The sequence below is a fragment of the Kribbella antibiotica genome (assembly GCF_004349055.1).
Classification (GTDB): Bacteria; Actinomycetota; Actinomycetes; order Propionibacteriales; family Kribbellaceae; genus Kribbella; species Kribbella antibiotica.
This window is the reverse complement of the sequence record NZ_SMKX01000020.1, coordinates 1-88,834: the sequence shown is the minus strand read 5'-3', so window position 1 is coordinate 88,834 and position 88,834 is coordinate 1. Positions and strand designations below refer to the sequence as shown.

The window sequence follows — 88,834 nt, the reverse complement described above, 5'->3', positions numbered from 1 at the left end:
ACGCCGGGTTGTGCGCCGGCCCGACGACGCCCGACAGCGGGCCGGCGCACAACCCGGCGTACGTGCGCGGTGGGGCAACGGTTGCCGAGGGCAAGTTCGGCGCCGGACTCGCGCTGGACGGCGTGGACGATCACGTCGAGGTACCGTTCGATCGGTCGATCGACCTCGGTGCGCACGACTTCACGATGATGACGTGGATCAAGTACGGCGCAACCACCGGATCACACGCGCTCCTGTGGGCCTACCGCACCGGATCGGGGACAACACCACAGGTCTGGCTCCGCGCCGAACCCGAGAGCAACCGGATCCGGGCACTGCTGGTGGTCGACCGTTTCAACATCACGGTCCAGTCGACGTCTGCATACAACGACAACCAGTGGCACCACGTCGTCCTCCAACGCACCAATGGCAAACTCCGGTTGCTAGTCGACGGATCCGAGGCCGGCTCGGCGACCGCACCCGCTGGCTCCGTCACCGCCGGCAAGGAGTTCGGCGTCCAGGGCATCCACATCGGCCAACGCGTCGACGGCGCCAACCGCTTTCGCGGCACCCTCGACGAGGTCCGTATCTACCGCCGCGCCCTCTCCCCCACCGAACTCACCCGAATCCGCGAACGCAACTCCGCTATCCGACCCGCCCTCGGCCTCTCCCTCCCCTTCAACTCAGTACTGCGGTGATCCAGGCGTCGGCGAGGATTCGCTGACCGGCGTATGTCGGGTGGATGCCGTCCCAGACCCAGTGCTCCGCGGGAGCCCGAGTCGCGGCGGCGTCCAGCGCGGCTTGGTAGGGAACGAAAGTCGCCCCGAAATCATCGGCCAACTCGCGCACGATCTCGGCGCGCGCACGCACCGCGGCAGCCCAGGCCTCGCGCAGAGCCTCCACCGGGCTGGTCGGCAGGTAGAAAGGCTCGCCCAGCACCAGGCGCACCGACGGCAGCACCGAGACCGTTCGCTCCAGCAACGACCGGTACGCCGCTGCGAACGCCGTACCAGGATCTTCGGATGAGCCGTCGAGCGCCGCGTTGGCATCGTTCACGCCGACCAGGATGCTCAGCACCTCAGGTCGATGATCCAGCATGTCCTCCTGCCAGCGCGCAGCCAGATCCAGCACCTTGTCGCCGCTCACCCCGCGGTTGACGAAACGCCAGCCACAGCTCGGATGTAGCGCGGCGGCCTCGGCCGCGATCAGGAACGGATACGAGTGCCCAAGCACGTGATTCGGGTCGCTGGTGGGGCCGCCGCCCGCCGTGCGTGATCGAGTCGCCCTGAAACATGACGAGGGAGCCCACCGGCAAGAAAGTGTCGGGGATCTTCAACGCTGGCCAACCTGCTCGGAAGACGCGCGCCTGCTGCTCGTCCCAGGCGGGACGGCTTCGGGGCTTGTCGCCGGGGCACGGTAGCGGGCCATTTTGGTGCGGGCGCCGCAGGTCTCCATCGAGCACCAGCGGCGGTTGCCCGCGCGGCTTTCATCGACGAAGAGCAGCCAGCAGTCTTCCCGGCCACACTCTCGGATCCTGTCCGCCAGCGGGCCGCTGACCAGCGTCGCGCCATCTCGCGCCAGGACGCTGAGCAGGCCCGGTACGTCGGTCTGCGGCGGCTGCAGGGTGATCCTTCCTGCGGTCCATTCGAGCCGGCCGGCCGGCGCCGGTTGCGTGGCCCAATGGTTCAGCACGTCCAACTCGCAGCCGGGCGCGGTGAAAGCGTCGTACAGAGCCTCGCGTAGTTGCTGCGCCTCAGTGAGGTTTTCGGCGGAGACGTCCAGCAGGTGCGCGACCATCCCGGCTTCATGGAACCAGCGCGCAAGATCCGCCGGTTCGCGGAGTCGCTCGAACCTCGCGCCGCCACGTTTACCCAGCGTGGCCGTGAAGTTCACCGACAGCCTGCCGCCGTGCCAAGGAAATGCCAGTGCGGCCGCGTCCATCATGCAGTCACCCTATCGCGTTACCAGTTAAACAGGTAACCTCCTGCGGCATGGGACTCAAGATCGCAGTCATCGGCGCCGGTGGCGTCGGCGGATACTTCGGCGGCCGGCTGGCCGCGGCGGGGCACGACGTCACCTTCGTCGCCCGCGGCGAACACCTCACGGCACTCAGGCGGGACGGCTTGGCAGTGGCGAGCGTGACCGGAGATTTCACGGTCGCTCCGGCGCGGGCGACCGACGACCCGGCCGAGATCGGCGAGGTCGACTTCGTGCTACTGGCAGTCAAGACGTGGCAACTCGAGTCGGCGATCACGGCGCTCAAGCCGCTGATCGGTAACCAGACTGCGGTTGTCACCACGCAGAACGGTGTCGACGCGCCACAGCAGGTGGCCGACGTCGTCGGCCGCGACGCCGTCCTGCCCGGCGCTGTCGAGGTCATCGCATTCCTCGACGGACCCGGCCGCATTCGCCAGATCGGTGGCGGCAAGCTCACGTTCGCCGAGTGGGACAGCGTGCCCACCGATCGCGTGGCCCGGCTGCGAGACGCCGTACAGGAGTCAGGGCTGACCGCCGTCGTGGCTACGGATGTGTGGGCAGCGCTCTGGTCGAAGTTTCTCGCACTGGCGTCGGTCGGCGCCCTCGGCACCGTGACCGACGCGCCGTACGGCGTCTTGCGCGCCCGGCCGAACACGCGACAACTACTGGTCGAGGCGATGACCGAAGTCCACCAGGTGGCGCGTGCGAACGACATCGACCTCCCCGATGACATCGTGCCGACAACGATCGCCTTCCTCGACCAGCTTCCCGCGGAAGGAACCACCTCCCTGCAACGCGACATCCGGGCCGGTCGGCCGTCAGAACTCGATGCCTGGACGGGCGCCGTCGTACGCCTCGGTTTGAAGACCAGTACGCCGACGCCGATCAACGCAATGTTGTACGAGCTGGCAAGTGCGCGAGCTCAGGTCATCGGAGTGGAGGGACTACCCGGAGTTCGCTAAGGGCGGCGTCGTGTGCGCCGGCCTGCGAACAGCTGGCACCTAACGCAAACGATCGTTGCAGAAATGGCGTGCGACCGAACACTTCCGGCCGCTGCCGGAGCCTGCGTACCCTGCGGGCCACGGCTGCCCAGATCCCGTTGACTACTTCGCGGCGCGGGACGTCCAAGGTGGCCGGTGGGGAGGAGTACTCCTATGTCTTTGACCGATAGCTATCTTGCGGCTGCGGCCGGCCAGGGGCCCAAGCCGAGTGAATTACGGGCGGCGGCTGAGCCTCGCCTGGACGCCACCGGGTACGGCGGGCGTTGCTTGACCCGGCCGGTATTTCTGGAGGCTGCCGAACATCGTCGGCTGGCGGCGGATCTGGGGTTGCTGCACCAGGCGCTGACCAGCATCCCGGACCGCCTCTTCGGTGGTGACATCGCCCGGTTCGCCCGGGCCGCTGGTCTGGCCGAGGCCCAGGCGGTCGCGGTTGGTCGGGGACGCGGGCCTGCGCCGAGCCGCTTCGGGCGGGCTGACCTGTACCGCGACGAGCACGGCTTCTGGCTGCTTGAGCTGAACCTGGGCAGTACCGCCGGCGGGGTCGACAACGCCGTACTGAACGAGGCGATGCTGGAGCAGCCGTTCATCGCCGACTTCGTCCAGCGCAATGAGCTGACCTACGCCGAGACGATGGCGCAGGTGGTGCAGACCATCCTGACCGAGGCCAAGATCCCGACCGGGGTCCGGCCGGTGATGGCGATCGCCGACTTCCCGGACAGTTATCCCAGTCTGGCCGCTCAGCTGCACCGGAGTGCGGCGGCGTTGGCTCCGCTCGGGATCGATGCGCTGGCCTGCCCGGTCGACGAACTCGAGTACCGCGACGACCGGATCTGGCACGGGGACCGGGCGATCGACATCGTGTTCCGGCTGTTCATGATCGAGGACCTGCTGAAGCCGGGCGCGGTGGAACTGCTGGAGCCCGTACTGCAGGCCAGTGAGCGCGGGCACGTGGCGATCTTCACCCCACTGGACGCGGAGCTGTACGGGAGCAAGAGCGCGCTGGCAATCCTGTCCGACGAAACCAACCGGTCCTGCTTCCGCCCAGAAGAGCAGGAGGCGATCGACCGCCTGGTGCCGTGGACCCGGATGGTCCGCGCCGATCTCGTCGGCTACGCCAAGGACAACCAGAGCGACCTCGTCCTCAAGCCGGCCGCCCTCCACGGCGGCGAAGGCGTCCTCCTCGGCTGGCAGACCGACCCTGAAACCTGGTCCACCCGCCTCACCGAAGCGGTTGACCAGCCATGGGTCCTGCAACGCCGAATCCAGCCGCTGCCGGAAACCTTCCCAACCGACGACGGCTCCGAGAACTGGCTCCTCACCTGGGGTGCCTTCCTCGTCCACGACGGCCTCGGCGGCTACTACGTCCGAGGCACCGAGAACCCCGAGGGCGGCGTCATCAACCTCACCATGGGCGCCACCGGCACCTGCTGCTTCTACCAGGAGTAACGCACGCCGGACTGCCCCGGGATCCATTCCCGGGGCAGTCTCGTATCTGGGCGAACCGCAGGTCAGCTTTGCAGGCGCTGGCCGGCGGGCGCTTGTTGCAAGGTCGCGCCCAGAGTCACGTCGTCGTACAACGTGTGCACCGGGTCGGAGGGGTGGTTGTCGTCACGGTTGACCAACGTGAGCGTGTAGCTGTGCCCAGTGATGACCGATGCCGTGACCTGCTTCCAGCCCTGGCCGTTCGTGCAGGTCTTGGCCAGTGGAGTGGTCGTCGTACCGGCCGTGTTGTCCTTCAGCGTCACCCTTGCCCAGGCGTAGCTCACGGTGTCGGGGCAGGTCATGCTGTACCAGAGCGACAGCCGACTGCTGCCCTCCGGTACGGCGAACGTTTGGCTGTACGTCGATTCGCCGTTGGTGGCCGTGGTCGACCCGAGGCGAGCGGCGTACGTACCAGTGCGGGCACCCGTGTTCACGACCGAGGCCGCATTGCCGGTACCGCCGGCGGACCAGCCGGCCGCCGTACCGGCCTCGAAGCCTCCGTTCGTGACGCCGCCGGTCGGCGGCGGCGGTTCGGTTCCGACCTGTTCGCTGATCAGTGCTTCGTAGTTGGTGAGCTTGCTGGTCACCTGCGGCCCGCCACAGTTCGAGTCGCCGGACTCGATCAGACTGACCTGACGCCAACCGTTGGCGGTGTTCAGGACCACCGGTGCGCCGCTGTCACCGCCGCAAGTGCCAAGGGCGTCGTTCTTGATCGGGCCGTTGCACAACTGCTTGTCCGGTGTGAAGCTCCAGCCGATGTCCTTGCATCCCCCGGTCGCGACTGGGTCGATGATCGGCAGGGTGGCCTTCTTCATCACCGGGTCGTGGTCGGCCTCGCCGGTTCCCGGACCGATCCGTCCCCAGGTGCCGCCAAGCACGGTCTGGTTACCGATCTTGTTCACCTCGGCGGCCTCCGCGGCGGTCGCCACCTTGAGGTAGTCCCCCGGCGCGCCGAGGTTCTGATCCAAGGTGAGGACAGCGATGTCGTCACCGGCGAGGCTGCCCCACTGGTAGCTGGGGTGTTTCCAGTACGAGGTGATCTTGGCGACCTTGCCGTCGGTGGTCCGCAGATCGGTCCGGCCCCAGATCACCGTCTTTTCCTTGAAGTCTCCGATACTGGGATCCATGCAGTGCGCTGCGGTCAGGACCTTGTTGGGTGCCAGCAGCGCTCCGCCACACGACACTTTCCAGGGGCTGGCACTGCCGGGCCGGGTGATCACCACACTCCATGGGTACGTCGGATGTGTGGTGTGCTCGCCGCCTTTCACGGCTTGGGCCGGTGTAGCCGTCGGCACCAGGGCAGCGGCGACCAGCGCCAAGAACAGCAACGCGCGAGCGAGCATGCTTTTCGTCATACTGTGATCGCCCAACCGGTCAGCGTGCCGATGTCGCCATAGCCGTTGTCACCGATGCGCAGCGTCCACGTGCCCGCGGCTTGCTCAGTACTGGCCGGGGTGAAGGTGAAGGTCTTCCCGCTCTCGAACGGGTGGCACGCGGAGCCGCCGTAGTTCTGCAGCCAGTACGACCGGCCGCTCGGCGAGATGACCCGGATGTTGAGGTCCTCGGTACAGGTGTGCGTAGCGTCGATCCGCACCGTGACAGGGCGAGCGGCCAAGCCTGTTGCGGTGGACCGGATCGGGCTGATCGCGGTCTCGAAGTCGCGGATCGGATAATCCGTGCCGTTGCTGAAGGTACGGCCGCCGCCGTTGTCGGCCTGGGTCCGTGCCGTCACGGCCGGACTCGGCTTGGACTTGTTGCCGGCGGCATCACGAGCTTGCACGGTGAACGAGTACTCGGTGTTCGGCGTCAAGCCAGTCACGCTCACCGTCGATGTGGCCGACGTGGCGACCACGGCCGAGCCGCGCAGTACGTCGTACGCCGCGATCCCGACGTTGTCGACCGACGCGTCCCACGCCAGCGCGATGCTGGTCGTCGTCGCGCCGGTGGATCGGGGGTTGCCAGGCGTTGTCGGCGCCTCGTCGTCCCCGCCGCCGTCGCCTTGCGTCCGGACCGTCAACGGCCCGGCCGCCCCCGACTTGTTGCCTGCAGCATCTTTAGCCTGGACGGTGAAGGAGTACTCGGTGTTCGGCTGCAGGCCGGTCACCGTCGCCGAGGCCGCGGTGACGGTGGCTGCGAGGCTGCCGCCGCGATACACCTCGTAGGCGGTGACGCCGACGTTGTCCCGCGAGGCATCCCAGGCCAGCGACACACTTGTGGTGGTGGCGCCGGCGCTTCGCAGGTTCCCGGGCGTGGTCGGCGCCTCGTTGTCCGGCACGTCGCCGATGTTGAACAGCGTCAGGCCCCACTTGGTGAGTGCCTCGTTCACCGGCTGGAAGATCGAGTTCTCCTTGCCCGCGCCACCACAGGTGGGCTCGCCACCAGAGTGCAAGCCGACCGCCTTGTCGCCGCGCAGCCAGGCGCCGCCGGAGTCACCGCCTTGCGAGCAGGTGTCGGTGACGGTCAGGCCGTCGATCACCACGTTGCCGTAGTCGATGCTCTGGTTGACCTTGAGTACCTTGCCGCACTCCCAGTACGGCGACGTCTTGCCCGAGTGGCAGACCGCGTCACCGACGAGCGCCTCGGCCGAGCCGTTCACCTTGACCGCCGGCTGGCCGTACGTGTTGACGTCCGCGGAAAGGTTCCACCCCGCTTCGGTCACCGCGACCACGCCCATGTCGCCTTCGCGAGCGTTGATGCTGCGGCTGCCACCGACGTTGGAGGTACCAAGCTTGTTCTGCTGCCCGGACTCGCCGTACGCGGCCTGGTTCGCGTCGTTCGTGCAGTGACCGGCGGTCAGGAAGTGCTTCCCGCCTTGGGCATCGGTCGCCGCGAAACCGACCGAGCACGGGCTCTCGGACCCTGGATACCAGGCATCGCCCGGGTTCACGTCCCCGGCCTGCTGCACCAGCCGCCCATCCACGTAACGGACCTGGACACCCGACCCCAGTGCCTTAAGGCGTTGGACAAACCGCGTGGTGACCGCGCTCTTCACTGTCGGGTTGATCGAGACCTGCACGATATTGGCTCGGTCGTCGATGCCGAAACTGCGCAGCCCGGGCACGCCGGAGCCCGCGAGCTTGCCGACCGAGCGGTGCAGCCCACCCAGTTCCTCCGCATCGCGGGCGACGAGCTTGGGTTCGGCGCCAGCCGCCCGGGCCTGCCGTGCCGCCGCAGCCGACGTCACCGCAACACCGAGCTTGCCACTCGTGGCGTCGAACCACCGACCGGCAAGGTCATTCCGCAGCGGAGCGGGCAAGGCTGCCAGCACCCGGTGCGCCTCGTCCTGCTTAGCGAGCGTCACCCGCGCCTGGTCGACCGTGATCCCCAGTCCATGCGCCAAGGCGGATACCGCAGGATCAGCACCAGGCGCCGGTGCCGGCTGGCTGGCCTCGGCCGAGCTCGCCGCCTGGGCGGCATTCAGTCCAATCGCAATCATCGCGGCGCCGCAGATCGCGGACACCACCTTTCGGGGGACGCGCATGTCAGGTCTCCTCACAGTTCGGAGCGTTGGGGCGCCTGACAGTAAGCACGCAGTTCACGCCGTGTTAATCACCTGCGCTGCCTTAACAGTTAACTGACCGCGACAGACATCCGTTGCCTGCAGCAATCGTTTTGTCGCTCGGGAGGCGTTCACAGCCGGTTCACAGGAAACTCCCAACTGGCCCCACGGTTCTGGCGCTAACTTCGAAGACATGACGAAAGAGCTGAAGAACAACGAGCTTTCCTATGAAGGTCGCCCACTGCCCCGGCCGCAGGACGAGGTCGTCGATCAAGGACTCTCCTTCGACATCGGGACACTGTTCAGCCGCCGCCGAGCCCTGCGGTTCCTCGGGCTCGGCGCGGCCGGCGGCGTACTGGTTGCCTGCGGCACCAATGCCGGCAGCGCTTCGACCACTTCGCCCACAGCATCCGCCTCGAGCACGACCTCGACCACGACGGGCGAGATCCCCGACGAGACAGCAGGCCCGTACCCGGGCGACGGTTCCAACGGAGCCGACGTCCTGGAGCAGAGCGGCGTGGTCCGCAAGGACATTCGCTCCAGCTTCGGCACCGGCAGCGCCACCGCCGAAGGCGTGCCCATGACCCTGGAACTCGTCATCTCGGATCTGGCCAAGGGCGGCTCACCGTTCACCGGAGTAGCTGTCTACGTGTGGCACTGCAACCGCGACGGCGAGTACTCCATGTACTCGCAGGGAATCACGGACGAGAACTACCTACGCGGTGTCCAGATCGCCGACGCCGACGGCCGTGTGCAATTCACCAGCATCTTCCCCGCCTGCTACGACGGCCGCTGGCCGCACATCCACTTCGAGGTCTACCCGGACCAGGCCAGCATCACCGACTCCACCAAAGCCATCGCCACCTCACAGGTCGCGCTGCCGCAGAACATCTGCGAGACGGTGTACGCCCAGACCGGCTACGAAAAATCCGTGTCCGGTCTCAAGAAGGTCACCCTCAGCGGCGACAACGTCTTCGGCGACGACGGCGGCGCCCTGCAACTCGCAACCGTCACCGGCGACGTCACGGCCGGCTACACCGTCGCCCTCAACGTGGGCGTCAACACCACCACCAAGCCCACCGGTGGCGGCCAGCCCCCGACCGGCGGAGGCCAACCGCCGACGGGTACGCCGCCGGCTCGCTGATCCACTCGTAAACTCCCGGGCGCACTCCTTCGGAGATCTAGTGCAAGGCTTGGCGAACGGAGTGGAGTTGCTTCGAGGTGGCCTTCACGATGGTGAAGGTGCCGGACAGGTCGGCCGAGACGTTGCCGGCGTTGTCGGTGGCGCGGACCTTGATGGTGTGGGTGCCCGCGGTGGTAATCGGCGTGGGCGCGGTGTACGCCGTCCAGGCGCCGCCGTCCAGGGCGTACTCGATCGACCTGACCCCGCCGGCATCGGTGGCGCTGGCGTTGAGGGTCGCTCGGTCGACGTACTCCCAGCGGGCGTTCTGGTTGCCGGTCAGCCATCCCGACACTGCCGGCGGCGTGCTGTCGCCACCGGCCGGTACGACGGTGAACGTCGCGGTACCGACAGCCGACACGTTGCCGGCGTTGTCGGTCGCCCGGTAGCCCACCGTGTGCGCGCCGTTGGTGGCGACCTCGATCGGCACCGTGTACGCCGTCCAAGCGCCACCGTCGAGCTGGTACTCGACGGTCTTCACCCCGGACCCGGAGTCGGTGGCGGTCACCGTCACTGTCGCCTTGCCGACATAGTTGCCGTTGGCATCCTTAGCGCCGGTCACGGCCGCAGTGACGGCCGGTGGTGTGGAGTCCTGCTCGACCACCGTGAAGTGCGCCATTCCCTCCGGCGAGACGTTGCCCGCGTTGTCAGTGGCTCGGTAGTGCAGCATGTGCATGCCTGGGGTATTCACGTCTACAGGCACCGTGTACGGCGTCCAGGTGCCACCGTCGAGTTGGTATTCAATGGTCTTCACACCGGAGCCGGCGTCGGTCGCGGTCACGGTCACCCGCGCGGTGCCGAGGTAGTTGCCGTCGGCATCTTGCTGGCCGGTGACCGCGGCGGTCACCGTCGGCGGAGTGGTGTCGGCCGGGCGCTCGACCACCCGGAATGCCACCGACTTGGTCGGCGACACATTGCCGTCGTTGTCAGTGGCCCGGTACTGCACCGTGTGATCGCCGATCGCGCTGACCACGACGGGCGCGGCGTACGGCTTGAATCCGGTGTCGTCCAGCTCGTACTCCACCGACGCCACCCCGGACTGGGCGTCCGCGGCAGTCACCGTGACGGTGGCCTGGCCGAGGTAGTGGCCGTCGGCGTTCTGCGGCCCGGAGACGGCAGCAGTGACGGTCGGTGGAGTGGTGTCGTCACCGCCGTCGCTGACGATGAACTCGCCGACCATCGTGCCGTGCCCCGGGATGGCGCAGAAGTACCGGTACTTCCCCGGCGTGAGGGTTACCTCAAGCGACTGCCTGCCGTTACTCCCGTCGTCCGGGTACGCGAGGAGGTTCACGTCGGCGTCGTGGTTGTAGCCCGGCGTCGAACGGTCGAACGTCAGCGTGTGCGACATGTCGGTGGTGTTGCCGGTGGCCTCGCTGTTCTCGAACACGATCGTGGTCAGGCCCGCGACCGCCTGGGTCGGCGCCGTGGTGTAGGCGGTGACGCTGTTGCCTGCTGTCCAGGTCAGCACCTGGTCGGCGACAGCCGGTGCCGACGCCAAAGCTGACTGGGGCACCAGCATCACCAGTACGGCGGTGAGCCCGGCGAGTACGCGTCTCATCACAAGCTCCGAATCCGGATATTGCGGAACTCCATCAGGTCGGAGTTTCCGTGGTTCTGCAGCCCGATGTAGCCCTCGACGAACTGCCGCAGATCGGTGGGTGGGTCGCCCGCCCGCGACGACTGCTTTCCCGGGGTGTTGTCGAACTCGTTGATCACCACGCCGTTGCGGATGATCGTGTAGTGCTGCCCGACGACCTTGACCTCGTACTCGTTCCACTGCCCCTTCGGGGTCGGCCGGGCCGCGTCCAGTGGGTTCGGATCGAAGTTGTAGATCGACCCGGTCTTCTGCGGCTCGCCCGACTCACCGTCGTACAGCTGGACTTCCTGACCGCAGAAGATCGCTACCCAGGCCTGCGAGGTGCGGGCCGAACCGACGGTGCCGCAACTGCCGAGCGGTCGCTGGTCGAGCGGTGTGCGTGGATCCGGGAACCGGACGAAGACGCCGCTGTTCGCGCGGACCGCGTCCGGCGCGACGTCGCGGAACTGCAGCTTCACGGAGAAGTCGCCGTACGGCTTCTTCGCGTACCAGAGCATGCCGAGCCCGCCTGTCGGTTTCAGCGACCCATCCGGCTGGATGGCGAACTCACCCGAAGGCGCCTGCGCCCAGTCGTAGAACGATTCGGCGGTGCCGTCGAAGAGCGGCTCGTACCCGGTCACGCCGGGCCGGCCGATCGTCGATGCCCGGGCCACCGCCATCAGGTTGTCCCGCTCGGCGACGGTGATGATCCCGCGCTGCCGCATTTGCTGAGTCGCCAGCTGGACGTGACTGACGAACAGGGCATGGGTTGCCCACGTGCTCTCGTCGTCGATCAGGTCGTCTACCCGACAGCCACCGCCCGCGTTGCGGTTCGGCACCGTGGTCGCGGTGTCCCCGATGGAAACCTGAGCGCCCTGGTCCGGCATCACACAGCCGGCGTCGATCGCTGTTGTTGCGACTGCGGTCGTGCCGTCGGCGTAGGTGACGGTCAACTTCGCCGTACGCAGCCCGGGGCTGGTGTAGGTGTGCCGCGGGTTGGCGTCGGTCGAGGTGGCGCCGTCGCCGAACGTCCAGGCGTACGACACCCCACCGGCCTTGGCGCCGTTGAACGCGTAGGTCAACGGCTTGTTCTGTACGGCGACCCCGGAGGCCTTCGGCAGCGGCGTCGGCGGGCCACCCTTGTAGCTGACCTTCACCAGCTTCTGGTTCGGGTGCAGGGTGAAGAATCCGCCGCCGTAGTCGAGCACGTACAGCGCGCCGTCCGGTCCGAACCGGGCATCCATCCAGCTCTGCACCTGGTTCGCACCGTTGCCCCCAGCAACGATCTGCTGGAACGTCTCGCCGAATGCCGGCGCCTGCGCCGTCGGTACGCCGGCCGGGTCGACCGTCACCGCAATCCGGCGCGTCGGGGTCGAGTTGTCGCCGATGAACCACTTGTCGTCCCAGTACTTCGGCCAGGCCACACCGCTCTTGGTGTTCACCCGGTCGTAGTGGTAGGTCGGCCCGGACATCACGGCCTGCCCGCCACCGCCGCGGAAGTACGGCTGGGTGTAGACCGCGTCCGCATCGTTGTACGTCGGGATCGAGCTGCCCGGGCGCTTCGGGAACACGGGCCCGCCGCCGCCCGGTGAGTACCAGATCATGTTGTTCTTGACCGGCGGCAGCTCGACCAGCCCGGTGTTTCGCGGCGAGGTGTTCAGGGGGTTGTCGCAGTCGTACCAACCGGTCAGCACCGACGCATCCGTGTTACTGCGGTTCCGGTACGGCTGCCCGTTGCCCATGCAGTAGGGCCAGCCGTGGTTGCCGGCCTCGGTGATGATCGTCGCCGTCTCGTACTTCGCCGGCCCGAGCTCCGGGTCCGGCGCACCAGCGTCCGGCCCGACCCAGGCGGCGGTCAGCCAGTCGGTCTCCGGGTCGATGGCGAGCCGAGAGATGTTCCGCACGCCCATCACGTAGATCTCTGGCCGGGTCTTGAGAGTGCCCGGCGCGAACAGGTTTCCGGCTGGGATCGTGTATGTGCCGTCCGACTCCGGGTGGATCCGGATGATCTTGCCGTTCAGGTCGTTGGTGTTTCCTGCGGTACGGCGAGCGTCCTGGAAGGACAGTCCGCCGAACTCCTGGGTCCAGTTGTTGCCGGAGTAGCCGCCCGAGCCGCCGGAGGAGTTGCTGTCGCCGGAACCGACGTACAGGTTGCCCTTGGAGTCGAACGCCATGCCGCCACCGGCGTGGCAGCAGCTGTGTTGCTGGACCTCCCACTGCAGCAGGTCCTTGCGGCTGGCCTGATCGATGGTCTGGTTGGTGGCGTTGTACGTCAGCCGTGAGACCGTCCGCTTGCCGGTGTGCAGGACCCGGTCGACGGTGTCGTGCGGCATCCAGTAGACGTAGAACCAGCCGTTCTCGGCGAACTTCGGGTCCAGCACGATACCGAGCAGGCCCTCTTCGTTCTTGACCAGCTCGTCGCCGGAGCCGCGATTGCCCATCACCGGCAGCGTGGTCAGCAGCTTCGCCTTCTTGGCGACCGGATCCCACTCGTGAATGGTGCCGCAGCCGAGGCCGACGTTCGGGTTCGCCCAGTCGACCACCGGGCCGCTCGGGCAGGCCGCCTTGCCGACGTAGAAGATCTTGCCGTTCGGCGCGATCGTCATTCCGTGCGGTTCACCGATCTGGTCGAGCTGACCGGCCTGGTTGGGCGGCGTCAACCGCTCGACGGTGTAGTTGGCGGCGATCGACGCCTGGCAGTCAGCCCGGACCATTCCGGTGGTCCACTTCAGCGCACCGAGCAGGTGCTTGCGGAACGCGGACTCGCCGTAGCTGCCGTCAGTGCCGCCCATGCCGGTGTAGAAGGACCGGCCGCCGCCGTAGTCGCGGCACCAGGAGATCGGATGGAACGGGCCGTTGGCGCCGGGGCCAGGGCTGTAATGCCGCTCCTCAACCTGGGCGACGGTGTGCACAGTTCCGATCGGGTTGGTCGCCCAGTTGCGCCACTTGTCGGTCCGGGTCAGGTTCAGCGGCAGACCGGCGTTCGCCGGGTGCTGCCGGTCCAGCAGGTTGACCACCGCGCGCTGCGGAGTCGGCTCCGGTGGCGGCTGCGAGTCACCGGTGTAGAAGAGCAGGTCGGCGAGCTGGATCAGCGGTTCGCCGCCGTTCGCGGTGATGTTCAGCCGATAGTGCCCGTACGACGTCGGGTTCGCGATCACGAACACCCGCCGCTGGAGCCGATCGGAGAACACCTCGTTGGTGCGAGTGTCCACGTCGGTCCAGGTACTGCCGTCGTTCGAACCCTGCAAGGTCCAGTTCTTGGGGTCCCGACCGACGAAGTCGTTCGCCGAGGTGAGCGAGTACCTGGTCACCGCAACCGGCTCGGCGAGCTTCATCGCGACCCAACCGGTCGGCGTAAAGGCCAGCCACTTCGTGTTCGGGTTCGCGTCGGTCAGCTTCTCCTTGGTCTCGTTCGGCGGGTTCTCCGCGCTGGCCGTCACCGCCGACACGGGTCGCGGCGGCGGCAGTTGCTCGCCGACCGGGCGCGCGCCGATCAGGCCGCTGAACCACTCGGAGTCCGGCTGAAACTTCGACGCGTCCGCGATGCCGAGGTAGCCGTTGCCGGCCTTGATGTAGTTCTGCAGCGCCGTTTCCTGCTCCCGGCTGAGCGCGATGCCCTTTGCCGACAAGAACACCACCGCCCGGTACGTCGCCAGCTTGGCCGGCGTGAAGACGGACGGATCCGAACTGACGTGCACCGTCATCCCGTTGGCCTGCCCGAGGCCCGCGATCGCGTCGGTCGCCCGCTCCACCGGATCCAGCTGATCGTCGGGCTCGCCGCGGAACACGAGCACGTTCACCACCGCATCGGCAGCGGCCTTCGGGATCACCGGCGCCGCCTGCGCGACGGACGGCGTACTGCCTGGCTGCACCAGTTGGGTGCCGAACGCCAGCGCTGCAATGGTCAGAAGGGCAGCGCTACGCCGCCGACGATTGAGCCTCATCGTTCCCCCTCAGCCGTGATGATTGGAGTGATCGGCCTGCGGCCCGGCCACGTGGTGGTGCTGGAAGCGGTCGATCGCCGCCTGCGCGCCGGGCGGCATACTCCCGTCGGGGTTGCGGACCAGGAACAGGCCGACCATCCCCTGGTCGGCGTGCATCTGCACGTGGCAGTGGTACATCCAGGCGCCCGGCCCGACACCTTCACCCGCAAGCACCTGGAAGCCGAACGAGCTGCCCGGGTCGAGGTTCTTGTTGTCGATCACCGGGCTCGGGTCGTTCGCTCCGGTGAGCATGCCCGTGCGGGTGTCGGCCCAGCGGTGCGCATGCAGGTGGAACGTGTGCGGCAGGTCGCCGTGCCCGATGCAGACGAACTCGACCCGCTCCCCCTGCCGCGCCTCGAACATCGGAGTGTCCGGTGCCTTCTTGTTGTTGATCAGCATCCCGCTGAACACCACCGTGAACTGCCGGTCCGGGATCAGGTCACCACGGCGGCGGACGATCAGACCGCCGTACAGGCCCTTCTGGATCCCGACGGTTCCGTGGTCGTTGCCCAGCGCGTGATCGTGGTAATGCCAGTAGCCGGCGCTGCCGGGCATGAACCGGCCGCCGCCGGCGTCGACCTGCTTGCGGGTGCGCCAGACATACGTGCGGGTCTCGCCAGGCGCGTTGAACGAGGCGTTCAGCGGGCTGCCGTCGGAGTTCACGTCATAGTCGACGCCGTGCGGATGGATCGACAACCGCTGGTCGGTGTTGTTGACCAGCTCGACCTCGAGGGTCTCCCCCTCATAGATCTCCAGCAGCGGCCCGGGAATGGTCGCCGCACCGGGCGCCAGTCCGTAGCCGAACAGCCCGCCAGGCAGCGATTCGGCGTACAGGGTGATCTGGCGGACCGCGGCGGCGCTGCCGGCATTGCTGTCGGGGGCGAGAGCCGCACCGGTCAGCAGCGCTCCGCCGGCAACTGCGGCCGGAGTGACAAGCACCGAGCGGCGGGAAAACCTTGATTTTTGGGCAGGATCGACCGTCATGGGACTCCGTTCGGGGCGGGAACGCATGTCTCCAGGTAGCTAAGCCCGCACCCTATGTAGTCAGCACAAAAATGTTAAGACCTGGTCTCATGTTTTTGTCGTTCGTTGTCAGCAACGGGTGGATGGCACTCTGGGGGCACGATGACGACAACAGCTGATTCACGGTCCCGCGGGCGCAGTCTGCGACGGGATGCACTTGGGTTGAGAGCGTCCACCGCGATCGGGATCTCCTCCTCCGCGCCGGCGTACTCGCTGGCCGTTGCGCTCGGACTACTCACCGCGTACGTCGGTACTGCCGCTCCCCTGGTCTTGGCGCTCTCGGCCGTGCCGGTCGTCCTAGTGGCGCTCTGCTTCCGTGAGCTGAACAGGACCGAGCCAGACTGCGGTACGACGTTCCCTTGGACCGAGAAGGCGTTCGGGCTAGGTGTCGGCCGCATGGTCGGCTGGACCACCGTGATGGCCTGCGTGCTCGTCATGAGCAACCTGGCGCAGGTCGCCTCGGTCTACACCTACGTACTGCTCGGCCTGGACAGCGCGGCCGGCTCCCGGCTGGCACAGGCTGGTCTGGGTGCCGTGTTCATCATTGCGATGGCAGTGCTTGCCTACCGCGGTATCCGGATCGCCGCCTGGACGCAGGCGATCCTGCTGACGGTGGAGGTTGTCGCGCTGCTCTGGTTCGCCATCAACGCCTTCCGGGAGGCCGGCACTCTCAGCCTCCCGACGAATACCGGCGAGGGCAAGTGGGCCACCGGCGTACTGGTCGCCGTGTTCCTCTACTGGGGCTGGGACTCGTCCTTCAGCGTCAACGAGGAGACTCGCAACCCACGTCGTACTCCAGCAATCGCAGCGCTCATCGCCAACGGCTTCCTGATCGTCCTGTACGCCGTGGTTGCCTGGTCGGCGCTTGTGTACGCAGGCGTCGGCGCGCTGGCCGACATCGCGGACGACGACTTCTTCTCGGTCCTGAGCAACGACCTGCTCGGTACTGCGGGCGGCAAGCTCCTGATCGGCGCAGTACTCGTCTCCGCGCTCGCCTCGACCCAGACGACCATCCTGCCGACCGCCCGGACGATGCTGTCCATGGCCCGGCGCGACGCGTTTCCGGGGCAGTTCGCGCGGATCTCCACTCGCTTCCACACCCCCAGCGTCTCCACCCTGGTCTTCGCCGCAACCAGTGTGCTCATCTACGTCACGCTGGTGCTCACCTCGGACGCAGTACTCGCCGACGCCGTTGCAGCCGTCTCAATCCTGGTATCGCTCTACTACCTCGCCACCGCGATCGCCGTACCGGTGTATTTCACCGGCCAACTCAAGGGCCGGGTGCTGCAACGGGTAGTCGTCCCGCTGCTGGCGGCTGCGTCGTTCGCCGCAGTACTGGTCCTGGCTGTCGCCGACGTGGGTACAGGGGCCCTGGTTGTGGTGGGTGTAACCATGGTGGTGGGCGCGCTGATCATGTACTCGATGAAGCCGCCTGCTGAGGGGGAAGGCAGGGTATGACGCAATCTGGACCGATCAGGCGGATGCGCAGTGCCGGAATCACGCTCGGGCTGACCGCGCTGGTCGCCGCTTCACTGACCGGGTGCAGCAACGACAACGACACCGCCGACTACGCGGCGATCTGTGTCGACCCGCAGACCCAGCAGCGGACCGACGACGACCAGTGCAAGGACGAGCGCGAGTACCACGGCTCGGGGGCCGGCTTCTTCTGGTTCTACATGGCCACCCGCGGCGGTTTCCTGGTGCCCCCGGTCGGCGGCCGCTACAACACCGGCGACGGCAGTTACACCGCCTCCAACCTGCGCAACGGATCCGGCGGTACGGCGACCATCCAGCGCGGCGGCCTGGCCACCAAAGGCGGCAACATCGGCACCATCGCGCGCGGCGGCTTCGGCAATGCCAGCAAGGGCGGCTCCGGCGGCTAGCGCCCCAGCAGCCGGCTAAGCCAGCCGCCACCCTGCCGCTCGGCCTTCGGATGCCCCGCGCACCATTGGTCGCTAGGCACCATCGCCTTCACGTCAGCGACATGACGGCCGCACCCGGCCCAGGTCGTCTTGGAACAAGCCTTGCAGTTCACAGGACGGCACACGACAGCTCTCCTCGGTGATCAACGACTCGCTCGTCTTACTGCTGGATGATCTCAGTGACGGTGTCGTGGTTGGAGCGCCGGCCCGATTGTGGCGGCCCAAAGGTCCATCGCCAGGGGCTTGGCGGGGTGGGTTCCAGAGGCCATCATGGTTCCGGTCCGTCGAACCGCTTCGACGCATCGGCCACCGCCCCAGACCGACCTTCTGGAGAAGCCATGGACCCCAAAGACTCGAACCTCCCTCTGTTGCGCCGGCGGTCGTTGCTGGCCGCAGGCGCCGCGCTGCCGGTGCTAGCCGTGACGGCACCCACCGCGGCCGCGCAGACCCGGGTCGTCGTCGAACCGTCGACCGTGCAGCAGAAGATCCAGGGCTTCGGCGGTATGAACCACCCGGGCTGGATCGGTGATCTCACCGCCGAGCAGCGGGAGACGGCCTTCGGCACGGGCGCAGGGCAACTGGGCTTCAGTGTGCTGCGCATCCCCGTCCCCGAGAACCGCGACGACTGGAGCCGCCAGGTCGCCACCGCCCGGCGCGCCACTGAGCTCGGAGCCAAGGTCTTCGCATCGCCATGGAACCCACCGGCGTCGATGACCGAGACCTTCTCCGGAGGCAAGCGGCTCCGCTACAACTCGTACGGCGCTTATGCGCAGCACCTGAACGACTTTGCCAACTTCATGCGCGACAACGGAGCGGCCCTGTACGGGATCTCGGTGCAGAACGAGCCGGACTACGCGCATGACTGGACGGCGTGGACGCCGGCCGAGATGGTCAAGTTCCTGCGCGACAACGCCGGCGCGATCAACACCAAAGTGATTGCACCCGAGTCGTTCCAGTACCGCAAGAACGCCTCCGACCCCATCCTGCAGGATCCCGCGGCGCTGGCAAACGTGGACATCCTCGGCGCTCACCTGTACGGCACCAAGTCCGCCGACCTGCCCTACCCGCTCTTCCGCGAAAAGGGCGCCGGCAAGGAACTGTGGATGACGGAGGTCTACTACCCGAACAGCACTGCCGACTCGGGCGATCTCTGGCCGCAGGCACTCGACGTGGGTGAGCACATGCACCGCGCGTTGGTGGACGGCCGCTTCCAGACGTACGTGTGGTGGTACATCCGCCGCTCGTACGGTCCCCTGCGCGAGGACGGGAAGATCAGCAAACGCGGAGCCAACATGGCCCACTTCTCGAAGTGGGTTCGGCCCGGCTACTCCCGGATCACCGCGACCGCGCAACCCGGATCGAACGTCTTCATCACCGCGTTCAAGAGCGGATCCCGGATCGTGATCGTCGCCGTCAACAAGAACTCGTCGGCGGTCGACCAGCCGTTCACCATCCGGGACACCAGCGCCACCACGGTCTCGACCTGGGTTACCACCGCGAACCGGACGCTGGCCGCCGACTCGACCATCACCATGGCGAACGGCGCCTTCGACACCCAGCTACCGGCGTACAGCATCAAGACCTTCGTCGCGGGCTGATCAGCAGGTCGTGCGTGGCCGCAGGTACTCGATCACCTGCGGCCACACGACGAACCGATCAGCGCAACGGGGGGAATGAGGATGGAGCGGTCTGGGTTGGCGCAGGGTATGACTGTTGAGATCGGTGTCATCCTGCCGACGTCCACGCCTGATCCGAGCCGGCCGATCCTGGCCGACGTGAAAGCCAGTGCCCGGTACGCCGAGGAGCTGGGACTGGACTCCGTGTGGTCGACCGACCACCTGATCGCCAGTGGTCCGATGCTCGACAGCACAGTGGTTCTGGCCACTGCCGCGGCTATCACCGAGCGGATCACCGTGGGCTTCAACGTGATGCTGCTGGCCCTGCGGCCGGTCGCCTGGGCGGCCAAGCAGGTGAACAGCCTCCAGATCGTGTCCGGAAACCGCCTCGTCCTCGGCGTCGGAACGGGCAACCCGGCCCACGGCGACGTCGGTTGGCGAGCCGCCGGAGTCGAGTACACCGATCGCGGCCGCCTGACCGACGAAGCGCTCGCCGTACTCCCAGGCCTGATCGCCGGCCGTCCGACGACGCTCGCCAACGGCACCGAGGCGACACTGGCGCCAGGCTCGGCCGTACCGCCGATCGTTGTTGCCGGCAACGGATCTCGTGCACACCAACGCGCAGCCCGGTACGCCGACGGCTGGGCCACCATCGCGCAATCACCCACAGAGGTCCGCACCAACCTCGCCACCATCAACGACCTGGCCGCCGAATTCGGTCGCCCGCCCCTGCGCGCCACAGTCGTCGCACCAACTCTGGACAACGATCTTGCCCGCGCCGCCGACCAACTCGCTGCCTACGAACAGGCCGGCGTACAGCGCGTCATCCTGCCGCCGACCGGCGACTGGCGCCGCGACTACGACCGCGCCGCCGACCTGCGCGGTCAGCTGTGACCTGAGCCGATCAGGTCAGCGCGATTCGCCGTGGGTACTCCGACGGTATGGAAGACGCGGATGTGATTGTGGTCGGCGCAGGGCTCGCCGGACTGGCTGCGACGATTCACCTACAGGCGGCCGGCCTGCGTGTGGTGCTCGTCGAGGCCGGGGACGAGGCCGGCGGACGTGTCCGAACCGACGAGGTGGACGGGTTCCTCCTCGATCGCGGTTTCCAGGTCCTGCTTCCGGCCTATCCCCAGGTACGGCGCCTGTTCGACCTGGACCGGCTCCAGCTCCAGCCGTTCACCCGCGGGGTGATAGCCCAAGGCAACGAACTATCCCTGGACGGCATCGCCGGCCCGGCTCGTTTCGCCGTACAGCGTCCGGGTGACGCCCTCGCGGTCGCTGCCCTGTCTCTCCGCGCTCTCCTGGTTCCTGGCCGACAGCTGCGCACTGCGCCGCCCAGATCGACCGAACGGGAATTGCAGCGCTGGCGCATCTCCGAGCAGACCGTCGATGAGGTCTTCCGCCCGTTCCTCAGCGGAGTCTTCCTCGACTCGGAGCTAGCCACGAGTTCGCGGATGTTCCATCTGATCTGGCGATGCTTCCTGCGCGGAGGCGCCGCCGTACCGGCCAATGGAATGCGCGCACTGCCGCAAGCATTGGCAGCTCTGATCGCCGATGACGCACTCCGCCTCAACACTCACGTCGAGTCGGTCTCGCAGGGACACGTGGACACCTCGGGCGGGCCGCTCACCGCGCGAGCGGTCGTGGTCGCCACCGACGGATCCACCGCCGCCGACCTACTCCCCCAGCTCACCGAGCCCGCCTGGAACTCCGTCACCACCTGGTACTTCGCAGCTCCGGAATCGCCGCTGCGTCGCCCGATCCTGCTGCTCGACGGAGACTTGAACACCGTGGTGATGAGCGAGGTCGCGCCGACTTACGCGCCACCCGGCCGAGCCCTGATCAGCGCCTCGATCCCCACTGCGCAGGAGAACGACGTGCGTCCGCGCCTGCAACGTCTCTACGGTACGTCGACCAGCGACTGGGACCTGATCGCCGAGTACCGGATCCCCCACGCACTCCCGCGGATGGCCAGCGAACACCCCTTCACCAGCCCGGCCAAGACAGCCCCCGGCCTGTATGTAGCCGGCGATCACCGCGACACCAGTTCCATCCAAGGCGCCCTGGCCTCCGGCCACCGCGTCGCCGCGTCGGTCGTAAAAGATCTCCGCTAGCGCATCTGCACGTAGCCGACAAACGGAAGGGACGTCATGGGGCAGTTGGCGCTGGTCACCGGAGTGACCGGGTATATCGGTGGAAGGCTGGTGCCGGAGCTGTTGCGGGCCGGCTTCGACGTCCGGGCGATGGCCCGCAATCCGCGGCGGCTACGCGACCGCCCCTGGTACGGCGACGTCGAGGTCGCCGAGGCCGATGCGGGCGACCCAGACCAGGTGCGTGCCGCGATGGCGGGTGTCGATGTCGCCTATTACCTCATCCACTCGCTGGGAACCGGCCGCCGTTTCGAGGCTCGCGATCGGCACAACGCGTTGACGTTCGCGAGCGCGGCCCGCGAGGCCGGCGTACAGCGCATCGTGTACCTCGGTGGTCTTTACCCCGAAGGTGAAGAGCTCTCGCCGCATCTGGACTCGCGACGCGAGGTAGGCGAGATCCTGCTGGCGTCCGGCGTACCGGTCACTGTGCTGCGCGCCGCCGTCATCCTCGGATCGGGGTCGGCGTCTTTCGAGATGCTCCGGCACCTCACCGACCGGCTGCCGTTCATGATCACACCGCGCTGGCTCGGCACCCGGATCCAACCGATCGCCGTCCGCGACGTCCTGCACTACCTGGTCGGTAGCGCGACGATGCCAACCGATGTGAGCAGGGGCTTCGATATCGGCGGTCCAGACGTCCTCACCTACCGCGAGATGATGCAGCGCTACGCGAAAGTTGCCGGGCTCAACCAACGGCGCATCGTCACGCTTCCACTGCTCACGGTTTCACTGTCGAGCCACTGGGTCGGGCTGGTCACCCCGGTGCCCAGCAGCATCGCACGGCCACTGGTCGACAGCCTGATCCACGAAGTCATCTGCAAGGAACACGACATCGCGCAGTACGTCGCCGACCCCGGCCCGGGGCTGATCGGCTTCGACCGCGCGGTCGGCCTGGCTCTGCAGAAGGTCCAAGAGCTCGATGTCAGCACCACCTGGGCGTCTGCCGCCACACCCGGCGCCCCGAGCGACCCCTTCCCGAGTGACCCCGACTGGTCCGGCGGCTCCCTGTACGTCGACGAGCGCGAAAGCGTCGTACCGGCCAGTCGCGAGCAGCTGTGGACCGTGATCGAAGGCATCGGCGGCGGCAACGGCTGGTACTCCTGGCGGCTGGGCTGGTGGGCACGCGGTCTGCTCGATCGCCTGTTTGGCGGCCCAGGCCTGCGCCGCGGCCGACGCAATCCGAAGGATCTCTCGGTCGGTGACCCCCTCGACTGGTGGCGCGTCGAAGAGGTCGAAGACCTCAAGCTGCTCCGCCTCCGCGCCGAAATGCGGCTCCCCGGCCTGGCCTGGCTGGAGCTCGTCATCGACGACAACGCTGCGGGACAGACAATCTTCCGGCAACGCGCCCTCTTCCACCCCCACGGCTTGCCAGGTCACCTGTACTGGTGGGCCATCAAGCCGTTCCACGGCATCGTCTTCGGCGGCATGCAACGCAACATCGCCGAATCAGCGGCCAACCCTCTTGGTGCCGAACGGCAGGCCCGCAGCTGATCAGCTAGACGGATCTGGACGGCCGAACAAACCGCCGAGGCCGCAGTCGACCAGGCCTGCCGGATGCTGCGCCTGCCCACGATCAGGGGCCAGTTCTCCGACATGGCCACCGCCGCGGCCTGCTCCCCCGAACGGATCAGTTGAGAAGATGGCCGCATGACCGGCCGGCTGGAACTTTCAGACATAGCGGCACCCGACCGGATCGAGTACCGCCTCAGCGGCACGCTCGACGGCCCGGCCGTGCTGGTCCTGCACGGCGGACACATGTCAGCACAGGTCGATCTGGGTGAAGCGACCTTTCACAAACTGGGCTACACCGTGATCACGCCATCGCGTCCCGGCTACGGCCGCACCCCGCTGACAGCCGGACCCACCCCCGCGCAGTTCGCCGACACGCTTGCAGCGTTCCTGACCGCGCAGGACCCTGAACCGATCGTCGTAGTCGGGATCTCAGCCGGTGGGCGAACCGCTTTGGCCCTCGCAGAACAACACCCACACCTGGTCTCGCATCTCGTCCTCGTCAGTGCAGTCGGCTACGAGCCATGGCCACACCGATCTACCCGGATCGCGGCCCTGGTCGCCTTCAACCCCTGGATCCAGCGCCTCACCTGGACCGCGATGCATCAACTCGCCCAACGACGACCACAGCTCGTGCTGCGCCTCCTGATGCGAGACCTCAGCAAGCTCGACGGTCGGCGAGTCGTCGACGACATGCCCCCGGCCCAGCAGCAGGCGATGATCGAACTCGTCCAGATGCTCCAGTCCGGCAGAGGCTTCCTCAACGACCTCCGGCCGGCAACCGGCAATCCCGCGAAAGTCCGGGCCCCCACCCTGATCGTTCACAGCCGTCACGACGCCACCGTCCCACTCCACCACCCGACGACCCTGGCCAACCAGATCCCCCACGCCCAGACGCTGATCAGCGAAGCGGACAGCCACCTCGTCTGGTTCAGCCCCCACTACTCCACGATCGACGACGCCATCACCGCCTTCCTCACCAACTGAAGCCCAGAACCACAAAGATCGGCTATGGGACAAGATCGAGGATGCTCTCGCTGAGTGGCGCCGTGCCGGGCAACCGAAGTCTCACCCCACCGAGCCCCAGGCAGGCACGACGACAAATCGCACGGCCGCGCAGCCCGGTTGCTGAACCAGGACGTCCGGCCCGGCGTCTGTGCTGCCGAGCTGGAGAACGCTGATAGGGCTCGTCAACGGGCACCCCGTACCGAGCTTTGGCCCGAGGGCCTCGCGGCCTACAGCGGTCAGGGTGATCTTTGTCGGCTCAGGTGCGGCCAGTATTGCCGGTTCGGCAGCGCTCGCTACCACCTTGTCCGGCGGGTTGGCCGCCCAGGCGAAGGTACCAACGCCAAGTGCTGCCAGCGCACCGCCGACGATGATCTTGACCCGCGCTGCACGCCACAGCCGAGCGAGTTCGCGGTAGGCGGAGACGCCTACGATGGTCTTGACGATGCCGTTGAGTGCCACCGCTCGAGCGTTGGCAGTGACGAACTTGTTCCGATCGATTTCGTTCGAGAGATCGGCCAGGTGATCGACATACGCCCGTTCTCGATCCTCGATGGCCCCGATGTATTCGTCCTTCAGCGCCTGAACGTTGCTGCGACCCTCAAGGAGCGTCTGGTCCTTGACGGCGTCTTTGGCGCCTTTCGGCGTGTGCGTCGCGAGTTGTTCCAGACTCAAGGCCGGCGCGGCTGCCGTGGCGACGGTCGCGAAGAGTATGACGCCGCTGCCAATGGCCGCGATCGCTGCACCGACGACGGCCATCCAGAAGCGGTCGCTCCGCAGCTCCAGTGCTCCGATGTCGCTCAGTTGCGTAGTACCGACCAGGACGCCTCCAAGGGCGGCCAGACTGATCGTCAGCCACTTGGCCGTCTCCCGGATCCGTTCTGATGCAGCGTCCAGTGTCGAGGGTGCGTCAGCCATGACGAGTCCTACTCGTCAAGCTGAAACACGTAGACGGTGGCATCGTCGTTCTCAGCAGTCGACAGGCCGTCCAGCACACTGTCCAACTGCGAGAGCGACGGATGATCATGCGAATGAGTCCGGGCGATGACCTTCGTGACCTTCTCGGCAGACCATGACCCATCGATCTTCTTCAGCAGCTTCCCGCTGTCAGGATCCATCACCTGAACACCGAGAACTGGCGGAAGGGCCGCGTAATCCGCCGGCTCCAACGGGGCGTACACCGCTGGATCTAGCCCGGTGTGGACCGCTGGATCACCGGATGATTTCAGTCCGACGGCCGGTGGCATGCCTGTGTGCACGTGTACTACGACGTTGTTCACCTGGAAAACGAACGGATCTATACCGCCCGTGAAGATGTGCAGATCCTTGCTCATTCAAGCCCCCCTTGGCTCCGCCGCGCATCAACGCCAACTGGATTACGCGCCGTCGGCACGTGATCCGTGAATAATCCCAACCCCTACGGGGAGAGTGACACTCAGTAGTGATGCCGTCCAGGGCCGGGTCCGCAGCAGGGCCGATTGTTACGTTCAGCGATAATGGCTCCCAGAACTGCTGCATCAGCTTCTCGTGGCTGATGGCTGGTGCGGACCTGCATCACCGTCGAAGTCGTTCCGGAGCCGTCCGGGCAGGGAGCGCTGAGCGTGACTCGGGAGTGGGCGGCCCAGTTAGTGGGTGATGGCGGTCAGCCGGGATCCCTCAGCCAACGACCAAGCCGCCTGGACCACTCGCTGCCATCGGCTACCCGCCCCAGGCACTAACCCAAATCACCGAAGTCAGGTCAAACCAGCAACGGGTCCAGGACGGCCGACGCCGGCCAGTCCGGAGGGACGAACTGGCCGGCGTCGAGTCGTTTGCCGCCTGCAGGCAGCGCAACTGTCAGGAGTAGCTGACCCCGAAGCTGTTGGTGGTGAAGTTGAGGCCACCGCTGGATGAGGTGATCTCGAAGCCGAACTGGACATCGGTGACGTTCACGTCACCCATCCAGTTCTGCCCGCGGAGCCAGTTCAGGACGGCCTTGATGTCGACCGAACCCGAGTTGGTGTTGCTGGTGCGGAGGAACGAGAAGACGGCATTGGAGCCGTTCGACCCGCGGTAGACGTCCCAGCTGTGACCGCCGACCGAGACGGTCGTCTGCCGGGTACCGATCGCACCGACCGCACCCTGCTTGTTCATCCAGAGCATGATCTCGTAGTTGGTGCCGTCGGCCCAGATGTCATAACAGGTGCAGTAGGCCCCGCTGCCCGGCCTGGACACGTTGAAGTTGCTGGTCAGGCTGCCGAGCGAGCTGATCCGCTTGCCGACGTTGCGGTCGGAGTGCGGGTAGGACTTCACGCCACCGGTGTTCGGGTGGTTGGCCCACACTCCGAAGTTGCTGTAGGAGTTCGCCCAGATGGACTGGGCGCCGGCGCCACTGCCCCAGACGTTGTTGCGGACGGTGTAGCCACCGTTCGACCACGTGCCCCACTTGTCGCTCGACTCCCAGGTGGCCGCGTGGGCCGGCAGGGCCGTGGCGAACAGAGCGGCCAGCAGCGTCACCAGCGCAGCTAGCGCCCTCGACGAAGTCGAAAATGATCTTAGCCAGTTCTTCATGATGTGTGTTCCCTTCTCGGAGGGGCGTCAGCGGCGGGGTATCGAAGCGCTTCGATATACGCTCCGAAAAAAGGCGGGAGGGGCCCGCCACCGACTCCAGGGATCAAGAATGTCGAATTCGATTCGAATTCGACAGGCACCGCTTGTGTCATTCCTTGCGGAACGCCATCACTATGCAATGCGAAACAAGCGCGGTCAATGTCTGGCGGGCCGAGATCTTGACGCCGGTCCGAGGATTCACCAGAGTGGTATTGTCGAAGCGCTTCGACTGTCAACTCCGACTCTGAGGTGGGCCCCATGGCGACGATCGGCGACGTTGCTCGGCATGCGGGCGTCGCGGCCAGCACCGTGTCCTATGTTCTCAGTGGCAAGCGTTCCATCTCACCCGAGACACGCCAACGGGTGCAGGCGAGTGTCGACGCGCTCGGCTACCGGCCGAATGCCAGTGCCCGGGCCCTGGCCTCGCACCGGTCCAATGTGCTGGCCTTGGTCATCCCGCTTCGCGCGGGGATGCACGTGCCGGTCATGATGCAGTTCGCGACCGCCGTGGTGACGTCAGCCCGCCGGTACGACCACGACGTACTGCTACTGACCGCCGACGAAGGCGCCACCGGCCTGGAGCGCGTCCAGCAGAGCGCCCTGGTCGACGCTGTCGTAGTGATGGACATCGAGCTGCACGACGAGCGGGTGCCACTGCTGCGCGCCCTGGACCTGCCGTCGATCCTGATCGGATTCCCCTTGGACGCCGAGGGATTGACCTGTATCGACCTGGATTTCGTCCGGGCCGCCGAGCTCTGTGTCGACCATCTCGCCGGCCTCGGCCACCAACGCATCGGCCTGCTGGGCACGCCGTCGGCCGTGTACGAACGGCAGACCGGATTCGCGCACCGGACCAGGGAAGGATTCCGGGCAGCCGTGGCGCGGCACGGCATCCACGGCCTGGAGACTCCGTGCGAGCCCGCGCATGAGGCTGTCATGGCGACGGTCGAGCAACTGCTGCGTGAGGAGCCGGAGCTGACCGGCCTGGTGGTGCAGAACGAGCCGATCATCGGCCCGCTGCTCGACGTCCTGCGCAGTCTCGGCCGCCGTGTCCCCGAGGACATGTCCGTGCTGGCGATCTGCGCCGATGACGTTGCGGAGGGCCAGCGCCCCCGACTGTCATCGGTGGCAATCCCCGCCGAGGAGATCGGGCAGCAGGCCGTGGAGCTCCTGATCAGCAAGCTGGACGGGCTTGCCCCGCCCGCGGGGACACTTGTCCCCGCGGTGCTGACCGCGCGGGCCAGCAGCGGCCCCGCGCCTCAGCTGGACCGTTCCACCACTGCCTGAGCTCCAGGCTTCAACGTCAACGCGCCCGCGACGGGCTGTCCGCTGACCAGGTCGTGCCCGTCGATCTCGATGGTGGCCTCGGCAGCCCCGTGGTTCAGCAGGAAGGTCCAGCTCGTCCCGTCCTGCTGTCGGCGGACCACCTCGACGCCATCTGGCAACTTCGGCATCAGTACCCCAGCGCGTCGGCAGACCCGCTCGACCAGCCACCGGTAGCCGGCGTCGGCGAGCTGGGTCGAGACGTACCAGGCGTCGCCGCCCCCGAAGGAGTTCCGGGTGATGGCCGGTGCCCCAGCCAGCGGGCCGGAGGCGTAGACATCAATCACCTCCGCGCCTTCGGGATTCACCTGCTCACTCCACCAGCGACCGTCTCCGGCCTCCACCAGTTCGGTTTCGGCGACCGGATGGAACTCTTCGACCCGGATGCCGAGCAGTTCGCGGAATGCTCCCGGATAGCCGCCGAGAAACACCCTGCAGTTCGGATCGACAATTCCACTGAAATAGGTCACGAGAACGTGCCCGCCCGCAGCGACATATTCCCGCAGCGCCGCCGCATGGGCCGGCTCGACCAAATAGAGCGACGGAACGACGACAAGCCGGTACGGCGTCAGGTCCGCCGAAGGATGGATCACGTCCACCCCGACCCCGGCCCGCCAGAACTGCCGGTGCGCGGAGCGAACCGCCTCCAGGTAGTCGAGTTCGTTCGACGGAAGATGGGTCCCCTGCATCGCCCACCAGGCCGCACTGTCCCAGAGCACTGCGACCTCTGCCTCGACCGTGCTCCCGCTCACCTCGCCCAGTCGGCCCAGGAGACTGCCGAGCTCGCAGGTTTCCAGGAAGCGCCGGGACTCCTGGCCGGCGTGCGGCACCATCCCGGGGTGGAACTGCTCGGACCCACCGGCCGACGCCCGCCATTGGAAGAACAGCGCACCGCGTGATCCGCGGGCGACGTGGGACAGACTCATCCGGGTCATCCGGCCCTGCTCTTTGGTGCGTAGGCGCTTGCCGTCATTAATGGCGCCGGGGGCCTGCTCCATCAGCAGCCACTCACCACGCCCCGCCCATCCCCTGGCCTGGTCTGCGGCGAAGGCAGTCTGCTCCTCCGGTTCCAGGCCGGTCCCGGACGGGTAGTTGTCGATGGCAACAAGATCCACTGCGCCGGCCCACTGGTGGTGATCGACCGGCACCCAATTGCCGAAGACGAAGTTGGTCGTCACGGGGATGTCCGGCGTCGCCGCCCGGAGAATCGTCTGCTGTTCCTTGAAGGCCGCCAGCAGCTCGTCCGACCAGAACCGTCGATAGTCGACGAACTGGGCGGGATTGACCAGGTACTGCGTTGCCCGTGGCGGCATCACCTCGGCCCAGTTCGAGTACCGCTGGCTCCAGAACGAGGTCGTCCACGCAGCGTTGAGCGCATCCAGTCCGCCGTACCGATGCAGAAGCCAGGTCCGAAAGGCGGCGGCGGCCTGATCGCAGTAGCACATCGTGCCGTACTCGTTGTGGACATGCCACATCGTCAGTGCCGGATGGTCGGCGTACCGATCGGCCAGCACCCCACAGATCCGCGCGGCCGCCTCGCGGTACGCCGGCGAACAGACGCAGTACGTGTCCCGGCTGCCATGAGTCAGCCGTGTTCCCGCCGCTGTGACGGTGAGTGCCTCCGGATGCTGCAGGCTGAACCACGGCGGTGGCGACGCAGTGGGCGTCGCCAGGTCCACGCCGACGCCGTGGTCCGCGAGCTGGTCGAGCACCGTGTCCAGCCAGCCGAACTCGTACTGGCCGGGCCGGGGCTCGAGGTTCGACCAGGAGAAGACGCCGACCGTAGCCAGGTTCACCCCGGCCCACTGCATCAGCTCGGCGTCCTCCTTCCAGGTCTCCGGCGACCACTGCTCAGGGTTGTAGTCGCCTCCGAAATACAACGGTCTGCTCAACACAGCTCCCCGTAAGGAATCCCAAGTCCGTTGGTGGACACGAATACCCGGCCGTAGACGCGCGGATCACCCGTGATCGCGTCGTTGGTCGAGGCGTACTGGTGTTTGTCGTCGTTGACCCGGATCCAGGACACACCGATGTCGTCGGACCGATAGATGCCCCAGTGGCCGGCCACCTTCGCCGACGTGTACGCCGCCATCTGCGGACGACCGGGCCGTGCCTTGCCGAACCCGATCGTCTTCGCGTCGTCGACGGCACTCAACCGGGCGAAGGTCAGTCCACCATCGGTCGAGCGGTACAGACCACCGCTACCACCCGCGAGCCAGCAATGACCGGCCTGGTCCAGCACGGTCTCCAGCTTGGCCTGCGACAGCACCAGACCCGTTGCCGTCGGCACGAAACTCCGCCCACCGTCAACACTCCGGTACGCCGTCCCTGTCGCGGCCGCTACTGCGATGAACAACGTCGGGTCGACGCGGTCGCCGACCACGGCTACGTCGTTCGGCAGACCCTCGACCGGCGACCAGGTAGCCCCGCGGTCCCGCGAGAAGTGCGGCGCGATGTTGCCCGAGACCCAGATCAAGGTTCGCGCATCGGTGCTGACGGCAACCTTTCCGGTCTGGGTCAGCCCGGCCGGCTCGCCAGGGAACGGCGCCCACGTCTTGCCGGCGTCGACCGAGATCGCGCCGCGCTTCCCCGCCGAGTCATTGGCCAGCCGGACGACGAAGCCCGGCGTCCGGGCGGCGTAGTCAAGGCTCGGCGACGTACCGCTGACCGGGTTGGCAGCCTGACCATCGGCCGGTACGACGTCCAGCCGGTCGTGGCGGTAGACGCCGATGTCGCCGAGCGCGCTGATCAACGGCGGGCCCCACGGCGGACTGATGAGGTCCAGCACCGCGGTCTCTTCAAGCCCTTGCGCCCGCACCGACCAGTGCGTACTCCGGCCACGCTCGGCGTTTCGCACGTCGTCGGTCCCGAAGACCGTCGCGCCGGTCACGTACATGACCTTGTCGGAGTCGAACGGATCGATCGAGATGTCGCCGATCATCCAGCCGATTTTCGCCTTGTCCCCATGGAAGGTCAGGTACGGCGACCCGGACACGTCCAGCTCGATGCGCTCGGCAATCGAGTGCCACGTCGTGCCGCCGTCGATCGAGCGGAAGATGTCGTCGACCGGCCCCCAGCGGCTCATCGTCGACACCATCACCACACCCGGGCGGCGCGGATCGATCGCGAGACCGGCGTAGCCGAATCCCGCTTCGCCGCCGGTGTTCGGCCGCAACGGCGTGATGTCGGTCCACACCCCGGTCTTGGTATCGAGTTTGTGGACGCCTCCGTTGTACATCTCGTACGGCCCGGGGCGGTCGCCGTAGGTGACGTAGAGGAAGCCGTCGGGACCGAGCTCGCCGTGATGCGGCATCAGGCCGGTCGGCTGAGCGGCGACCGGATGCCAGGTAAGACCGGCGTCATCGCTGCGGTACAACGGCGATGAGGGATCGGTCGCGCCGACGTAGATCGTCGGCGTCGGGCGACCACGGCGAGCACCGCGCGGATCGAAGAACACGAAACCGAGCCCGATCCCCGCCGTACCGGTGGTCGGGAAGCTGTCCACGCGTGCCCAGGTGACACCGCGATCGGTGCTGCGCCACAACCCCTGGTTGCGGGTCCCGAAGTAGAGCACCCGGCCGTCCTTCGGGTCGACGGCAAGCCGTTCGCCCATCGAGCGGCCCGGTTCGTTGCCGCCCAGTTTGAAGGGCAGATCCGTACGTTCGAACGTCCGGCCCTGATCGCTCGAACGCAGGATCGCCCCGTTGATCGGGGACCAGTCGTTCGTATAGGTCCCGACCGCGAGATAGAGCCGCCGCGGATCTGCGGGGTCGAGAGCCAGGCTCTCGACGCCGGTCAGGTTCCACTCCTCGAGCCCGACCCAGTTCAGCAACTGGACCCAGCGCTGCGTGCGCTGGTCCAGCCGCGCCGCACCGCCGATATCGGTCCGGAGGTAGACCAGGCCGCGCTGGGCGGGGTGGTGGATGATGCCGGTGACGAAGCCGCCACCGACGATCTCGACGTTGCGCCAGCGGTAACGCTCCCGATGACCCGCCGCCGCGGCAGCGGCGGGCTGGGTGGAGGTGACGGCGACGGTGGCGGCTCCGGCGCTCAGCGCCAAGAAGTTCCTTCGCTTCAGATCCATGGTTCTGATTACCCCTTGACCGCGCCGATGATGACGCCCTTGGTGAAGTGCCGCTGGATGAACGGATAGGCCAGCAGGACCGGTAGGACGGCGATCACGACGATCGCCATCTTGATCGCCAGCGTCGGTGCCGGGGCGAGGTTCATCCCCGGCGACGTCACGATTCCGCCGGCGCCTGCCGGCAACTGCTGGGCCTGCACGATGTAGGTCCGCAGCACGAGCTGCAGTGGCCACTTGTTGTTGTCGTTGAGGTAGAGCAAGGCGTTGAAGAACGCGTTCCAGTAGCTGACCGCGTAGAACAGCCCGACCACCGCCACCACTGCCTTGGACAGCGGCATCACGATCCGGGTCAGGATCCCGAACTCACTGGCGCCGTCCACCCGGGCACTGTCGATCAGCTCCCCCGGGATGCCCATGAAGAACGACCGCATCACGATCAGGTTGAACGCCGAGATAGCTGTCGGAAGGATCAGCGAGGCGTAGCTGTCGATCAGCCCGAACGAGCTCACCAGCAGGTAGCTGGGGATGATGCCCGGACCGAACAGGAACGTCAGCAGCACCACGAACAACAGCGGGCGATGCAGCAGCGACCCTGGGCGCGACAGCCCGTACGCCGCCAGCACAGTGATGACCAGGCTGAACAGCGTCCCGATCACCGTGACACCCATGCTGACCATCAGAGCTTTGGTGACCACTCCCCCGGACAGCAACTGGACGTACGCCGACAGTGTCAGCTCGCGCGGGACGACCACCAGACCGCCGGCCCGGGTGACCGCTTCGGTGCTCGACAGGCTGGTGACCACCACGACGTACAGCGGGAAGGTCACGGCCAGCACGACCAGCCCGAGAATCACGCCCTTGCTGAGCCGGCCGGGAACCGACGGCGGCTCCTCCCAGGCCGGGCGCTGGTTCTCCGCCGTGGCGGCCCGGCGCCGGGCCAGCCGGCTGGGGATCGTCAGATTCGGAGAGGTCATGACTTCGAATACACCCCCTGCTCGCCCATCATGTGGGCGAATCGATTCGCGACCAGGATCAGGACGAGCCCGACGACGCCCTTGAACAGACCGGCGGCGGCGCCGTATCCGAAGTCGCCGACCAGCAGGCCCTGGTAGTACACGTAGGTGTCGAGCACCTCGGACACCTCGGAGCCGACGGCGGCCCGCTGCAGGATGAACTGCTCGAAACCGACCGACAGCGCGTCGCCCAGCCGGAGGATCAGCAACAGCACGATCACCGGGCGGAGGCCGGGCAGCGTGATGTGCCACATCCGCCGCCACCGGTTGGCGCCGTCGGCGGCCGCTGCTTCGTACAGCGCCGGGTTGATGGTGCTGAGCGCCGCGAGGAACACGATCATTCCCCACCCCGCGTCCTTCCAGACCGCTTGCGAAGTGACCAGCAGCAGGAAGGTGTCCGGGTTCGTCATCAGGTCGAACGCGCCGTGCCCGTGCGTGCGCAGGCTTTGGGCGAGCAGGCCCGAGCCGCCCAGCATCTGCTGGAACAGCGAGACGACCAGCACCCAGGAGAAGAAGTGCGGCAGGTACGCAACGCCCTGGATCATCGTCCGCACCCGCACCGACAGCACGCTGTTCAGCAACAGAGCCAGGAAGATCGGGATCGGGAAGAAGAACACCAGCTGGAACCCGGTGATCGTCAACGTGTTCAGCAGCGCCGACCAGAACTCCGGCTCGGCGAACAACCGGGCGAAGTTGCCGAACCCGATCCACTCGCTGCCGCGGATCCCGGCGTACGGCGAGTAGTCCTGGAAGGCGATCACGTTGCCCAGGGTCGGGAAGTAGTGGAACACCCCGAGCAGCACGATCACCGGCGACACCATCAGCAGCAGCGGCCAGTCCTTGCGGAACCGCTGCCGCCAGTTGGCGCCGCCTCTGCTGCTGCGGCGGAGGCGGCGGGACTCAGCGACCGTTGTCACTGAGCACCTTCGCGAAGAACTCGCGGCCGGCGTCGCCGCCCTTGGTCTGCCACTCCTTCACCGCGACCTTCAGGTCGCTCATCGGCCGGCGGCCCCGGTAGATGTCCTGGATCTTGTCGTCGAACGGCTGGGCCAGCGCGGCGAACTTCGCCGGCTGCTCGACCCGGATCCCCTCGAAGAGGTTCTTCTCGCGGACCTTCGCGATCGCGTTCTGCATGGCGCTCATCGACTCGACATAGCCGGGGTACTCGCTCGTCGTGATCGCCAGCGGGCGGCCACCGAGGAAGATGTAGGTGGGCGCGATCTCCTTCTGGCCCAGCGGGGTCAGCTTCGGCGCACCGGACGGCTGGCGGGTGTAGTGCTTGCCCTCGACACCGTAGTTGTACAGCTGGTTCTCCTCGGTACCGAACGGCGCCGCGGTGTAGTTGAGCACGCCCAGCAGCTCCGCGATCCGGTCGGCGGGCAGGCCCTTCTTGACGAAGGTGAAGATGCCGGCCGGGTCACCGGACCACACGATCGGCGTACCACCGTCGTGGGCGAACGGCAGCACCGCATCCATCTTGAACGACGGGTTGACGGCCTGCTGGCGCTGCAGGGTCTCGCCCCAGGTACCGGTGCCGTCCTGGCGGATGACGACCTGGCCGCCTTCGAACAGCGGCTTCTGGTCGGCACTCGCGTTCGCGACCACCTCGGGGTGCACCCAGCCGTTCTGGAACGTCTTGCGGACGAAGGCCACGGCCTCCTCGAACTCCGGGGTCTCGATCTTGTTGATCAGCTTGCCGCTGGAATCCTTGCGCCAGCCACCGGGCACGCCGTACGCGCGCTGGACCTCGTCGGCGATCGAACCGAACGCCCACTGCTTGCGCTTGGCATCGGTCATCTGCTTGCCGAGGGCCTCGAGATCGGCGATCGTCTTCGGCGGCTGGGCGCCGGCCTTGTCCATCAGATCCTTGCGGTAGTACAGCAGCCACGGGATCCCGTCGGACGGGAACGGAACCGCCTTGAGCTGGTTGTTCCACACCGCGTACGCCCACGCCGCGGTCGGCAGGTTCGCAAGCATCGGGTACGGCGACACCTTGTCACCGGCAAGGTGCGGCGTCAGGTCCTCGAACAGCTTGTCCACGGCCTGGCCGAACCGGGTCAGCCCGCCGATGTTCCAGCCCGGGATGCAGAGCAGCTCCGGAATGTTGCCGGCCGCAAGCAGCGGGCCGAGCTTGTCGCCGTAGTCGATCCCGTTGACGATGTTGAACCGGACCCCGGCGCCGATCCGCTCGTTGTTGGCGGCGTAGTAGGAGTTGCTGCCCAGACCGGGCGGGGCCGGGGCCCACAGCGGGGTCATCGCCGTGACCTCTTTGCCGCTCTTCACCGGCGGCTCCGCGACGGCGCGGGTCAGCTGGGTCGGGTACTTGGTGAACCCCGGGGCCGCACCGTTCTCGCCGATCAGGTCGGGCTTGACGCCGTCGTAGGCGGTGTACTTCGGCAGCAGGCCGGTCAGCTTGTCGGTGGCCTGGGCGTTGCCGGCCGTGGTCGAACCGCCACCACCGCCGTCCGAACAGGCCGTCAGCGACGCAGCCCCGGCGACGGCCGCCGTACCGGCTCCGACGAGGGCGAGAAAACTCCGGCGGTTCGGTCCGCTACTTCCAGTTCCGGTCACAGTAGGTCCTTCCACTGGGAACGACGGACGTTCCGAGCTAGAGTTAGTTTGGCTTGACGCCAAACAAAGTAGTTGATGCGCCGGGCCGCGACAAGATGCCAGACTGAAGACCTCCCGAACTGAAGCCACGCTGATCCCATCGACTCCGAACGGACACACGTTGAGCACACTCACCGCCGACTACAGCGATGTCCGCGCGACCAATCTGTCCGCTGTGCTGGGATTCCTGCGCGCCAATGCCCCGTGCTCGCGGGCCGCTATCGCCGGCGGCACCGGCCTGAACAAGGCGACCATCACCAATATCGTCGGTGACCTGATCGAGCGGCGGCTGATCCGCGAGACCGAGCAGACGCAGCACCGCGTCGGCCGGCCGGCCACCATGCTCGAGCTCGACGGGTCGGCGTACGCGGCGATCGGGATGGAGATCAGCGCCCGCGGTCTGACCGCGATCGCGTACGACGCCGCCGGTGGGCAGATCCTGCGCTGGCATCGCGCCGGCCCCGGTCGCAGCGCCGGTCCCGACAAGAGCCTGACCGCGGCAAGTGCGCTGGCCCGCCGGGCGATAGCCGCTGTCGAAGCCACCGGCCGGCAGATCCTCGGGCTGACGGTCGGGGTTCCCGGGCTGGTCGACCGCGACGGCACCGTCGTACTGGCGGCCGGTCTTGGCTGGCGCGACTTCGCCCTGAAGCCGCGCCTGCTGGACGCACTGAGCAACCCCACGTTCCCAGTAACCGTCGACAACGACGCCAACCTCAGCGCACTGGCCGAGTATCGCTACGGCCCGTTCGCGAGCACGAGCAACCTGATCCAGATCTCCGGGGACACCGGTCTCGGCGCCGGAGTCATCGCCGACGGCCGCTCACTGCAAGGCAACCTCGGGTACGTCGGTGAGGTCGGCCACCTGCGGGTCGCGCCGGGAGGCCCACTCTGTGGCTGCGGTCGCCGTGGCTGCCTGGAGGCCGTGGCCGGTATCCCCGCGCTGGTTCGCCGGTTGCACGACGACTCCGAGGTCGACGACCTTCAGCTTGCCGTCGAACAGATCGTGACCCGGGCCGGCGCCGGTGACGGCGAGACCCTGAAGGCCCTCCTCGAGGCCGGCAGCTGGCTTGGCCAGGGCGTGGCGATGCTGACCAACGTGTTGAACCCCGCGCTGATCGTGCTCGGCGGTTACTACGCGACGCTCGGCGAATGGATGCTGCCCGCGGTCCAGAAGGAGCTGAACGAGCACGCGCTGGCGCCTCGCGCCGGCGGTTGCATCGTTGCCCTGTCGACCCTCGGCCACGACATCACCGCCATCGGCGCTGTGGCCCGCTCGCTGGACCAGCTCGACGCCGGGCGCATCCCCGGCTGATCCCCCTGGCGGCATCCGCCGAAAACTTTCGCCTCGACAGCGGCCCGGATCTTGACCGGGCCGCTGTGGAGTGCGACCCTTCCAGAACTGTCGAAGCGCTTCGACGACCTTCGCAACGTAAGTTCCGATTGCCGTCGGCAGCCACCGAACGCCCGGAGACGACAACCGATGACCCTGCCAGACGACGTGTTCCGTGATCCGCAGCGCCCTGTAGCCGACCGGGTCGCCGACCTGATGGACCGGCTCGAGCCGGCCGAGAAGCTCGGGCTCCTGCATCAGCATCAGGCCCCAGTCCCCCGGCTCGGGATCGGCCCCTTCCGGACCGGTACCGAGGCCCTGCACGGGGTCGCGTGGCTCGGTCCCGCCACGGTCTTCCCGCAGGCCGTCGGCCTCGCGACCAGCTGGAACACCGACCTGCTGCACGCCGTCGGTATCGCCATCGGCTCCGAGGTGCGAGCCTTTCACGACAAGGACCCGGCCGCTGTCGGGCTGAACGTCTGGGCGCCGGTCGTGAACCCCCTGCGGGATCCCCGGTGGGGCCGCAATGAGGAGGGCTACAGCGAGGATCCCTGGCTGACCGGGGAGCTCGCGATCGCGTTCGGATCCGGACTGGCCGGCGACGGCTCCGGACCGTTGCAGACGGCACCGACCCTCAAGCATTTCCTTGCCTACAACAACGAGACCGATCGCTGCGCGACGTCGAGCAGCATGCCGGCCCGGGTGCTGCACGAGTACGAACTGCCGGCCTTCGAAGCGCCGTTGCGCGCCGGGGCGGCGGTGGCCGTGATGCCGTCGTACAACCTCGTCAACGGCCGGCCGGCGCACCTGACTCCGCTGATCAACGACGTACTGCGGGGTTGGTCGGATCAGGAAGTACTGGTCGTCAGCGACGCGGGAGCACCGGCGAACCTCTTCGGTCTGCAGGACTACTGCGCTGACGGAGCGATCGCTTACGCGGCTGCGCTGCGCGCGGGAGTGGACAGCTTCACCCAGGACGACAACGATGCGGGCCCGAGCACGCGATTCCTCGAGGAGGCATTGGCGCGAGGCCTGATCACTCAACAGGACATCGACCGCGCCGCTGCCCGCGCCTTGACGCTGCGCTTTCGGCTCGGCGAATTCGACCCCGCCGGCGAACCTTCCGCCCCCGACATTGTCGGGTGCCAGGCGCACCGGGAGCTGTCCCGGGACGCGGCCCGGCAGTCGTTCGTGCTGCTCAAGAACGACGACCTCCTGCCGCTGCCGGCCGACGTACGGCGAGTTGCGGTGCTCGGGCCGTTGGCCGACACCCTGCAGGAGGACTGGTATTCGGGCACGCTGCCGTACCAGGTGACTGCGGTGAAGGCGCTGACCGAGCGGCTCGGCGCCGATGCGGTCGAGTACTGCGAAGGCGCGGATCGGGTTCAGTTCGGTGCAGCCGGGATGGCTCTGGAAGCCGCTGCGGACGGCGTGGTCGGTCTGACCAGATCGAGCGCCGGATTCGATCTCTTCGACTGGGGCGGCGGTGTCTGCACCCTGCGCTCGGTCCGGACCGGCCGCTATCTGACCGTCACAGACGATGGCACGCTGCGTGCCGATCACCCAGGTCCCAACAGCTGGGTCGTCAATGAGACCTTCGAACTGGTTCGGATCGAGGACGGCAAGTGCCTGCTGCGGCACCACACGACCGGGCGGTACGTCGCCCGCCAGGATGACGGCCGGATCGACGTCACCACGGAGCAGCAGTCGGCAGCCACCGTCTTCGAGTTCACCAGAGTCGTCGATGGCGCCGTACTGGCTGCTGCCGCGGCCGCCCGCGCCGACATCGCGGTGGTTGTCGTTGGCAACCATCCGCTGGTGAACGGGCGCGAGACCGAGGACCGCATCGCCCTCGACCTACCAGCCGGGCAGGAGCGACTCGTCCGGGCCGTTCACGCCGGTAATGCCGCGACCATCCTGGTGATGGCGAGCAGCTACCCGTTCTCGATCGGTTGGGCCGATCGAGACCTGCCTGCTGTCGTCTGGTCGGCGCACGGTGGCCAGGAGTACGGCCACGCGCTCGCCGACCTCCTGTTCGGTGTCGCCGACGCTGCCGGCCGGCTGCCGCAGACCTGGTACCGGTCCGAGGCCGACCTCCCCGATCTGCTCGACTACGACATCATCACCAGCGACGCCACCTACCAGTACTTCCGTGGCAGCCCGCTCTACCCCTTCGGCCACGGCCTCAGTTACACGACCTTCGCGTACGGCGATCTGGAGATCGGCTCGCCCGCAGTTGCCAAGGACGGCGAGGTGCGCGTGACCTGCACGGTCACCAACACCGGTCTGCGGCCGGGGCACGAGGTCGTCCAGCTCTACACCCATCAGCAGAACTCACGGGTCAAGCAACCGTTGCGCCGGCTCCGCGCCGTCCAGCATCTCGAGCTCGACCCCGGTGCGTCGGCTCAGGTCGAGCTGACGGTGCCGGTCGCCGACCTTGCGATCTGGGACGTGACCACTGATCAGTACTGGATCGAGCCGGCCCGGCACAGCATCCTGATCGGGCGTTCGTGCACCGACATCCGGCTGAGCGCGCAGGTCGACGTACTGGGTGATCCGATCCCCGACCGGAACCTGGCCGCCGCTCCCCTGCCGGCGGCCGCGTTCGACGAGTACAGCGGTGCCACGCTGTCCGATGCCCAGCCCGACCACGGCGACGCCGTACGGTCGGAGCACCCAGGGGCCTGGCTCGCCTTTGCAGACAGCGATTTCGGTTCCGGTCTCGCGGAGTGCCGACTCACTGTGGCCAGCGAGCTCTCTAAGCCGTCAACGGTTGAGGTCCGGCTCGACGATCCGTTCCACGGCCCGGTGCTGGCCACGGCCGAGATCCAGCCGACCGGGCATCGTCACAGCTGGACTCAGCTCACCACCAAGCTTGAATCCGGCTCCGGCGTCCACACGCTGTACGTGGTGTTCGCCGAAGCCGGGTTGTTCCTGCGGGACTTGTCCTTCAGTTAACGACAGTGACCGTGAAGTGGTCGCAGTTGCCTTCGACAACTGCGGCCACCGGACGACCGTCGTTCAGCCTCAGCTCGACGACAGCCGCCGTACCGCCACCGGGCCGCGGCAAACGGATCCGGCGGACGTCCCCTTCAGCGGGCTGGAACCAGCGCAGCTCGACGCCATCGGCCCAGTCGTACTCCGGACGGTCGTCAACCGCGCCAACGGGCAGGATCGCCCCTTCACGCACGTAGACCGGCAAGCTGTCGAAGCCGTGCTGTTGCGTGTGCCAACGCGCGCCTCCGAGCTGCTCACCGTCCAGCAGGCTGGTCCACTGCCCCTCAGGCAGATAGAACGTCACTGTGCCGTCAGCACTCAACACCGGCGCGACGAGGATGTCCGGTCCGAGCATGTACTGCCGCTCTAGGTGGTTGACCGCAGGGTCGTCGGGGAACTCCAGTGCCATCGGCCGCATCATCGGCGTACCGGTCTGATGTGCTTGCTCCGCGACCTCGGCGAGGTACGGCATCAGTGACAGCTTGAGTTTGGTGAACCGGCGCAGGACGTCCACTGCTTCGTCGTCGAAGGCCCACGGGACCCGGTAGGAACCGGAGCCGTGCAGCCGGGAGTGCGACGACAGCAGACCGAAGGGCACCCACCGCTTGAACACTGCGGCGTCCGGCGTGCCCTCGAAGCCGCCAATGTCGTGGCTCCAGTAGCCGAAGCCGGACGACGCCAGCGACAGGCCACCGCGCAGTGATTCCGCCATCGCCTCGAACGTCGACTCGCAGTCGCCGCCCCAGTGGACCGGGAACTGCTGACCGCCTGCAGTGGCCGAGCGGGCGAACAGGACGGCGTCGCCGTCACCGCGGTTCTCCCGGAGCAGATCGAAGACCGCCTCGTTGTACAGGTGCGGATAGTAGTTGTGCATGCGCTCCGGATCGGAACCGTCGTACCAGCTGACGTCGGTCGGGATCCGCTCACCGAAGTCGGTCTTGAAACAGTCCACCCCGAGATCGATGAGTGCCTGCAGCTTGGACCGGTACCAGGCTGTCGCGGCCGGGTTGGTGAAGTCGACGATCGCCATACCGGCCTGCCACTTGTCCCACTGCCAGACCGAGCCGTCGGGACGCTCGAGCAAGTAGCCGTGCTCGCGCCCTTCCTCGAACAGCACCGACCGCTGCGCGATGTACGGGTTGATCCAGAGGCTCACGCGGAGACCGCGTTCTTTGAGCCGCTGCACCATGCCGGCCGGGTCCGGGAACGCGATCGGGTCCCAGACGAAGTCGCACCAATGGAACTGCCGCATCCAGAAACAGTCGAAGTGGAAGACGCTCAACGGTAGGTCCCGCTCGGCCATCCCGTCGACGAACGACGCCACCGTCGGCTCGTTGTAGTCGGTCGTGAACGACGTCGACAGCCACAACCCCATCGACCAAGCCGGCACCCTCGCCGGCCGGCCGCTGACCCCTGTGTAGCGGCGCAGGACGTCCTTGGGCGTCGGTCCGGCGAAGACCAGGTAGCGCAGCTCCTGACCCTCGACGCTGAACTGGTTGCGGGACACGACCTCCGAGCCGACCTCGAACGAAACATGCGCGGGGGTGTCGACCAGAACGCCGTACCCTCGGCTGCTCGAGTAGAACGGCACATTCTTGTACGCCTGCTCGCTCGACGTACCGCCATCGGCGTTCCAGATGTCGACGACCTGGCCGTTCTTGACCAAGGGACCGAATCGCTCACCGAGTCCGTAGATGCTCTCGCCGACGCCGAGCGCCAACTGCTCATGCAGGTATTGGCGGCCTTCCCCGTCCGTGATCAGCCCGACGCTCCTGGCGCCGGAACCGGTCAGCTCACCCCGGCTGTCCTCGAAGCGCAGGTCCCACGGCCCGTCGAGCGCCAGTACGGCGGTCAGGTCGCCGCTGGTGAGTCGCGCGGTCGTGTCGTCCACCTCGACCTTCACCGGGTGCAGGTCATCGGTCTGCAGCTCGAAGCTCGGCCGGGCCGGCACGCCGCCGGCGTGGTGAACGATCCGGACGCCGATCACGCCTTCCGCGGGGGCATCCAGGGTCACCGTGAACAGCGGCTGGTTGAGCGTGTCACCGCGTCCGTCGATGCGCTTCGCGGGCGCGAAAGCGGTGAGTGACCGCTCACCCGCCTCGACACTCTCGACGCCGGCGGGAGACAGCCGACTCACCCCAGGCCGCAACTGCCAGTAACCATCGGTGAACTTCATCAAGCGGCCTTTCGGTTGGATTGTCGAAGCGCTTCGACGAATGTAGGTGCGGGCTTGTTCGAGGGTCAAGAGCGGGCCGGAGGGCGCCTGACCGTGATGCTGGGTTTATCGATATACTTCCTGGGCCCGCCCACCAACCCAGAGGACTGTCTTGTGACCACCACGCGTGCGGTTGTCGACCTCGATCTGCCCGGAGCCCGGATCAGCCGCCATCTCTACGGCCACTTCGCCGAACACCTCGGGCGCTGTATCTACGGCGGGTTCTGGGTCGGCGAGGACTCCCCCATCCCGAACATCCGCGGCATCCGCACCGACGTGGTCGAGGCGCTGCGCGCATTGAAGATCCCGAACCTGCGCTGGCCGGGCGGCTGCTTCGCCGACGAGTACCACTGGCGCGACGGAGTCGGCCCGCGCGAAGAGCGCCCGACGATGGTCAACACCCACTGGGGCAATGTCGTCGAGGACAACAGCTTCGGCACCCACGAGTTCCTCGACCTCTGCGAACTGCTCGGTGCCGATCCCTACATCAGCGGCAACGTCGGCTCCGGCTCGGTCCGCGAGATGCGCGAGTGGGTCGACTACCTGACCGGCGTCGGCGAGTCGCCGATGGTGAACCTGCGGCGCGCGAACGGCCGGGAAGAGCCGTGGCGCGTCCCGTTCTGGGGCATCGGCAACGAGTCGTGGGGTTGCGGCGGCAACATGCGCGCCGAGGCGTACGCCGACCTGGCGCGGCAGTACGCGACCTACTGCCGCGACCACGGCGACAACAAGCTCTACCGGATCGCGACCGGCGCGAACTCCGACGACTACGCGTGGACCGACACGCTGATGCGCACGATCGGCGGCTGCGGCAGCGGCCCACTGCAGGGACTTTCCTTGCACTACTACACGATCGCGGGCACCTGGGAGGACAAGGGCCACGCCACCGACTTCGATCTCGACGAGTACTACTCGACGCTGACGAAGGCCGGCAAGATCGACGAGCTGCTCCGCCGGCACTCGACCTTGATGGACGTCCACGACCCCTACGGCAAGGTCGGTCTCGTCCTCGACGAGTGGGGCACCTGGTGGAACGTTGCCGAGGGCACCAATCCCGGCTTCCTCTACCAGCAGAACACCATCCGCGACGCGCTGGTCGCCAGCCTGCACTTCGACACCTTCCACCGGCACGCGGCGCGGCTGACGATGGCCAACATCGCCCAGACCGTCAACGTCCTGCAGGCGATGATCCTCACCGACCCCGACACCAACGCGCTGGTGCGCACCCCGACGTACCACGTCTTCGAGATGAACACCGGCCACCACGACGCCGACAGCCTGGCCGTGCACCTCCTCGACGCACCCAGCCGCGACGGTCTCGGCCTCATCTCCGCCTCAGCCTCCACAAAGGACGACACCGCCCTCATTTCACTGTCGAACCTGGACGCCGAAGAGCCCCAGACCGTGATCCTCAACCTCCGCGGCCGGGAGGTATCGGGGCACACCGCCCGGATCCTGTCCGCCAAGACACCGCAGGCCCACAACACCCCGGAAGCACCCCAGGCCGTAGCCCCAGAAGCCTTCACGGACCTCGAAGCACATCCGGCGGGCCTCAAGCTAGTACTGCCCCCGCACTCGTACGTAACGGTCTCCCTGTCGTTGAGCTAGTACACAGTTGCCGTACCTGCATTTCGACGATCACGACGGTCCGCTCGTGGCGGCTGCCGTCGGCCAGCAAATCTTCCACGCCCCAGCCCAGCTCGCTTTGTGGATCGCCAAGGCCACCAGCTGCCCTTGTCGCTCCACAAAGGCAAGCCCGCGCGCCGAACGGACGCACTTTGGGAACCCATCGACCGTTTTGGCGCGCGTTGCGTGGTTGGTGGGTTCTCAAAGCTGCGCGGCGGACTGCCCCGGGTTCACTTGACGGCGCCGCCGGTGATGCCGGAGATGATGCGGCGTTGGGCTACGGCGAAGAGCACTAAGAGCGGGAGGCTCATCTGGACCACGTAGGCGAAGATGAGGTTCCAGTTGTTCAGGTAGACGCCGGCGCTGGCGACCTGGAACAGGTTGAGCGGCAAGGTGTCCATGCGGCCGCCGATGACGAAGAACGCGAAGAAGACGTCGTTCCAGATGTACAGGCAGATCAGAATCGTCGCTGTGGCCAGCACGGGCCGGAGCAGCGGCAGGATGATCGTGAAGAACGTGCGGACCGGGCCTGCACCGTCGACCCGGGCGGCTTCCTCGACCTCGTGCGGAATCGTCCGGATGAACCCGGTGATGAAGAAGATCGCCGTCGACAGGTAGATGCCGACGTACACCAGCACCATGCCGGACAAGGTGCCGGCCAGCCGGAGTTGCCGTAGCAACAACACCAAGGTGATGACAGCAGGCGGAATGACGATGCCGCTGATTGCGACGGCGTACACGGCTGCGAGCCACGCACCGGTACGACGGGCCAGCACCCACGAGGCCATCGACCCGAACAGCAGCACCAGCACAGCAGCCGGTACGACGATCGACACGCTGCCGAGGAAGGCCCGGATCACCCGGCCCTCGGTGAAGGCACGTGCGTAGTTCTGAGCGAAGTGCCAGCCGTCGGTAGGGAGTGCCAGCGACGGGTCGAGTGCGTCACCCTGGGACTTGGCCGAGGTCACAACGACCAGCCACAACGGAATCCCGATCACCACCGCGACCAGCAGCAGGACTGCCACAGGCTGGATCAAGCTCCGGCCGGTCCTCACAGAACACGCTCCCGGCGTCGTAGCAGGATGATTGTCGGGAAGGCCATCAGCGAGATGACGAGCACGAGGACCAGACTCATCGTGGTGGCCTGGGCGAACAGGCCCTGGCCGAAGGTTCGGTAGATGAAGATGTTCAGGATCTCGGTGGTCTGCCCGGGACCGCCGCCGGTGGTGGCCTGGGCGATGTCGAAGCTGTTCATCGATCCGAGCAGCGCGGTGGCGACGTTGAACGTGACCGCGGGGGCGAGGTACGGCACCTTCACGTGCAGGAATGCCTGCCACCGGTTAACCCCGTCGATCCGCGCCGCCTCGAGGACGTCGGCGCTGATGGTCTTCAACCCGGCCAGGTAGATCAGCATCGCCAGCCCCATCCACTTCCAGGAGTGGATGAGGGTCAGCCACAGCAGGGTGCGGTCCGGATCGTTCAGCCAGGCATAGCCGATGTCCTGCCCGGTGACGAACGACAGCAGTGCGTTCACCGGCCCTACCGGCTTAAGCAGGGCTTGGAAAATGTAGCCGACGGCAAGGGCCGACATCAGCACCGGGACGAAGATCATCGTGCGGGCGAACCGGTTGATCCTGGTGTCACGCTCCAGCAACAGCGCCAGCCCCAGACCGAAGAGGTTCTGGAAGATCGCCACCAGCACGGCGTAGATGACGTTGACCTTCAAGTCACCGAGCAGTACGCCATTCTGCAGCACGTTGGCGAAGTTGCGGGTGCCGACGAAGTTGATGGAGCTCTTGAAACTCGACCAGTCGGTAAACGCGTAGACCAGGTTGTAGATGCTCGGCACCAAGAAGAAGACGAGCATAATCGCGAGCGCCGGCACCAGGAAGGTCAGGGGCTGTGCCGGTCGCTGGGTCTTTTCCACGGACATCAGAAGCCGGGCGCGCCGATGGCCTGGGCGAGTTGGTCGAACTGCGCTTGCGTCGCGGACGCCACCTTCTCGGGGGTCGCCTGACCGGCCAGCATGTTGGCCAGGTTGAGGTACAGGTCCGGGTTCACGATCGCCTGCACCTGCATCGATCCGACCGAGTCACCGATCGAGGCCGCATTGGCCTTCAGCGCGTCCGGTACGGCGGCCGGCGTCTCCACGCCGGTCTGGATCGAGACCGTGTTCAGTTCTTTCACGAACCCCGGGTACGCCGTACCAAGCCAATACGAAAGGAATTGCCGGGCGGCCGCTTCGCGCTGGGAGTCACCGGTCTTGAAGGCGATCAACGCGTTGGACTGGTCAGGGATGACGGTGCCGACGTTGCCCGCAGGCGAGATCGGGAAGAAGCCGATCTTCTTGTTCAGCTCGGCTGTCGTCGACTGCGCCTGCAGCTGGCAGAAGAAGGTGTTGACCTGGATCGCCATCGCGGCCTCACCGGACAGTAACGCCTTCCCCTGATCGACGAAGGTCGCGGACGTGATGTTCTTGTTGAACAGCCCTTCGTCCACCAGCGCCTTGTACTTCGTGATCGCGCCGAGGATCGCCGGATCGGTGAACTTCTCCTGCCCCTTGTTCACCTTGTCCCACAAGCCTTGTTTGGCCGCGTCGGCGAGCTGGACCTGGACCCACCACTGAGTGGCCCACTTCTCACCGCCCATCTCGTAGAACGACACGCCGCCCTGCGCCTTGATCTTGCGGGCGTCGGCGAGCATCCCGTCGAAGTTCTTCGGCGTCGCGGCGATGCCGTACTTCGCGAAGACCTCTTTGTTGTACCAAACGCCTTCCACCGCGGGGACGGTCACCAGGGCCGCATACCGGGTGTTGTCGAGGATGCCGGTGGAGTCCTTCAGTGCCGGCGTGTACTTGCCGATGAAGGGCGCTCCGTCGAGCGGCTGCAGGTTCTGCTTGGCGTTGATCGCGGTCAGCTGCGACGCCGTCGGCTGCCAGAACGCGAGATCCGGTTTGTCGCCGGAGGCAACCTTCGTCTGGACGCTCTGCTCGTACGGATCCGGCACGGTCAGGATCTTGACCTTGGCGCCGGTGGCGGCCTCGAAGTCGGCGCTGACCTTCTTGGCCACGGCGTTGCTGTTCTGCGCCGCCCAGATGGTGAGGTTCACCCCGTCGAGCTTCGACGTCTCGGCGGGCCACGAGACCGTCGTACCGGCGCCGGCGTTGGTCGTTCCGGCACCGGGATCGCTGCAGCCCGCGGCCAGTAACACAACGGCCGTCGCCACCATCAGAAGTCTTTTCATCAGTCATCCTTGTCTTGACGTGCTGGGCCGGTGCTCTCCCGTACGACGAGAGCCGGCGCCGCGACCTGTGCGGGATCCAGGCCGTCCCCCAGCAGCTCGAACGCACGGCGGCCGAGTGCTGCGAAGTCGAACCTGACCGTGGTCAGGGCAGGAGTGAGGAAGGCTGCAGCCGGTACGTCGTCGAAGCCGACGACACTGAGGTCATCAGGGATCCGGAGGCCGCGATCATGGGCGGCACGCATGATTCCGAGTGCCTGGTCGTCGTTTCCACAGAGCACCGCTGTCACGGTGGGGTCGAGCAGTAGTTCGAGGGCGGCTTCGTGCGCGCCGGCCATACTCCAGTTGCGCGGGCGGACCACCTCCGGCACCGAGGCACCCGCCGCCTCCAATGCGCGCTTCCAACCGCGCTGCCGATCACCAACGCTGGTGGTCGACGGGATCGCGATGTGGTGCACCGTGCGATGCCCAAGATCCAGCAGGTGCTGGGTTGCGTGCTCCGCAGCCAGGATGTCGTCGAACCAGGTCCACCGCGCGCTGTCCGCGGACGACGTCCGCCGGCCCAGGTATGACTCGGCCGCAGCCGAGGACCGCACGTTGGCCGGCAAAGCCTGCAGAGCCCGGGCACCTGCCCGATCGAAGGCCAGCACGATCACCGCACCCGCACGGGGGTCGCTAACCCCTTCGACCGCGGTCGCAATGTCGTCCGGTCGATCCGATTCCAGCACCCGGATCGCGACCTGTACGCCGGCTGCTCGGGCCGCCTCCTCGATACCACCGAGCGTCTCCGCATACCCGTACAAGCGGGTGTTCGACGTCAGCACGGTGACAACGCGATCGCTGCCATGGGCCAGCGCCCGCGCGGCCCGGCTCGGTCGGTAACCGAGCTCGGCGATGGCTGCATTGACCCTGTCCTTGGTCTCCTGACTGACGTTCGGACGGCCGTTGATGACGCGCGAAACGGTCTGGTAGGACACGCCGGCAGCCGCACCGACATCCCGGATCGACGCCGCGGCGGCTTCGGGTTCTTGTTGGCCTGCGCCGTTGTGACCGTTCACAATCATGGCTAGAGTGTTAGCGATAACAGGATCGAGCGCAAGCCCCTGTTACGGATCCGCTCCCGCCATCTGGAGTCCTATGTCCCACGACGAGATCGTCTGGTCCCCCGGCCCCTTCACCCTGGTGCTGTCCCTGGCGGACGGCACCCCGCGGCTCAGCCGCGTCCACCTCAACGGGCAGGACGTCGTTCGTCCCGCCACTCCCCTGCCGCTGGTTGAGCTCGGCGTCGTCGGCTCCGGCCGATCATGGTCAGCCCGCCGGTACGTCGACTCTCTCGCCGGCAACCGCCTGTCCTACCAACGGCACGCCCTGCAAGCCGATGACACTGAGCTTGTCGTCACCAGCGTTGATGAAAGCAACGGCCTCACTGTCACCACCACGCTCTCCGCGGTGCCCGGCGCCGGCGCGCTGCGGATCAGCTCCCGCCTCGTGAACACTGGCTCGCTCGACGTCGACCTGACCTGGATCACGTCCGCGATCTGGGGCGGGACCCTGGCCGATGCGCCGTTCGAATCCCTGCGCCTGTGGTGGGCCGACAACGACTGGCTCGCCGAAAACCGCTGGACCTCGGCCACCACCCGCGAGGTCCTGCCGGACCTCAACTGGGAAGCTCACAAGATCGACCCGCGCGGCACCTTCGCCCGTACGGCGCTCGGGGCCTGGTCGACGGATGGCACCCTCCCACTCGGCGTAGTCACCGACGAGTCGACCGGCCTGGCCGTCGGGTGGCAACTCGAGCACAACGGAGGCTGGCACTGGCAGGCCGGTGAACGCGCCGACGGCCTGTACGTCAGCCTGCTCGGCCCGACCGAGACTGAACACGATTGGTACTGCCGGTTGGCGCCCGGTCAGGAGTTCAGCACCGTGCCGGTGACCATCGCCTTTGCTACCAACGGATTCGAGGGAGTCGTCGCCGCGTTGACCGCCGCCCGACGCTACGGCCGTCGGCTGCACCCGGATCACACCAGGCTCCCGGTCATCTTCAACGACTACATGAACACGCTGATGGGCGATCCCACCACGGCCAAGCTGCTCCCACTGATCGACGCCGCGGCCGAGGTCGGTGCCGAGACGTTCTGCATCGATGCCGGCTGGTACGACGATGATGCGCAAGGCTGGTGGGACAGCGTCGGAGCGTGGGAGCCGGCGCCGAACCGGTTCCCCGGCGGACTTTCCGAAGTACTGGATCACATCCGCGACCGCGGCATGGTTCCCGGGCTGTGGCTGGAGCCGGAGATGGTCGGAGTCCGGAGCCCGATCGCCGAGAGTCTGCCGGACGAGGCGTTCTTCCTGCGGCACGGCCGCCGGGTTGTCGAGCACGGTCGCTACCACCTCGACCTGCGGCACCCGTTGGCCCGCAAGCACCTCGACGAGGTCATCGACCGACTCGTCGGCGGGCTGGGTGTCGGCTATCTGAAGCTCGACCACAACATCAACTTCGGTGTCGGCACCGACCACGATGCGATCTCCGCCGGCGCGGGCCTGTTGGGCCACAACCGGGCGTTGCTGCAGTGGATCGACGGCGTCCTCGACCGCCACCCGGACCTCACTCTGGAGAACTGCTCGTCCGGTGGCATGCGCGTGGACTACGCCATGCTGTCGCACCTGCAGGTGCAGTCGACCACCGATCAGCAGGATCCGCTGTACTTCCCGCCCATCGCGGCTGCGGCGGCTGCAGCAATCGCACCGGAGCAGGCTGCCCACTGGGTTTATCCCCAGCCCACGTTCACCGATGAGCTCATCGCCTTCACAATGACCGCCGGGCTCCTCGGCCGCTTGCACCTGTCCGGCCATCTGGATCAGATGACCGATGCCCAGCGAGCGCTGGTGGCCGAGGCGATCACTACCTACCGGGGCTACCGGCCATTCGTTGCCACCGCTGTGCCGTTCTGGCCGCTGGGTCTCCCCGGCTGGGAAGACCAATGGATCGCGCACGGCTTGCGTGACGATCAGCAGACCTTGCTGGCGATCTGGAGACGCGGTGGCGACTCGGACAGTTGCATCGTCCCCCTGCCCGCAGCCGACGTCGAGGTGCTGTACCCGAAGGCGACCGACGCGACGATCGAACGTGTCGAGGCCGACGGCGTACCCGCTGTGCGAATCACCTTCCCCCACACCCATCAAGCAGTCGTCCTGGCTGTCGGAGACAGGAGCGCGCAATGAGGAGTTTCCTTAAGATCATGACGGTTGTCGCCATTACCACCGCGGGATTGTCAGTCCCGGCCGCCGCCGCAGATCCGAACGCCGACGTACTGAGTGTCGACTTCGCGCAGTCCACCGGATCCTTCCGTGGCGGAGCGACCGGCACGTTGTACGGGTTCGGTGACGAGGGTGCGCCGACGTCGGCGCTCATCAACGGGGCCGCGATCACCAACACTTCGCAGAAGGCGCCGTACGGGACTCAGCATCCGAGCGGTGACGCGCTCAAGGTCGAGGACGGCTTCTTCGCCAAGCACGGCAAGGACATGTACATCTATGTCCAGGACTTCTACCCCGACTGGCCGTACAACGGCGGCGTCCGGCCGAGCAACTACCTCGAGATCGTCGAGACCGTGGCGGAGGCCGTCGCGACCAAGTCCGCACGCCCCAAGGACTACGTCTTCATCCCGTTCAACGAGCCGGACGGCGGCAACTGGTACGCGAACTGGGCGACGATGAAGAACACCTTCCTGGCGGACTGGAAGGCGACGTACAGCAAGATCCAGGAGGTGTACGCGCGGCACGGCCTCGGGCACGCCCGCATCGGCGGCCCCGGCGACACCGGCTGGCAGCCGGCCCGCTCCGCGGACTTCCTGAACTATGCCAAGGCCAACGCTGTCCTGCCCGACATCTTCATCTGGCACGAACTCGGTATCGACAACCTGCGGACCTTCCGATCGCATTTCGCCGACTACCGCCGACTGGAGACCAGCGTCGGCGTCGGGCCGATCCCGATCAACATCACCGAGTACCGGATGCTCCGCGACATGGGCACGCCCGGGCAGCTCATCCAGTGGCTGTCCATCATGGAAGACCTGAAGGTCGACGGACAGACGGCGTACTGGAACTACGCCGGCAACTTCAACGACAACAGCGCTCGCACGAACTCCGCCAACGCCGGCTGGTGGCTCTACAAGTGGTACGGCGACCTTGCCGGCAGCCGGACCGTGAAGGTCACCCCGCCCGCCCTCAACGCGGTCGACACCCTGCAGGCGATCGGTGCAGTCGACACCGCAAACAAGCGCGCAACCGTCCTGTACGGCGGCGGCAGCAAGACCGTCTCGCTCAAGCTGGCCGGTCTCGACGCGGCGACGTTCGGCAGCAAGGTCGATGTCGAGGTTCGCGAGAACACGCTCTCCGGCGCCGAGGGAGTGGCCGGAACCCCACCGGTGATCAAGGTCCTCGACGGTGTCGCCCTGGTGAACGGCACCGTCAGCTTCGACGTACCGACCTATGACCGGTACGCCGCCTACCAGGTCGTCATCACGCCTGAGCAGGAACGCACTCCGGTGGCCGGAAGCGTCTGGACGGCCCAGACCGAAGCGGAGAACACGGCGCTCACCGCCGCCACCGTCTACACCCAGGACCCGCAGGCCGGTGGCGGCTGGAAGTTCCTCGCCTCCGGCGGCCGCGACGTCGGCTCGTTCAACCAGCCGACTTCGAAGGCGGACTGGACTGTCACCGTTCCGCGGAGCGGCAAGTACCGGTTCCAGGTCATCGGCGCCACCCCGGGCAAGCCTGGCCGGCATGCTCTGTTCGTCGACGGGACCAGGTCGACGATCGTCCAGTACGCCGCCGATCTCGCGCTCACGGACTACCAGAAGTGGCAGTACCGCGGCAGCTCGGAGGTGACGATCCCGCTGACCGCCGGACAGCACACCTTGTCGCTGCGCGCGAGCGAGGACGGCGTCGCCGTACTGCCGAACTCGGACATCACGCTCGACAAGTTCCTGCTGACCGATGTCACTGACGGCGAGCCGACCGTCTACCCCGCCTCCACGCTCCGGTACGCAGGCGGCGCGCAGGTCACTTACGGCACGACTGGAGCCCGGGGCTACGGCTCTGTGCGCGGGGCTGGCCAGCGCGCCGAGGTCTACGCCAACGCGTGGGAGACCGGGTACTACGACGTCACCCTGGACTACCGGACTTCGGCGGCAGCGACCGCTGACCTCCGGGTGAACGGCCGCTCGGTCACGAAGCTCACCGCGGCGCGCGACGGCAGTTGGCGATCCACCGCCCGGGTGCGATTGGCTCAGGGCATCAACGAACTCGAGCTGAGTTCGGCCGCCGGGATCCTGCTCAAGCAGGTCACCACGACCCGAGCCGCGGCGGCCGACACTGCAGCGGTCACTATCGAGGCCGAGAACGCCGTACGGCATGGCACGACGGCGGTGAACACCTACCCGACTGCCTCAGGCAGCAACGCATCCGGACTGAAGGCACTCGGCTACATCGGCAACGGCGCGGCCAACACGTTCGAGATCCCGCGCGGACCTGGCTTCGACAAGCCCGGCGCCTACGACATCGCCGTCAGCTACGCGAACGCGGAGCTCGGCGGGCCTCACGCCTACAACCCGCAGGTCGTCGATCGACGACTGGACGTCACCGAGACCGGCGGCGCCGCGAGCGCCGGGCACGCGTACTTCCGCTACACCTATGCCTGGGACAGCTTCCTCGAACGGACCATCGGTGTGGAGTTGAAGACGGCGAGCGGATCACTGGTCTTCGGCAACGCCGGCGCCTACGCACCCGACGTCGACAAGATCACGATCGCCCCGATCGTTCTCGGGACGCCTATTACGCAGAAGCGGTCAGGCTGTTAGCGTTAACTGTTGCTGAATCTCCACCCCTCCTCCGCTTGTCACCGTCACAGAGAGCAATCCATGACCGAGAATGTTAACGCTCACAGTCAGTACGTCGTCGGGGTCGACTTCGGGACCTTGTCGGGCCGGGCGGTCGTGGTCCGGGTCTCGGACGGTGCCGAGCTGGGCACCGCGGTGTCCGAGTACCGGCACGGCGTGATCGAGCACCGGCTCCCCGGATCCGACATCACGCTCGGACCGGCGTGGGCTCTGCAAGCGCCGAGCAACTGGCGCGACGTCCTGCGGCATGCGATTCCGGAAGCCATCGCCGCAGCCGGTATCTCCGCGACCGACGTGGTCGGGATCGGCACCGACTTCACCGCCTGCACCGTGCTGCCGACCCTCGCCGACGGTACGCCGTTGTGCGAGGTGCACGGTCTGTGGTTTCGCCCGCACGCGTGGCCCAAGCTCTGGAAGCACCACGCGGCGCAGCCGCAGGCCGACCGGATCAACGCTGTCGCGGAAGAGCGCGGCGAGCGCTGGTTGTCGCGGTACGGCGGCCGGATCTCCTCGGAGTGGGAGTTCGCCAAGGGTCTGCAGGTGCTGGAGGAGGACCCGGAGACCTACCGCCGGGCCGAGCGCTGGATCGAGGCGGCCGACTGGATCGTCTGGCAACTGACCGGCGTCGAGTCCCGCAACGTTTGCACCGCCGGATACAAGGGCATCCACACCGAGGACGGCTACCCGTCCCGGGAGTACCTGGAGGCGCTCAATCCCGCCTTCGGTGACTTCACCGACAAGCTGGGGCATCGGTTGTCCCCGCTCGGCGGGCTGGCCGGTCGCCTCACCACCGAGGCAGCCGCTCTGACCGGCCTCCCCGCAGGCATCGCGGTAGCCGTCGGCAACGTCGACGCCCATGTCACCGCGGCTGCGGCCGATGCCGTCCGCCCCGGGCAACTGGTAGCGATCATGGGTACGTCGACCTGCCACGTGATGTCGTCCGACCAACTGGCCGAAGTGCCAGGCATGTGTGGCGTCGTCCGCGACGGCATCGTCGACGGCCTGTGGGGCTACGAGGCCGGCCAATCGGCGGTCGGCGACATCTTCGGCTGGTTCGTGGACACCTGCGTACCGCCCGAGTATCACGCCGAGGCGCAGCTTCGCGGCGAAACCGTGCATGACCACCTTGCCTCGCTCGCCGAGCAGCAGCCGGTCGGCCGGCACGGCCTGATCGCCCTCGACTGGCACAACGGGAACCGGTCCGTCCTGGTCGACCACGACCTGTCCGCGGTGGTGATCGGTCAGACGCTCGAGACCCGGCCGGAGGACACGTATCGCGCCCTCATCGAGTCCACCGCGTTCGGGACCCGCACGATCCTGGACGCCTTCGACAAGTCCGGCGTACCGGTCACCGAGTTCATCGTCGCCGGTGGTCTGCTGAAGAACCGGCTGGTGATGCAGATCTACGCCGACGTCCTGCGGCGACCGTTGTCGGTGATCCGTTCCACGCAGGGCCCAGCCCTCGGCTCGGCGATCCATGCGGCCGTTGCCGCCGGCACCTATCCGGACGTCAAGGCCGCGGCCGCCGCCATGGGCGCGCGTACCGAGGCCGCCTTCGTCCCCGACCACGACCGCGCCGACGTGTACGACCGCCTGTACGCCGAGTATCGCGCCCTGCACGACTATTTCGCGGGCGACCGGCACGGCGGCAGCGGCGTACTCCACCGGTTGCGCGCACTTCGGAACGAGGTCGCCAAATGACGCTCAGCAGCATCCGCGAAGAAGTCTGCGCTCTGCATGCCGAACTGGTGCGCTACGGCCTGGTCGCCTGGACCGCCGGCAACGTCTCCGGCCGGGTGCCCGGCGAGGACCTGTTCGTCATCAAACCCAGTGGGATCTCGTACGACGATCTGCACCCCGACGCGATTGTCGTGTGCGATCTGGACGGGAAGGTGGTGGAGGGCGACCTCGATCCGTCGAGCGACACCGCGGCGCACGCCTACGTGTACCGCGAAATGCCGGAGGTCGGCGGCGTCGTCCACACCCACTCGACGTACGCGACCGCCTGGGCGGCACGCGGCGAACCGATCCCGTGCGTCCTGACCGCGATGGCCGACGAGTTCGGTGGCGAGATCCCGGTCGGGCCGTTCGCCCTGATCGGGAACGACGACATCGGCCGCGGCATCGTGGCGACGCTGGCCGGGCACCGCTCCCCAGCGGTCCTGATGCGCAACCACGGCGTCTTCACGATCGGCAAGGACGCGAAAGCCGCCGTCAAAGCGGCAGTGATGTGCGAGGACGTCGCGCGCACCGTGCACCTGGCCCGGTCCGCCGGTGACCTGGTCACGATCGCCCAGGACGACGTCGACCGGCTCTACGACCGCTATCAGAACGTGTACGGCCAACGATGACGGAGACATCTGTGACCTCGACCGAAATCTGGTTCCTCACCGGCAGCCAGGGCCTGTACGGCGAAGAGACCCTGCGCCAGGTGGCTGAGCAGTCCCGCGGCCTGGCCGAGCAGCTGGAGGCATCCGGCGACCTGGCCCCGCGCGTGGTGTGGAAGGACGTCCTCACCGACGCGGACTCGATCCGCCGAATCTGCCTGGACGCGAACGCGGACGACGCCTGTGCCGGCGTGATCGCGTGGATGCACACCTTCTCCCCCGCGAAGATGTGGATCGCCGGTCTCGACGCCCTCCGCACGCCGCTGCTGCACCTGCACACCCAGGCGAACGTCGATTTGCCCTGGGCAACGATCGACATGGACTTCATGAACCTGAACCAGGCCGCGCACGGCGACCGCGAGTTCGGCTACATCCAGACCCGGCTCGGCGTCGCCCGGACCACGGTCGCCGGACATGTCGCCGACCCGGCGGTCCGGTCCCGGATCGCGGTCTGGGCCCGGGCGGCGGCGGGATACGCGGCCATGCGGACCATGCGGGTCGCCCGGTTCGGTGACAACATGCGCGACGTCGCCGTGACCGAAGGCGACAAGGTCGAGGCCCAGCTGCACTTCGGGGTCTCGGTCAACACCTACGGCGTCAACGACCTGGTCGCCGTCGTCGACCAGATCTCCGACAGCGCCGTCGACACTCTCCTCAAGGAGTACGACTTCGACGTCGTACCGGAGTTGCGTCCTGGTGGCGAGCAGCACGAGTCGCTGCGGTACGCCGCGCGACTCGAGGCCGGACTGCGCGCCTTCCTCCTCGACGGGGGTTTCACCGCGTTCACGACGAACTTCGAGGACCTCGGCGGGCTGCGCCAACTCCCCGGTCTCGCCGTCCAGCGGTTGATGGCCGACGGCTACGGCTTCGGCGGCGAGGGCGACTGGAAAACCGCCGTACTGCTGCGCACGCTGAAGGTTGCCGCTGGCAACCTCCCCGGCGGTACGTCGTTCATGGAGGACTACACGTACAACCTGACACCGGGCGCGGAGCGCATCCTCGGCGCCCACATGCTCGAGGTCTGCCCGTCCATCGCCGCCGGCACCCCGACCGCCGAGATCCACCCGCTCGGTATCGGCGGCCGCGAAGACCCGGTCCGCCTCGTCTTCGACGCCGCGCCCGGCCCGGGTGTCGTGGTCGGCATGGCGGACCTCGGCGACCGCTTCCGCCTAGTCGCCAACGAGATCGACGTCGTCGCTCCGGACCACCCGCTCCCCCAGCTCCCCGTCGCCCGGGCCGTCTGGGAACCCCGCCCCAACCTCCGCACCTCGGCCGAAGCCTGGCTGACCGCCGGCGGCCCACACCACACAGTGCTCAGTACGGCGATCGGTGTCGAAGAGCTCGCCGACCTAGCCGAGATGACCCGGACCGAGTTGGCCGTCATCGACGCCGACACCACCACCCGCCGCTTCACCCAGGAGTTGCGCTGGTCCCAGGCCTACTACCGCCTCGCCCAAGGATTCTGACCCGCGGCCGCTAGCTCCCCCAACGTCCGAAACACCGGAGAGCCCACCTCCCGTTTTTCGGACGTTGCGGTTTTGGCGGGCCTCGCCCACTGGGTTCACTCGACGGTGCAGCACCGTCGTCGAGTGAACCCAGTGTGTCGAGTGGCAGGAGTCTGTCGTAGGCAAACCTTTGCGGGCGGCACAGTCCGCACAGTCGATGGGTTCCGCGCCGAGTGGGTTCACTGGGCGAGGCCAGTACCGCACCGAGTGGGTTCACTGGGTGGAGCCATCAGATAGACGTGTCGGGGCGGGCGACGCCGACGCGTTCACGGCACGAAGGACTGTAGGTGTTTCCTGTGCCAGGAGGTCGCGGCGCTCCGCGAATCGCTGGCATCCCCGCCGAAGGCGACCACCTGCAGTCGATCGCGCGCCCGACTCTGCGCCTCGGGCCCCACCGCCGACGGCCGGCAAGGCGGCTCGCCGGTAACTATACCAACCGTCTGGTATAATTATGTTCATGAGACCGAGTTCGCGGACGGCGATTCTGGATGCTGCCTTCAGATTGGCGGGGCATGACGGCGGGTCGATCGAGATCACTTTCGAGGCGACGGCCAAGGAGGCGGGAGTAACCAAGGGCGGCGTGCTCTACCACTTCCCCACCCGGGACGACCTGGTGCTGGGTGTGGTCGGCTACGTTGCCCAGCGGGTCGACGAGGCAATGCTGGATCGACTGAGTACGCCGTTCGAGCAGGCCACGGCCGCGGAGCGGATCCGGGCGTACGTCGATGTCGTCGCCGCGGGCCGGCTGACGCGCGCCGACCTGGCGATCTTCGCCGAGTCGTTGGCCAATCCGGCGCTGGCCGCCCCCTGGGAAGCAGTCTTGAGCCGATGGCTGGCCGTCGACGAGGTCGCCGATCGGGTGGTCCGGGCCCGGCTCCGCACGGCCCATCTGGCCGCGGATGGCCTGTGGATCGCCGACGCCACCGGCATCTTCGCGCCGGCCGACGACCGGCAGGCCGTGATCGATCAACTGATCGACCTGACCCACACCGCACAGTCCACCGAGAAGGAAGAACTTTCATGAAGAAGTGGCTCACGTTGGCCGCCGCGATCGGTTCCGAGGTAGCGGCAACCCTGTCCCTCAAGGCCGCACTGAATCATCCGGTCTGGTACGTCCTGGTCATCGCCGGCTATGTCGCATCGTTCATCCTGATCGCCGCCTGCCTCCAGGGCGGCATGAAGATCGGCGTCGCCTACGGCATTTGGGGTGCCGGCGGCGTCACCGTCACCGCGCTGCTCTCGGCCGCGATCTACGGCGAACCGCTGACAGCCCTGATGGGGCTGGGCATCATGCTCATCATCGCCGGGGTCCTCACGGTCGAACTCGGCTCCCAGAAGGCCCAGCGAACTGAGGAGCTGAAGGTATGAGGTGGCTGTTCCTGCTCGGAGCCATCGCGGCCGAGGTCGGCGCGACGATGTCACTGCGCGCCTCGGACGGGATGCGCAAGAAGAACTGGATCGCCGCCATCGCGACCGGCTATATCCTCGCCTTCGTGCTGCTGAGCCTGTCACTCGACGACGGCATGCCGCTCGGTGTCGCCTACGGCATCTGGGCCGCGACAGGCGTTGCCCTCACCGCCGTCCTCGCCCGCGTCATCTTCAAGGAACCCTTGACCGTACTCATGTCCTTCGGAATAGGCCTGATCGCGGTCGGTGTCCTGGTCGTCGAGCTCGGCGCCGACGCCGCCCACTGATCTGGCGAGACCCGCACTGTGGCGGATGAGCGTTTCGGATGAAGTGTGGTCGAGTGTGTACGCGGGGTTGCTGCACGCCGAGGAACAGCAGGACGCTGATCGAACCCCTTCCTGAGGAGACCGCCCACATGCCCCTCAAGCGACGATCTTTCCTGCTTGCCGCCGGTACGACGATCGCGGGCGCAGCAGTCGCCAATGCCGCGCCTGCGCAGGCCCGCGAACTGGCCTGGGAGACAGCACTTCCGGCCAACAGCTTCGCCAGCTACTCCGCCCTGGAGACCAGCTGGAACTACCTTTATCCGTGGGGTTCCGACCACAACGGCACCGCGCGGATGTATGCGAGCAAGACCGACCACAACCACGTCTACCTTGAGTCTGGCGGGGTGCTGGTGCTCAAGGGCTCTCGGATCAACTGGGACGAAGGCAAGAGCAGCAAAGACCCGTACTTGCCGATCCACTACCACGCGGGCGCGATCCACTCGAAGCTCCGCGTGCTGGTCAACGACCAGTACCCGCAATGGGAGGTCAAGGGCGAATTCCAGGCTCCCTCCGGCCGCGGGACCTGGCCCGCGTTCTGGCTGACCGGGGTCAACAGTTGGCCGCCGGAGAGCGACATCCTCGAGTTCAAGGGTGACGCCCGCAACTGGTTCAACACCTACGACGGCGGCTGGGACAACACCGTCGTACCGGTGTCGAATCCGGGTGGCTGGCACGGCTACCGGGCCTGGATCACCAAGGTGAACGCGACCGACGTCGACATCCACTACTACCTCGACGGCACCTGGGTCGGCCAGCACCGGGGCACCAACTTTGTCGGCAAACCGATGAACATCATCATCAACCTGCAGATGGAAGGTGCGTCAGGTTCATCGGGCCCTTCCGGTGACACCTACTACCGCGCCCGCAACGTCTACGTCGGCCGCGCCAGCAACAGCTAACCCGGAGTCTTGACAGTCCGCAGGCACTCGCCTTTCCTGATGTTAACGCGAACATCTCCTCCTCTGCGCCCCCACCGAAGGAGTGACCATGCGAAGGAAAATTCCCGGTCGTCGCTGGATCGTCATCCGGTTCGTCGCCCTGCTCGCCGTACTGGGCTCCACGCTCGTACCGGTCCAGGCTGCCGCTGGACCTGACCGTTCGGCTGCGGCAGTCCCAGCCACTTGGAGTCCGCCCGCCAACCTGGTGCAGCCGCTTGACGAGGTCTGGAGGCATCAAGAATCCACCTACGGCGATCTGTACGGCTTTCGCAACTATGGCTGGGACCAGGTCATCGCCAACCGCGGGTACATCAACTACTGCGTCCGGTGGGACTCCAATGCGCCGGTCACCGCGGCACTGCGCGACCAGGTTCATGCAACCCTGGCACGGCAGTTCAAGAAGTGGACGGACCTGATGGTCGGGCACAACAAGTGGCCGTACCAGCAAGTGCCCCTCAAGGTCGTCGGCTGGGCCGTCCGCGACCGTTCCACGCTGAAGTGGAACGACAACTCCGTCGACATCACCGTGAACAACATCCGCGAGGATGCGCCACAGTGCGCACCCGACTGTGCCCGGTTCTTCAACCAGAACGGGCAGTATCCGCGCTGCCCCGGCGGCGTGGCCCGCCACTACGACATGTCGCTGTGGCTCACCGCAGGAATGAACGGCGGCGCCGGCGGCGACTGGGGCCAACGCATCGGCAGCGAGTACTACGTCAACAATCTCAACTCCGACAATGTCCACATCCTCCTGCACGAGATGGGACACAGTTTCGGGCTCGACGACTTCTACGACTGGACCCCCACCGGCCAGTGCTGCTTCCTGATGAAGGCCGGCAGCGCGACGAACATCACTGAGTTCGACGCCTGGATGTTCCGGGACTGGTGGCGGCACCTCAAGAACCGCTACGGCTACTGACGCAGCGGCACCCCCTGACGTCCGAACCTCGTCAGCTCAGCGGGAGCCAGACCCGCATGGCGCCAGGCCCGCGATTCGCCCAGGCGTGATACGGGATTGCGGTGACAGTGATCGGCGTACCGGCTGGAAGGTCCGGCTGGTACGCCGCGTACAGGTCGGTCTCCAACGGCCTGGCGATGGCGGAGAGCCGAAGCCTGACAGGGGTCAGGTCGTCAGGCACGCGTTCTTCGGTGATGGGCACCGAGGCGGCGAGGCGCAATTGCTCGACGAGGACGCCGTCGGGGAGATCGGCCTGCTCGATGCAGTACACGAGCGGGCCGCGGGCGATCGCCACGCAGCCGCGGACAGCATCGACTCGCTCGTCGGCGCGGATCAGCCGAGGAGTCAGCGGCAAGCTGAGCCGCACGGTCGCGCCGTCTTCGCACGAGACGCGGAGATAGGCACCTGGCTCCGGCTCGACAAGGACCGTCGCGCCAGTCACCGTGAGAGTGGCTCCAGTCGCCCATGCAGGTACGCGGATCGCCAACTCCCCTTGTCCGCTGACCGTTACCAGGACGTCGCCGTCCCAGGGATAGCCGGACTCGACGACGGCGGTCAGTGCGTCTGCGGTGAACGTGCCGGCGCTGAGCAGGTGTAGCTGAAGGCCGGAGGCATCCGAGGTCGCGGCGTAGCCGTGCAGCGAAGCGAGCAGGCGGGCCAGATTCGGCGGACAGCAAGCGCAGTCGTACCACGGCAGCCGTTCACTGGGCGCGTCCTCGCTCGAACCGTCGTGACCGGTGCGGAGCTGCAGCGGGTTGGAGTAGAAGAAGGCGGTGCCGCTCGACGCCATCGAGGCAGCGATGGCATTGAAGAGAGAGCGCTCCATCTCCTCGGCGTACCGGGCCTGACCGGTCGCCAGCAGCATCCGCCAGCACCATTGCAGGGCAGCGATCGACGCGCAGGTCTCGGCATACGCACGGTCCGGCGGCAGCTCGTAGGCATCGCCGTACGCCTCGTCGCGGTGACGGGATCCGTGTCCCCCGGTGAGGTACATCTTGCTACCGAAGGCGCTGTCCCACAATTGTTCCATTGCCTTGAGCAACGACTCGTCGCCGTTCTCGAGGTATAGGTCGGTGACGCCCGCGGCCAGATAGAGCTGCCGTACGGAGTGCCCGGTGGCCTCGACCGCCTCGCGCACCGGCAGGTGGTCCTGGTAGTACGGCGGCCCGAAGCCGCCGGTGAAGGTCTGATGCCCACGCCGCTCGACCTGGAGCTCGGCCGCGCGCAGGTAGGACTCGTCGCCCGTTTCGCGGTAGAGCTCCACGAGCGCAGTCTCGACCTCCGGGTGCCCGTCGATGAGCGGCAACTCGTCGCCAAGTGCGTTGACGATCAGGTCGGCCACTCTCCGCGCGATCGCGAGGATGCGGGTGTCGCCGCCACCACGGTGGAGAGCGACGGCAGCTTGCAGCAGATGCCCCGCGCAGTACAGCTCGTGGCTCTGCTCGAGATGGCCGAAGCGTTCCTTCCCCTCGGTTCCCTGGATATTGCTGTTGAGGTAACCGTCGGGTTCCTGGACGCGCTCGAGCAGATCCGCCACCTCGGCGAGCACCTCTGCCCACTGACCGGTGCCGCTGCGGCCCATCTCCCAGCCGATCGCCTCGATCGTCTTGTAGAGATCGGAATCCGCGAACCAGAATCCTTCGAACTTGCCCGGCGGATCAGCTTCGGTGAGCCGGCTGAAGTTCTCGAGAACGCCAGTACGCCGAATGTTGTCCAGGCAGTGCGGAATGGTCGCCGCCGCGTTGAGCTCCTGCCAGCTGCCCAGCAGCGACGCCGGATCGAACCGTACGGCGCTCAGTGGCAGCGGAGCGACGTACGGGAGTTGTCGTGGTGCTGCGGGTCCCAGCACGGTCATCGAGTCGCTCCGGCGCGGCGCTTGTTGTAGATGTCGAAGGCAACGGCCAGCAGGAGCACGAGGCCCTTGATAACCGACTGGGTCGACTGCTCGACACCCAGCAACTGCATTCCGTTGCTCATGACGGCCATGATCAGGCCGCCGACCATCGCGCCGACTACCGTGCCGACGCCACCCGCGACGGCGGCGCCGCCGATGAAGGCCGCCGCGATGGCGTCCAGCTCGAACATGTTGCCGGCGCCCGGTTGCGCGCCGTTCGAGCGGGACGAGTAGATGACACCGGCAACGCCCGCCAGGAAGCCCATGTTGACGAAGATCCAGAAGTTGACCTTGCGGACCTTTACGCCGGACAGCATCGCGGCGGACAGGTTGCCGCCGATCGCATAGACCTGACGACCGAAGACGGTGTCCTTCGTCACCAGGCCGTAAGCAATCACGAGCACAGCAAGGATGATCAGTACGATCGGCAGTCCGCGGGCGTGGGCGAGCTGCCAGGCGAAGTACATGACGACCGCTGCAACCAGAAGGACTCGCGCGACGAACAACGGGAACGACTCCACCGGCTGTTCGTACCGGATGCGGGCCAGCCGGGTCCGGAACACGCCAACCGCATAACCGCCGACCGCGAGCGCAGCGATCAGCAACGTGAAGGCGTCGTACCCCTGGCCGCCGATCAGGCCGTTCAGAAAGCCGCTCGCGACCTTCTGGTACTCGGGCGGGAACGGCGAGAGCGACACGTTGTCGAGCACCTGCAGCGTCAGCCCCCGGAACAGCAGCATGCCCGCCAAAGTGACGATGAACGCGGGCATCCCGACGTACGCGACCCAGAAGCCATGCCAGGCACCGACGGCGACGCCTACGGCTACGGCAGCTAGCGCACCGACCGCCCAGGGTTGACCGTTCTGGATGACGAGTACGGCGGACACCGCGCCGGTCAGCGCCACGATCGAACCGACCGACAGGTCGATATGACCGGCGATGATCAGGATCACCATGCCGATCGCGAGCACCAGGATGTAGGAGTACTGGAGCACGATGTTGGTGAGGTTGCCCGGGCTGAGCAGCACGCCGTCGGTCAGGACGGCGAACAGCGCCACGATGGCGACGAAGGCGATGTAGATGCCACTCTGCCGCAGATTACGCATTGTCTTCCTTGTCGGTCGTCATGAGTGCCATCAGGTCTTCCTGGGTCGCTTCGCCGACCGGTAGCTCACCGGTGATCCGGCCGGCCGACAGCGTGTAGATCCGATCGCACGTGCCGAGCAGTTCGGGGAGTTCGGACGAGATGACGACGACCGCCTTCCCCTGGGCCACCAAGCGGTTGATGATCGTGTAGATCTCGTACTTGGCGCCGACGTCGATCCCGCGCGTCGGCTCGTCGAGGATCAGTACGTCGGGATCCGTGAAGAGCCATTTCGACAGCACAACCTTCTGCTGGTTGCCGCCGGACAAGGTGCCGACGGTGTCCAGGACGGTGCGGGTCTTGATGTTCATGTCCCGGCGGCTGGCCTCGGCGACCTTGATCTCCTCGTGGCCGTTCACCCAGCCGGCGCGGGCGAGCTTGCCGAGCGCCGCCGCCGACACGTTGGTGCGGACGTCGGCGATCAGGTTCAGGCCGTAGTGCTTGCGGTCCTCGGTGGCGTAGGCGATGCCGTTGCCGATCGCCTCGGCCACCGTGCGCGCCCGGATCTGCTTGCCGTGCATGAACAAACGGCCGCTGATATTGCGTCCGTACGAACGCCCGAAGAGGCTCATGGCCAGCTCGGTCCGGCCCGCGCCCATCAGGCCCGCGATCCCGACCACCTCACCAGCCCGCACAGTCAGGCCGGCGCCGTCGACCACCTTGCGCGGCTGCACGGGATGCCACACCGTCCAGTCCTCGATCCGCAGCACCTCCGGCCCGGGCGCAGAGTCGCGCTCCGGGTAGAAGCTCTCCAGGTCGCGGCCGACCATGCCCCAGATGATCCGCTCCTGAGTCGACTCCGCAGACCCCATGTCCAAGGTCTCCACCGTGCGGCCGTCCCGGATCACCGTGGTCGAGTCGGCGATCGCGGTGATCTCGCTCAGCTTGTGCGAAATCATGATGCAGGTGATGCCACGGTCGCGAAGCCGGCGGAGCAGATCGAGCAGGTGCGCCGAGTCGACGTCGTTCAGCGCGGCGGTCGGCTCGTCGAGGATCAGTAGCCGCACGTCTTTCGACAGCGCCTTCGCGATCTCGACCAGCTGCTGTTTGCCGACGCCGAGCTGGATCACCGGCGTGACGACGTTCTCGTCCAGGCCGACCTCGGCCAGGAGTTGCGCGGCGTCGGCGTTGGTCCGGTTCCAGTCGATCAGGCCGTTGCGGCCCCGGCGTTCGTTGCCGAGAAAGATGTTCTCGGCAACCGACAGGTAGGGCACCAGCGCCAGTTCCTGATGGATGATGCCGATCCCGGCCGATTCGCTGTCCCGGATACCGGCGAAGTGCACCGGCCGGCCGTCGAACCTGATCTCGCCGTCGTAGCTACCGCTCGGGTAGACACCGGACAGCACCTTCATCAGGGTCGACTTGCCGGCGCCGTTCTCGCCGCAGATCGCATGGATCTCGCCGTGGCGGACCTCCAATGAGACATCCTGCAGCGCGATCACCCCGGGGAATCGCTTGGTGATCCCCCGCATCTCCAGCAGTACGTCGGTCACTTGGTCTTACCGGCCGCCACCTGCGCGGCCGTGTAGAAGCCGGTGTCGACCAGCTCCTTCGTCACGTCCGCCTTGAAGACGGTGTGGATCGGCAGTAGGTACGCCGGAACCACCTTGACGCCGTTGTCGTAGGACTTGGTGTCGTTGGCCTCGGGCGTCTTCTTCTGCAGGAACGCCTCCGCCGCGGTGACCGCCTGGACGGCGAGCAGCCGGAGGTCCTTGAAGATCGTCGAGCTCTGGACGCCGTCGTTGATCAGCTTGACCGACGCGATCTCCGCGTCCTGACCGGTGACCACCGGCAGCGCGCTCGCCGCCGTACCGTAGCCGGCGTTCTGCAGCGCGGTGATGATGCCGCGGGAGATACCGTCGTACGGCGAGAGGATGCCGGCGACCTTGCTACCGTCGTTGTACGCCGAGGTGAGCAGGTTCTCCATCCGCTTCTGCGCGGTCTCCGCGTCCCAGCGCAGGGTGGCGACCTGCTCGATCTTGGTCTGCTTGGACTTCACGACCAGCGCGCCGCTGTCGAGGTACGGCTTCAGGGCCTCCATGGCGCCCCGGAAGAAGTAGCTGGTGTTGTTGTCGTCCAGCGATCCGGCGAAGAGCTCGACGTTGAACGGGCCGGTCTTGGCGCCCTTCGACCCGTCGGCGTTCTCCAGCCCGAGGCCGCGCAGCAGCGCCTTGCCCTGGGCGACGCCGACCTTGTAGTTGTCGAAGCTCACGTAGAAGTCGACGTTCTTGCTGCCGCGGATCAACCGGTCGTAGGAGATCACCGGGATCTTCTTGTCGGCCGCCGCCTGCAGCTGACCGCTGAGCGCGGTGCCGTCGACCGCCGCGATGATCAGGACATCGGCGCCCTGGGTGATCATCTGGTCCACCTGCTGCGACTGCGTCGGGATGTCGTCGTTCGCGTACTGCAGGTCGACCTTGTAGCCCTTGGCCTCGAGCTTCTCCTTGACCGCCTTGCCGTCGGCGATCCAGCGCTCCGACGTCTGCGTCGGCATCGCCACCCCGATGGTCAGGTCCTTGGGCTGCTCACTCGCCGTATCGGTACCACCGCCCGCTCCCTGGCCACCGCACGCCGCAAGACCGAGCACCAGCAGGGCGCCACTCACGGTGGCCACAAACCTCTTGTTCACAACTTTTCCCTTCCGGGGACACGGCGGACTGTTAGCGCTCACATGTTGGCGCTCACAGTGGTATAGGTCAAGTGCTGGGCGGCGTCAGCGCTGCAAGCGGATGAGTCGCGCGGCCGGCCTGCTTTGAGCACCCATCAACCATTTTCCGGCCGGGAAAGTGACTGATCGGTGCTCAAAGTCCGGGATCCGTCGCGGCAACGAGAGGTGGTCAAGGCATTCAGACTCATCCTTGGAGAGATGAGTTGTTCACGCTAACAGCAATCGGGTCACGATTCGGGTGAATCCTTGACGAGGGGTTGGCAGGGGTTTTTCTGAGGGTTAGCTTAACCCCCACTTCAACCCCTGATCCGAAGGAGGAACGGCGATGACATCAACGTCGAACGGGGGTCTCTCGCGCCGAGGCTTCCTCGGGCTGGGCCTGTCCGCGGGCATGATCACGCTGACCGCCTGTGGCTCCGACAGCGACAAGCCGTCCGGTGGTGACGCGTCCGCCGAGCTCGTGATGACCGCGTGGGGCGGCGAGAACGACAAGGCGACGTACCAGAAGCGGATCGATCTACTGGTCGCCAAGTACCCCGAGCTGAAGGTCAAGCTGCAGCTGATCCCCAGCGACGGTTACGCGCAGAAGGTCCAGACGATGATTGCGGGCGGCAAGGGCCCCGACATCATGCAGGTGGCCGAGAACGTCAACGTCTACTCCAGCAAGAACCAGTTGCTGCCGCTGGACGACCTGGCCGCCAAGGCGAACCTCGACCTCACGCAGCGGTTCGGCTCGATCGGCAAGATCTACAGCTACCAGGACAAGGTGTACGCCGTCCCGGACCGCTCCGGCGCGATGATCGTGTACTACAACAAGACGCTGTTCGAGGCCAAGGGCATCAAGGCACCGACCGCGGACTGGACCTGGGACGACGCCCTCGGCGCCTTCAAGGAACTCACTGTGCCTGGTAAGCAGTGGGGTTACTCCGGCGCTGGCTGGTGGGCGCAGTGGTGGAGCTTCGTCTACCAGAACGGCGGCAAGATCATCGACGACGCGGGCAAGCCCGCCGTCGCGACCGACGAGGTCATCGAGGCCCTGCAGTGGGCCGGCGATCTGGTCACCAAGCACGGCGTCGTACCGACTCAGAAGCAGTACGCCGACATGGGCGCCGACATCGGCGGGGATGCGGCGTTCGCCAGTGGCAAGGTCGCGGTCAACACGACCGGTTTCTGGGCGATCAACGGTCTGTCCAAGGCCACCATCGACTGGGACATCGCGCCGCTGTGGCGGGGCAAGCAGCAGGCGGTCACCGCGTTCGGCAGCGGCCTGGCCATCTCCCGGACCACCAAGAACCCCGACGTCGCCTTCAAGGCGATCGAGTTCCTCACCTCGCCGCCGGCCCAGCAGCAGATCATCGCCACCGGCGAGGACGTGCCGGCCGCCATGGAGGTGCAGAAGAGCGACGCGTTCCTGAAGCCGTCCTGGATGACCAAACCGGTCAACATGAAGGTCTTCGGCGAGTCGAGCGAGTTCATCTACCGGGCGCCGTTCATCCCGGCCTGGAACGAGATGCAGAAGGCGTTCGACGACGGGCTGGCCGACTTCTGGCTCGGCAAGACCGACGCCCGGAGTGCGCTGACCGCCGTCCAGGCGAAGCTCGAGTCGGTCGTCAAGCCGGCGGGGTAGGCCCGATGTCCAAGCTGTCGAAGCTCCGCCGCCGCGAGGCGCTCTGGTTCTACCTGTTCGCCTCGCCGTGGATCATCGGGTTCGTGGTGTTCCTGCTCGGCCCGATGATTGCCTCGGTCTACTTCTCGCTGACCGACTGGGATTCCTTCACGCCGCCGAAGTGGGTGGGCCTGGACAACTACCGGCGCCTGCTCACCGACGATCCGGTGTTCTGGAAGGCGTTGTGGAACACGTTCTACTACGCGGCGATCTCGGTCCCGCTCGGTCTGGTGCTCGGATTGTGGCTGGCGAACCTGCTGAACAAGCAGGTTCGGATGCGCAAGCTGTTCCGGACGTTGATCTACCTGCCGACGCTGGTCCCGCTGGTCGCCACCGCGATGATCTTCAAGATGGTGCTCGCACCATCCGGTCCGCTGAACGACCTGCTCGGCGTGGTCGGCATCCCCGGCCCGTCCTGGCTGCTGGATTCGATGTGGGTGAAGCCCGCACTGATCTTGTTGTCGGTCTGGGGCGCCGGCGGCGCAACCGTGCTGTTGCTGGCGGCAATGAAGGGCATCCCCCGCGAGCTGTACGAGGCGGCGGAGGTGGACGGTGCCAGCTCGCTCCGGCAGTTCTGGAGCATCACCGTCCCGCAGCTCACCCCGATCATCTTCTTCAACCTGATCATGGGGCTGATCGGGGCGTTCCAGGTGTTCTCCCAGGTCTACATCCTGACCAAGGGCGGGCCGAACAACGCCAGCCAGACAATGGTTCCGTTGCTGTTCAACGAAGCCTTCTCGTTCTACCACCTGGGGTACGCCTCCGCGCTGTCCTGGTTGCTGTTCGCCGTGATCATGGTCTTCACCCTGATCGCGTTCCGCAGCGCACGGCGCTGGGTGTTCTACGAGACGGAGGTTCGCTAGATGTCCGTGCGCGCTTTCCGTGCCACGCCTTTCAGTTACGCCACGCTGATCGTGGTCTCCGCCGTACTGTCGGTGCCGCTCGTCTTCGTGGTGTCGATCGCGCTGTCGAGTGACCAGACGGTCAACGCCAACACCTTCACGATCCTCCCGCGCGAGTTCCACTGGGAGAACTTCACCCGGGTCTTCTCCACCGAGCTGCCGATGCAGCGGTTCCTGCTGAACTCGGTGATCATCTCGCTCGGCGCCGTGGTCGGTCAGGTGCTGTCCAGCGGCCTGGTCGGCTACGCGTTCGCGCGGCTGCGGGCACCGGGCAAGAACGCCCTGTTCCTGATCGTCATCGCGACGATGATGATCCCCGCCCAGATCACGATGATCCCGCAGTTCATCTTGTTCAAGGAGCTCGGCTGGGTGAACACGTTCCTGCCGCTGATCGTGCCGAACTTCTTCTCGAACGCCTTCAACGTCTTCCTGGTCCGGCAGTTCGTCTCCCGGCTGCCGAGCGAGATCGACGAGGCGGCGATGGTGGACGGCCTCGGCTTCTTCGGCATCTACCGCCGGATCATGCTGCCGATGCTGGCCCCGGTCCTGATCGCGATCGGCATCTTCACGCTGACCGCCACCTGGGGCGACTTCATGGGCCCGTTGATCTACCTCAACGACGAGTCCAAGATGCCGCTCGCGCTGGGCGTGCAGTACATCACCAGTACGTCGCAAGCCCTGCAGGCGCCGCCGTGGAACCTGGTGATGGTCGGGTCGATCCTGCTCACGCTGCCGATGATCCTGGTCTACTACCTCGGCCAGAAGTACCTGTACGAGATGGACATCAGCGGCGGCAGCGCGGGGGTCAAGTGACCAGCGTCCGGATGGATGCCCGAGGCATCGAGATCGACGGCCGGTCGCAGGTCGTGCTGTGCGCGTCGCTGTTCTACTTCCGCTTGCCGCGGGAGCAGTGGCGCGCTCGGCTCGACCAGGTCCGGGCGTCCGGCTATACCTGTGTGGACGTCTACCTGCCGTGGAACTTCCACGAGCTCGCTCCCGGTCGCTGGGACTTCGAGGGGCGTCGCGATGTCGCGGCGTTCCTCGATCTGGCGCACGAGGTCGGGCTGTCGGTCATCGCCCGGCCCGGTCCCTACATCTGTTCGGAGTGGGACGGCGGTGCATTGCCGGCTTGGCTCGGGCTTGATCCCGAGCTGCAGGTCCGGCAGAACGAGCCGCGATTCCTGACACAGGTCGCGGCCTGGTTCGACCAGGTGCTTCCGATCGTGGCGGCCCGGCAGCATTCCGCCGGTGGTCCGGTGATCATGGTCCAGCTGGAGAACGAGCTGGACTTCTTCGACTGCACGGACCGGCCGGGTTACCTGACCGCCTTGCGGGACCTCGCGCTCGGGCACGGCATCACAGTTCCGTTGATCGCCTGCGCCGGACAGGGCGATCTGTACGGCGCTACCGGTGATGTGACCGGCGTCGTACCGGCGTGCAACTTCTATCCCGATGACCAATCACCGCACATCGAGGCCGAGGTCCGGCGCTATCGCGAGCTGCTCGCCGAGCGTGGGCAACCGCTGCTGGTGACCGAGACGAACCGGCGGCATCGCACCCTGCGCCGGCTGCTCATCTCCGGCGCCACTCTGATCGCGCCGTATCTGCAGTCCTCCGGCTGGAACTTTGGCTACACGCCATCGACCGGGAACTGGGGCGATCCGGGCAACTTCATGAGCCACAGCTACGACTTCGGCGGGTACGTGTCGTCGACCGGGCAGGAGCGAATCGAGTACGCCGAAGGCCAGGTCTTCGCGCGGTTGATCGACGTACTGGGTCCGCGGTTGGCCGTGGCCACGCGGACCGCCCCTGCGGTCGAGGTGTCCACCGACTTCCCCACCAGCTCGTCGATCGGCGCCCTGGAACTGCAAGGCGGTGGTCAACTCATCGCCGTACCGAATCTCGGCACGGTTGACGGGACCGCGGTCGTCGCTGGTGTGCCGGTGCAGGTCGCGGCCGGTGCCTGCCCACTGATGCCGGTTGGGCTGCCGCTGGACAGCTGGTCCGCACACACGCTCGCGTTTGCCTCCGCCGATCTCGTCGGTGCGACGAAGGGCGTGCTGGTGTTCTCGTCCGCCGTACCGGTGACTGTCGTCGTCGATGACACCACCGTCGTGGTGGCGATCGGCGAGCGAGTACGTGCCGCAGACCTTGAGCTGGTTGCGCTCCCGCCCGCCGAAGCGGCCCGGCTCGCGGGAGTTCAGCCTGACGGCGTGCTCGACTTCGCTCCGGAGCCGGCACACGAGGTGGGCGCCATGACCACAGTGACCTCCGTACGGCGCCGCCCAGCGATCGCGCCGTCCGCAGCTGCCGGTACGTACGAATTGCCGCCGACGCTGGAGTCGCTCGGGGTGTTTCGTGGCCGCGGCGACTACAGCACCACGGTGGATCTCACCGGTGTGGACGAGTTGCTCGTTGCCGGGGCCGCCGACATCGTCGACCTCGCAATCGGAGGTGCGGTTCGGCCGCCGTTGGTGACGTACGGCGCGAACCGGCGAATCGACGTACGGGATCTGACCGGACCGGTGCCGATCCAAGCGACCGTCGAGATCTGGGGACACGCGAACTTCGACGACACTCGGCTCCCTGCACTGCAACTGGGCGCGCTGCGCGGCCTCGGTACGGTGTGGAAGATTCGCGCCGTGCACGACGTGTCGGCATTGTGGACGGTCAGCGGTCACTGGGCCGGACAACCCGCGCCCGTTCGCCAACTCGGTGGCTGGAGCAGTACTCGAGGTGGTGAGCGCGTCACCTACACCCGGCTGGTCCACTCCCCCACCATCGCGGCGCTGCTGCTGCGCGACCTGCACGAACCCGTCTTCGTCCGGATCAACGGCGCGGACCCGGTGAGCGTCTCGGCGGAGAATCCCTGGGTCCTGCTGCCGGCCGGCAGCAGCCAGGTCGCTGTCACGCTGCCGCATGATCCGAGCCGTGCTGGTCTGGGCACTGAGCTACTGACGCTTGCCCCAGTAACCGGGTGGACCTGCACCGTCCAGGACGACGAGCTGCTGACCGCCTTCGCGGTGTCCGCCAGCCCGGGCCTGACGGTTGAGCTACCGCTCAAGCTCGAGCCCGGCGAGGAGGCGTGGCTCGACGTGGAGCTCGCTGCCTCGGAGATCGGCTACGTGCTCAGGTTCGAGGGCACCCAGGTGCGAGTGACCGCGTGGTCCGGTGGCGAGTGCATCGGACGGGTGTGGCTGGGCGATCGGCCCGCGTTCTCGGGTGGTGATCCGGACGTGCTCTGGATACCGGCCGGCTGGGCTGGTTTAACGCTGCTCCTGCGCGGTGTTGGCGGCCCGACCAGTCCAGAATTGCGTACGCTACGGCTGGAACCACCGACCATCTGAAGGGAGATCTGATGCCACGACAGACCTCCCACGACCTGCGCAACAAGAGCCGGTTCGAGGTGCTGCATGCCCTGTTCACGCTCGGCCCCTCGACGCGGCAGGAGCTCACTCGGCACACCGGGCTGAGCACTGCCACGGTGGCGACGCTGGTCAACGAGTTCCTCGCGGCCGGCGTCTTGCAGATCGCCACGGTGGAACGCCGTACGGTCGGACGGCCCTATGAGCGGCTCAGCATCGCCCCGGACCGGGGCCGGATCGTCGGGGTCGACGTCGCCGAGACCTACGTCGACGCGACCGTGTTCGATCTGGGTCTCGGACCGATCGGGCACAGCGCGATCGCTCTCGACGAGCACAAGAACGATCCGGCGTACGTCGTCGACGGCATCGTCACGGCGACCCAGAACGCACTGGCGGCCGTGACCGCCGACCCGGCCGAGCTCATCGGGGTCGGCGTCAGCATGCCGGGCCAGGTCCAGCCCGATGCCGGGGTGTCGGTGTTCGCGCCGAACTGGCAATGGCACGACGTACGGATCGAAGAAATGCTGGAGAGCCGGCTCGGCAGCTCCGTGTACGTCGACAACCCGCTCAAGGCAATCACGCTGGCCGAAATGTGGTTCGGCGTCGGCCAGGTCACCGGCACCATGGCGGTGGTCAACCTCGGGACCGGCGTCGGTGCTGGGATCGCGATCGAGGGCACGCTCATCCGCGGTGCCACCAACAACGCGGGCGAGTGGGGTCACACCCTGCTGCAGTTGGACGGCAGGCAATGCCGATGCGGACGGCGTGGCTGCGTCGAGGCGTACCTCGGCGTGCACGGGCTGGAGATGACGCTCGCCGAGATCGACCCCGATCACCCGGCCCTGCGGCAACCGCTGCAACGCGGCTTCGTCGACGCGGTCGCAGCAGGGCTGACCGCCGACGACCCCGTGCTGATCGAGCTGGCCCGCCGTACCGCGCACTACCTGGCGGCCGCACTCGCCGACCTGGTCAACCTGCTCAACATCCCGTACCTGACCCTGACTGGCTGGACCTCGACCGCGATCGGCCAATGGCTGATCCCTGCGGTGCGCGAAGAACTGCCCAGCCATGTGTTGCCCGGTTCGCTGGCCGGCCTCGTCGTCGAGGCCTCCGCCGTACCGGGGAATCCGGTCGCCCTCGGGATGGCCGCTTTCACGCTCGAGCAGTATCTCGGGCAGCTCGGCGTCGATCTGCCGCGATCCTTGAATCGCTGAAGAAATTCCGGCTGTTTCCGCCGGGTTTCGAACCGCTTCGAATTGCCTGTGAGTGAGCCCTTGACCGCACTCTGTTCAGTTTGTACTTTCTTCAGTGGAAAGCGTTATCCATCGCCCACTGGAGGTTTTCCGATGTCATTGTTACGCCGTTTTCCCGTCCTGGTCGCAGCCACTGCGCTGACCGCCACGACCCTCACCGCCGTCGCGGTCCCCCAATTGCTGCCGACGGCAACCGCCTCGACCTACGCCCTGCAGGGCTGGGCCACTCAAGGAGGCGGAACGACCGGTGGCGGCAGCGCCACTGCCGTCACCGTCACCACCGCTTCCGCACTGATCAGCAACATGCAGGCCAGCGGTGCGCGCGTCATCCGGGTCTCCGGAACCATCGCACTGTCCGGCATGAACAAGGTCGCCGCGAACAAGACGATCATCGGTGTCGGCAGCGGCGCCGCCATCACCGGCGGCGGCCTGAACGTCGCGAACGTCAGCAACGTGATCATCCGCAACATCAACTTCCGCGACTGGGACGACGATGCGGTCAACGTCCAGTACTCGACCCGGGTCTGGGTTGACCACAACAGTTTCAGCCATGGTTACGACGGCGCCGTCGACGTCAAGCGCGCGTCCGACTACGTCACCGTCTCCTGGAACAAGTTCTCCAACCACGACAAGGTCGGTCTGATCGGTCACAGCGACGACAACGGCGGGGAGGACCGCGGCAAACTGCGGGTCACCTACTACGCGAACTGGTTCGACGGCACCACCCAGCGCCACCCGCGGGTCCGCTTCGGCAACCCGGTGCACGTCTTCAACAACTACTACCGCAGCACCAGCGGGTACGGCGTCGCTTCGACCTGCACCGCCGGCGTGTACGTCGAACGGAACTACTTCGACAGCGTGTCGAAGCCCGTCGTCGCTCAGACCGGCGACTCCCCGGAAGGGAATGTCAAACTGCTCAACAACTACCTGGTGGGTTCCGGGACACCGGTCTCCCGGAATGCGGCGAGCGTCGCGGCAATTCCCTATTCCTACACGGTGGACGCGGCTGAGAACGTCAAGTCGATCGTGACCGGCGGCGCCGGTACCGGAAAGATCTGATTTCACTCAGGCAAATGACTGACGCCCGGAAACTCGTGCCTGAGTTTCCGGGCGTCAGCGTTTTATTTCAGGCCTTTGTCCAGGGGGCCGAGATTTCGCTGAAGAGAGCGAGTTCATCGGCGGCACGATCGATCCAGCTCTCGACGTCGTGGACGATCGCGTGCCGCTCGGCGCCGTCGCCTTCCCACTGCACGCAGGCGTCCGGGATGACCGCCGGTTCGTCCGCCAGACGAATGGCTTCGACCACGCGGGTGAAACCACCGCTCGCCGCGAACGAACAGTAGAGCGGTACGGCGGAGTCGGCGCGATGCTGGATCAGGTTCTCCAGCAGACTGGCCCGCCCAAGGGTTTGGGTCCCGCCCGGGAGTTCGAGGGTGTCCGTCGTGTAGTTCAGGACAGCGCGACCCTCCGAGCCGTGGACGATCACCGCGGGCTCGGACTGCTCCGCCGCGCACAGCGTCACCGCGATCAGGATCGACGTACCGCGGGTGGTGGTGATGCGGACCGTGGAGGTGTCATCGGATTCGATGTCGTTGGCCCGGAACAGGTCCGTCTCGACCGAGCGGATGTCGTCCACACCGGTCGAACCGTCGAGCAGCAAGGCGGCCGCAGCCGAGTGCGCCAAGGGATTGGTCACCGCGCCGTCGACCACCGCGACACCGTTCAGCGTCCGCCGGCCCGCCCACGGCGCACGGTCGAAGTACCCGGCCTTCCGCAACCACTTGCCGGTGGCACTGATCCCGCGAAGCTCGCCGAGCCCGCCGTCAGCCACGAGCCGCGCCAACTGCAGGGTCGCGGCCGAGGCCTGGGCCTGGAAGCCCACCTGGCAGGCGCGGCCGGTCTCCTCGATGACCTTCGACAGGTACTCGAACTCGGCCATCGACGCGGTCGGCGGCTTCTCCAGCAGAATGTCGGCACCGGCTCGCAGCGCCATCTCGGCCAGCGGCACGTGCGTCTGGATCGGCGTGCAGATGACCACGACATCGACTTCGGTTGCCGCCAGCAACTCATCGAGCGACGGATACACCGGTACGTCGATATCTGCCGGCGGCCGCGGATCCGCGATCGCCACCAGATCGCCGTACTGGCGGGCATCGCGGACGTGGGTCGCGCCGTGGCCGTGCACACCGGCCACGGCGATTCTCGTTGACACTACTTGAGCTCCCCGTTCACCTCGTCCAGGAACTGCTGGGCGGCCTTGTCCGGGGCGAGCCGGCCGAACAGCACCTCGGTGGTGTAGCGCTGAATGATCTTCTCCACCTGCCCACCACCGACCGGCGGCGCGGGCGACGGCTCGCCGAGGTCCTTGCTGATCTCCTCGATGAACTTCGCCGAGGCCGCGTCGGCCGGCTGCAGCTTCGGGGTGACGGCGGCACGGATCTCGGTGTTCGGCGGTACGCCGCGCTCGGCCAGCAGGATGTTGCCCGCCGCCGCGTTGTTGGCCAGGAAGTCGACGAACTGCGTCGCCGCCGCGCGCTGCTTCGAGCGCGAGGAGACCGACCAGAACATCGATCCCTTGTAGTAGGAACCGTTCTTCGCGGCCTGCCCGGTCGTGCTCGGGATCCGGAGCAGCTTCAGCTCCTGGCCCGAGGCCTTGCTGAAGGCGTTCAGCTGGTTGCTCCAGCTGAAGCCCATCGCGAGCTTGCCGGTGGCGAAGGTGGTCTGGTCGAGCGAAGCGGTCATGTCCTGGGTGACGGCCTCGGCCGGCGGGATCGCCTTGCTGTCCCGCAGCTTCAGCACGTACTCGAAGAACTTGGTGACCTGCCCGGCCGAGACGCCGACCTTGCCGTCCGGCGTCCACAGCGACTCGCCGTTCTGGCGGGCCCACAGGTTCAGTCCGGCCTCGTTGGCCCCGATCACCCCGGTCCCCCAACCCTTGCCGTTGAGCTTCGTGGTGATCTCCGCGGCGATCCGGTTGTAGTCGTCCCACGTCCAGGTCTTGTCGTCCGGCAGCGCGACACCGGCCGCCTTGAACACGGCCGGGTTCGCGAGGACGGCGAACGAGTTGATCCCGGCGTTCAGGCCGTAGAGCCCGCCGTCGAACTCCCCGGCGCTCAAGGTCTCCGGCGCGAACTTGTCGGTCTTCAGGTCACCGGCCTTCTTCAGATCCAGCAGTGCGCCGCGATCGGCGTACTCGCGCAGGTACTTCTCGTCCATCTGGATGACGTCCGGGGCGTCGTTCGCCGCGACCGTGGTGGCGAGCTTGTCCCAGTAGCCGGCCCATTCGCCGTACTCGCCCTTGATCTTGATGTTCGGGTGTTCCTTCTGGAACGCGTCGATCGTGGCCTGGGTGAGTTTGGTGCGGGCGTCACTGCCCCACCAGGAGAAGCGCAGTGTCACCTCGCCGTCCTTCGCGGCCGGTCCGCCGGAGTCGCCACCACAGGCGCTCGTGACGAGCAGGGTGGAGACGAGTGCGACGGCGGCCAGTGCCTTGAGACGTGTCATGGCAGGCTCCTTAGAGGGGGTGTTGGAACTCCACGCCGTAGCGAGGAGGTGCTCGGTGCGGTGCATCGGTGCGCGGGGGCGAAGGGTGCGATGCGGAGCATCGTGCGCTTTGCACCCGTGCGGCGAGGTGCCGTGCCGAGTGCCCCGCAGTAGGCGTGGAGTTTCAACACCCCCTCTTACTTGATACCGGTGGTGGCGATGCCCTTGACCAGGAAACGCTGGCCGAGCAGGAACGCGAGGAAGACGGGGACGAGCGAGACGACCGACATCGCGAACATCGAGCCCCAGGACGAGCTCGAGGTCGCGTCGACGAACGACCGCAGGGCGACCGGCACGGTGTACATGTGCGGGTCGGTCAGGTAGATCAGCTGGCCGAAGAAGTCGTTCCAGGTCCAGATGAACGTGAAGATCGTCGTGGTGGCCAGGGCCGGCACCATCAGCGGCAGGATCACCCGCAGGAAGATCCCGGCCCGGCCGCAGCCGTCGATGGTGGCCGCCTCGTCGAGCTCGCGCGGGATGCCGCGGATGAACTGCACCATCAAGAAGACGAAGAACGCGTCGGTGGCCAGCAGCTTCGGCACGATCAACGGCAGGAACGTGTTGATCCAGCCGGCCTGCGAGAACAGGATGTACTGCGGCACGATCACCACGTGGATCGGCAGCATGATGCTGAGCAGCATGATCGCGAACCAGATCTTCTTGCCGCTGAACTCCAGGCGGGCAAAGGCGTAGGCCGCCATCGAGCAGGAGACCAGGTTGCCGACGATCGACCCCAGTACGACGACCGCCGAGTTCAGCAGGTATCGGGTGAACGGCTCGGTCAGTGCGTTCCAGCCGGCCCGGTAGTTCTCGATCTGCAGGTCCTTCACCAGCAGGCCGGGCTCACGGAAGATCTCGTTGCCCGGGCGCAGCGAGCTCACGACCATCCAGATCAGCGGGTACAGCATCACGAGCGCGGTGGCGATCAACGCCACGTGGATCAGCAGCGTCCGCGGGCGCAGATCAATTCTCATAGAACACCCAGTACTTGGAGACGAGGAAGTTGACGCCGGTGAAGATCGCGATGACCACCAGCAGGAACCAGGCCATCGCCGACGCGTAGCCCATGTCGAAGTTCCCGAAGCCGCGGTCGTACAGGTAGAGCGTGAAGAACATCGTCGAGTCCGACGGGCCCCCGCTGCCACCGGAGACGACGAACGCCTGCGTGAACGACTGGAACGCGTGGATGATCTGCAGCACCAGGTTGAAGAAGATGATCGGCGTGAGCAGCGGCAGCGTGATCCCGAAGAACCGTCGCAACGGTCCGGCGCCGTCGACCGCGGCGGCCTCGTAGTACATCGTCGGGACCTGTCGCAGGCCGGCCAGGAAGATCACCATCGGCGACCCGAACGTCCAGACGTTGAGCACCACGAGCGTGCCCAGCGCCGTACTGGGGTCGGAGATCCAGCCCTTGCCCTCGACGCCGACGAGGGCAAGGACCTGGTTGAGCAGACCCTCGGTACCGAAGACCTGCCGCCACAGGATCGCGATCGCGACGCTTGAGCCGAGCAGCGACGGCAGATAGAAGACCGAGCGGTAGAAGGCCATCCCACGCACGCCACGGTCCAGTACGACGGCCAGCAGCAGCGCAATCGCGAGCTGCAGCGGGACCGAGACGAACACATAGGTGAAGGTCACCCGCAACGAGTTGTGCAGCCGCTCGTCGGACAGCATCCGGGTGAAGTTCTCGAGCCCGACCCACGCCGGTGCCTCGATCAGGTTGTAGTCGGTGAACGCCAGGTAGAGCGAGGCGATCATCGGGCCGATAGTGATCGCGAACAACCCGACCAGCCACGGCGACAGGAACAGATACGCCGTCACGTTGTCGCGTTTTTGCACCGGCCCCCTCCTCTGGGAAAGCGCTTGCAGAAGAGCGCCAAGTTAGCGGGAAAGCGGTTCCGGAACAAGGGGTCGAAGCGCTTCGATTTTGGCTGATTCCGGACACTGCTCAGGGGTTGACCACGCCCGTCCGAGCCCACCAGAATCCGGTACCCACTGATGGAAAGCGGTTGCCATCGACCGGTGGCAGCCTCGCCCGCCCCTGGAGTCAGCCATGCGAACCCGCCCCTTGTCAGTTCTCGTCACGGCCGCCGCACTGCTGGCCGGATCACTCCACTCCACATCCGCCCAGGCCGCCGTACCGGCCGCCGACTGCGGAACCGGGACCTTCCAGGCCGAGGTCACCGGTGGCGGCACCAGCTGGACGGCCCGGCGCGGCAGCAGCACCGTCTACACCGGCTCGAGCATGCGCGACGCCATGCAGGCCGGCGTCAACTCGCTCACCGCCGGCCGCACCAGCAAACAACGCGTCGTCGTCCGCGGATCCGGTGCGATCAGCCGCGGCGCCCGGGTGTCCCTGCCCAGCTACACCGTGCTGGACGTCTGCGGCACCATCAATGTCACCGGCTCGGGATCCGGTGACATGGCGCCCGTCTACAGCCGCGGCGCCCGCGACATCGAGATCCAGCACCTCAACCTCACGGGCAACCCCGTCTACGGCATCTTCCTGCGCAACGTCACCAATGTGATCATCGGCGAGGTCGACATGCGGCTGTCCGGCGGGCTCGGCGTCCGGATCGACAACCGCGGCGACACCAGCCAGTGGACCCGCAACGTGCGCGTCGGCAACGTCTTCGTCTCCGGCGCCGGCAGCCACGCCATGGAGACCTACGGCGTCGACGGCATCACCATCGGCACTGTCACCGCGCGCAATGTCGGCGAATCCGGCCTGCTGCTCAACCAGACCATCAACGCGACCGTCGGGACGGTCGACGCCGACAACGCCGGAGCCGGCACCGGCTACGCAGCCTTCCGGATGGCCAACAACAACGGCCAGGTCGGGTCCAGCTACCCCACCAACATCCGCGTCGGCACAGTGATCGCCCGCCGCGGCGGGCGCGGCATCTTCTGCGTCTCCCGCAGCGGAGGAGCCGTGATCGACCGGGTCACCATCGAGAACACCGGCAACAACGCCGTACTGATCGAGAACTGCTACAACGTCACGCTGGCCGCCGTCAGCGGAACCGTCACGGGCGGCGGCGAGATCCGCCTGGCCGCCCGCACCGAGTTCCCCAACAACCGCGACATCACCGTCCAGAACCTGACCGTCCGCGACTCCCGGATCACCGAGAATCCGTGCGGCACCAACACCACCTTCCGCAACCTCACCCTCACCAACACGCCCACCAACATCTGCAGCTGACCATCAGCGGTCGATGGCGGCCATGACGTGTTCCTCGTGCCGCTCGCCGGCGGCCGGGGTGAGATTGCCGAGCCGTTCGAGCTGCGCAGCACTCAGCTCGACGGCATCGGCGGCCGTGTTCTCCTCGACCCGGGCGACCCGCTTGGTCCCGGGGATCGGGGCGATGTCGTTGCCTTGAGCCAGCAGCCAGGCCAGGGCGATCTGAGCCGGAGTGGCGCCGACTTCGGCCGCCGTGGCCTGGACCTCGTCGACGATGCGCAGGTTGCGCTGGAGGTTCTCGCCGACGAAGCGCGGGTTGGTCTTGCGCCAGTCGTCGTCGGCGAGGTCCGCGGTGGAGCGGATCTGGCCGGTGAGGAATCCATGGCCCAGCGGAGAGTACGGAACGAAACCGATGCCGAGCTCCCGCAGTAACGGCAACAGCTCGTCCTCGGGATCGCGGGTCCACAGGGAGTACTCGGTCTGGAGCGCGGTGATCGGGTGGACGGCGTGCGCCCGGCGGATGGTTGCCGGAGCGGCCTCGGACAGGCCGACGTACCGGACCTTGCCTTCGGCAACCAGCTCCGCCACCGCGCCGATGGTGTCCTCGATCGGAATCTTCGGGTCGACCCGGTGCTGGTAGTACAGGTCGATGTGGTCGGTGCCAAGGCGCTTGAGGGAGCCCTCCACCGCGACGCGGATGTTGGCCGGGCTGCTGTCGAGACCGGGGGAACCTTCGTCGGCGTGCGATACCAGGCCGAACTTCGTCGCCAGCACGACCTGATCGCGGCGGCCCTTCAGCGCCTGGCCGACCAGCTCCTCGTTCGTGTAGGGACCGTAGATCTCAGCGGTGTCCAGGTGCGTCACGCCGAGGTCCAGCGCCCGGTGGATGGTGCGGATCGACTCGGCCTCGCTGCCCTCGCCGACGTTGTAGAAGCCGGACATCGACATGGCGCCCAGGCCGATCCGGGACACCTGCAGCTCGCCCAGCGAGATGTACTTCATGCGTGCTCCGTTCCTGATGCCAGTTCCCGATGAACTGTCTGTCTCTACAGAAGCAGGCGGCCGGTGTGGGCGGGAGACCCTGTTCGAGGGGTACTGGGAGGGACCCCCTCCGGCTCAGGCGGTCAAGCTGTCTGACTGACCATCAGCCAGCTGATCTGAATGTCCGGCGACCGGGTCGGTGCGATCGTGACGGTGATCTTGCCGTCGGCACCGACCACGACACCGCCGTACGCCGCGGCTTCGTTCGTCCCTGTGAACAGTCGCTGCTGGTCAACAACGGCGCCGTTGACGCTCACCTCGGCGGCCCGGTTGGCCCACGGCCAGGGGTCGAAGTAGCCGGCGTGGACGGTGTACGTCCCGGGCGCGAGACCGTCGAACGTGTAGACGAGCGGCTCGTGGTTCTTGGCGTAGCGCAGGGTGGTGTAAAGATCGCCGTTCGCCGGACCGGCGGGTGCGCTGGCGCCCGTGAAGCCCCAGGTCTTGCCGGTGGCCGGGTCCGCTCCGAGGGGTTGATCGGGTGTCGAGTTCAGGAGCGAAGCGGACTTCGCCAGCACCTGCCAGTCCGCGGTCGCGATCCCGCCGGCATTGACGGCGTACCGGAGGTTGCGGGGCGCGACCACGATCGTGCGGGTGAAGGTTCGGCCGTCCGCCAGCGTGCCGCGCAGGCTCGCGGTCCCCGGCTTCGCCACGGTCGAGGCGTCCCAGGTGACGGCCAACGTCTGCGTCCGCGATCCCGTGCGCACCTTCACCTTGGTCGGCAGTGCACTGGTGTCGCCAAGCTGGACGTGATCCGGGAGTTTCGTTTCGACAGTCCACCGCCGGTACGACGTCAGGTCGCCGAGCGTCCATTCCGCATCCGGGCCGATCGACAAGCTGCCGCCTTCGCCGAACGACATCGGCATCCAGACGTACGGCGCGTTCTTGAGATCACTCGGTGTCCACCGGTCGCCCATGTAGAGGAACTTGTTGCGCTTGGCATCCACTGTGATCACGTTGGTGCTCTGCGAGCGGTAGGTGTTCGCCGCGCCGGCTCCAGCGATCGGGTTGCCTTGGTCGGCGTACTGGCCGAGGACTGTGCTGGAGGTCGCGTACCGCGCCGGGTTCGGGTCCCAGCCCGTCGCGCCTGAGGTGAGCAGGTAGTAGCGGCCCTCGGACTTGAACATCGCGGGCGCCTCGCGCTGGTTACAAGCCAGCGTGCGGACGAAGTCCTTACCCTGTACGGCGTTCTCGGGCGTCGCGGACAGGTAGGTGTAATCCCGGTTGAGTTTCGAGATGTACATCGTCCGGTTCTCCTCGGACGAGTAGATGATGTACGCCTTGCCATCATCGTCGACGAACAGGCTCATGTCGCGGGCCATTCCACCGGCGGGGTCGAACGCGGACGACGTACCGCACCAGGTCACCGAGTCGCTCGGGACCCGGTTCAACCGGTACGAATCGATCCAGCGGAACGGGCCCTTCGGCGAGTCCGCGATCGCGACTCCGGCCTCGGCGCGCGCGTAGGTCGATTTACTGGTCGGTGACGACGGTCCGTCGGAGTGCACCCACATGATCCATTTACGGGTGGCCTGGTTGTAGATCACCTTCGGGCGCTCGAGGATCGACGGCCGCGCCCAGCCGTCAGTGCGGACGGCGTTGGTCGACAGATCCCGCCAGACGACCTCCTTCTGGGCCGGCGTGTACTTCTTGTAGAGCTTGCTGAAGTACTTGTCGCTCTCGAACTGGTCGACTGAACTCATCGCCCGCAGCGCGAGTCCCTCGTCCTTCCAGTTGTAGAGGTCGTACGACGAATAGGCGTGCACACCGGGGCTGTCGTAGTACCCGTTGCTGCGGTCCTCGCCGTACCAGTAGTAGATCTTGCGGCCGCGGTGATCGGTCGACGGCACGACCTGTCCCCCGTGCGCCTGGATCACCTGCCCGTTGGTGTCGAGCCATTCGGCGCCGGGACGGAACGAGTCGTACGCCGGAACTGCCGGAGCGGCAACCGCGGTCGGGCTGAGTACGGCGAGCGCAGCGCCGAGCACCGCCAGCGCGCGCAGGGGGCGGAAAAGCTTCATCGGGATCTCCTCGTGATTCGAGTGAGCTGAGCCTGGGTGTTCGTGTGCACGACCCACAGCGCACAACCGGGCAAGGTGGCGAGCCCAACCAGTGGCGCCTGACTGACGATGACCAGTACGGCGCCGAGGACGCCGAACGACAGCAAACTGAGCGCCCAGCCGCGGACGCCGGTGTAGACGGCGAGCCGCAGAAGCTCGCGCAAGCCCAGCTCGGGCCGGAGCCCAACCAGGACAAGGGCATTGATCGCGGTGATGGCGACGATGACCAACAAAACGACCATCAGCGGTACCGCACCTGGGAGCGACTTGGCCAGCACTGTGACGTCAGCCGCCAGTACGCCGATCAAGCCCGCGCCGATTGCGGCCACCACCAGCGACTGCCGAAGCCGGGCCGGTACCTGGCGGAACAGCGCACTCAGCGGTGGCCGGTGATCTTCCAGGGCCAGGTATCCGAAGGCAGCCGCCGCGGCCGGAGCGAGCGGAAGCGCAAGCAGGCCGAAGAAGATCGGATAGTTCCAGGGCGTCGCTACCAGGCTGAGCGCCACCATCAGAGGTGTGCCGGCCAGCGCCAGCAGCAGGTTGATGGCGAGCACCCGATGCGCGAACGACCAGAGCGTCTCCCAGAGATCCGCCCGGACGTTCACCCGGGCCAGCGGCGACGCCATCACTTCAGTCCGCTCGTCGCGATACCCCGGACGAAGTACTTCTGGCCGAGCAGGAAGATCACCAGGATGGGCAGCACCGACAGCACCGACCCGGTCATGATCATCGCGTACTCGGCGTCGTACAGGCCGACGAACGAACGCAGGCCGAGCTGGATCGTCCACAGCTTGTTGTCGGTCAGGTAGATGAACGGGCCCATGTAGTCGTTCCACGTGTTGACGAAGGTGAGCAGCGCCAGACTCGCCAGCGCCGGCTTCGACAGCGGCAGGATGATGCGGGCCCAAATGCCGTACTCGCTGAGGCCGTCCAGCCGGGCCGCTTCGCTGAGCTCGTCCGGAATCGTCAGGTAGTACTGGCGCATCAGGAAGACGCCGAACGCGCTGAACGCCTGCAGCAGGATCAGCGACAGGTGCGTGTTCACCAGGCCGGCCTTCTGCATGATCACGTACTGCGGAACCATGTACGCCTGCCACGGTACGGCGATTGTCCCGATGTAGGCCAGGAACAGCACGTCCCGGCCGGGGAACCGCACCTTCGCGAACCCGTACGCCGCGAAACTGCCGGTCAGCACCTGCAACGCGGTGATCGTGAGACTGAGGAACACCGAGTTCCGCAGATAGGTGAGCAGCGGGATCCGCTCCCAGATCGTCGTGAAGTTGCTCCAGCGGAACTCGGCCGGGATCCACTGCACGGGGACGGTGAAGACCTCCGCGTCCAGCTTCAGCGACGACGACACCATCCAGGCGAACGGCACCAGCACCGCCACCGACAGCACAACCAGGAGCACATACGCGAGGGAGCGCCGTACTGTCATGCTTCGCTCCTCTTCTGCAACCGGAACTGGACGACGGTGATGGTCAGCACGATGACGAACAGCACCATCGAGACTGCGGACGAGTAGCCGAAGCGGCCCTGCACGATGCCTTCGCGGTAGATCACCTGGGACAGCACGAGGGTCGCGCGGCCGGGGCCGCCCTCGGTCATCACCTGAATGAGGTCGAAGACCTTGAAGCTCGAGATCGTCAGCATGATCAATACGAAGAACGTCGTCGGCCGCAGCCCCGGCAAGGTGATATGCCGGAACCGTTGCCAGGGACTCGCACCGTCCACCTGGGCCGCCTCGTAGAGCTCAGCCGGGATCGTCTGCAAGCCGGCCAGGTACAGGACCATGTAGTAGCCGAGGTCGCGCCAGACACTGGCCACGATCACCGCCGGCATCGCCCAGGTGGTCGACGTGGTCCACCCGGGCGGGTTGTCGATGCCGATCGCGCGCAGGAACTGGTTCACCGGGCCGAGATCCGGGCTGAGCAACATGTTCCAGACCACCGCCACCGCGACCAGCGAGGTGATGTAGGGGAAGAACAACGCCGTCCGGAAGAACTGCACGCCCTTCAGCTTCTGGTTCAGCAGTACGGCGAAGCCGAGCGCCGCTCCCAGCGTCAACGGCACATGCCCGACCGCGTAGTACGCCGTGTTGCGCAGCGCGGTCCAGAAGTTGTCGTTGTGGATCATCCGCTCGAAGTTGGCCAGCCCGACCCAGCGCGGCGTGCTGTAGGAATCCCAGTCCAGGAAGGACAAAGCGAGCGAGGCGATCACCGGGATCAGCGTGAGCGCCGCGAATCCGATGAAGTTCGGCAGGATGAAACTCCAGCCGATCCAGGTCCGGCTCCGGCCACGCCGTGGCGTCGTCCGGACCTCCGCGGGAGCGGACAGGGTGGCGGTCACGGCTCAGCCGACCTCGTTCTTGACCCGCTTGGCCATCTCTGCCAGGCCGTCGTCGAGCGACTTCTGGCCGGTCATGATCAGCTCGTGCTCCTCGGTCAGGATCTGGTCGACGTCGGAGGACTTGTCGCTGACCGGCATCTCCAGTACGACGTTGTCGGGTTTGAAGGCCTTCTTGGCGACCTCGCCGTTCGGCACGCCCGGCAGAGCGAAGTACGTGTCGAGGATCTGCTGGCTCTGCAGCGAAGGCGTCACGCCGGCCTTGGCAACCGCGGTGGCGCCCGCCTCACTTGAGGCCCACTCGACGAACTTCTTCGCTGCCTCGGAGTGCTTGGAGTTCTTGTTCACTGCGAACGCGGTCGGCGAGCCGAAGGTGGTCACCTTGCCGTCGGCCTTGAGTTGCGGCAGCGGCGCTACACCCCACTCGACCTTCGTCTTGCCGGACTTGGTGTCGGCCAGCAGGGTCGCGGCGTACCAGGTGCCCATCGGCAGCAGCGCTGCCTTACCGGTCGACAACATCGTGTTGTAGGAGACCTTCTGGCTGGATGCAGTTGCCCACGGCAACAGTGTGCCGCTCTGCTGCAGCCCGAGCGTCATCGCGTACTGGTCCTTCATGAAGCCGTAGTCGCCGCCCAGCAGGTTGCCGCCGGTCTGCGCCGCGGAGGTCGCCTGAACGATCGAGCGCCAGGTGTGCTGGTAGGCGCCGTACACCTTGGAGGCTCCGTCACCCTTGGTCAGGCTCTTGGCCAAGTCGGCGTAGCCGGCCCAGGTCAGGTTCTGCAGCTTGGACTCGGGCACGCCGGCCTGCTTCAGCAGGGTCTTGTTGTAGTAGAGCACCCAGAAGTCCTGCCGGTACGGCAGTGCGAAGTACTTGCCCTCGAGCTCGTAGGCCTTCAGCCCCGAGTACTTCGCCGGGTCGAGCTTGGCAGCCTCGTCGGTGAGCGGCAGCAGCTGACCGCGAGTACCGAACCGCGAGTAGTCGATGACGTTCTTCATCGTCAGTACGTCGGTGGTGTCACCGCCCGCGAGCATCGTGGTGACCTTCTCGGCATAGTCGTCGGCCAGGATGTCGACCGGCTCGACCTTGATGTCGGGATTGGCCGCCTGGAACCCATCGATGATCGCCTTGAACTCGGGCGTGGTGGCGTAGTTCCAGAGCGAGACCTTGATGGTCTGCGGTCCATCCGCGGCCGGCTGGGCCGAGCCGCCACAGGCGGTGAGCAGCGCCAGCGCTGCTGCGCCGGCCAGGGTGGTGACGAGGTGTCGCCTCACAACGATCTCCTTGACTTTCGGTACTGCGGTGCAGGGGGTTTCAGGCGGTGAGCGGGCTCAGGCTGTGAGCGGGAAGGCGTCGGCCGTGATCCGGCCGTGCACGGGTTCGCCCGCCACCCAGCGGGTGAGCTCGGCGAGCATGTGATCGGTGAGGCGGTGGATCTCGGTGCCGAGCGAGCCGGCAATGTGCGGGGTGACCATCACGTTCGGGACCGATCGCAGCGGCGAATCTGCCGGGAGCGGCTCGGGGTCGGTGACGTCGAGGATCGCGAACAGGCGCCCGGTACGGCACTCGGCCGCGAGCGCCGCCGAGTCGATCAGGCTCCCCCGCGCCGTGTTGACGACCGTCGCATGGTCCGGCAGTTGCGCCAGTTCGGCCGCGCCGATCATGTGGAGCGTGCTCGGGTTTTCCGGCGCGTGCAGCGAGAGCACATCGGCTCTCGGCAGCAGCTGACCGAGTTCCACGAGCTCCGCGCCGGCGGCGGCCACGGCTGCGGGGTCGGCCTGCGGATCGGCGACGAGGACAGTCACGTCCTCGAGTGTCTGGAGCAGGTCCACGACGCGACGGCCGATCCGGGAGAAGCCGACAACCCCGATCGTGCGCCGGAAGTTCGACAGGTCGCCGAAGCCTTGGGGACGGGTCCAGCCCTGGTACGCCGTACGGGCATCGGCGGCGAGGAAAGGTGCCTTCTTGCCGGCGAAGATGATCGCGGCCAGCGTGTACTCGGCCACCGGGACCGCGTTCGCATCGGCGGCGCTGGTCACCACGAGGTCGCGACTCCACAGGTTGTCGTCGGCAACGGCCCGGATACTTCCGGCCGCGTGGAAGACCGCCTTCAGCCGGGGTGCCGCCGCCAATCGCTCCGCGGTCAGCTTGGGCGCACCCCACGAGGTGATCAGGACTTCGGCCGTCGCCAACCGCGCCCGGGCCCGCGGCGAGTCGAGCTCGTCGGTCCAGATCGGATCGGGCAGCGCCACGAGGGCCGCCAGCCGGTCGAGCCGGTCGCGATCGAAGTGGGCGGCGAACACCTCCCGCTCCATGACGACCAGCGCCTCGCGGCGGGAAGCGGTTACCGTTGCTGTCATGTGAACATGAGATGACGACAACGTTCAGATCATCTACGGGTCATCCATACTCATTCCGAAACGATCAGATTCGAACAGTGAGGTGAGGCGGGTGCCGGACGACCGGCTGTTCGGGGTCCAGCGCCACGAACGCGTGATGGACGAACTGCGCCGGCAGGGCTCTGTCCGGGTGCGCGAACTCGCGGAGCTGCTCGGCGTCAGCGAGTTGACCGTCCGGCGCGACATCTCTGCCCTCGCCGCGCAGAACCTGCTGACCAAGGTCCACGGCGGGGCCACTTTGCCGACCGAGCTCGCGCCGGCGGCACGTCGCCGCACCGCGGCTTCGCCTCGCTTCACCATCGGCATGGTCGTGCCGTCGCTCGACTACTACTGGCCGCCGATCGTCGGCGGCGCCCGCTCGGCCGCCGCCGCGCTGGGCGTGGCGATCCAGCTCCGCGGTTCGAGTTACGACTGGGCCGAGGACCGCCGGCAGATCACCCGGCTGATCGAAGCCCAGCAGGTCCAGGGGCTACTGCTCGCGCCGAACCTGGAAGGCAACGACGTCGACGAGATGATCGACTGGATCGCGAGACTCCCGGTGCCGGTGATCCTGGTCGAGCGGCAGCCACCCCGCTGGACCCCGACGCCGCACCAGGTCGAGTGGGTGCGCAGCGATCACGCGCTCGGCGTAGAGCTCGCCGTACGGCACCTGCACGCCCAAGGACACCGCAACCTCGCGCTCCTGCTGTCGAAAGGCAGCCCGACCTCGGCCCACCTCGCCGCCGGCTGGGACCTCGTCTGCGCCGACCTCGGCATCGCCGCCGACCTCGTCATCCGTGAGTCCGTCAACATGGACCAGCCTCGCCACCGCGACATCATCGCCCAGGTCCTCGACCGCTGCCGCGCCGCGGGCACCACCGCCCTCGTCGTGCACTCCGACCCCGACGCGATGGCCATCGCCCAGTACTGCGCCGAGCAGGGCATCGCCATCCCCGACCAGCTCGCGATCGTCGCCTACGACGACGAGATCGCCCACCTCGTCGAACCCGCCCTGACCGCGATCCGCCCACCCAAACCCATGGTC

67 protein-coding genes and 1 pseudogene are annotated in these 88,834 nt (G+C 66.8%); 33 read left to right on the top strand and 35 right to left on the bottom strand.

Going from position 1 to position 88,834, the window contains the following annotated elements:
- Positions 1 to 677: LamG domain-containing protein (locus tag E1263_RS09730; protein WP_132166874.1), on the top strand; the 677-nt coding region annotated here is incomplete at its 5' end.
- On the opposite strand, the pseudogene E1263_RS09725 reads toward E1263_RS09730, so the two are convergent.
- Positions 658 to 1,242 (bottom strand): annotated as a pseudogene (locus E1263_RS09725) (GDSL-type esterase/lipase family protein); the annotation flags it as partial. The gene E1263_RS09730 and the pseudogene E1263_RS09725 sit on opposite strands and share 20 nt — an antisense overlap.
- 69 nt (positions 1,243 to 1,311) lie before the next feature.
- On the bottom strand, positions 1,312 to 1,923 hold the full coding sequence (locus tag E1263_RS09720; protein WP_132166872.1) for a CGNR zinc finger domain-containing protein: 612 nt from the start codon (positions 1,921 to 1,923) through the stop codon (positions 1,312 to 1,314).
- Positions 1,924 to 1,970: 47 nt separating this feature from the next.
- Between E1263_RS09720 and E1263_RS09715 the strand changes: the two genes are divergently transcribed.
- Positions 1,971 to 2,918: a 2-dehydropantoate 2-reductase gene (locus E1263_RS09715; protein WP_132166871.1), complete on the top strand. Its 948-nt coding sequence runs from the start codon at positions 1,971 to 1,973 to the stop codon at positions 2,916 to 2,918.
- Positions 2,919 to 3,110: 192 nt separating this feature from the next.
- The gene (locus E1263_RS09710) at positions 3,111 to 4,403 is read left to right on the top strand and encodes a hypothetical protein (RefSeq protein ID WP_132166870.1); all 1,293 of its coding nucleotides are present in this window, start codon (positions 3,111 to 3,113) and stop codon (positions 4,401 to 4,403) included.
- Positions 4,404 to 4,465: 62 nt separating this feature from the next.
- On the opposite strand, the gene E1263_RS09705 is transcribed toward E1263_RS09710, so the two are convergent.
- Together E1263_RS09705 and E1263_RS09700 are read right to left on the bottom strand one after the other, a co-directional pair.
- Positions 4,466 to 5,794: a trypsin-like serine protease gene (locus E1263_RS09705; RefSeq protein ID WP_132166869.1), complete on the bottom strand. Its 1,329-nt coding sequence runs from the start codon at positions 5,792 to 5,794 to the stop codon at positions 4,466 to 4,468.
- The gene (locus E1263_RS09700) at positions 5,791 to 7,920 is read right to left on the bottom strand and encodes a fibronectin type III domain-containing protein (protein ID WP_132166868.1); all 2,130 of its coding nucleotides are present in this window, start codon (positions 7,918 to 7,920) and stop codon (positions 5,791 to 5,793) included. Before E1263_RS09700 ends, E1263_RS09705 begins: the two co-directional genes overlap by 4 nt.
- A 211-nt stretch (positions 7,921 to 8,131) precedes the next feature.
- Here E1263_RS09700 and E1263_RS09695 point away from each other — a divergent pair, with 211 nt between their 5' ends.
- Positions 8,132 to 9,082, top strand: a complete 951-nt coding sequence (locus E1263_RS09695) for an intradiol ring-cleavage dioxygenase (protein ID WP_132166867.1) — start codon at positions 8,132 to 8,134, stop codon at positions 9,080 to 9,082.
- Positions 9,083 to 9,119: 37 nt separating this feature from the next.
- On the opposite strand, the gene E1263_RS09690 is transcribed toward E1263_RS09695, so the two are convergent.
- The 3 genes from E1263_RS09690 to E1263_RS09680 are packed head-to-tail and all read right to left on the bottom strand — an operon-like array spanning position 9,120 to position 15,661.
- A complete protein-coding gene (locus E1263_RS09690) occupies positions 9,120 to 10,676 on the bottom strand; it encodes an OmpL47-type beta-barrel domain-containing protein (protein ID WP_132166866.1) in 1,557 nt (518 codons plus the stop codon).
- Entirely contained in the window at positions 10,676 to 14,638 is a 3,963-nt protein-coding gene (locus E1263_RS09685; protein WP_132166865.1) for a ThuA domain-containing protein, read from the bottom strand. The genes E1263_RS09690 and E1263_RS09685 overlap by 1 nt, the downstream gene beginning before the upstream one ends.
- Positions 14,639 to 14,647: 9 nt before the next feature.
- The gene (locus tag E1263_RS09680) at positions 14,648 to 15,661 is read right to left on the bottom strand and encodes a multicopper oxidase domain-containing protein (protein ID WP_132166864.1); all 1,014 of its coding nucleotides are present in this window, start codon (positions 15,659 to 15,661) and stop codon (positions 14,648 to 14,650) included.
- Positions 15,662 to 15,862: 201 nt separating this feature from the next.
- On the opposite strand from E1263_RS09680, the gene E1263_RS09675 reads away from it, so the two are divergent.
- The 7 genes from E1263_RS09675 to E1263_RS09645 all read left to right on the top strand — a co-directional run bounded on the left by E1263_RS09675 (position 15,863) and on the right by E1263_RS09645 (position 23,887).
- The gene (locus E1263_RS09675) at positions 15,863 to 17,158 is read left to right on the top strand and encodes an APC family permease (protein ID WP_132166863.1); all 1,296 of its coding nucleotides are present in this window, start codon (positions 15,863 to 15,865) and stop codon (positions 17,156 to 17,158) included.
- Positions 17,155 to 17,583 (top strand): hypothetical protein, encoded by a 429-nt coding sequence (locus E1263_RS09670; protein ID WP_132166862.1) that lies wholly within the window; start codon positions 17,155 to 17,157, stop codon positions 17,581 to 17,583. Before E1263_RS09675 ends, E1263_RS09670 begins: the two co-directional genes overlap by 4 nt.
- A gap of 377 nt (positions 17,584 to 17,960) precedes the next feature.
- Positions 17,961 to 19,220, top strand: coding sequence for a glucuronoarabinoxylan endo-1,4-beta-xylanase XynC (gene xynC, locus E1263_RS09665; protein WP_132166861.1), 1,260 nt, complete (start codon positions 17,961 to 17,963; stop codon positions 19,218 to 19,220).
- Between the two features lie 108 nt (positions 19,221 to 19,328).
- Positions 19,329 to 20,132, top strand: coding sequence for an LLM class flavin-dependent oxidoreductase (locus tag E1263_RS09660; RefSeq protein WP_132166860.1), 804 nt, complete (start codon positions 19,329 to 19,331; stop codon positions 20,130 to 20,132).
- Between the two features lie 47 nt (positions 20,133 to 20,179).
- Positions 20,180 to 21,355 (top strand): NAD(P)/FAD-dependent oxidoreductase, encoded by a 1,176-nt coding sequence (locus tag E1263_RS09655; protein ID WP_132166859.1) that lies wholly within the window; start codon positions 20,180 to 20,182, stop codon positions 21,353 to 21,355.
- A gap of 36 nt (positions 21,356 to 21,391) precedes the next feature.
- Positions 21,392 to 22,882, top strand: a complete 1,491-nt coding sequence (locus tag E1263_RS09650; RefSeq protein ID WP_132166858.1) for an SDR family oxidoreductase — start codon at positions 21,392 to 21,394, stop codon at positions 22,880 to 22,882.
- Between the two features lie 156 nt (positions 22,883 to 23,038).
- Positions 23,039 to 23,887: an alpha/beta fold hydrolase gene (locus E1263_RS09645; protein WP_132166857.1), complete on the top strand. Its 849-nt coding sequence runs from the start codon at positions 23,039 to 23,041 to the stop codon at positions 23,885 to 23,887.
- Between the two features lie 81 nt (positions 23,888 to 23,968).
- Here E1263_RS09645 and E1263_RS09640 read toward each other — a convergent pair whose 3' ends face one another.
- The 3 genes from E1263_RS09640 to E1263_RS09630 all read right to left on the bottom strand — a co-directional run bounded on the left by E1263_RS09640 (position 23,969) and on the right by E1263_RS09630 (position 26,455).
- The gene (locus E1263_RS09640) at positions 23,969 to 24,823 is read right to left on the bottom strand and encodes a hypothetical protein (RefSeq protein WP_132166856.1); all 855 of its coding nucleotides are present in this window, start codon (positions 24,821 to 24,823) and stop codon (positions 23,969 to 23,971) included.
- 8 nt (positions 24,824 to 24,831) lie between these two features.
- Positions 24,832 to 25,239 (bottom strand): hypothetical protein, encoded by a 408-nt coding sequence (locus E1263_RS09635; protein ID WP_132166855.1) that lies wholly within the window; start codon positions 25,237 to 25,239, stop codon positions 24,832 to 24,834.
- 502 nt (positions 25,240 to 25,741) lie between these two features.
- Positions 25,742 to 26,455, bottom strand: a complete 714-nt coding sequence (locus tag E1263_RS09630; RefSeq protein ID WP_132166854.1) for a glycoside hydrolase family 12 protein — start codon at positions 26,453 to 26,455, stop codon at positions 25,742 to 25,744.
- Between the two features lie 297 nt (positions 26,456 to 26,752).
- Between E1263_RS09630 and E1263_RS09625 the strand changes: the two genes are divergently transcribed.
- Positions 26,753 to 27,781, top strand: a complete 1,029-nt coding sequence (locus tag E1263_RS09625; RefSeq protein ID WP_132166853.1) for a LacI family DNA-binding transcriptional regulator — start codon at positions 26,753 to 26,755, stop codon at positions 27,779 to 27,781.
- On the opposite strand, the gene E1263_RS09620 is transcribed toward E1263_RS09625, so the two are convergent.
- From E1263_RS09620 to E1263_RS09600, 5 genes are read right to left on the bottom strand one after another with little or no spacing between them, the layout of a single operon-like run.
- Positions 27,754 to 29,709, bottom strand: a complete 1,956-nt coding sequence (locus tag E1263_RS09620; RefSeq protein WP_238161147.1) for a beta-galactosidase — start codon at positions 29,707 to 29,709, stop codon at positions 27,754 to 27,756. The two genes, E1263_RS09625 and E1263_RS09620, sit on opposite strands and share 28 nt — an antisense overlap.
- Positions 29,706 to 31,901, bottom strand: a complete 2,196-nt coding sequence (locus E1263_RS09615) for a WD40/YVTN/BNR-like repeat-containing protein (protein ID WP_132166852.1) — start codon at positions 31,899 to 31,901, stop codon at positions 29,706 to 29,708. Before E1263_RS09615 ends, E1263_RS09620 begins: the two co-directional genes overlap by 4 nt.
- Positions 31,902 to 31,909: 8 nt before the next feature.
- Positions 31,910 to 32,875 carry a carbohydrate ABC transporter permease gene (locus E1263_RS09610; protein WP_132166851.1) on the bottom strand — a complete coding sequence of 322 codons (966 nt, stop codon included), beginning with the start codon at positions 32,873 to 32,875 and terminating at the stop codon, positions 31,910 to 31,912.
- Positions 32,872 to 33,831: an ABC transporter permease gene (locus E1263_RS09605; RefSeq protein ID WP_238161146.1), complete on the bottom strand. Its 960-nt coding sequence runs from the start codon at positions 33,829 to 33,831 to the stop codon at positions 32,872 to 32,874. Before E1263_RS09605 ends, E1263_RS09610 begins: the two co-directional genes overlap by 4 nt.
- Positions 33,815 to 35,485 (bottom strand): extracellular solute-binding protein, encoded by a 1,671-nt coding sequence (locus E1263_RS09600; RefSeq protein WP_238161145.1) that lies wholly within the window; start codon positions 35,483 to 35,485, stop codon positions 33,815 to 33,817. The genes E1263_RS09605 and E1263_RS09600 overlap by 17 nt, the downstream gene beginning before the upstream one ends.
- A gap of 160 nt (positions 35,486 to 35,645) precedes the next feature.
- Here E1263_RS09600 and E1263_RS09595 point away from each other — a divergent pair, with 160 nt between their 5' ends.
- Together E1263_RS09595 and E1263_RS09590 are read left to right on the top strand one after the other, a co-directional pair.
- Complete coding sequence (locus E1263_RS09595) at positions 35,646 to 36,836, top strand: ROK family transcriptional regulator (RefSeq protein ID WP_132166849.1); 1,191 nt, start codon at positions 35,646 to 35,648, stop codon at positions 36,834 to 36,836.
- 168 nt (positions 36,837 to 37,004) lie between these two features.
- Positions 37,005 to 39,812: a glycoside hydrolase family 3 protein gene (locus tag E1263_RS09590; RefSeq protein WP_132166848.1), complete on the top strand. Its 2,808-nt coding sequence runs from the start codon at positions 37,005 to 37,007 to the stop codon at positions 39,810 to 39,812.
- Here E1263_RS09590 and yicI read toward each other — a convergent pair.
- The gene (gene yicI / locus E1263_RS09585; protein ID WP_132166847.1) at positions 39,805 to 42,027 is read right to left on the bottom strand and encodes an alpha-xylosidase; all 2,223 of its coding nucleotides are present in this window, start codon (positions 42,025 to 42,027) and stop codon (positions 39,805 to 39,807) included. The genes E1263_RS09590 and yicI overlap by 8 nt on opposite strands.
- A 153-nt stretch (positions 42,028 to 42,180) precedes the next feature.
- Between yicI and E1263_RS09580 the strand changes: the two genes are divergently transcribed.
- Complete coding sequence (locus E1263_RS09580; protein WP_202868802.1) at positions 42,181 to 43,674, top strand: alpha-N-arabinofuranosidase; 1,494 nt, start codon at positions 42,181 to 42,183, stop codon at positions 43,672 to 43,674.
- Positions 43,675 to 43,922: 248 nt separating this feature from the next.
- Here the strand turns inward: E1263_RS09580 and E1263_RS09575 are convergent, their stop codons facing one another.
- Genes E1263_RS09575 through E1263_RS09560 form a run of 4 tightly spaced genes read right to left on the bottom strand, consistent with a single transcriptional unit; the run spans position 43,923 to position 47,996 of the window.
- Entirely contained in the window at positions 43,923 to 44,729 is an 807-nt protein-coding gene (locus E1263_RS09575; RefSeq protein WP_238161144.1) for a carbohydrate ABC transporter permease, read from the bottom strand.
- A gap of 14 nt (positions 44,730 to 44,743) precedes the next feature.
- Positions 44,744 to 45,625 (bottom strand): carbohydrate ABC transporter permease, encoded by an 882-nt coding sequence (locus E1263_RS09570; RefSeq protein WP_165956557.1) that lies wholly within the window; start codon positions 45,623 to 45,625, stop codon positions 44,744 to 44,746.
- Positions 45,625 to 46,935 carry an ABC transporter substrate-binding protein gene (locus E1263_RS09565; RefSeq protein WP_132166845.1) on the bottom strand — a complete coding sequence of 437 codons (1,311 nt, stop codon included), beginning with the start codon at positions 46,933 to 46,935 and terminating at the stop codon, positions 45,625 to 45,627. Before E1263_RS09565 ends, E1263_RS09570 begins: the two co-directional genes overlap by 1 nt.
- Positions 46,935 to 47,996: a LacI family DNA-binding transcriptional regulator gene (locus E1263_RS09560; RefSeq protein ID WP_132166844.1), complete on the bottom strand. Its 1,062-nt coding sequence runs from the start codon at positions 47,994 to 47,996 to the stop codon at positions 46,935 to 46,937. Before E1263_RS09560 ends, E1263_RS09565 begins: the two co-directional genes overlap by 1 nt.
- A 73-nt stretch (positions 47,997 to 48,069) precedes the next feature.
- Here E1263_RS09560 and E1263_RS09555 point away from each other — a divergent pair, with 73 nt between their 5' ends.
- The 10 genes from E1263_RS09555 (at position 48,070) to E1263_RS09510 (ending at position 60,314) form a co-directional block, all read left to right on the top strand.
- Complete coding sequence (locus E1263_RS09555) at positions 48,070 to 50,154, top strand: glycoside hydrolase family 36 protein (protein WP_132166843.1); 2,085 nt, start codon at positions 48,070 to 48,072, stop codon at positions 50,152 to 50,154.
- On the top strand, positions 50,151 to 52,793 hold the full coding sequence (locus E1263_RS09550) for a carbohydrate-binding protein (RefSeq protein WP_132166842.1): 2,643 nt from the start codon (positions 50,151 to 50,153) through the stop codon (positions 52,791 to 52,793). Before E1263_RS09555 ends, E1263_RS09550 begins: the two co-directional genes overlap by 4 nt.
- A 60-nt stretch (positions 52,794 to 52,853) precedes the next feature.
- Entirely contained in the window at positions 52,854 to 54,533 is a 1,680-nt protein-coding gene (araB, locus tag E1263_RS09545) for a ribulokinase (protein ID WP_132166841.1), read from the top strand.
- The gene (locus E1263_RS09540) at positions 54,530 to 55,183 is read left to right on the top strand and encodes an L-ribulose-5-phosphate 4-epimerase (RefSeq protein WP_132166840.1); all 654 of its coding nucleotides are present in this window, start codon (positions 54,530 to 54,532) and stop codon (positions 55,181 to 55,183) included. The genes araB and E1263_RS09540 overlap by 4 nt, the downstream gene beginning before the upstream one ends.
- Positions 55,184 to 55,194: 11 nt before the next feature.
- Positions 55,195 to 56,685: an L-arabinose isomerase gene (gene araA, locus E1263_RS09535; RefSeq protein WP_238161142.1), complete on the top strand. Its 1,491-nt coding sequence runs from the start codon at positions 55,195 to 55,197 to the stop codon at positions 56,683 to 56,685.
- A gap of 496 nt (positions 56,686 to 57,181) precedes the next feature.
- Entirely contained in the window at positions 57,182 to 57,748 is a 567-nt protein-coding gene (locus E1263_RS09530; protein WP_165956556.1) for a TetR/AcrR family transcriptional regulator, read from the top strand.
- A complete protein-coding gene (locus E1263_RS09525; RefSeq protein ID WP_132166837.1) occupies positions 57,745 to 58,092 on the top strand; it encodes a DMT family transporter in 348 nt (115 codons plus the stop codon). The genes E1263_RS09530 and E1263_RS09525 overlap by 4 nt, the downstream gene beginning before the upstream one ends.
- Complete coding sequence (locus E1263_RS09520; protein ID WP_132166836.1) at positions 58,089 to 58,418, top strand: DMT family transporter; 330 nt, start codon at positions 58,089 to 58,091, stop codon at positions 58,416 to 58,418. The genes E1263_RS09525 and E1263_RS09520 overlap by 4 nt, the downstream gene beginning before the upstream one ends.
- A gap of 128 nt (positions 58,419 to 58,546) precedes the next feature.
- Entirely contained in the window at positions 58,547 to 59,356 is an 810-nt protein-coding gene (locus E1263_RS09515) for a glycoside hydrolase family 16 protein (RefSeq protein WP_132166835.1), read from the top strand.
- An 88-nt stretch (positions 59,357 to 59,444) separates the two neighbouring features.
- Entirely contained in the window at positions 59,445 to 60,314 is an 870-nt protein-coding gene (locus E1263_RS09510) for a zinc metalloprotease (protein ID WP_132166834.1), read from the top strand.
- A gap of 31 nt (positions 60,315 to 60,345) precedes the next feature.
- On the opposite strand, the gene E1263_RS09505 is transcribed toward E1263_RS09510, so the two are convergent.
- From E1263_RS09505 to chvE, 4 genes are read right to left on the bottom strand one after another with little or no spacing between them, the layout of a single operon-like run.
- The gene (locus E1263_RS09505; protein ID WP_132166833.1) at positions 60,346 to 62,208 is read right to left on the bottom strand and encodes a glycoside hydrolase family 127 protein; all 1,863 of its coding nucleotides are present in this window, start codon (positions 62,206 to 62,208) and stop codon (positions 60,346 to 60,348) included.
- Positions 62,205 to 63,353, bottom strand: a complete 1,149-nt coding sequence (gene mmsB / locus E1263_RS09500) for a multiple monosaccharide ABC transporter permease (RefSeq protein ID WP_132166832.1) — start codon at positions 63,351 to 63,353, stop codon at positions 62,205 to 62,207. Before mmsB ends, E1263_RS09505 begins: the two co-directional genes overlap by 4 nt.
- Positions 63,346 to 64,884, bottom strand: coding sequence for a multiple monosaccharide ABC transporter ATP-binding protein (gene mmsA / locus E1263_RS09495; protein ID WP_132166831.1), 1,539 nt, complete (start codon positions 64,882 to 64,884; stop codon positions 63,346 to 63,348). The genes mmsB and mmsA overlap by 8 nt, the downstream gene beginning before the upstream one ends.
- The gene (gene chvE / locus E1263_RS09490) at positions 64,881 to 66,020 is read right to left on the bottom strand and encodes a multiple monosaccharide ABC transporter substrate-binding protein (protein WP_132166830.1); all 1,140 of its coding nucleotides are present in this window, start codon (positions 66,018 to 66,020) and stop codon (positions 64,881 to 64,883) included. The genes mmsA and chvE overlap by 4 nt, the downstream gene beginning before the upstream one ends.
- A gap of 364 nt (positions 66,021 to 66,384) precedes the next feature.
- On the opposite strand from chvE, the gene E1263_RS09485 reads away from it, so the two are divergent.
- The 6 genes from E1263_RS09485 (at position 66,385) to E1263_RS09460 (ending at position 74,304) form a co-directional block, all read left to right on the top strand.
- On the top strand, positions 66,385 to 67,686 hold the full coding sequence (locus E1263_RS09485; protein ID WP_132166829.1) for an ABC transporter substrate-binding protein: 1,302 nt from the start codon (positions 66,385 to 66,387) through the stop codon (positions 67,684 to 67,686).
- 5 nt (positions 67,687 to 67,691) lie between these two features.
- The gene (locus E1263_RS09480; RefSeq protein WP_165956555.1) at positions 67,692 to 68,588 is read left to right on the top strand and encodes a carbohydrate ABC transporter permease; all 897 of its coding nucleotides are present in this window, start codon (positions 67,692 to 67,694) and stop codon (positions 68,586 to 68,588) included.
- Entirely contained in the window at positions 68,589 to 69,440 is an 852-nt protein-coding gene (locus E1263_RS09475) for a carbohydrate ABC transporter permease (RefSeq protein ID WP_132166828.1), read from the top strand.
- Complete coding sequence (locus E1263_RS09470; protein ID WP_238161141.1) at positions 69,437 to 71,974, top strand: beta-galactosidase; 2,538 nt, start codon at positions 69,437 to 69,439, stop codon at positions 71,972 to 71,974. The genes E1263_RS09475 and E1263_RS09470 overlap by 4 nt, the downstream gene beginning before the upstream one ends.
- 11 nt (positions 71,975 to 71,985) lie before the next feature.
- Positions 71,986 to 73,206 carry an ROK family transcriptional regulator gene (locus E1263_RS09465; RefSeq protein WP_132166827.1) on the top strand — a complete coding sequence of 407 codons (1,221 nt, stop codon included), beginning with the start codon at positions 71,986 to 71,988 and terminating at the stop codon, positions 73,204 to 73,206.
- A 132-nt stretch (positions 73,207 to 73,338) separates the two neighbouring features.
- Positions 73,339 to 74,304 (top strand): pectate lyase family protein, encoded by a 966-nt coding sequence (locus E1263_RS09460; RefSeq protein ID WP_132166826.1) that lies wholly within the window; start codon positions 73,339 to 73,341, stop codon positions 74,302 to 74,304.
- A 67-nt stretch (positions 74,305 to 74,371) separates the two neighbouring features.
- On the opposite strand, the gene E1263_RS09455 is transcribed toward E1263_RS09460, so the two are convergent.
- From E1263_RS09455 to E1263_RS09440, 4 genes are all read right to left on the bottom strand, one after another.
- Positions 74,372 to 75,457, bottom strand: coding sequence for a Gfo/Idh/MocA family protein (locus E1263_RS09455; protein WP_132166825.1), 1,086 nt, complete (start codon positions 75,455 to 75,457; stop codon positions 74,372 to 74,374).
- Entirely contained in the window at positions 75,457 to 76,749 is a 1,293-nt protein-coding gene (locus tag E1263_RS09450; RefSeq protein ID WP_132166824.1) for an ABC transporter substrate-binding protein, read from the bottom strand. The genes E1263_RS09455 and E1263_RS09450 overlap by 1 nt, the downstream gene beginning before the upstream one ends.
- A gap of 176 nt (positions 76,750 to 76,925) precedes the next feature.
- Positions 76,926 to 77,762, bottom strand: coding sequence for a carbohydrate ABC transporter permease (locus tag E1263_RS09445; protein WP_132166823.1), 837 nt, complete (start codon positions 77,760 to 77,762; stop codon positions 76,926 to 76,928).
- Positions 77,752 to 78,627 (bottom strand): carbohydrate ABC transporter permease, encoded by an 876-nt coding sequence (locus E1263_RS09440; protein ID WP_238161140.1) that lies wholly within the window; start codon positions 78,625 to 78,627, stop codon positions 77,752 to 77,754. Before E1263_RS09440 ends, E1263_RS09445 begins: the two co-directional genes overlap by 11 nt.
- 214 nt (positions 78,628 to 78,841) lie before the next feature.
- Here E1263_RS09440 and E1263_RS09435 point away from each other — a divergent pair, with 214 nt between their 5' ends.
- On the top strand, positions 78,842 to 79,990 hold the full coding sequence (locus E1263_RS09435; RefSeq protein ID WP_132166821.1) for a hypothetical protein: 1,149 nt from the start codon (positions 78,842 to 78,844) through the stop codon (positions 79,988 to 79,990).
- A 3-nt stretch (positions 79,991 to 79,993) separates the two neighbouring features.
- Here the strand turns inward: E1263_RS09435 and E1263_RS09430 are convergent, their stop codons facing one another.
- The 7 genes from E1263_RS09430 to E1263_RS09400 form a co-directional block, all read right to left on the bottom strand.
- Entirely contained in the window at positions 79,994 to 80,971 is a 978-nt protein-coding gene (locus E1263_RS09430; protein ID WP_132166820.1) for an aldo/keto reductase, read from the bottom strand.
- Positions 80,972 to 81,093: 122 nt separating this feature from the next.
- Complete coding sequence (locus E1263_RS09425) at positions 81,094 to 83,028, bottom strand: glycoside hydrolase family 43 protein (RefSeq protein ID WP_132166819.1); 1,935 nt, start codon at positions 83,026 to 83,028, stop codon at positions 81,094 to 81,096.
- Positions 83,025 to 83,693, bottom strand: a complete 669-nt coding sequence (locus tag E1263_RS09420) for a hypothetical protein (protein ID WP_132166818.1) — start codon at positions 83,691 to 83,693, stop codon at positions 83,025 to 83,027. Before E1263_RS09420 ends, E1263_RS09425 begins: the two co-directional genes overlap by 4 nt.
- Positions 83,693 to 84,505: a carbohydrate ABC transporter permease gene (locus tag E1263_RS09415; RefSeq protein WP_132166817.1), complete on the bottom strand. Its 813-nt coding sequence runs from the start codon at positions 84,503 to 84,505 to the stop codon at positions 83,693 to 83,695. The genes E1263_RS09420 and E1263_RS09415 overlap by 1 nt, the downstream gene beginning before the upstream one ends.
- Complete coding sequence (locus E1263_RS09410; RefSeq protein ID WP_238161139.1) at positions 84,502 to 85,416, bottom strand: carbohydrate ABC transporter permease; 915 nt, start codon at positions 85,414 to 85,416, stop codon at positions 84,502 to 84,504. Before E1263_RS09410 ends, E1263_RS09415 begins: the two co-directional genes overlap by 4 nt.
- Before the next feature lie 3 nt (positions 85,417 to 85,419).
- The gene (locus tag E1263_RS09405) at positions 85,420 to 86,685 is read right to left on the bottom strand and encodes an ABC transporter substrate-binding protein (RefSeq protein ID WP_132166816.1); all 1,266 of its coding nucleotides are present in this window, start codon (positions 86,683 to 86,685) and stop codon (positions 85,420 to 85,422) included.
- Positions 86,686 to 86,742: 57 nt separating this feature from the next.
- Entirely contained in the window at positions 86,743 to 87,771 is a 1,029-nt protein-coding gene (locus tag E1263_RS09400) for a hydroxyacid dehydrogenase (RefSeq protein ID WP_132166815.1), read from the bottom strand.
- 91 nt (positions 87,772 to 87,862) lie between these two features.
- Between E1263_RS09400 and E1263_RS09395 the strand changes: the two genes are divergently transcribed.
- On the top strand, positions 87,863 to 88,834 hold a 972-nt coding region (locus E1263_RS09395; protein WP_202868801.1), incomplete at its 3' end, for a substrate-binding domain-containing protein.

Coding starts and splice junctions, on each gene's coding strand:
- E1263_RS09705 (WP_132166869.1), bottom strand. CDS start 5,794: ATGACGAAAAGCATGCTCGCTCGCGCGTTGCTGTTCTTGGCGCTGGTC.
- E1263_RS09650 (WP_132166858.1), top strand. CDS start 21,392: ATGGGGCAGTTGGCGCTGGTCACCGGAGTGACCGGGTATATCGGTGGA.
- E1263_RS09565 (WP_132166845.1), bottom strand. CDS start 46,935: ATGAAAAGACTTCTGATGGTGGCGACGGCCGTTGTGTTACTGGCCGCG.
- E1263_RS09680 (WP_132166864.1), bottom strand. CDS start 15,661: ATGACGGTCGATCCTGCCCAAAAATCAAGGTTTTCCCGCCGCTCGGTG.
- xynC (WP_132166861.1), top strand. CDS start 17,961: ATGGACCCCAAAGACTCGAACCTCCCTCTGTTGCGCCGGCGGTCGTTG.
- E1263_RS09415 (WP_132166817.1), bottom strand. CDS start 84,505: ATGACAGTACGGCGCTCCCTCGCGTATGTGCTCCTGGTTGTGCTGTCG.
- E1263_RS09640 (WP_132166856.1), bottom strand. CDS start 24,823: ATGGCTGACGCACCCTCGACACTGGACGCTGCATCAGAACGGATCCGG.
- E1263_RS09520 (WP_132166836.1), top strand. CDS start 58,089: ATGAGGTGGCTGTTCCTGCTCGGAGCCATCGCGGCCGAGGTCGGCGCG.
- E1263_RS09480 (WP_165956555.1), top strand. CDS start 67,692: ATGTCCAAGCTGTCGAAGCTCCGCCGCCGCGAGGCGCTCTGGTTCTAC.
- E1263_RS09465 (WP_132166827.1), top strand. CDS start 71,986: ATGCCACGACAGACCTCCCACGACCTGCGCAACAAGAGCCGGTTCGAG.
- E1263_RS09700 (WP_132166868.1), bottom strand. CDS start 7,920: ATGCGCGTCCCCCGAAAGGTGGTGTCCGCGATCTGCGGCGCCGCGATG.
- E1263_RS09555 (WP_132166843.1), top strand. CDS start 48,070: ATGTCCCACGACGAGATCGTCTGGTCCCCCGGCCCCTTCACCCTGGTG.
- E1263_RS09505 (WP_132166833.1), bottom strand. CDS start 62,208: ATGACCGTGCTGGGACCCGCAGCACCACGACAACTCCCGTACGTCGCT.
- E1263_RS09510 (WP_132166834.1), top strand. CDS start 59,445: ATGCGAAGGAAAATTCCCGGTCGTCGCTGGATCGTCATCCGGTTCGTC.
- E1263_RS09515 (WP_132166835.1), top strand. CDS start 58,547: ATGCCCCTCAAGCGACGATCTTTCCTGCTTGCCGCCGGTACGACGATC.
- E1263_RS09435 (WP_132166821.1), top strand. CDS start 78,842: ATGCGAACCCGCCCCTTGTCAGTTCTCGTCACGGCCGCCGCACTGCTG.
- E1263_RS09635 (WP_132166855.1), bottom strand. CDS start 25,239: ATGAGCAAGGATCTGCACATCTTCACGGGCGGTATAGATCCGTTCGTT.
- E1263_RS09685 (WP_132166865.1), bottom strand. CDS start 14,638: ATGAGGCTCAATCGTCGGCGGCGTAGCGCTGCCCTTCTGACCATTGCA.
- E1263_RS09655 (WP_132166859.1), top strand. CDS start 20,180: ATGGAAGACGCGGATGTGATTGTGGTCGGCGCAGGGCTCGCCGGACTG.
- E1263_RS09670 (WP_132166862.1), top strand. CDS start 17,155: ATGACGCAATCTGGACCGATCAGGCGGATGCGCAGTGCCGGAATCACG.
- E1263_RS09560 (WP_132166844.1), bottom strand. CDS start 47,996: ATGATTGTGAACGGTCACAACGGCGCAGGCCAACAAGAACCCGAAGCC.
- E1263_RS09530 (WP_165956556.1), top strand. CDS start 57,182: ATGAGACCGAGTTCGCGGACGGCGATTCTGGATGCTGCCTTCAGATTG.
- E1263_RS09645 (WP_132166857.1), top strand. CDS start 23,039: ATGACCGGCCGGCTGGAACTTTCAGACATAGCGGCACCCGACCGGATC.
- E1263_RS09615 (WP_132166852.1), bottom strand. CDS start 31,901: ATGGATCTGAAGCGAAGGAACTTCTTGGCGCTGAGCGCCGGAGCCGCC.
- E1263_RS09475 (WP_132166828.1), top strand. CDS start 68,589: ATGTCCGTGCGCGCTTTCCGTGCCACGCCTTTCAGTTACGCCACGCTG.
- E1263_RS09400 (WP_132166815.1), bottom strand. CDS start 87,771: ATGACAGCAACGGTAACCGCTTCCCGCCGCGAGGCGCTGGTCGTCATG.
- E1263_RS09625 (WP_132166853.1), top strand. CDS start 26,753: ATGGCGACGATCGGCGACGTTGCTCGGCATGCGGGCGTCGCGGCCAGC.
- E1263_RS09445 (WP_132166823.1), bottom strand. CDS start 77,762: ATGAGAATTGATCTGCGCCCGCGGACGCTGCTGATCCACGTGGCGTTG.
- E1263_RS09540 (WP_132166840.1), top strand. CDS start 54,530: ATGACGCTCAGCAGCATCCGCGAAGAAGTCTGCGCTCTGCATGCCGAA.
- E1263_RS09695 (WP_132166867.1), top strand. CDS start 8,132: ATGACGAAAGAGCTGAAGAACAACGAGCTTTCCTATGAAGGTCGCCCA.
- E1263_RS09660 (WP_132166860.1), top strand. CDS start 19,329: ATGACTGTTGAGATCGGTGTCATCCTGCCGACGTCCACGCCTGATCCG.
- E1263_RS09430 (WP_132166820.1), bottom strand. CDS start 80,971: ATGAAGTACATCTCGCTGGGCGAGCTGCAGGTGTCCCGGATCGGCCTG.
- E1263_RS09550 (WP_132166842.1), top strand. CDS start 50,151: ATGAGGAGTTTCCTTAAGATCATGACGGTTGTCGCCATTACCACCGCG.
- E1263_RS09460 (WP_132166826.1), top strand. CDS start 73,339: ATGTCATTGTTACGCCGTTTTCCCGTCCTGGTCGCAGCCACTGCGCTG.
- mmsB (WP_132166832.1), bottom strand. CDS start 63,353: ATGCGTAATCTGCGGCAGAGTGGCATCTACATCGCCTTCGTCGCCATC.
- E1263_RS09570 (WP_165956557.1), bottom strand. CDS start 45,625: ATGTCCGTGGAAAAGACCCAGCGACCGGCACAGCCCCTGACCTTCCTG.
- E1263_RS09525 (WP_132166837.1), top strand. CDS start 57,745: ATGAAGAAGTGGCTCACGTTGGCCGCCGCGATCGGTTCCGAGGTAGCG.
- E1263_RS09485 (WP_132166829.1), top strand. CDS start 66,385: ATGACATCAACGTCGAACGGGGGTCTCTCGCGCCGAGGCTTCCTCGGG.
- E1263_RS09630 (WP_132166854.1), bottom strand. CDS start 26,455: ATGAAGAACTGGCTAAGATCATTTTCGACTTCGTCGAGGGCGCTAGCT.
- E1263_RS09710 (WP_132166870.1), top strand. CDS start 3,111: ATGTCTTTGACCGATAGCTATCTTGCGGCTGCGGCCGGCCAGGGGCCC.
- E1263_RS09610 (WP_132166851.1), bottom strand. CDS start 32,875: ATGACCTCTCCGAATCTGACGATCCCCAGCCGGCTGGCCCGGCGCCGG.
- E1263_RS09715 (WP_132166871.1), top strand. CDS start 1,971: ATGGGACTCAAGATCGCAGTCATCGGCGCCGGTGGCGTCGGCGGATAC.
- E1263_RS09590 (WP_132166848.1), top strand. CDS start 37,005: ATGACCCTGCCAGACGACGTGTTCCGTGATCCGCAGCGCCCTGTAGCC.
- araB (WP_132166841.1), top strand. CDS start 52,854: ATGACCGAGAATGTTAACGCTCACAGTCAGTACGTCGTCGGGGTCGAC.
- E1263_RS09425 (WP_132166819.1), bottom strand. CDS start 83,028: ATGAAGCTTTTCCGCCCCCTGCGCGCGCTGGCGGTGCTCGGCGCTGCG.
- E1263_RS09450 (WP_132166824.1), bottom strand. CDS start 76,749: ATGACACGTCTCAAGGCACTGGCCGCCGTCGCACTCGTCTCCACCCTG.
- E1263_RS09690 (WP_132166866.1), bottom strand. CDS start 10,676: ATGAGACGCGTACTCGCCGGGCTCACCGCCGTACTGGTGATGCTGGTG.
- E1263_RS09420 (WP_132166818.1), bottom strand. CDS start 83,693: ATGGCGTCGCCGCTGGCCCGGGTGAACGTCCGGGCGGATCTCTGGGAG.
- yicI (WP_132166847.1), bottom strand. CDS start 42,027: ATGAAGTTCACCGATGGTTACTGGCAGTTGCGGCCTGGGGTGAGTCGG.
- E1263_RS09720 (WP_132166872.1), bottom strand. CDS start 1,923: ATGATGGACGCGGCCGCACTGGCATTTCCTTGGCACGGCGGCAGGCTG.